Raw genomic sequence first — 102,128 nt, forward strand, 5'->3', positions numbered from 1 at the left:
ACATAAAGAAGACTGGCCGTGTAAACCATGTATGCGGTTTATTGTGTAAACCATGAATGGATTGCACAAGAGTTCTACTGGAAGTCTTGTGCTGGCCTCGAATCACTCCCCCCTGGAGGGGGAGTCGCAGAAGCCGAGCCGCAGGCGAAGGCTGATGCGGTGGGGGGCACGGCTCGGCTCCGGATCGTGCGACTGGGCGGCCGGGTGCTGGATCGCAGGGAAACTGAGCGGCACCGAATGGGAGTGCATGCGGGCGGGACGCCCGCGCTCCCGGGTAGGGTCTCCTCCCATCCCACTTGCTCCTCAAGGGGGGTGTAATTCTTCAGGCCCGCACAAGGCTCCTTGTCCGATACCCAGGGAAGAAGAAGTCCCCTACTCGCCGATGAACTGCAGCAGGACTTTCCGCTGACGGGGGCGGTTGTCGAAGTCAACCAGCACGACCTGCTGCCAGGTACCGGTTTTCAACTCCCTGTCGGCAAAAGGAACCTGCAGCGATGGACCCAGCAGGGCCGCCCGGGTGTGGGAAAAGCCGTTGCCGTCGCCCCAGCGGGCGTTGTGAGCATAGTGGGCGGACTGAGGCAACAGGCGTTCGAGCGCGTCCTGGAGATCCTGCACACAACCCGGTTCATATTCCAGGGTGGTCAGGCCCGCCGTGGAACCGGCAACAAACAGCGTAATCACGCCGTCCGAGAGCGATTGGCCGGCCAGGGCAGATTCGATTTCAGGGGTAATGTCCACCACATCGCAGAAGCCTCGCGTGGACAAGTGGATGGTTCGGCTTTCGACCGGCACGGCTTCTCCTCCTTAACCCGCATTTCTCACCAGGGGGCATGATCATGGCGCAGGAATTTCCCCTTCAGCGCGTGCTCGCGACCGAAGAGCGTAGCGGTCACTACGGTCGAGGGAGCATGTTCGCGCTGAAGGGAAAAGCACAAGTCAGAGCATGCCCAGCGCCGTCTGTTTCCTGCAAGCCCTTTACTACGTGGCCCGTTTCCCTGTCCCCATGAGAGCAGGTCAGTCCTCCAGGGGATAGTATTGGCCCTGGCAGACGATCCGAGCGGGTCCGGTGAGCGACACTTGGTTGTCCTCCTGCCAGTGAACCTGCAGGATTCCTCCCGGGGTGTGGACCTGAACGTCCCGATCGGACACCCCATTCAGGCAAGCGGCAACTACCGCGGCGCAGCCGCCCGTGCCCGAGGCCAGGGTCTTCCCTGTTCCGCGCTCCCAGAAGCGCACGGCCAGGTTGCATCGGTCGAGAATCTGCACGAACTCCACGTTGGTGCGCCGTGGAAAGCAGGGGTGGACTTCAATCAGCCGCCCCAATCCTTCCCAATCGGTTTTCTCCAGATCCGCCACCAGCAGTGAGCAGTGCGGGTTGCCCATCGATGTGACCGTGACCGGGTGGATGCGGTCCTCCACCATCAGCGGATACCGTACCAGCGAGGCGCCGGGCGGATCCGGTCGAAAGTCGATGGCCGCCGGCTCCAGAATGGGCTCTCCCATCAGCAGATTGAAGCAGTATCCGGGTGTTTTGGAGTCGGTCAGCCTCAACCGCTTGGCGCCGGCGCCCGTTTGGATAACCAGCGTCCCGCCGGGTGCCTGCCCCTGCCGGATCAGCAGCGCCGCCAGGCAGCGCAGGCCGTTGCCGGAGATCTCCGCCTCACTCCCGTCCGCATTGAAGACCTGCATGGAGAAGCGCGGCTGTCCGGAGACCTCCGTCTCCCGAAACAAGATCAAGCCGTCCGCTCCCAGATCGAGGGAACGCCGGCAGACCTGCAGGGCAACCCGGGAGACATCCTTCCCTGCCAGTTGCCCGGCATCGACGATCACGAAATCGTTGCCCAGGGCCTCTGCCTTGGCGAATCGCATGGATGTTGTGACCTATAGGGAGTTTCCGGCTTCGAAGTGGGTGAGTTCCTTGAATTGACGGAAGCGACGCCGTATGTCGGACGTTTTCAAAGTCCTTAGCCGGTTCAGGCTGAAGTCTTCCACGTTGAAGGAGGCCATCACCGAGCCGTATATGACCGCCTGGCGAAGGGATTCGTCATTGAGCGTACCGGACCGCGCCAGATAACCCACCAAACCTCCGGCAAAACTGTCCCCGGCCCCGGTGGGGTCAAAGACTTCCTCCAAGGGGAAAGCCGGAGCGCCGAAGATGGATCCGCCGTGGTACATGGCCACTCCATATTCACCCTTCTTGACGACCAGCGTCTTGGGGCCCCACTCGGCAATGCGCCGGGCCGCCCTGGTCAGGTTGTGCTCCCCGGTGAGCATCCGGACTTCGGCATCGTTGATGATCAGGATATCCACCCGCTGTAGCGTCTCCCGGAGTTCATCGGGCTTGGACTCGATCCAGTAATTCATGGTGTCACAGGCCACGAAACGGGGTTTTTCCACCTGGGAGAGCACACCTGCCTGCAGCACCGGATCGATGTTGCCCAGAAAGACGCAATCCGACTTCCGGTAAGGGTCGGGAATGCGCGGACTGAAGCTTTCGAATACGTTGAGGCGGGTATCCAGGGTCCTGGCCTCATTGAGGGCGTAGCCGTACTCGCCCTTCCAGCGAAAGGTCTCTCCCGGCGATTTTTGCAGCCCCCGGATGTCTATGGAGAAATCCCTGAACAACTGAAGGTGGTCTTCCGGGAAGTCATCTCCAACCACGGCAACCAGTCGGACCGGAGCAAAAAAGCTGGCCGACAGGGAGAAATAGGAGGCGGAGCCTCCCAGAACCTCGTCGGCCTTGCCAAACGGGGTTTGAACGGAGTCGAAAGCCACCGAGCCCACAACAAGGATTGACATTGGGGGTAGGTTCTCCTTGAACCGGGAGGTTCAGACAGTTGTCAGTTATCAGTGGTTAGTGGTCAGCCCTGAAAGCAGGCAAGTGCCTGATGACCGGGTTTCACTCATTGAACGATTGCGCCGAGGTCAACAACAAGCTTAACCCTTGGATCCAATAACTATCCACTGACCACTATTCACTTTTCACTTAGCCGCGCCCCCGTCCCATGCGACGGAGCGACTCACAAGAGGCGAAACAGAGGGAGGTCAGTCAAGGTACTTGCCGATTATCGGGTGCAGTTTTTTCCGGGTGGCGGCGGGAATGCGGCTCCGATCCGTCAGCAGCGCCGACTTGAGCGCAGAACGGCACTTGCAGTCCGGCGTTTCCCCCAGTTGGGCCACTGCTTCACGGATCAACTTTTGGGCGTTTTCGCTGTTTTGATTCAGAACGGCGATCACCTGATCCACCGTCACCGCGTCATGTTCCGGATGCCAGCAGTCGTAGTCGGTCACCAGGGCCAGGGTGGCGTAGCAGATCTCAGCTTCCCGGGCCAGCTTGGCTTCCTGCAGATTGGTCATCCCGATCACGTCCATGCCCCAGCTTCGGTAGAGATTGGACTCGGCCAGGGTCGAAAAGGCCGGCCCCTCCATGCAGAGATAGGTACCCCCCCGCCTTGCGTTCACCCCGACGGCCGCCGCCGCCGACTCCAGCAGCCGGCTCAGGTCCGGGCATACCGGATGGGCAAAGCTGATGTGTCCCACCAGTCCCTCTCCAAAAAAGGTCGAAACGCGCCCCCGGGTCCGATCGACGAATTGATCGGGAATGACAATGTCCAGCGGGCGATGCTCCTCCTTGAGAGATCCCACGGCGCTGGCAGAGATCAGGATCTCTACTCCCAGGACCTTCATGGCGTAGATATTGGCCCGGAAGTTGAGCTCCGAAGGCAGGATGCGATGCCCCCGCCCGTGCCTGGCCAGAAAGGCGACCCGTTTCCCACTCAACCTTCCGACCGCCAGACGGTCGGAGGGAGGACCGAAAGGCGTCTCGACCGCCACCTCCTCCACCTCCTCCAGTCCTTCCATGCCGTAGAGACCGCTGCCTCCAATGATGCCGATGGAAATGCGTTCCAAAATCCCTCCTTCTCCGAGGACGGGCCGCCCCGCCTCCTCACTCCTCCACCAGCTCGATCAAGACCCCGTGAGTGGAACGCGGATGGAGAAAGGCAATCCGCCGGCCTTCGTAACCGGTTCCGTCCGCATCGGACAGGATCTGGATCCCGGCCTTGCGGAACGCCGACAGCTTCTGGTCCAGATCCCGGACCTTGAAGCAGATGTGGTGCACTCCCTCGCCCCTATTGGCCAGGAAGCGGCAGATGGGCGAGGTAGGATCGGTCGCCTCCAGGAGTTCGATCCGACTCTCTCCGACCGGCAGCATGGCCACCCGCACCTTCTGCTCTTCAACGTCGATGGCACCTTCCATTTCAAGGCCCATGGCCACCCGATAGCTTCGCAGAGCCTTGTCGATGGAATGGACGGCGATGCCAATGTGGTCCAGCTTCATGGGCTTGGCGGCCTCACCGCACCCGGGCCGGGAAGGGGCCCGGCAAGGGCCTGGATTCTATCCCAAATGGACCCGGGCTAATAGCACTTTCAGGGGCATCGCCTGCAGCGACCACAATGCCTCCGTTGCCCGAAAGACCACTCTCCGCCCCGGTGGGGACAGGTTCCGCGGGCACCCCGGAATTGCTAATCCCGCCGCTTGGCGGCCTTCTCACGGACTGGATGAGAAATGGGGTGCGCCTCGGGGGCTTTCGCGGGAACTGTGTTAGGATGCAGGGTTTTTAGCGGGTTCCATCCCGACCCAGAGGCCCCATGTTGGAATCGCTGATCGATCGCATCAAGGACCGGCTGATCGCATATGTCAAGGATCGTTACGGATATTCCCTTCTTCAGGTAGTCGCGGAGCAACCGCCCAGGGTGGAGCTGGGGGACCTGGCCTTTCCCTTTTGCTTTGAACTGGCCAAGCACCTGCGGAGGGCACCCCGCCAGATCGCCGCCGAGATCGTGCAGGATCTTCCGGATCTTCCGGGTGTCGCCAAAGTGGAGGTGGCGGGCGCCGGCTACCTCAATTGCTTCCTGAAACGGGATGACATTTTCAGGAGATTGCTGCAGCCAACCCAGGAACAACCGTCTCTTGTCGGCTCGGGCAAGGTCATTGTGGAACACACCAATATCAACCCCAACAAGTCCGCTCACATCGGACACCTGCGCAACGCCGTTTTGGGCGACACCTTTGCCCGCCTGCTGCGCTCGGTTGGAGAGAGGGTCGAAGTCCAGAACTATATCGACGACACCGGCGTCCAGGTCGCCGACGTGGTGGTGGGCTTCAAGTACCTGGAAGAGAAGACCCTGAAGGAAATCAAGGCTCTTCCAGGAAAATTCGACTACTACTGCTGGGATCTATACGCCAGGGTCTCTTCCTTCTATGAGGCTGCTCCGGAGAACCGCGATCTGCGGGGTCGGACGCTTCGGGAGATCGAGGAGGGCGAGGGGGACACCGCCGACATCGCCCGCTACGTATCGCGAACCATTGTCCGTTGCCACCTGGCGACCATGAGTCGCATCGGTGTCGCCTACGATCTGCTCCCCAAGGAGAGCGACATCCTCCACCTCAATTTCTGGAGCCATGCCTTCCAGCTCCTGAAGCAGGCCGGGGCGATCCACTACGAAACCGAGGGAAGGCATGAGGGCTGCTGGGTCATGAGAGCCGGCGTCTCCGGCCCGCGCGACCAGGTCGGTTCCTCGAGTTCCTCCGGCGGTTCGGGGCACGAGGAAGACAAGATCATTGTCCGCTCCAATGGCACCGTCACCTATGTGGGCAAGGACATCGCCTATCAGCTATGGAAGCTGGGACTGCTCGGCATGGATTTCTTCTATCGTCCCTTCCATACCTATTCCGACGGCCATGGGGTCATGATGACCGACTCCTTCGACAACCAGGATTCGAGCAACCCGGATTTCGGCCGGGGCGAACGGGTCTACAACGTCATCGACTCGCGCCAATCCTACCTGCAGAACATTGTGGTCGCCGGCCTGCGAGCTCTGGGATTCCACCACCAAGCCGATCGCTCCACCCACTTCTCCTATGAAATGGTGGGCCTTTCACCGGCCTGCTGCCAGGATCTGGGAATTCGACTGTCGGAAGAAGACCGGCGTCGCCCCTACCTGGAGGTCTCGGGCCGCAAGGGCCTGGGGGTGAAGGCCGATGACCTGATCGACAGGCTTCTGGAAAAGTCGGCAGCCGAAGTGCAGGCTCGCCATCCCCAGCTCGCCGCCGGTGAGGCCCAGGCCATTGCCCACTCCATCGCGGTCGGCGCCCTCCGCTATTTCCTGTTGAAATACACCCGTAACTCGATCATCGCCTTTGATTTCCGGGAGGCATTGAGCTTCGAAGGAGAGACCGGCCCCTACCTCCAGTACACCGTGGTACGCATCAATAGCATCTTTCGCAAGGTCGAAGCCCTCGATTCCCGATTCAGCCACCAGTCGCTTCCGGAATTCATGGATCAGCCGGAAGCCGCTGCCTTCCTCCGCCAGTCGATCAGCAATGACTTCTGGTCCCTCATATACCTGGCCGCCCAGCTCGAAACCCAGGTCCGCGTCGCCATTCAGACCTGCGAGCCGGCCGGCGTGGCCAAATACCTCTTCAATCTGGCCCAGGCCCTCAACCACTTCTACCACCGCCATCGGATCAAGGATGAACCCGATCCCTTGAGAAAAGGGTTCTACCTGGCCCTGATCACCATCCTGCGAGACCGATTGCAGGAGGGCATGGATCTGCTGGGAATTTCCGTTCCGGACAGGATGTAAGCGACCTGGGAGAATTGCGCAGGGTGAGAAGGAAAAAGAGTGATCCACGAAGAGGCGCGAAGGACGACGAAGGGCCACTAAGAAAGACACCAAGGGAACAGGGCTGTCCTCCAGCGGGAATCGGTGAGACCAGGGCGTAACCCGCTGTCGAGCCGGTGGGGATACTTTCTCCCGCCTCTTGAGTTACAGGAGTTCTTCACATCGATGGGCAGGACTCTCGGGATTGCCTCTTCCAGTCCAGCGTCCTGTGATCCTGGGCAATATTTGAAAGACTTATTAACATCGATGCACAGGATGCACAGGATTTTTCAGGAAACGGCTAGCCTGTAATCCTGAGTATCTGCAAATTCGCCCGCGAACATTTCCGGAGCCAGCTTCTCGCGCAGCAACCTCTCGTTCTGTTCATCCTGTGCATCGATGTCAATATCAAAAAGATATCGTTCCCCGGTGGGGATCCGTCCCCACCGCATCAGAGATTCCCTGGCCTCAAACCATCCTCTGCATCGAGGTTAACTGATACTGCCAACCAGCGTTCGGCCTGCCCAGCTTAATGTCAAGCCACACGGATCAGCTTCCCGTGCTTTGGTAGCCACGCACCCCCCGGCTCCACAGGAGGAGCGCCAGCACCAGGAACGTGGCCGCCACTGCCGGAACCAGGGCGAAGAAGGACGAAAACTCGTGGCGCTGCAGAAAGTAGGTGGTCGGATAAAAGGAAGCGAAGGCGAAGGGAATGATCCAGCTCAGCAGGAACTGGATGAAGACATTGTAGATGGTCACCGGATAGCGCCCGAATGCGATCATGTTGAAGACCGGCGGAGAGACGCCCACCCTGTCCTCGAACCAGAAGCTCAGGGTGCTGAGCATCACGAAAACCGAGAGATAGATGGTCACTCCGCAGATCGTCATCAGCAGAAACAGGACCAGGTCCAGCGGGGTCAAGGGCAGGTCCAGCTTGTGCCAGACATAGACGACCACCACCAGACCGGTGGCGAACTCCTGAAAGGATTCGATTCGAAAGGCTTCGAAGATCACCTGGAAGAGGGAATGCAGCGGGCGCAGCATGATCTGATCGAACCGGCCCTCCATGATGTAGCGCTCGCCGAACTCGTAGAGGTTCATGCTGAGCACGTTAAAGAGCCCCAGGCAGACCAGGTTGAATCCGTAGATGAAGAGCAACTCCTCGAAAGCCCACCCCTGAAGGGAACTCACCCGATGGAAGAGGATGTAGAGAAAGCCGAAGCTGGCCACCGTGCCGGCCAGGCTGGTGAACACCGAGATCAGGAAGTCTCCCGGGTAGGCCAGCCGGACCTTGATGTACTGGGCGAAGTAGTAGCCCAGAATGGAGAGGTGTCTCATTCGCCTGTCTCCGGTTAAGGTTTCCCGCCAGTCCAAGTCAAAACCGCTGCTGCAGCGCGGCGAATCGGGAACGCGGCTTCAGCCACCCTGCACGGTCAGTTTCGTAGCTGCTTTCCGCCAGAACCAGTGGCCCAGGCCCACCAGCACCAGCGTCCATCCCAGGCCCAGCAAGAAACTGGTAACCAGTTGCTCGCCCTGGAACTTGCCCATGTAGATCATGAGTGGCGTGAAGCTGATCAATTGAAAGGGCAGCCATCGGGAGATCTCGGCCAGGGTCTCCGGAAAAAAGCTGATGGGAATCAGCAGACCGGAAAGAATCTCCACCAGAAAATACTTGGCCCGAATCAGTCCCAGGATGGAGTGCAGGTAGACGGCGCAGGTGCCGACCAGGAAATTGAGAGCCGCGAAGACCATGAAGGAGAACACCAGAGCAGCCAGAAAAGCCAGGGCCGAGTGCAGTGAAGCCGGGGCCCGCAGGGGGAAGACCATCAGGATGGCCAGGGCGGTGGGAACGGTGAACATGAAGAGCCGAAAGAACGACTCGCCGGCTGCCTGGGCGATGTTCATCCACTGGTAGTTCACCGGCCGCGTCATCTTGGCGGCAATGTGCCCCAACAGGATGTCGTTGGCTATCTCCCGATCGATATTGTTGAAGTAGAAGGTACGAATAATGAATCCAACCGATACATAGGTAATCATTTCCTCAAAGGTAAACTCCCCCAGGGACTCCTTCCCCCGGTAGAGCGCTTTCCAGATGAAATAGTAGACGGACACATTGACCATGTAGGTCACGATGCCCGTGTAGTAGCGCAGTCGATAAGCCAGGATCTTGAGGAAGGCAATTCTGGCGAAGGCAATGTAGGGGGTGACCGTCAATTAAGTGTCCTGTCTCAGAAATAGGATTACCATCTCCGATGGAGGTTCCACCGGAAAACGGTCGGTAGGAAAAGCTCGTTGCGTTTCAGCCAACGGGCACCGCTGTGCTCTCCCCATTGGGAACCTCCATCGGCCCTCCGGGTTCGGGCGGAACGGCGCCGTCTTCGTCGTCGCTCCTCCTCACAATGAATGGCATTGCATCGTCGTCGCTCCTGGAATCCGGCGCCGTTGCGCTCCGAAAGATGGCAACCCTATTTCTGAGACAGAACACTAGGTTACGACCTCGCCTCGGCTGTAGATCTCACGCACGATTTCCTCGATGGTGGTGTCGTCCAGCATAACGTCCCGAACTGCCAGGGAGTTCACGATGGCCTTGATCAGCTCGGCGGAGGCGACCTGCTTCTTGTCGAACACGGCCTGGCAGCGAAGGGCATCCAGTTGCTGGAATTCCACCGAAGAATTGAACCCGAGTCGACCGAAATCGACCTGTCCCGGCTCTCGCAACTCGAAAACAATCTGGGACTTGCACTCGAATCGTTCCCGCAGGCCCTCCAGGCTGCCGTCGAAAAGCAGGTGACCGCGATCGATGATCAGGACCCGCCGGCAAAGCTCTTCGATATCGGAGAGATCGTGGGTGGTCAAAACCACCGTGACCTGCAATTCGGCATTGATTCTCTTCAGAAACTGCCGGATGTTCTCCTTGGCGACCACGTCCAGCCCGATGGTGGGTTCGTCCAGGAATACGATCCTGGGGCGATGCAGGAAGGCGGCAGCCAGATCGCAGCGCATGCGTTCTCCCAGGCTGAGCTTGCGAACCGGCGTGTACAGCAGCGGTTTCAGGTTGAGGACCGCGTCGAAAATCTCCAATTGCTCCTCGAAAGTGCGGTCGCTGACGTCGTATATGCGCTTGAGCAGCTGGAAGGACTCCACCACCGCGATGTCCCACCAGAGCTGGGTCCTCTGTCCGAAGACCACTCCGATTCCCCGGGTGTACTGGTGCCGGTCACGATAGGGCACGTATCCGTTGGCCCGAATGGAACCCGAGGAGGGCACCAGAATTCCGGTCAACATTTTGATGGTGGTGGACTTCCCCGCCCCGTTGGCCCCGATGTACCCCACCATTTCACCGGCATCCACGGTGAAGGAAACGTCGTCGACCGCCTTCACTTCGCGGGAGTTCCTGCGGAAGAGGTTTTGAATGCCCCCCCAGACGCCCTCCTTGCGGTCGTAGGTCTTGAACCGCTTGGAAACTCTGCTGACTTCAATGACCGCCATATCGAATCACCTTGTTCGGAAACGAGCTTCGACTCCGTAGTCCTGCCTCCCGCGTGGACGCCAGGTTACCCTGGCGCAACCGGTCGGTTCGGAGAAACCGGGAAACTCCGATGGAATCGGCGAATTTCCGTCCCCGCCATGCGGCCCGATATCCGGGATGCCCGAGTGGGCGTTGTCAGTGGAAGATTCAGGAACTGGGCCTGAAGTAGAGAACCATGGCGGCGCCTACGGCTACCATGACAAACCCCAGATACAGCAACGGATTGGGTGCCGTCTTGGGAGGATGAAGCAGCACCGAGCCCAGGACGTTCACCAGCGGAGCGCCTCCAAACACCAGAGGCATGACATACAGGGGCTTGCCACCGGACTTGAACGCCCAGATGATACAGATGGCTCCCGCCGCTCCCAGGCAACCGGCAAGGATGGCCGTCAGGGTCCCACCGGTGGTGAAACCCTGAAATTCCCCCTTGGACCACATGGCCACCGACGGCACCAGTACGGCAATCAGAAAGTAGGCGAAGCCCACACAGAGGAGTGCCCGAAGCGGACTGGCCAATTGGGCCTGACCGCGGTGCAAGGTGACGCCGTACATGCCCCAGGCCAAAACCGCTCCGCATACAAAGGTAAGCCAGTTCATTATTATCGTCTTCCTTTCCTGTCGTTCAACGACTGCTCCGGTGGGCGGTGCTCGCCGAAGCAGTAGAGAAACTCCAGAGTCCGAATATAGAGCCGGCCCTCGGAGATGGCCGGGGTTGCGCTGCATTCGCTCCCGAGGTCATTTACCGACAACACCTGCCAGTCGGCGCCCGCCCGGATGACGCTCACCTTCCCTTCATGGCTGACGGCGAAGATCTTACCATCCCCCGCCACCGGGGAAGCGTAGTAAGTTCCCAGAGCCTCGCGGATGCGATCCTGCTTGAGCACGCTTCCGTCGGAGGGATCCAGGGCGGTCAGTATTCCCCCTTCCTTCATCAGGTAGAGGATGTCCTCGTAAAGGAGCGGAGAAGGCACGTTGGGCAGTGTCCGTTGATACCTCCAGAGGAGATTGCTTGCAGTCATATCTCCTTCGCCCCCCAGGCGGATGCCCAGGGCCCCGTTGCGGGCCGATCGCTTGGCCCGATAAATCCGCCAATCCCGGTCTTCCAGAAAGCCGGTGCGATCCAGGTCCAAACGGTCGAAATTCCACCTCAAGCGCAGGCCCTCGATTTCCTGTTGGGAAAGGCGGCGGTCTCCGTCGGCATCCCGCTCGGACAGGAAATCCGAAAAGCTCTCCACCTCCTGGCGCTGGCTGTCGTCCGCTCCCCCGGCCCATCCATTCAGGTAGAGCATCTCCCGATCGATCACGGGGGTCGACTTCATCTGCCAGGTCAAGCCGCGTACCCACCAGATCTCCTTACCGCTGTCCACCGAGTAGGCCGTCAACTGGTGGGAACCCGCGACCAGGGCCTGCAGCGTTCCTCCTTTGGGCCGGTAGAGCACCGGTGTGGAAAACCCCCGGGTAAAGCCGGGGCGTTCCACACGCCAGAGGACTTTACCCGTCATTTGATCCACCGCCACAAAAAAGGATCCGCTTTCCTGGTCGCAGATCATCAGGACCCTGCCGTCGGCCAGAATGGGGGAAGCAGCCTGACCCATGGGGTTGATGAAGGGCCCCAGGGGTAAGCGCCACCGCTCCCGGCCTTCGGAATCGAAAGAAATCAGGCCGAAATCGCCGAAGAAGGCATACACGTTGCTGCCGTCAGTCACCGGAGTGGGCGAGGCGGGGCCATTGGCTCGATGCACTACCTCGGACCGAGGACGCGGGACTTCCTGTTTCCACCGCAGATCGCCGCTGGACCGGTCCAGGCAGATCACCCAAAGCCGATCTCCCTCCACGGCCGACAGAAAGATGCGGTCCCGGGTCAGGACGGGTGAAGACTGGCCGGGACCGATCGCAGTACGCCACACCAGGTTTCGGTGGGGTCCGAACCGCACCGGCAAGGAAGACGTCTCCACAACTCCAGTGCTGTTCGATCCTCGAAACTGGGACCATTCCGCGGCTGGGACAGGCGAGACAGAGAGACCCAGGCACAGAAGCAGCAACGCCCCCACACTACGTTTGCAGGCTCTCCCCGGACGCCCACCGAACCGCCTTCCCGCAAAAACCGAACGGCCGTTGCACCCAAAGCCGGCCAGTCTCTGCGGACCGGGGACAAACCTAACCCCCAAGATGCCTTTCATCCTGTTTCTCACCCTGACCTCCTTCAGACTCGCACCCATCGATTAGACTTGAACTCGGGTCGTGGCAGGGTCCCCCTGGCCACAATGGACACCGGAATGCGCAAGGAGAATGCCGACCGCAGTTCGGTCTCCAGCCGTCTTTCCAGCTTTGGTCCGTCGACGGAGTCACAAGAGACCTCCGCTTGCACCTTCAATTCGCACAGGGTTCCCCGCGTGTCGACTTCCACCCTGTATTCCGCAACCTGGCGGCACCGGCGGATCACTGCCTCCAAAGCGCCGGGGTAAAGGTTGACGCCCCGAACCACAACCATATCATCGCTGCGGCCCAGGATCCCACCCTCCAGGGCGAGTTCCCAACTCCCGCAAGCGCAGGGCTGCGAGCGGGACGGCCGGACCAGGTCGCCGGTGCGATAGCGCAGCAGTGGAGAACCGGTCCGGCCCAGCGTCGTCAGGACCAATTCTCCGATCTCTCCCGGCGCCACCGGCCGATGATCTCCCGGATTGATGACCTCGGCAAGGTAGGCCGACTCCATGACGTACAGCCGTAGCGGCTCCAGGGGACAGCCGTAGCTGACGGGTCCGGTTTCGGTCATCCCGTGGTGGTCCACCACCCGCGCCTTGGGCCACAGTCGCTCGATTGCAGCCACGGTACCGCCGATGCTTCCCCCGGGCTCTCCGGCTACCAAAATGGTCCGGACGCTTCCCCGGCTTAAATCAAGGCCCTTGCCGGCCGCCACTTCGCCCAGCCGCAGGGCATAGGTCGGCGTGCAGCAGAGGACGGTCACTTCATTTTCCAGAATGGCTTCCAGCCGGGCCAGGCTACTCATTCCACCGCCGGGAATGCAAAGACAGCCCCGTTTCGAGGCTGAGTCGAAGGCGGTCCAAAACCCCAGAAAGGGCCCGAAGGAAAAGGCAAAAAAGACGCGGTCCCGAGACGAAACACCGGCCGCCGCAAAGACGCGGTCCCAGTTGTCAAGCATCCATTGCCAGCTCTCCGGCGTATCCAGCCAGTTCATCGCCTTGCCGGTGGTGCCGCTGGTCCGGCTGAACCGGGTGTAGCGGTCCAGTCCGTAGGTCAAATTGGAGCCGTAGGGAGGATGACGGCGCTGATCCTCCACCAATTCCGCCTTCTGGGTGAAGGGCATGGTGGACCGGAAGGCGTCCAGACTCGTAATCTCTGAAGATAGTCCCACCTCGTTCAGCCTGGGGGCATAAAAGCGATTGCCCGCCAGCAGTTCCTGCAACAGGACCCGCAACCGGGCAAGCTGGGCAGTCTCTATCGTGCTGCGGTCCTGCACCGAAGAGCCTTCGACGCCGGACTCCAGTTTGGTTCGACCAGGTTGCAATGTCGTAGTCCCAGTGCCGACGGGGTCTCCGAACACGACCGGCGAAAGCCGCCCGGTTGCATGGAGCGGCGGCGCAGCTAGGTGAAAAGTGAATAGTGGAGAGTGGAGAGCTATTTGGTCGACATGCAAAACATCACTTCAGTCTCGGCACAGTCCGTCAAACAAGCGCAGTCAGTTCATCAGGCGCTTGTCCGTCCCCGAAAACCTCGGCCAACCACCCTTCACCCTTCAAACTTCATCCTTCACACTTCAAACTTCACAACCCCGGCGCCACCCCGATCTTTTCGCTGATGGACCTGGGAATGGTAATCGAAGTCATGGGACCCTGGGGTTCGGGCCTGGAGACACAGGCCACCACCAGCTTGCCCCGGGCGACTGGCGGGGATGCCGGGTCGTTCAACCGACGAAAAGTAAAGGAATAGACCAGGGAGCGTTCCCTCTTTTCCGCCACCTGCAGGTGTATCTCGACCAGGTCTTCGAAACGGAGAGGGTGACGAAAATCGCAGCTTGCGTGAACACGCGGCCAGCCGACTACCGGACGTCTCCGGGTGTCGTGTATCGAAAATCCCAGGGACCGGAAGAAGGCCTGCTCCGCCGCCTCCATAAAGCGAAAGAAGTTGGAAAAGTGCATGATACCCGCCATGTCGGTGTCGGAAAATTCCACCCGGCGGGTCAACTTGAATTCGAAGGCTCCGCTCTTCATCGCGCCTCGATCAGTGCCTTGCCATGAGACAGGGGCTCGGGCGGTGCGGCAAACTCGGCAACGCCGTCGAACAGCGGCTGCAGATCACGAAAGAGGTTGCCGATCAAACAATCGGTCAGATCCCCACGCAGTTGAGGAAATCGCTCGATGAAGGCCCGAAAGCTGAATTCCTGGTCGTAGAAGGCATAGACCAGCTTCCGCATCGCCTCCAGTCCGCGCGTGATCTCTTTCCCGTAGCCATCGAACATAGCGGCGGAACAGTCACCCGAGGCCAGAGCGCGATCGGCGGCTTCGGCCGCCAGTTCCCCGCCCCTCAAGGCCAGAAAGACCCCGGAGGAAAAGACCGGATCCAGGAAAGCGAAGGCGTCGCCGACCAGCACCAGACCGTTGGCCGCGCAATACCTGGATCGATAGGAGTATTCCCCGGTCACCCAATAGCGCCCTTCCTGCCGTCCGGGGCCCAGGTGATCCCGGATCCAGGGGTTGGTGCCGATCTCACCCTGAAAAATGGCCTGCGGATCGCGGGTATTCCGGTAGAGGTATTCCTTTTCGGCGACGATGCCCACGCTCACCCGGTCCTCGGGTAGAGGGATGTACCAGAACCATCCTTTTTGGGGAAGATAGGCCACCGTGGTGGCTCCTTCGTCCAACCCCGGGTCTCGCCGAGCCGCCCGGTAGTAGGTCCAGATCGCAATCTTGTTCAAACTGGGGTCGCGCACCTTCCAGCGGTTGCGCGTCATGCTGAAGACGTCGCGACCGCTGGCATCCAGGGTCAGGGGCGCCCGGAACTCGTGCTTCCGGCCCTGGCTGTCAATGGCCCGCACCCCGGCTACCGCCCCCTGCCCTTCCACCGTCTCGATGGCCCGGGTTCCCTCCCGAATCTCCACTCCCTTTTGGCGAGCGTTGTCGAGCAGCATCTGGTCGAACTCGCTGCGCAAGACCTGCCAGGTGGTGGCCGCTTCGTGATTGAAATGCTCGAAGAAATAGAAGGGGGTCGAGACGGTGCCCTGGGTGCTGACAAACTGGACGCTGTACTTCCTGGGGAAATGGGAACTCTTGATCTTGTCGATGACCCCCAGCCGCTCCAGGGTGAAATAGCAGTAGGGCATCAGGGACTCGCCGATGCGATAACGGGGAAAGCGCTCCTTCTCCAGAAGCAGGACTCGCCACCCCTTCTGGGCCAGAAAGGCCCCGGCGGTGGCTCCGGCCGGCCCCCCGCCCACAACGATGGCGTCGAACGGATCGTGCCGCTGGAAAGTGTCGTCTCCGGAATTCATCGACAAACTGTTTCCCATGGATCAGCTATAGCGGCTGCCACGATGCCGGCTCAAGAAGAAGTCCGGAAGAAAGCGGTCCACCTGCAGCAACCCCTCCCGACTGAGCCTGAGGCTGTTGTCACCCACTTCCAGGTAGTTCCGCTGCTGCAGACTCTGCAGAGGCAAGGCGAATCGCTGCCGGATATCGGTATCGAACTTTTCCCTGAAGTAGCTGGGGCGGACCGTTCCCAACTTGAACTGAAGGATCAGTTCGCGGATGAGACGCTCTTCGTGGCTGGGAGTGAGAGCCCGGTAGATGGGAAGCCGTCCTTCCTCCAGGCTCCCCCGGTAACCCGGCAGGTCATGCTCGTTCTGGTAGTGGGTGCCGTTGACATGGGAAAAGGAGGCCACTCCCAACCCCACCAGGTCGGCGCCGGTCCAGAGCAGATCACGGTAGAGGAAGCGCGTGCGATCCGGATCCTTCACCGCCGTGTAGGCGCTGCTGACGGAGTAACCACCCTGCTCCAGCAGCGAGAAGGCTTCGTCCACCCAGGCTCGCTTGGTTCCCCAGTCGGCCACCGGGGCCACGCTCTTGCCGGCGGCCTTCATCTCCTGAAACACGGTGGTGTTGTAGGGAATCTCCATCTGGTAAATGGTCACGCTGTCGGGCTCCATTTCCAGGGTACGCCGTACGCAGTCGCGCCAGTTTTGGCCGGTTTCGCCCACCATCCCGGCAATCAGGTCGATGTTGATTTGCGGGAAGCCCACCGACCGGGCGATCCGGTAGGCCCGGTCGATTTCCTTCGAACCGTGTGCGCGGCCGTTGGCCTCCAGGATGGCATCGTTGAAATTCTCGATCCCCAGGCTGAGCCGGGTCACACCGATATCCCGGATCACCCGCAGCTTGTGTTCCGTCAACGTCCCCGGCTCGCACTCGAAGGTAACTTCTTCAGCCGCATCCCAGGAAAGCTGTGCCTTCAACTCTTCGGCAAGCCGCACCAGTTGTTTCGAGGAAATGTAGGAGGGCGTGCCCCCGCCGAAATAGATGAAGAGCGGCCTGCGACCGCCGACGAAGGGCTTGCCGGCATAGAGTTTCAGCTCCTCAGCCAGTGCGCCCAGATAGCGCTCGACAGCCGGAGCGTCCTGCTGGGTATACACCTTGAAATAACAGAAATGGCAGCGTTTGCGACAAAAGGGAATGTGCAGGTAAACGCCCAGGGGGTTGTCGCTCAGGGGCGGCCTCTGAAGGGCGGCTGAGGCCTCTCCCACCCGATCGGGCTTCCAGAAGGAGTAGGGAGGGTAGTTGGAAACGAAGTAGTTTCCCGCGGTCGTCCGGTCGCCGCCCCGCTGGGGTCCGGAGCTATCGGAGCTCATGAATATCCTCAACCTGTACAGGTATTTATGGCAGTCTTGTAGCCCTTCCGGATCAACATTTTAGCATGGCTCCCCGCGATTGCAATTCACTCGGCTGCACTTGGCGCGGATGCGCGGGCAGCGAGGGAAACGGCCGTATCCGGGAAAGTATGGGAAAAAGCCGGAATGATGGAGGAAGTCTCGGTGGGACCCGGCGCTTTCGACAGCGCCGGAGGTTCTTCCTGGCGGAGTCACTCCTCCAGAGCTTCATCGGGCTCTTTGGAGGCAACGGGTTCGGGACCTGCCCACAACCGGTTGGCCATGACCACTCCTGCCAGGGCAACCGCCGCTCCCAGGTTCAGACCGGGGCCCAGGTTGTAACCCTGAACCTGAATTTCCGGAGACAGCAGGCAGGCGGCAGCGGCGAACAGGATCAGGCGGTGATCCAGCCGCAGGGGCCGCTTGAGATAGCCGGCGATGGCGGCCGCCAGCGCAAAGATTCCCAGAATGGCCGTGCCCACCTCCAGGCCCAGTTCCCACAGATTTCCAAGCCGGGTCAGATCCAGGGAGGCGTTGGAGGTGATCCGATCGCTGAGGCGGGTGCTGGTATCCCGCGGCACCAGCAGCAACAGCTCGGGACGGTAGACGAACATGAAGGGCAAGGTGAAGCCCACTAGGGCGAAACGGAAGGAAGCCAGGGCCGTCTTCATGATCCTGGCCTTGGCGATGGAGGCGCTGGCATAGGCGGCCAGCGCCACCGGCGGAGTCACCATCGACATCATCCCGAAATAGAAGATGAACAGATGGGCCGCCAGGGGCTGCACGCCCATCTGTTCCAGCAGCGAGCCCATCAGGGTGGCCATCAGCAGGTAGCAGACCACCGAAGGCACCCCCATGCCCAGGATGATGGAACAGATCATGATTCCCACCAGGGCCAGCAGTAGGCTCGATTCCACCACGCCCTTGATGACATTGCTGAAGTCGGTGGCGACTCCCGTCGATTGGACCACACCGATGATGATCCCCACGCAGGCGCTGGCGGCGATCAGGGCCACCCCGTTCCTGGCCGCCTTGACCAGCGCTTCCAGGATGGACGGCCTCAACCGGGGGTGCAGCAGGGCAAACAGCAGCAGTCCGAACATGCCCACCAGGCAGGAGTTGATGAGCGACTCGGCATAGAGACGCAGCTTGGGCACGGCCGGGGGCTGGGCAAGAACCGCCTGATGCAGGACCACCACCAGGGCGAAGGCCGAAAGAGCCCAACGGCGTGGGGCTGCGCTCAAACCGGTCCCGGGGCCGGCCATGCTCAGCAGCAGAATCACCACCAGGGACCCGCTCACCGCCTTGAAGGGGGTGAAGCCCATCAGCAAAAAGAGGATCAGCGTCCCCAGGGCCGAAAAGAAGACCAGTCCCTGAAACCGCGAGACCGGGCCCGCCGGCCCTCGGTCGGCCGCAACCGCCCCGGCCCGCCGGGCGTAGAAATGCACGATCAGGAAAATGGACAGATAGTAGAGGATGGCGGGAATCAGGGCCGCCTTGGCTACCTGCAGGAAGGTCACCTGGGGCTGAACCAGCTCCAGCATCATGTAGGCACCGGCTCCCATGACGGGAGGCACCAGGGCTCCCCCTGAGGCCGCCGCGGCCGTGATGCCTCCGGCCACGTGCCTTTCGAACCCGGCGTGACGCATCATGGGGATGGTAAAGGTGCCGGTGGTCACCGCGTTGGCGACGGCGCTGCCCGAGAGGGACCCCATCAGCCCGCTCCCCAGCACGGCCACCTTGGCCGGCCCACCGGGCGTGCCGCCGAACACTTTTTGGGCGAAATCGATAATGAACCGGGTTGCGCCGGACATCTCCAGAAAGGCCCCGAAGATGACGAACAGGAAGACATACTTGAACATGACGCCGGCTGCCGGGCCGAACACGCCCAGAGACTGCGAAAAAGTCGTGCTCACCAGGTAGGCCGCATCCTGGCCGGCATGCGGCAGCAGCCAGCCCGGCAGATCGGGCAGGAGGCTCTGGTGGGCCAGATGCCCGTAATAGCTGTGCGCCAGGAAGAGGAGCGCCAGCGCCGGCACCACCCAGCCAATGGAGCGGCGCGTGGCTTCCAACACCAGCAACAAGCCGACCGCGCCCAACACAAAGTCGGCAGGTCCTTCGATACCGGCGCGGTTTCCCAGCGATTTCCCGTAAGGCCAGAGGTTGGGGAACCACCCGTGAAAGAGCGGTTCGGTCATCAGCACCACGTAACCGCAAGCCGCGATGCTGGCGACGGCCAGGGCCAGATCGCCCAGGCGCGCGACCCGGCAGTCCCGCCAGCGTTCACGGGCCGGGGTGCTGAGAAAGCAAAGCACCAGGCCCAGCATGACAAACAGGGCCAACTGGGACTGCGGACGCAGCCGGGGAAAGTTGACCTCGGTCAGCGTGTAGAGGCACAGGACCGCACTCAGGAGGGGAATCAACCGCTTGCTAACGGGCTCGAACATGAGCCAACCTTTCTTGCCTGACACTCCCTTGTTTCGGCGCGTATGAGCCGCCTCATCGTATGGGACGGCAGCGCAACCAGGTGAAAAGTGATTAGTGGCCAGTGGTTAGTGGATAGTTACTTAATCGACACGTTCAGCAACTGAAACAAATCTGTTTCACTCTCGTATGTTCCGCCCGCCAGGGCGGAGGCACGGCTAACCACTAGCCACTGATCACTAATCACTATTCCGCTCGGGTTGCGCCGGGACGCGGTTGGCGGGGTTGGGCCGGAAGCCGATCTCCGGGTGACTCTCATAGAACTCTACGGCTCCGGGATGAAACGGGATCCCGGTATAGAGGACGGCGCCCTGAATCAGTCGTTTCTGTCCGCCGGGAAGCGGCACCGACCTGAGTTTTAGAAATCCCAGGGCCGGATGCCTGCGGGCCAACTCCTCCCGCTGCTCCCACAAGACTTCCAAGAGTTTTCGAATCAACTGCTTGTCGGTGCTTTTATGAGTCACCACTTGCATCGAGCCCACGTTCAGCCAACCGAAACGGGCTCCGACGAGGGCCTTGCGGAGCGCGTCAAGTTCCATCGATTCCGCTCCCGGCACCCTCAGTCCCTGGTCCAGGATGAAGGACAGGGCTTCCTCTCGGCTCATTTGAGCGATGCGGTCCTCCAGCTCATAGCGCAGTATCTTCGGATACCTCGACTTGACCAGGGCGTGGGGAATGGGCTTGAAGAAGGCATAGTCCCGGATCAACTGTCCCCGGACCCTGGGATCGAAGGGAATCACGTAGACCTCGAACGATCCGGAAGCCTGGATGATCGACTGGGCAGGCAGGGCCCCGCCCAGAAAAGCCGCATCGACAGCCCCGTCGCTGAGCATTTCGACGGCCACTCCCTGGGGCGCGTAGATGGCGCTGAACGAGCCTGCCGCCACCCCGTGGGCTTCCAGGATCGGCATCACGAACATCTCGAATCCTGCCCCGGCCGGCCCGATCACCACCCGCCTTCCCTTCAGATCGCCGATGGCGCGGATGCCCGAATCCCGCTTGGTGACAAACATGGCCACCAGGGGGGCCAGCGTGCAGACCGCCCGCACGTCGTAGCCGCCTTCCGATTTCCAGTTGGACCCGCCCTGGCTGGCGAAAAAGCTGATGGCCGAGTTGCTCATCCCCAACTCGAACTGACCGCTGGCCAGACGCCGGATATTCTCCTGGCTGCCCTTGCTCCCCTTGATCTGCACCTTCCAGTTGTGAGGGCCTCGATGGAGGTTGAGCACCTCGGCAATGGCCCCGCCCACTACCGGAAAGGTGCCCCCCACTGGAGCCGTCCCCAGACTGAGGAAACGGTGCCTTTCACCCTGTTGGCAAGCTACGGCCCCCAGGCCCATAGCCACCAGCAAACCAATCCAAAGCCAGCGTGTGGCGCTTTGTCCCATGAAGAGTTTCTCGACTGGATTTGCTTCCCCGCCTGCACCAATGAAACCGGTACTGCCGCGACGATTGTGAATAGCCCGTTGAAGTTCCTGAACATTGTATTCCTTCTTCACTCCACAACCAGCCAATACACCACGAACACAAGCACAATAGCTACTACGACCACGATTGAAAGTACCCATCCAATTCGGGAAGCGGTTCGGTTTCGGGAAGCCATTTCCAAAAGGGCTTCGTCCGCGACTTCTTCCATCAGGTCATCAGTATCAAGAGGCATGATTCGCCTCCATGGTCGTTCAAGGGCAATTCCGGTGGACCGGTACCAGGTCAGGTCTCAAGTGCCGATCACGGAATTCTTTCCACTCCCCGGTTTTCTGCATGACAGTATCATAACTGTGCGGAATCGAGCTCTTCCGGCCATATCCTGGCGTTTCAGAATTGCTCCTCGCGGTAGTTCCAGTAATTCAACAACGTCCCCGGTTTTCCGCTCGTGCCCTGGTTTTGATATGTTGAGGGTCGAGAAACGATGATCTGACAGGCATGATGTAGTGACTGGGGGCCGTTCAGGCAATCGAGAGGATGAATTACCGGAGGATCCTGTAATGAGCTTGCTGCGAGCCATTAGCTTCTCGGCGGTGCTTCTGTTGCTGAGCGCCGATCTCCAGGGATCGGATCAGGAAAAGTCTCTGGAAGTCCGGTGGGGAGAGCTGAACGACTTGATCGGCGTCAAATTGGTCACACTTCAACTCGCCGAAGGCGCACGGGTTGAGGGACGAATCCGAAGCGTGAATGCTGCTTCGCTTGACTTTAACGTCAAAAACAGCAGCAGTCTAACCGATTACCCCAAAGGCGAGGCTCAGATCCCCAGAGACGCCGTCTCTCGAATTGAGGTTCGAGGGCTCAAGGAGAACAAGGGTATACGGGTTGCCGCAACCGTGGGAACGTTTGTCGGAACCATGATGGGAAGCATGGTTGCAATTGCCGGAACCGAAGCCGGGGAACCCGGTGACAAGTATTATGGCAGCTACGCGGCGAGTATCGCCATCTCCACGGGAGTTGCCATATTGGTGAACCGGGCTCTTCGTCCCAAGGACGTCACCTTCATCAAAATCCTGCCCGATTCACCCGGTGCGAGGATGCCGAAACCCACCGACAAGGAGGAAAGTACATACACGACGGCTTCGGAAGAAGTGTCAATCCCTCCACTGTTTGAGGAATCAAGTTCAGAACGATTCCGCCGCCAAGCCCGGAGAGCTGTGATGCGGCAAGACCTCCCGCTTGATTTGCGGAGACTGCACGTTCAGGGCGCACAGACAAGTTTTGGGCAACCAGGGAACGCTGTTGAATAGTTGGAAGAAATTGGAACAGCGGTTCTTTAATCCTTTAGCAATGAAGGTGTTGGGATGATTTACCTGGCGGGGATCTATGTCCGATCTCCTTCAAACCTCATGTGACATTCGGTGTGAGCAAAGTTTTTCCAGTAACTCAAAAACGTCACAATTGCCCCCAATTCTCCTTCACTGTCTCAAAGCCCGAGTTCCGAATGGGATCCGAGGCGAACAAGTCTCAGCTTGTCTGTGCCGTGCTTCTGGTAGATCAGTACCAGGTCAGGTTTCAGGTGGCAATCACGGAAATCTGTCCACTCGCCGCTCAGTGCATGGTCGTGGTGTCGAGATTCCAGCGGCTGATCATTTGCCAACGCGACCAGGACGGGAAACAAAACAGCGTCCAGCGACGTCCGGTGTCGGCCCTTCAACTCACGCCTGTAATCGCGTTTGAATTGACTGGTGCGCTCAATCCTTCCCATTCAGATCGTCCATGAGCGCACCCACGCTGTCGAATTGAGACATGCCACCCTTGCGGGCCTCCTTCATTGCCTCGATGGTGACAGTGTTTGGAGTCAGCGGTGCAAATGGCAGTGCCTTTTCCCGCGCAATCCTGGTCAGCAACAACCGTACGGCATCGGACACGGTCAGGCCCATTGCAGCCAGCACCGCAGCTGCCTCTTCCTTGATGGCTCCGTCAATGCGCGCTTGAACGAGTTGATTCGCTGGCATAGTCGATTCCCCTTGGTTTCCTGCATGACAATATCATACACCCTGTCTCCTGAGAGTCTCCAGTAAGAACTGGCGCGGCTCCTTCACGGAGCCGCCTTGCGGTATTCTGAGACGGTAACTATCCTTGCAGCTAGCAAGGGAGAATCTGTGAGCAGCCTTTCCAACATCGTTATTTTTCTTTCTCTTACCGCGGCAGCGTCGGAATCGCCTTCGGTTGGGCTGCACCCGGCCGTCTCCCGGGGAGACGCATCATCGGTGCGTGTTGAACTCGACAAGGGAGTCGATCCCAACCGCAAGAACCCGGACAAACTCACCCCCCTGCATCTCGCTGCCCGCCAAGGCCACCTTGAAATCTCCAGACTGCTGTTGGAGAAAGGGGCGGATCCTAACCGGATGCAGGACACAACCGCCCGCACGCCGCTGCACCTCGCCGTGCAGCACCAACATGAACAGGTAACCAGGCTGCTTCTGGAGCGGGGAGCCAATCCGAATCTGGTGGCCCGCTATGGAAAACGTGAAACCCTGGTGCCGTTGCAGTTGGCCGCCCGGAGCGCAGATGGTGAAATCGCCCGATTGCTCTTGAGGTACGGCGCCCGCCTGGGTGGTCGATGCTCCGGCTGCGGACCTCAACTACTCCATTTGGCGGCAGGTACCGGGCATGTAGGCCTGGCCCGATTGCTGCTTGCCCAGGGGGTCGATCCAAGCACCCCTTTAGACGGGCTGCGGCCGGCCCAGATCGCCGCTCGGCGCGGGCATCTGGAATTGGCCCGGTTGTTGGGAGGAAGCGAGGCGGAACTCGAGGCGCCCAGTGCGGACGGCGGCGCCGACGGCCAGAGAGCCTCGACGCAAGCCCGCGCCAACGTTTTTGGATCTCAGCGCTCACAAGAGCTGTTGGAGGGCGCCAAGCAATGGGCCTTGAGCTTCACCGCGAACCTCCCCGATTTCTTCTGCACCCAGATCACAACACGGTCCGACAACCAGGGTCGGGAAAACACGGCGCTGAAGAAACGCCATGACATCGTCACCAAGGTTCAGTTCGTCGACGGGGCCGAATCCTATATGACGCTCACCGTGGATGGGAAGCCGTCCCAAAGGCACGTTCGAGAAATCAGCGGCATGGGAGAGTTCGGCAGCGCGTTGCAGGCCCTCTTCCAGCCGGATTCGCCCGCAAGCTTCTTCCACGAGGGCGACAGCCTGCTCGAGGGGCAGCCGGCGGTTGTCTTTGCCGTCACCCATCCGTCCGGCTACCAGTTGTATACGGGCGTCCTGCACGACGGCACCCTGCAAAACTTCGTCAGGGTCGGCTACGAGGGACACATCCATATTGCAAAGGATTCGTCGGCGGTGCTGCGGATCGTGGGCGAACGGATCTTTGGCGTCCCGGCCGATTTTCCGGTCCGGCAGGCACGCTTTCAGATCGACTACGGCCCCGTGGACATCGAAGGCAGGACCTACTGGCTACCTCTCAGCTCCAGGGACGTCCTGGTTGGAAGACGCAGCTGGATCAACCAGAACGAAAACAAGTGGATGAACTATCGCCGGTTCGCTACCAAAACCACCCTGGATTTCGGCAAGTGAGGCGGCGCCCCCGGACGCCGAGCTTTTCCTCCGCCATGGACTCGGCCCTGCCCCGTTGCCAGCCGGATGCTACAATGAGCGGCTTGCGCATGCGGGCGAGACGCCCGCGCTCCCGGGTGATCCCCTCCCAGCAGGAATGGACGATTTGAGCTCAGATCGAAATTGAAAAAGAAGATTCCATTCATCCTGGCACTTGTCGTCCTGGTCTTCTATGGCCTCCATCAGGATTTCTGGTTCTGGCGCCTGGCCGATCCGTTGATCCTGGGATTTATCCCCATCGGCCTGTTTTACCATGCGCTCTATTCGGTAGCTGTAGCCGGCCTCATGTGGCTCCTGGTCCGGTACTGTTGGCCCGTGCACTTGGAGGAGGTCTCCGAATGCACCGAGCCCCCGCCCTCCACCCGTTCCGAGAAACCGACCCCATCATGATCCCCACCCTGGTTGTGCTGGTCTATCTGGCCCTGGTTCTTTACATCGGAATTTTCGCCTTTCGCCGTGCAGCCTCCAGGCACGCGGCTGAAGACTATTTTCTGGCCGGCCGTTCCCTGGGCCCCTTCGTCTTTCTCTTCTCGCTGTTCGGGACCAACATGACCGCCTTCACCATCCTGGGGGCCTCGGGACACGCCTTCAACAACGGGATCGTCACTTATGGGCTGATGGGCTCCTCCTCGGCCCTCATCATTCCCCTGACCCTCCTGCTGATCGGCACCCGCACCTGGGCGCTGGGCAAGAAACACGGCTTCATGACCCCTGTCCAGATGTTTCGGGACCGTTGGGAGTGCAGCCACATCGGAACGGCCATCTTCGCCCTGCAAGCGCTCTTCCTGGTTCCCTACATCATCATCGCCGTCAAGGGAGGCGGGACCATCCTGCAAGCCATCAGCGGCGGCTGGGTTCCTTACTGGATGGGCGGCAGCCTGGTGGCCCTGGTGGTGATGAGCTACGTCTTCTTTGGCGGCATGCGCGGCACCGCCTGGGTGAACACCTTTCAGACCACGCTGTTCCTGAGTTTCGGCGTGGCTGCGCTTCTGGTGATCGGCGCCGGAATGGGGGGCTTCAGCGCGGCCATGGAAAGAATCGCCCAATCCCCCGCCCTGGCTCCCCTGCTCACCCGGGAAAATGTCTCACCGCTCTACTACCTCAGCTACACCTTCATCCCGCTGTCCGCCATCTGCTTCCCCCACATCGGCATCTTCTGCCTTACCGCCCGCCGCATGTCCCAGTTCCGCAAGACGGTGATCCTCTATCCGATCTGCATCATGGCCATCTGGCTTCCCTGCGTCTTTCTGGGGGTGGCGGCCAACGGAGCCGAAGACTTTCCCCGAATCCAGGACAAGCAGGCCGCCCGTCAAACGCTGGCGACATCAGGAACCGAGCTGACTCCCGAACGGGAAAGCGACCTTCGCCGCCGGATGGCGGCCGATGACGTCATCCCCCTGCTGCTGGACCGCTACGCGCCCCTGTGGCTGGCCGGCATCCTGGGAGCGGGCATCATGGCGGCCGTGATGGCCAGCGACTCCCAGATCCTGGCACTCTCGACCATGTTCACCGAGGATATCTTCGCCTTCTATGGGGGCAAACAGCGGTTCGGGGACCGGGCCCAGGTTCAAACCGGCCGTCTGTTCGTGGCGCTGATCACTTCGGCAGCCTTCGTCATCGCCCTGAAGACTCCGGCCACCATATTCCTGGTGGCCGTACAGTACTCCTTTACCGGCTACGCCGCTCTCCTTCCCCTGTTGGTGGCGGCTCTGTTCTGGAAGCGCAGCACTCGCTGGGGAGCCCTGGCCACCACCCTGTGGGCGGGCGCCTCCGTCGGCGCCATTGCCCTGCTGCAGGCGATGATTCCGCCTCCCTCCGGACCGCCGACCGCGATCCTCTCCTGGGGACAGCTCGACCTGATCGTGAGGACGGCCGGCGGGACCACCATTCTGGGCTTCCTGCCCGTCGTCCCCATCGTCCTGGTCTCGGCGCTGCTGATGATCGTGGTCTCCTGGATGACGGCTCGACCCGGCGCCGCTACAATCGAGCGATACTTCCCGTCCAAAGCCGACAGTTGACAGTCTCAATGCCTGCGCTGCGTCGCCGGTCGCGCATACTGCTGTCGCCGCGTTCGCGGCTTAACTCCCATACGCGACGTCTTCCGATGGCTTTCCCCGGGCTCTTGCCCGGGGCATCATTTTAAATAGAAAAGCGCGTTTCCCCTTGCAGCTTTGTGGGTTAGGTGAGAGCTGCGAGGCTGCGGTTGACGTAGATTACCCGGCACGACGCCACCTACGAGCCATCCTTATAGAGCTGCGTAGCTGCGGCCCAGGGTCGCCTGCGGGGTGAGCAGGAGGAGCCCGGGAGGCGTCGAGCTTGGCAGCGACGGCGGAGTCCTCTGGGCAACGGAGGTGTCAACCCGGGGTCGTATCGGTTCTGCGTCAACCCAGCCGCGAATGCGGCGAACAGGAAGCACCCGTCCCGGTAAGCACTACCTCTCCAGAACGTCGTTCGTCTGATTTCAAACCAGGTTGCGCACACGGAAAGGGGATCTTGTCGGCCTATTCCGTTTAGCGGTGGGGCCAAAGCCTACCAGGCCGTCAGCGCCTCTTCGAAGATACGGGTCAGGTCCTCTGCGGAGGCGGGTCGGGGGGAGAGCTTGGTGACGCGGTGTTGGGGGAGAGTGCCTTCCACCAGGCTGGGGATGTCCCGGGAGGTGTAGCCGAGGCCGCTCAAGCCGTTGGGCAGCTTCAGCCGCTGCATGAAAGCGACAATGCGATCGGACAGGATCTTGCCGGCGTCATCCAAAGCCTTGCCGTTGGTGTCGGCGCCCAGAATGGCGGCGGCATTCAGGTGCCTTTCGGGGCAGGCCGGCGCGGTGAAACGAAATACGGCCGGAGCGTTGAGAATCACCGAGATCCCATGAGGCACCATGGGGTGGTCCACCGAATACCCGGGGGCGCGATAGTCCCGGACCAGCCCCGATACCGGATAGGACATGCCGTGGGGCAGGTGGACGCCGGCATTGCCGAATCCCACGCCCGCGTAGGAAGCGGCCAGCAGCATCTGGGCCCGCGCTTCGCCGTCGCCGGGGTCTTCCGCCGCCCGCGGCAGGTATTCGGACACGATCCTCAGGGCTTCCAGCGACCAGACGTCGCTGATGGGATTGGATCCCTGGTAGGCCGGCCTCAAGACCGGGCGGTCGGGATAGGGCCGCTGGGCATATGGAATGGCGGTGTAGGATTCCAGGGCGTGGCTGAGCACGTCCAGACCGGTCGAGGCCCCCACTTCGGAGGGCATGCTGCGGGTGTTTTCCGGGTCCAGCAGGCCCAGGGTCGGCTTGAGCCTGCGGTGGGCGATGCCGGTCTTGGCCCGCATGCCGCTCAAGTCGAAGATGGCCACCCCGGTGGTCTCGCTGCCGGTGCCGGCGGTGGTGGGAATGGCCACCAGGGGCTTGAGGCTCCCCGGCACCGGAAGCCCCTTGCCGATGGGTGCGTTCACGTAGTCGAGGAAGTCCGCCGGGAAGGTGGAGTAGAGATTGGCCGCCTTGGCCGTGTCAATGGTCGATCCTCCGCCGATGGCAACGAAACCGTCGTAGCGATCGCCCCGGGCCGCGGCGATGGCCTCCTGGATGGATCGATCGGTGGGTTCCACCCGGACCCGGTCGAACACTGAAAAGGCGATGCCCTCGTCCTCCATCGCCTGCAGCGCCACCGTAACCGGCGGCAGATCCCTCAGACCCGGGTCGATGACCACCAGCACCCGGCCAAGCTTCATGTCCCTCAGATCCATCCCCACTTCCCGGGTCACCCCGGGACCGAAGCGGATGTTGGAGGTGGCCATCTGAAAACCGATCTCACGGCCCATGTCTGTCTCCACCATTGAAGGACTGAAGCCGGACTGCACTACCGCTGAATCACGCCGCCCCTTTTCCTTAACCAAAACAGAAAAGCTGGCCATCCAGAGATCCGATGACGATCCTTCCACCGGCCACCGCCGGTGAAGCCGACAGGGGTGCCCCGGCGTTGAACTCCCAGACCTTCTTGCCGTCTTTGAGGTTCAGGACGTAGAAGCGTCCATCATTGGATCCCACGTAAATCCGATCCCCGACCGCGACCGGGGAGGAATCGACTCGCGCCCTGGTGGCAAAGGTCCAGAGGGACTCGCCGTTGGCCGCCTCGAGGCAGTGCACCTTTCGATCGCGGCCTCCCAGAACCACCCGCCCCCCGACCACGGCCGCCGAGGAATAGAAGGGGAACTGGGATTCCTTGGACTCATACCGCCACAGCACCTTGCGCTCCCTCCTGCTGACACTCACCACCTGGTTGCTGAAAGTTCCAAAGTAGGCGGCATCGCCGGCCAGGGCCGGGGAGGCGCCGGTGTAGGCGATGGAGGGCACCTGGTACAGTTCCCGGCCATCCTTCACCCGGATGGCGCGAAAGATTTCGTCACAGCCGGAGATATAGGCCACGCCGTCAGCCACGCTGGGGGTGGAATGGACATACCCTTCGGTCATCACCTTCCACAGGAGCAGTCCCGTGTCGGCCTCCAGCGCGTAGAGGTGGCTGTCGTAAGAACCGACCAGGACCCGGTTCCCGACCAGCACCGGGGAAGACTTGATCTCTCCCTCGGTGGCGAAGGTCCAGGCGGCCTTGCCGGTTCGGACGTCGACCGCGTGCAGCACCCCGTCCAGGTCTCCGATGTATACCATCCCCTGCCCCACGCAGGGAGAGGACTCCCCGATGCCGAATTCGGCGGCCCGATAGCGCCACAGCTCTTCGCCGCTGCCCAGGCTCACTGCCAGCAGGTCGCCCGACTGAGAGCCCACGTAGACCACACCGTCCACGATGGCTGCCGAGGACTCGATCGGTTCGCCCACCTCCAGCGTCCAGAGCAGCTTGAGCGAATCGGGAAGGTTCGCTTGGGAGATTCCCGTCAAGGCAGGATTTCCACGAAACTGGCTCCAGATGCCGCCCGCCTGTGACGATGCGCTTCCGGTTCCCTGAACTCCGTGGAGAGACAGACCGAGCAAGCAAATCAGGGCCAGTACCGGCAGACCCGCCAGGACAACCGCCCCTGAGCACAGACCCTTCCCCGAATCGAATTGCCGGCGCTGTTCTAAAGTGCCCATTGGTAGACCTCCAAGGCTCCTTTCCGGTCCAGAGGCCGGGGATTGAATCGTCCGGTCCACTGCAGGCTGGCTGCTTCCGCCAGTCGACCCAGATCCTCCCTGGTCACTCCCACGGCTCTGAGTCCGGAAGGCATCCCGCCACGCGCGGCCATCTCTTCCAGGCGCGTCGCCAGCGCCACCGGGTCGTCGCGGTCGAACCCGTTTACCCCGGCCAAGTGCATCAACTCCCGGTACCTGGCCCCCACCACCGACGCGTTCCAGCGCACCACCTGGGGAAGCAGCATGGCGATGGCAACCCCGTGAGTGACCCCGTGATGGCTCGTCAGAGGGTTGGCGCAGGCGTGGCTGGCCCCCAGCATGGAGTGCTCGATGGCCAGCCCGGCAAAATAGGCCCCCAGCAGCATGGCTCCCCTGGCGTCGAGATCCCCCGGGGCTCTCAGCACTCTCTCGTAGTTCCCCTCGAGCAATCTCCAGGCTTCCCTGGAAAAGCACTCGGAGACGGCGTTGCGCTTGGTGGTGACGAAGCTCTCCACCGCGTGGGAAACGGCATCGAATCCTGCCGTGGCCGTTACCTGAGCCGGTTGGGAAAGCGTCAGCGCCGGGTCCAGCAGGACCGCTCGAAAGGCGGCCTTGGGATCCCCGCAAGCCATCTTCTCATGGGAATTCGGGTCGGAAATGAGCGCGTAGCTCTGAGCCTCGCTGCCGGTGCCGGCGGTGGTGGGAATGCCGATCATGGGCAGCATGTCCCTGGTGGCCTTGCCGTATCCCCGGTAGTCCTGCATGCGGCCGCCGTTGGTCAGCAGAAAGTTGATGCCCTTGGCGCAATCCAGGGAACTGCCTCCCCCCAGTCCGATGATGGAGTCCGGCCTCTGTTCGGCTGCGAACCGTCGCCCCTGCTCGACCATGTCGGCATCGGGGTTGACGTCGAAGTCGTGGAAGGGCAACGCCTCAACGCCCGCCGCCCCGAGAGCGTCCAGGGCTTCGTCCACGTGGCCCGAGGCTTGCAGGCCATGGTCGGCCACCAGCAGCGACCGCTTGAACCCCAGTTCGACCGAGACCTCACCCAGGCGTCCTATCGCGTTCAGACCGAAGAGGACCCGGGCTGCCGAATGAAATTCAAAAGGAGATAAATCCATGAAGCAAGGACGTTGGGGATTCCCTTCGGGGAAGGAGTCGGTGGACCGAATCTCGGCCGGCGCCATCGTTTAATTATGCGGGGCGCAGCCCGGCAAGTAAAGCCTTCGGCGTCTCCAGGGACATCCAGGGCCGGCCCCCGACCTCAATGCAAGAGCAACCGTCGTGGTTGCCCGACTATTCCCGTTCGCTCGGACAGCGCGGGCTCGAGGGCACCCACCAGGGGTGCCCCTACGCCTCAATACCCGGCCGCCTGGCCGTCCTTTCGCGACTCGGAAGCCCCTCGGTAGACCCGAGCTGCCGGGTCGACCCCGATGGCTTGATACCCCCCGAAGGGGCCCGCGTTCCGGGTGACCCGGTGACCCCGTCGCAGCAGCCCCTCCACCGATTCTTCGGAATAGCCCCTCTCCAGCTCCACCACGCCGCCATCGTCCATGCAGTCGCCGGTCGGCGAGGAAGATCCGTCGTGGTTGATGCGCGGGGCGTCCCCGGCCTCCTGCAGGTTCATGCCGAAGTCGATCAGGTTCAGGAGCACCTGAACCTGGCCCAGGGCCTGGAAGTCACCTCCCATCACGCCAAAGCTGAGGAAAGGTTCGCCGTTCCGGGTGACAAACCCGGGAATAATGGTGTGGAAGGGCCGTTTGTGGGGCGCGTAGCAGTTGAAGTGGCCCTCCTCCAGGCTGAACAGTTCGCCCCGGTTCTGCAGCATGAAGCCCAGTCCCTCGGGAGTCATTCCCGACCCCATGCCCTTGAAGTTGCTCTGAATGAAGGAGACCATGTTCCCGGCCGAGTCGGCCGTCGTCAGGTAAACGGTGTCTCCGGCAGCGAGGGCCGGGTTGCCCGCGTCGAAGCTCTTTCCCGCCTGCAGGGAGTCCAGCAGCTTGCAGCGCCGGCCTGCATAGGCCTTCGAAATCAACTGGCGGACCGGAATCCGGTTGAAGGCGGGATCGGCATAAAATCGGGCGCGATCTTCGAAAACCAGCTTCTTGGCCTCCACGAAATGGTGGATGTGATCGGTGGAGCCGAAGCCCATGGAGGCGATGTCGTAGGCCTCCAGCAGATTCAGCATCTGCAATACGGCAATGCCCTGTCCATTGGGAGGGAGCTGCCAGACACGGTACCCCCGGTAATCGGTGGCCACCGGCTCCACCCATTCCGAACGATGGTCCGCCAGATCCCCGGCGCTCAGAAATCCCCCCAGTCTCTTGAAATAGGCTTCGATCCTCCGGGGGATTTCTCCCTGGTAGAAGGCTTCCCTGCCCGACCGGGCAATCGCTTCCAGCGTCACCGCCAGGTGGGGACTGGCGAACACCTCGCCCGCCCGGGGGGCCCGACCCTCCAGCGTAAAGGTCTCCAGGAAGCCGGGCCACTTCCCGTGGATCGCCACGCTTGCGTCCCAGTCCCTGGAAATAACCTCCGAGACCGGAAATCCCCGGCGAGCATATTCAATGGTCGGGGCCAGCAACTGATCCATGGGCAGCCTCCCGTAGCGCTCGTGGAGTGTGTACCACCCGTCCACGCATCCCGGCACGGACACCGAGAGCGGTCCCCGGGAAGGCAGCCGGCTCAGGCCTCGCCGTTTCAATTCCGCCAACTCCAGGGAATAGGGGGAGCGGCCACTGCCGTTGAGACCGGACAAGCTCCTGGCGCCGGCATCCCAGACCAGGGCAAAAAGGTCGCCCCCGATCCCGCACGAGACCGGCTCCACCAGGCCCAGCATCGCATTGGCCGCAATGGCGGCGTCCAGGGCGGTCCCCCCTTTCCTGAGAGTATCCACAGCCACCTGGGTGGCCAGGGGCTGGCTGGTGGCGGCCATGCCGTCACGGGCCAGAACCTCGGAGCGGGTAGCCCATCTCCTGCCCGCCACCGCCACCTGCTGGCCTTCAAAAAGAGAAACGCCCATCCCGGATCCGGCATCCATAGTCACCTCGGCTCCTGGCTCGTTTGGGCCAGCACCTCTTCCAGAAAACCCTGCATCCGGTCGTGGTGCGACCCCTTCCAGTAGACGCGTTCGCACTCCGGGCACCACCGGAATTCCCGATAATGCTCCCGGGTTCGCGGCAGCAACCTGGAAGCCACCTCGTCGCTGGGGATTGACTCGATCGCCCCGTTGCAGCGCAGGCACCGTCCGAAGGGCTCCAGCCTGTCCCAAAGGCCGAATCGCCGCACCACTTCGATCAGCTGAAGCCGCGGACTCGTTGCCCGGATCCAATACCCGTAGGTAACCTGGCTCCGCTTCAGCAAACCCCGATCGCGAGTCAGCAGGATGCGGCGCTCGGCGTTGGACAGACGGGCCAGGCTCGCGTCCTCGAAGTCTCTCCGGTAGAGGCTGTCGAATCCCAACAGGCGCAGGAAGGAAGCCAGCTTCCCCAGGTGGACGTCCAGGACGAAACGGAGCTCCGGCAGCGGTCGAGGACGGACCCGAAGAATCGGTCCGACATCGATGGATTCGAACCGGGGGTAGAAGCTGATCCGGTCTCCGTCCCGGACGCGGTAGCTGAAGTCCACCGAATCTCCGTTGGCCAGAATCAGATCCAACTCGGTGTGGGGCACTCCCAGAGACTCCACCATATCCTTGACCGATACCTGGCCGCTGAAGGAATGGTCAAAGCCCCCCGGACCGTCGCCATTGCTTGCGGCCGGTAGGCAATCCTGCAACTCGGCATAGAATCGCAGATGAGCGGTGGCCATTACCAGATATAGTCCTTGGCCAGCGGCCTCTTGTCGAACCCGTCCAGAACGTGAACGACCCGGATCTTTTTGACGCTGACCGGAGAGAGCTGTCCGATGGGCAGATAGACGATCTTGCGCCCCATCCTGGAGGCAACGGTGCGAAAGATGGATCGGGGCGGACGGGCCGCCACGTAGACCACGAATCTCTCCAGCGTGTAGTCCAGACCCGCCAGCAGCAGGGTCTCCGCCTTGCTTTCCGCCATCCCGTAGTCCGGGTCCTGCCAGACGTCCAGCATGCGGCGCGGAGGGTAGGAGAGCAGGAAGCCGCCATACTCGGCCCGGGAAATCCCCGGTCCCACGATCCGCTCGTAGGGGTTGGTGGAATAGAAGGCCATGTCCGATTCCTGCGCATGCTCCCCCAGCCAGGTTGTGCACCAGTGGTAGCGGTTCTCCAGGTCCTCGTCAAAGACGACCACCACGGCCCCCACCTCACCCGAGACCCGCTGGTACTCCCGGACGTACAATTGCCCCTGGTGCCAGTTCCGCAGTGTCTCGCGGACGTCGATGCCGTCCAGCAGGGAGGTCTTGAAGACTTCCACCCTGGACCTTTCCGCCGAAAGAACGCTTTTCCCCTTTTTCTTGAGGAATGCCCCGTAGTCTTCCAGGACCAGGTCCTCGGGAGGGTAGGAACAGATGCCGCTGCCGTCGAATTGGCGGGCCCATTCGCCCGGCGCCGATTCCTTTCTGCGGCCCCTCAGACCATAGGGGCGCACCCGGGTCTTGCGTCGGGGCAACCGGCGCCTGAGCTGGATTCGCCTCATGTTGGCGTAAAGCTCTTCTCCTGAAATCCTGACGGTCATGAGATCCGACTGGGTCCTTTGGTGAGGAGTGCCGCCGGCCAGTTCCCAAAGATCCCAGGCGTAGTTGTCGTCCACCACCGAACGGGCCGAAACCGTCAGGTCAAAGAGTCCGGCCACCAGTTGCCGGTCCAGGAAAGCCAGGTTTCGAGCGTAGCGCCCCAGCAAGCGTCGTTGCCAGTGAGAGACCTTTTCGCCGGTGGCTGCGCCGTATCGACTTTCCGATTCAGCCAGAAGCCGGAAAACCATGCGCTGGCGGTCGATGCTCCGGACGCCTGCCACAGGCGCATTATCCTCGGAAGCACCGGTGCGCCGGGCCGGCCTGGCCCTCCACCTCACCCTCCTGGCCGTTCGTTCCACGATGGACTCCAGGGACTGCAGCGGATCCTCCACCGGGGAGGTAATCACCCTGAAGGGTTGGTTGCCGTGCCCGGGCAGCGGGTCGGATGTGACTGACTCAACCCTCCCGGCCTGCGAGGGCCGGCGGCAGCGCTCGTAGACTGCCTGGAAAAAGGGAGGCTCCAGCAGCACTTCGGCCAGGCACTCGGGGTGGAGGTTGAGCACCTGAATTCCGGTCCGTCTCTGGTGTGCCAGGGGCTCGGCCTGGGGCTTTTCGAGGGCCTTGAGCACCAGGGGAAATAGATTCAGGGAAAGCACTACCCAGACGGCTTGCCGTCCGGGGAGCGATTGCAGTCTCCAGGCCATGCCTTGAGCCTGCCGGCGAAGCTGGTGTCCGGCCGGCCGGGGGTAGGCGAGCCAGCTCTCCACAAACCTTGAATAACCGATTCGCCGAACCGCGTAGGAGTCGGGATAATTCTCCGGGGGATGGGCCGGCCGGTCCAGGTCGGGATCCACGAAGTGGGCAGCGGCATTCACCTCCCGGCCGCTGCGAAGCGCCTCCATGAAGGGGTCGGTAATTTCTACAGGGACGTAGACGGCATCCTGTCCGGATTTGTCCGGGTAGAGGATCACCGAAAACTCCGGTAGCCGGCTCACGGCCCGGAGGGTCGCCGCCTTCAGCGTTTGGGGCAGCTCGACGGCGATCCGTCGGGGGCGATGGGCCAGGATGGCCCGCCGAACTTCAGCGGCGAACTCCATTCGCCCGGGCACCACCGGCAGAAAGCGAAAGCGCCCTCGCCTCCAGCCGTCCGCCTTTTCAGTGCCGCCCATAACGGAGGGCCTCCTGGCCGAGGGTCTGCAGGATGGCAGTCTCCAGCGCGCGGGCGCGGCCCCGTCCCGGAGACATTTCGGCCAGCTTCATGGCGAATCTGGCGATGTTGATTCCATCCCGGACGGTGTAACGCTCGTCGGCCTCATGGGCTGCCTGCAGAAAATCGGTGACGTAGTCCAGGACCTCCTGCTCGGCAAAAGGCAGATTTTCGCGAAGGATGTGCAGCTCTTCCTCCCGCTCCGGGAACTCGAGCAGGATTTGAGGCTGCAGCCGGGAATGAATGTATTCCGGCAGCTCAAAGGTGGAAGCGTCGTCGTTCATGGTGGCGACCAGGCGAAAATTGGGATGGGCCTTGATCTTGATCCCGGCCACGATGGATTCCACGTATCGCCGGTTGTCGAGCAGCGGGGCCAGGCTGGCCCAACTCTTTTCGCTCATGCGATTGCCCTCGTCCAGGATCACCACTCCGCCCCTCACCATGGCGGTCACCAACGGCGAGGCCACGTAGCGAAGCTTTCCCTGCGACTCGATCACCGGGGTGACCAGCAAGTCTTCGGGACGGGTGTCCAGCGTCGCCTGCAGGATATAGACTTCCCTTCCCAGCCGCTTGCCCACGGCGTAGGCCAGGGTCGTCTTCCCCACGCCCGGCTTGCCCAGCAGCCGGGGGTTCATCGGCAGATCCTGGTTGTTGACAACCATCCAGGCGGCCATGAGCTGGCGAATGAGCTCCTCCTGGCCAACCCACTGAATGGGCAATTCATCCGGATGAGCCAGGTGAATGCGGACGCCGTCGATGTCGACGCTCTGAAGAGTTTGAGGCGATTGCGCGGTCATAGGCAATTAAAGAACGATCCACGAAGGGATGAGATTCGGCGACGGAGCAAAACTTGCTATAATTCGGTTCAGGATTATATCAGGCCGCCTTACAACGGTGGAGGTCGGGTTCCAAGCCATCTTCCCGGTCCGCCGATGCAACCAGGAGCCATTGCATGACCAGGGCCGCCAAAAACGGCCTGCAGGCATCCGACAAGTTTGCGCCCCCTTCTCTTCGCTCAACCCTTTTCCTGCCGGAAACACTTGATTCCCAGCATCGACCGGCTCTCCCGGCCAACGCGATGATCGCACTTCGCCTGACATTCATCCTCTTCATCCTGCTCTGGACGCTTACTCAGGAACTGAAGGCCCAGAGCCTGACGGAGGTTGCCAGCAAGGAACGCGGTCGTCGGGCCCAACTGCCCCATGCGGCTGTCATCCATACCAACGAAACCCTGCAGGCTCACGCCAGCCGGCTTGCAGTTTCCTCCTCCACCAGGGCAGCGCCCGCTGTGTCCCCGCGCCGACCTTCCCGGCCCGCAGACCTATCCGGTACGACCCGGGAGGAGCGCGGCTGGAGCCGGCGCTTTCTCCAAGCCAAAGCCAGGCTGGCAACCGCCGAACAGCGTCACCAGGCGCTGCGGGCCAAGCTGGAGGGCCTGAACCTCAAGCTCCAGGGCGATCCGTTTCGCCAGACCACGGTAACCGACCCCGCTCGCGTCTATGGTCCACTGATCGCCCAGGCGGAGCAGCGGATTGAACAACGCCGGCAGGTCCTCTCCAGGGCCCGGCGAGAACTTGCCGACCTTCGCGAGCGCCTGCGCAAGAGCGGAAAGCCCCTGTCCTGGGAGCACTCTCGGGCCGCCCTGGACCACCGGATCGGCGAGGGAACCGCCGATGGGACGGAGGGCCCCGTGCTCAGGGATCGAGCCTACTGGCAACGGCAACTGAGCCTCGTCGACCAGCGCTTCCGCTCACGAATTGCCCCGCTGGAACTCGAGCGGTTTCAGCTGGTGCATCGGCGCATTCCGCAGAAAGGGGAGGCTCTGGAGGTTGACAGCACCCCGGGGCTGGGCCTGCCCCCGGGAGTCGCGGACATCAACCGTAGAATCCGGCAACTGAGAAGCCGGAAAACCGAGGAGAAACGAGCCTTGGTGGGACACGCCCTGCGGTCAGGGGCCTTGCCGGGGTGGTTTCGCTGATCGCTGCCCCCCGGCCGCTTGTATAGGAAACCGATAGACATGTTCCGCTCCAGGAAGAAGAAATCCGCGAGAAAGAAGACCCGGGTAAAGGCCAGGTGGTGGTACTGGCCCTGGTTTCATTCGACCTGGTCCAAGGTGTTGCTGACCCTGGGGATTTTCGCTTTCGTCGCGGTCAGCTTTGTCCTCATCGACACCTACCAGCAGTTCTCCCGGCAAATTGACCGCAAGATTTCCGGGGAGATTTTTCTCAATACGGCCAAGGTCTATACCGCTCCACTGGAGATCTATCCCGGCCAACCCATAGGCCTGGCCCAGATCGAGGGCTACCTGGAGGCTGCAGGGTACAGCCCGAACCAACCCGAGGAGGGTGCCCAGGGGCACTTCGCTGCAAGCGGAGACGGACTGCAAATCTATCCGGGAGAACATGCCTACGGAGGGAGCGCCGGGGCGGTCCGGATCGAGTTCGACCAAGACGGCATCGAAAATATTGTCTCCCTGTCCGACCGGAGCCTGCTCGAATTCTACGATCTGGAACCCCGGCTGATCACCCACCTGTTCGACAAGAGTCGTGAAAAGCGCCGCCTGATCGAGTACTGGGAAATCCCTCAGGTGCTCAGGGACGCCGTGCTGGCGATCGAGGACCGCCGGTTCTTCTCACATTACGGTTTCGATCCCATCGCCCTGGTCAGCGTGGCTCTGGGGGGATTTGAACGGGGAGCCAGCACCATCACCCAGCAACTGGTGCGATCTTCCAGCTTCTGGTTGACACGGGAGAGACGGGTGATCCGCAAGGCCAAAGAGATTTACATGTCCACCATCCTGGAGACACGGCTGTCCAAGGAGGAAATCTTCACCCTCTACTCCAACGACATCTACCTGGGACAGAGCGGTTCTTTCAGTATCAACGGATTCGGTGAAGCCGCCACCGCCTACTTCAACAAGGACATCAAGGACCTCGACCTGCCGGAAGCCGCCCTGCTGGCGGGACTGATTCAGTCTCCGAACCGCTACAGCCCCACCAGGCGTCCGGAAAGAGCCATGCGTCGCCGAAACGTGGTGTTGATGGCAATGCTGGAAACCGGCAGCATCACGCCGGAACAGTATCAGGCAGCCATCAAGGCGCCCTTGGAGGTCGCTCCCCACAGCGTGGATCAGAACGACGCCCCCTACTTTGTGGACATGCTCAAGGACCGCTTGCTGCAGACCTACTCCGACGATGAACTGCTCACCAAGCGCTTCAAGGTCTACACCACCCTGGACGCCGACCTGCAATCCATTGCCTACAAGGTCGTGCGGGACGGCGCCGAGCTGGCGGATCAGACCCGGGCCCATCGGCAACGGCGTGGTCCCAGGGCCAGATGGGATCCGGCCTCCCACCCAAAGTATGAAATCCCTCCCGATGAGCGGGTGCAGGTCTGCCTGATTGCCCTGGATGCCGTCACCGGAGAGATTCGAGCCCTGGTGGGCGGCCGGGATTACGGGACCAGCCAGTTGAATCGGGTGACCTACGCCAAGCGACAACCCGGCTCCATCTTCAAGCCCTTCGTCTTCGCTGCCGCCATCAACTCGGCCATCAAACACACCGAACCCCTGGTCACGCCCTCGACCATGGTGGAAGACATCAAGACGGTCTTCAATTTCAACGAGGAACCCTACGAGCCCAACAATTACGGGGAAAAATTCTTCGGGCCGGTGACCCTGCGACGGGCGCTCACCAAGTCACTCAACGTGGCCACCATAAAATTCGCCGAAATGATCGGTTGGCAGAAGGTGGTCGATCTGGCGATATCCGCCGGCATGAACGACCGCATTCTGGCCACTCCGGCAGCCGCCCTGGGTTCCTACGAGGTCACTCCCCTGGAGATGGCGGAGGCCTTCACCATCTTCGCCAATCAGGGTATTCGGGTGGAGCCTCGGATCATTCGCGACGTGGTCAATGGTGACGGCGAAACCATCTTCAGCTCGGAGATCTCGTCCGAAGAGGTTATCGACCCGAGCGTGGCCTACCTGATGACCAACCTGATGGAAGGGGTGATCAATCGGGGCACCGGCATTCGGGCTCGGCTGATGGGTTTTCGGAAGCCGGCGGCGGGCAAGACCGGGACCTCCCATGACGGCTGGTTCGCCGGCTACACCAGCGGGCTGCTCTGCATTGTCTGGGTAGGGTTTGACGACAATCGGGAACTGATGCTGGAGGGGTCCACTTCGGCCCTGCCCATCTGGACGGACTTCATGAAGCAGGCCACCGAACTTGAACCCTGGCTGGCCGAGGATGAATTCCAGCCCCCGGAGGAAGGCATGGTTCGGGTCCACATCGACGAAGAGACCGGCCTACTGGCCACGCCCGATTGTCAGAGCGTCATTTACGAGCACTACATTGCCGGCAGCGAGCCGACCCAGCGCTGCAGCCATTCCGCTCACGAGTGGCTTTACGACCAGCGCCAACTGAGCAACGAGGCCGGAGCCACCCAGGACGAAGAGGAACAGCCTGCACAGCCCCCCTCCAAGAAGACCAACCGCTTCAAGCGAATTTTCTCAAAGATTTTCTAAAAGCGCCGGGCCAACCGGTCCACCACCAGCCGGCCGATGTTCAAGCAGGCAGTGGCTGCTGGTGAAGGAGCGTTGCACACGTTCAGAACCCGCTGGGTTTCCCGGATATCGAAGTCATACACCAGGCTTCCCTGGGGGCTGAGTGCCTGCGCCCGGATTCCCGCCGGCGCCGGGTTCAGGTCGCCGGTGGCGATCTCCGGCACCAGCCGCTGCAGGGCTTTCACGAAGGCTTTCTTGCTGATGGAGCGCCACATCTCCTCCACACCCACCCGCCAGTATTTCCGCGCCATCCTCAGAAACCCCGGATAGGTCACCGATTCGAACAAATCCCGCAGGTTCACGTCAGTAATTCGGTAGCCCTCCCGAGCGAAGGCCAGCACGGCGTTGGGTCCGCACTCCACTCCTCCGGAAATCATTCGGGTGAAGTGGACTCCCAGGAAGGGGAAACTGGGATCGGGCACGGGATAGATCAGGCCCCGGCACAGATGGTGCGCTTCCGGCTTGAGCTCATAGTATTCTCCGCGAAAGGGCACGATCCTGGCTTCGGGACGAGTCCCGCTGAGCCTGGCCACCCGGTCGGACTGCAACCCGGTGCAATTCACCACGTAGCCGGCCTCGAAGGTCTCGCCCTGAGACGTCCGCACCCGCACCTTGGATGCATTGGAGTCGATGGCGCTCACCCGGCTATTGGTGACGACCGCCCCTCCGCTTTCCAGCAGGCATCGAACCAGCGCCTCGCACACCTGGGTGTAGTCGATAATGCCGGCATCGGGGACGTGAATGGCCCGGATGCCTCGAACGGCCGGCTCCAAGTCGTTGAGCCGCTCCGGTCCCACCAGGGTGCAGCGCACTCCGTTGGCCTGCCCATTGCGATAAATGGCCTCCAGACGGGGAAGTTCCTCCTCCTTGACGGCCACGATGACCTTCCCGCAAAGAGCATAGGGAACGCCCTGCCGGTCGCAGAATTCCTGCAGAATGCGCTTGCCGTCCAGGCAGTTGCGGGCCTTGAGGGAGCCCGGCTGGTAGTAGACGCCCGAGTGTAGCACCCCGGAATTGCGTCCGGTCTGGTGCCGGGCCACCGCCGCTTCCTTCTCCAGGACCAGAACCCGCTTCCCGGGGAATCGCCGGGTAAGATCGTAGGCGGTGGCCAAGCCCACAATGCCGCCTCCTACAATGATGACCTCCGCCTGTTTCATCGGCTTATCTTCGTGCTAATTCGTGTCATTTCGTGACTCGTCTTCACTGACAATCGGCTGTTTCTCCCCTGAGCGGTTCGCAAATTCGTCAGCGAAAGCCTTGCCGTCAATGGCCACAAAAGGCACAAATTTTTTGTGCCTTTTGTGGTGAACCCGTATTTCTTGCCAAGTCGCACGCGCTATTGAAGGAGACTCTCTACCGACCCCTTTCGCAAAACACGGCTCCGTAAAATCTGCCCGGTCGTGGGGGACGGGCGCCCGACTGATCTCTGCCAATTCGGGATTCGGCGGCGCTTCAATCGAAACGATCCCTCGCTCAGCGCCCCTCCCTCAACTCCTCGGCGACCGCTTTCACGAACACCTCGAGCATTTCGTCGGCCTGCTCCACCGTCATGGTCAACGGTGGGGCCAGCCCGATCCAGTGAGGGTCGCAGCGCAGGATCAATCCGTGCTTGATCAATCGCTTCTCGACCTGCTTGCCGAAGCGCCGGTCGTCGGCAAAGGGCTTGCCGGTGTCCATGTTCTCCACAAATTCCACGCAACTGAGCGCGCCCCTGCCGCGGACCTCACCCAGAATCCCCAGCGCCCCGATTTCCTCCCGGAGCCTCTTGCGGATGTGGCGGCCCACCGATGCTCCCTTGGGAATCAAGTCCTCCTTCTCGATCACGTCGATAACCGCCAGGCCCGCGGCCGTGGCAATGGGGTTGCCCCCGAAGGTGTGCCCGTGGGCGAAGCTGATGTTCTGGCTCTCCTCGCCCCAGAAGGCGGAATAGTGCAACTCGTCCCTGACGATCATGGCAGCCAGGGGTGCGTACCCGCTGGCGAGTCCCTTGCCGACGCACAGAATATCGGGGGCGACCCCGAAGGTTTGCGCGGCAAACCAGTTTCCGGTCCGGCCCATGCCCGTGATGATTTCGTCATAGATCAGCAGCACGCCGTATCGGGAACAGACCTCGCGCACTCCCTGAAAGTATTCCGGTGGAGGAACGACAATGCCTCCGGTATTGCTGATGGGCTCCAGGATGAATGCCGCCACCGATTCGGGACCTTCGTGACGGATCGTATACTCCAGCATGGCGGCGCCGGGATGGGTGCCGCTGGCTCCGGCCAGATCGAACGGTCCGGGAAAACAGGCCGGCGGCGGAATATGCACGAAGCCGGTGAGAAAGGGTCCGAACACCGCCTTGCGCGGTCCCCCCAGCCCGGAGGCCGACATGGCCCCCATGGTCCCCCCGTGGTAACCCAGATAGTTGGCAATCACCTTGTACTTGGCCGGACTACCGCTCTGGCGGTGGTATTGGCGGGCAAACTTGAGTGCCGACTCGGTGGCCTCCGATCCCCCGCTGACCAGCTTGACGGTGTCGAGACCTGCCGGGGTGATTTCGGTCAGTTTCTTGGCGAAGCGAACGGTGGTGTCCGATACGGCATGCAGCGGCGCCACGAAGCTGACCCTTTCCTGCTGCTTGCGGATGGCCTCGATGACGTGCTCGTTTCCGTGACCGATGTTGACCACGTAGATCCCGGACACACCGTCGATATAGCGCTTGCCGTCCACATCCGTCAGGTACACCCCCCGGGCTTCCCGGATGATCAACGGATTGGCGGAAAAGACCTTCATCTGCTGCAGATCCAGCAGCAGGTGTCGGACGTCATTACCGGCAATAAGGGTAGGAGACATGGTTACCCCGCATTGGTCACCGGGGCACTCCCGGTGCGATCAAGGTGGTTAAGGAGAGAGGGAATTCCTCATGCGCCGCCGAACGGGCTCCGGCGCAGTGCCTCCTGGATGATGGCTTCAGGCACTTCGTATTTGCTGACGGCTATGTTTCCCTGGTAGCCCACATCCTGGATGCCGATGGGGCTGGTGTAGAAGGCGTCGACGATCATTTTGCGCAACCATTCGAAGAACCGGACTCCAGGTGCAAGATCCGAGACGGGATGGATACGGTAGTCGCTGAACCCCTGGTAGTCCTCGGAGGCCCCGTATCGGGTGGCCCGGGCTCCCTCCACCTTCTCCGGATCTCCCTCCTCGACCAGGCGATCCAGCAGGGAGGTCTGCTGCTCCGCGGTGGATTCCAGGAAGGAGGCGCCGTGTTGCTGGCGCATCTGCGCGTCCAGCCAGAGCAGCCCTCCGGTGTAGATGTCCGCCAACTCCGGATTCTGGCTGCAGAGCAGGTCGATGAACTCGGGAGCGCCGGCCTCGAGGGCGCTTCCCGAATGCTCGTCGGCCGGAATGATCAGTTCGGCCAGTTGCTGAATGGTCCGATATTCGTGGGGTTTGAACAACTTGGGCTTGTAGGCCCCGGTCTTTTCCCTTTCTTCCCGAGCCGTTCCATGGACGTGCTCCCCCCAGGCAAACTCGAAGGGAGCGGCCCCGCTGGCCGTCAGGGCCAAGGCGATCCTCTCCAGCATCTGGCGCCGGGTCAGAGGGCACCGGATCTCCGGTTTCAGGGGGTCGCTAGACATTTCCCTTCCTCATCTCCTCGGCCAGGTAGTCGGAGGCTCTCCAGGCCAGGGCGTTGATGGTGAGGGTGGGATTCTTGTCGGGGTTGCTCACGAAGGTACCGCCGTCGCAGACCAGCAGATTCCTGACCTCGTGAGACTGACAGAATCCGTTCAGCACGGAGTTCCGGGGATTGGACCCCATCCGAACCGTTCCCACCTCGTGGATGATGGTCCCGGGAACCGAGATCCCGTGGCGATCGAAATGGCTGGTCAGCCCGATCACCTTGCCACCCATGCTTTCGATCAGGGCTGCAAAGGTCTTCTCCATGTGCCGGGCCTGCTTCCATTCATAGTCGGACCACTTGAAGTGAAAGCGCAACACCGGGATGCCCCACCGATCGACCACCTCGGGGTCGATCTCGCAGTAGCTCAGGTTGTTGGGAATCATCTCGCCCCGACCCGCGAACCGGACGAAAGCCCCGTACTCTTTCCGAACTTGCTGCTTCAGCTTCCTGCCGTAGCCGTGCCGTCGGGCCGCGCCGTGAAACGTCCCCACCTTCGGCATGTTGTAGCCGCCGCCGATTTCGATGTGGTATCCGCGCGGGAACCCCAATCGAGCCTGATCCTCCCAATGCCACCAGGGCATGTAGAGGTGGGCCCCACTCATCCCGTCGGTGTTGTATCGGGGAAGGTTCTCCAGGCTGGGGACATAGCCGGCCATGCCCAGCCCCACCGTGTCCATGAGAAAGCGGCCTACCGTGCCCGAGCCGTTGGCCAGGCCGTCGGGAAAGAGGCTGGACCGGGAATTCAGGAGCAGGCGGGCGGACTCGCAGGCACTGGCCGCGACCACCACCACCCGGCAGGCGATCCGCTTTTCGGTGCGGCTCTCCTTGTCGATGTAGACCACCCCGTTGGCCCTGCCGCGGGCGTCGGTCAGAATCTCCCGCGCCATGGCCGAGTGGATGATCTTGAGCTTGCCAGTCTCCAGGGCGGGAAAGATCTGCACCTGGCTGGACGAGTAGTTGGAGGCGGTCAGGCACCCGCGCCCGCACTGTCCGCAGTAGTGGCAGGCGGGCCGCCCGTTTAGGGGCCGCGTAATCACGGCCTTTCGCATGGCGATGCAGGGTATCCCCAGCTTGTGACTGGCCTTCTGGATGACCAGTTCATGGGCCTTGGGCGGCGGAGGCGGTTGAAAAACGCCGTCGGGGGCGCTGCGGATCCCTTCCCTGGTGCCGGTCACTCCGATGAAGGCCTCGGCCCTGTCGTAATAAGGAGCAAGGTCTTCGTAGGAGATGGGCCAGTTGGTCCCCAGACCGTCGCGGTCGTGAGGGTTGAAGTCGTAGTCGGAAAAGCGCAGCGAGATTCGGCCGTAGTGGTTGGTCCGCCCTCCCACGACGCGGGACCGGAACCAGAGGAAGTCGCTGCCCTTGGCGACGGTGTAGGGCTCCCCTTCCAGTGTCCATCCACCCTTGACCGCGCTGGCGTTGAAGTGACCGAAGGCCTCTCCGCGGCCGAAGTAGACGCCCCCGCCCTCCTCGGCGCCGCGATGGTCCACGTCATGGGGCCAGAGGTGCTCCTTGAAGTCGGCCAGCGGGTTCAGCATGGGGCCGGCTTCCAGCAAGGTGACCCGAATACCCATTCGGGTCAGGACGTGGGCGACGGTTCCACCGCCCGCGCCCGATCCGATCACCACCACTTCGTGTTGTTCGGGGGTCTGCCTGATGTGAGCCATGGCGGTATTCAAGCACAACCGGGTGGGAAATCAAGCCTGAGCTCCCGGCGTTGCCAGTCAGCGTCCGCAGGATGAGCCGGGACAAGGCCATGGGAAGTCGATTCCTGACAGAGTTCCCGGTTCAGGCCGGCGGTCGGCACTAATGACAACAAAGCTGCTGCAAGCCCTAGGAACGGCTCAGGCCAACACGTCGAAACCCTGCCAGGTGATCTTGGCGCCAACCGCCTCGATCTTGGGCCAGGCCTCCTCGTGCTCCTTGGAAACCGCCCAGGTCGCCCGTTGGGCTTCCGTTTCGAACGAGATGTCGATCTCGTACATGGTCGAAGACTCGTAGTGGCGCAGCAGGCGGGTCGAGAGAAAGCCCTTCTGCACCTTGATGGCAGGGACATAGGCGTCCCGGTAGAGCTTCTCCAGCTTCTTGCCCATCCCCGACTTGGTTTCAATATAGATGTGGAGCTGAACCGACTTCTTGGCGTGCTTTCCGGCAGCCGCAAGGGGTCGGCCCAGGACTGCGCCCACAATTCCCAGTCCGGCGGCTTTGAGCCAGTTGCGGCGGTGGTCCAGGGAACGGACAACTCGGCAGGTCGAAGTTTTCATCGGTCTTTGTCCTCCTTTTTTGCGGAACGGGTTGCCAACGGCAACGGTATGGCCCCGACAACCCTGCCGAAGCACGGCGCCCGGCCTGTCCTTAAGCAGCAGCGCCAACGGGGAAGACGGGGTTGCCGGCGACCCCTTCGGCGTCCTGCCCAACATCCTTTCTTTATCACGAAACCGGGAACGGCGACAGGACTGTTTTTGCCGGGGCGCCCCAGCCTGACGCCCGCTTGACCCGCCAAGCCGGCCAGCCATAGAATTCCTGCTTTCAAAGGAGCGGCAATGCTGGTTCAAAGCGCCATCGGTCTGGTTGTCTTCCTGGGACTTGCCTGGGCCATGAGCGAGCATCGACGTAAAGTGTCGCTGCGCCTGGTGGGCTTTGGGCTGGCCTTGCAACTGGCCCTTGGAATCCTGCTTCTGAAGGTCCCCGGCTCGGGAGAGATCTTTCTGGGGTTCAACCGGGTGATCCTGGCCCTGGAAGAATCGGTCCAGGCGGGAACGGCTTTTGTTTTCGGCTATCTGGGAGGCGGTCCCCCACCCTTCGAGGAGAAGAATCCCTCCTACAATTACGTCTTTGCCTTTCGGGCGCTTCCCCTGTTGTTCCTGATGAGCGCCCTTTCTTCCCTGCTCTTCTACTGGAAGGTGCTGCCCCTGGTGGTGAAGGGGTTCTCGCGGGTGCTGGAAAAGACGCTGCGTCTGGGAGGCGCCGAGGGTCTGGGTGTCTCCGCCAACATCTTTCTGGGAATGGTGGAGGCTCCGCTCTTCATCCGTCCCTACCTGGCCAAAATGACCCGCAGCGAGTTGTTCACGGTCATGACCTGTGGAATGGCAACCATCGCCGGCACCGTCATGGTGCTCTACGCCAGCATCCTGTCCGACATTATTCCCAATGTCATCGGGCACATCCTGACGGCTTCCCTTCTCAACGCCGTGGCCGCCGTGATCATCTCCAAGATCATGATCCCCGAGACCGGTCCGGGAACCTCGGGGGAGTTGGTTGAACCCGAACCGTTCAGCAGTTCCATGGACGCCATCACCAAAGGCACGCTCCGGGGGGTTCAACTCCTGATCAACATCGTGGCCATGCTATTGGTCATGGTGGCTCTCATTCATCTGGTGAACCTGATTCTGGGAGTTCTCCCCATCGGTGGGTCCGGTCCCGTGACGCTGCAGGGCATCCTGGGAATCGTCAGCGCACCCATCGTATGGCTCATGGGGATTCCCTGGAGCCAGTCCTGGACCGCCGGTGAACTGATGGGCACCAAGATGGTGATCAATGAGCTGGTGGCCTACATCAACCTGAGCCAACTCTCTCCCGACGCCCTGTCCTCGCGAAGCCTGGTGATCATGACCTATGCCATGTGCGGATTCGCCAACCCGGGCAGTCTGGGAATCATGATCGGCGGGCTGGGCACCATGGCTCCCGAGCGGCGGGCCGACGTGGTCAGCCTGGGGCTGCGTTCCATCGTCGCCGGGACCCTGTCCACCTGCATGACCGGCGCGTTGGTGGGCCTGCTTTATTGACTTTCCCCGTTTGGATCGAAACGCACTCTAGTTTATACTGGTGTCCTGTCCCAGAAATAGGCTTACCATCTCCGATGGAGGTTCCACAGAGCAACGGTAGGCCTGAGACACCCTTTGCGTATCAGCGAAATAGGAGCCATTCTGCTTCCCCTCGGGAACCTCCATCGGCCCTCCGGGTTCGGGCGGAACGGCACCGTCTTCGTCGTCGCTCCTCCTCGCAATGAATGAGCATTTCCTCGTCGTCGCTCCTAGAATCCGGCGCCGTTGCACTCCGAAAGATGGCAACCCTATTTCTGGGACAGAACACTAGCCACCAATCCACAACCGCGCGGCAGGTCTTGCGGGTTGGACCGGTAACTGCTTCACATCACACCTTTTAACTCACATTTCTTCAGGCGCGCCCCACAACCCCGGAGGTAAGCAAATGGATACGGCCAAACTAGAGTCCGTCGCTCGTGCCCTGGTTCAGAAGGGCAAGGGAATTCTGGCTGCAGACGAGAGCTCGGGAACCATCAAGAAGCGATTCGACAGCATTCATGTGAAATCGACCGAGCCGAACCGCCTTTTTTACCGCCGCATGTTGTTCACCACCCCCGGAATGGAGGATTTTATCAGCGGGGTGATCCTGTTTGACGAAACCCTCCGCCAGATCGGGCCCGACGGCGTTCCCCTGAGCGAAGTCCTGGCGGGGAAGGGAGTGCATCCGGGCATCAAGGTGGATAAGGGAGCCAAGGCCCTTGCGGGTTTTCCCGGGGAGAAGATTACCGAGGGGCTGGACGGCCTGCGCGATCGTCTGGCCGAGTACCGCGACCTGGGAGCGCGGTTCGCCAAGTGGCGCTCGGTGATCACGATCGGCGAGGGGATTCCGAGCCGCACCTGTATCGACGGCAATGCCCGAGGCCTGGCCCGCTACGCCGCCCTCTGCCAGGAAGCCGGACTGGTGCCGATCGTCGAACCCGAGGTGCTGATGGACGGAGGTCACACCATCGAGCGCTGCGAGGAGGTCACCGCCGACACCCTCACCACGGTCTTCTTCGAGCTTCATCGCCATGGAGTTCACCTGGAGGGCATCCTGCTCAAGCCCAATATGGTCATTTCGGGCAAGCAGTGCCCCGTGCAGGCCGGCCCCGGCGAGGTTGCCGAAGCTACCCTTCGCTGCTTCCGGCGGAGTGTGCCGGCGGCGGTGCCGGGCGTCGTCTTCCTGTCGGGCGGGCAGACCCCGCTCCAGGCCACCGAGAACCTGCAGGCCATGAACGCCTTGGAGCCCTCGCCCTGGCAGCTCAGCTTCTCCTATGGGAGGGCCTTGCAGGAGACCACTCTGAAGGCCTGGAACGGCCGCGCGGAGAATGCCGACCAGGCTCAGGCGACCTTCTTTCATCGCTCCAAGTGCACCGGCGCGGCCCGCGACGGCCAGTACGATCCCGTGATGGAAGATGAAGTCATCTCGCTTTCCAGGGCTTAAGCCGATTGAGCGCAGGGCTCATCATCTCCCGGGGCATCCCCGATTGCTCGGCAGGTTGGCCCAAGGCCGGTTTCCGTCTGCCATTACTGCTGAAAAAGAAAGGACTTAACGCCGCCCATGAATGGTTTCAGCCTCGAGTCCCACGGCATTCAGGTCAATAGAATTTACCGTAACTTTTCCCCGGCCCAGCTCTACGAGGAAGCCATTCGCCACGAGTCGGACAGCAAGGTCTCCTCCAACGGCGCACTCATGGCCTATTCGGGAACCAAGACCGGCCGCTCACCCAAGGACAAGCGAGTGGTCCGCAACGCGGCTTCCGAGTCGGAGGTCTGGTGGGGCAGCGTCAATGTGCCGCTGGGTGAGACTCCCTTCATCATCAACCGCGAGCGGGCCCTCGACTACCTGAATACCCGCAAACGTATCTATTGCACCGATGGATTCGCCGGCTGGCACCCCAAGTACCGGATCAAGGTGCGGGTGATCGCCTCCCGTCCCTACCACTCTCTTTTCATGTGGAACATGCTGATTCGGCCCAATGACCGGGAACTGGCGGACTTCGGCACACCGGATGTAACCATCTTCAACGCCGGCGCCTTCCCGGCCAACCGGCACACTTCCGGCATGACCTCCAAGACCAGCGTCGACCTGAGCCTGGAGGACCGCGAAGTGGTGATTCTGGGCACCGAATACGCCGGAGAGATGAAGAAGGCCGTGTTCAGCTACATGAACTACGCCATGCCCAAGCAAGGGGTCCTGTCGATGCACTGCTCGGCCACTGCCGAACAGGCGGGTGAAGGCTCCTCGATCCTGTTCGGCCTTTCCGGTACCGGCAAGACCACCCTGTCGGCCGACCCCAAGCGGCAACTGGTGGGCGACGACGAGCATTGCTGGACCGATGACGGCATTTTCAACATCGAAGGAGGCTGCTACGCCAAAGCCATTCACCTCACTCGCGAGGCGGAACCCCAGATTTTCGATGCGCTTCGATTCGGCGCCGTGCTGGAAAACGTCGCCTATGACCAGGCGACCCGCCACGTCGACTTTGACGACGACACCATTACCGAGAATACTCGAGGGGCCTACCCCATCGATTTCATCCCCAACGCCAAGGTGCCCTGCCTGGCCGGCCACCCCACGGACGTGATCTTTCTGACTTGCGACGCCTTCGGGGTGCTGCCCCCGCTGAGCCGCCTCACCCCCGACCAGGCCGAGTACCACTTCATCAGCGGCTACACCGCCAAGGTGGCCGGCACCGAAGTCGGGGTTACCGAGCCCCAGGCCACTTTTTCGCCCTGCTTCGGGGGACCCTTCCTGGTATGGCACCCGGGAAAGTACGCTCGCATGCTCAGTCAGCGCATCCGCCGCCACGGCGCCCAGGTCTGGCTGGTGAATACCGGCTGGTCGGGCGGGGCTTACGGGACCGGCTCGCGCATCAAGCTGAAATACACCCGGGCCATGCTGGATGCGATCTACGCCGGAGCCCTGCGGGACGCCAGGACCGTCAAGGATCCTACCTTCGGCCTGGAGGTGATTGCCGAATGTCCGGGGGCGCCGAGCGAGCTGATGCTGCCCCGCGGTTCCTGGGCGGACAAGGCCGCCTACGATCAGACCGCCGTCAAGTTGGCGGGTTTGTTCAGGGAAAACTTCAAGGCCTACCAGAGCGGTGTCACCGACGAGGTGCGGGCGGCCGGGCCGCGGTAGGCAACTCTTCCGCCAAGTCAAACCACGACATCATCTTTGATCGGACTGAAGCGCGGATTCGTGACGTGTTTCTACACGTTTCTGGTGGTTCTGCCTATTTCAATATCGCGTGCCACCCGGCAAAAAATGCTGTCTAAGCACAAAAGTCACAAATTGTGTTTTTGTGGTTTTTGTGGCCATTTCCGGGAAACGTCCCGCTGCCGAATTTTGCAACAGGCTCCGAATATTGTCCCGTACCCTTGCGGTCTTCTTGGCGTTCCGGAGTCCAGCAACTTCAAGGTCGTAACACTGTGGCCGAAATAGCGACGCGATCACTCTTCAAGAAGTTGGCAGACATGGCCACTGCCGGTCTGGACATTCAGCCTTTGCAGTACGTGGAAATCCGGGGCGACACCTCCATGCAGGAGTGTATCGATGCGGTGTCTCTTGCCGTGGAAAGGGTCGGAGCCGTGCCGTGCCTCAACCTGACTTCAATCGCCCTCGAGGCTGAACGCATCCGGACCCTGTCAAGTGGCTGGCTGCGGCGACCGTCTCCGTTTCTGTTCGATCTGGCAAGAACCGTGGATGCCGTCATTGTCATTGAACGAGACTGGAGTTCGTTGGCAGCGCTGTGTCCTGCCGAGAAGCTCGAGGCGTGGAACCAGGCCGTAGGTCTCCTGGTGGCGCAACAGGAATCCAGGCAAATCCCCTATTGTCTGATCGCAAATCCGGAGGCACAACGGCAGGATCAGCTTCTTGTCTCAACCAATGAGACCTACGAAGCCATAAAGGCCGCCGTCAGCGCGGACATCGATGAAATACGTGCACTTCTGGGAATTGCCAAGAAGATCATCGACAACGGACGAGTCCTCGAGATAAGGACTCGCAACCACGGTTGCATGAGGTGTGAACTTGGGAGGCCCCTATATTGGAGCGACGGGCGCCTGAACAGGAGCCTTGTGTTGAATCTTCCCTATGGCTCGCTATCGTTTACCGTTCCGGAAGACAGCGTCGAGGGCACGATTTGCTTCGACCGCTGGCGGGATGTACGTGATCTCGTGGTTGCTTTCGAAGGCGGCCGCATATCCGATCTCTCGGCAGCCAATAGTCCCGAAGCCTTTGCCGATTTTGTGGGCAGGCACTCGGGCGACCGCGACCGGATCAGTCACATCGGCATCGGCGTCAATCCGGGCATCAAGCACCCGACCGGATTGACAACCATAGACGAGTGCATGTCCGGCATGGTGTTCGTTGCCTTCGGCGAGAATAGATTCATGGGTGGACAGAACGAATCGACCCTCAACATCGACCTGGTCTGTTCGGGAGCAACCGTGCTTTGCGATTCCAGGTGCCTGGTGCGGGAAGGACGGCTGGCATTTGGGTGAATCCAGGATGAGTGGACTTCACCAAGCGCCGAGTGATCTGCTGACAGGTAGGAAATGTCCCGACGTTCAGGCCCTGAAACCGCTTTACACGAAGGGCAGGAAATCGCCGCTGGAATCGAACTTCAGGTCCGTAGGGGGAGTCACCACGCTCAAGTCGCTGCGCGATTCCACTTCGGGAAGATAGGCCTCCGAAGCCAGAATCTCCCGCAAGTCGAGCGTGTCGTGAATGCGAACGACCCTGGCCTGCTCGGGCTCCACCAGGCCCACGGTCCCCAGCGCCAGGCTCAAAGCCCTGCGGTCGTTGTCGAAGGTGATCGGGATCGATGCTCCCGAAGGCGCATTCCCCGTCATGCAGTTGATGTAGGTGGCTTCACGGTTCATGCGGTCGACGGCCCTCCGGTGGCAGTATTCGGCCATTCCGAGTCCCGATGCGTTCCCGTGGGTTTCCTCGGTCAGGTCCCGGACGTAGATGCGGGTGATCCTGGGCCGCTCGCTGTCCGTAGCACGGTGGTCGTTGTACTTGCGGCCGATCACATTGGTGTCCATGCCGGCCCCGCTGATGTCCTTGCCGATCCGGTCGACCACCAGCAGATCGATGTTTTCAAAAGGCAATCTCGGCATCCATCGCTTGGCCAGCACCAGCAATTCCTTTTCGCGTTCCAGGAAATCCCCGGGAGCCACCGCCTCGATCAGAGCCGTCTCATCGTACTGGTTCTCCACGATCCCCAGTCCCAGAAGCACCCCGCACTTTTCAATGACGGTTCGGGCGATGGACCGGACCATCTGATCCCAACTGTAGTGAATGATGGCCTGGTGATAGAGGGCCGCCCCCTTGTGCTTGCCGAACCCGATGAGCATCATCTTGTGAAGCCCACTCTCGATTTCGCCGTTGAAGCCGGTGTGGGGCTTGACCCGCGCGACCACGGCCACATGGTCGGCCTCAAAGGCAAACTTGTCGAAAAGCACCGGAACCCCTTCCTCGGTGCGGCCCACCTCCACGGTTTCCATGGAGGCCCGTATGGGCGCCCCGGTGAATTCTTCCGTGACCCCGTAGCTTTCGATGATGCCCCGCTGGTTCTCCGCAATGCCCCCGCCGTGGCTTCCCATGGCAGGGACCAGGAAGGGTTTCCCTCCCAGCGCCTTGAGCTCCTCCACCAGCGACTTGACGATCAGGGCGATGTTGGCAATACCGCGGCTGCCCACCGAAATGGCGATGGTCTGACCGGCCTTGACCTGAGAGGACAGGTTGAGCCGGGCCACCTCGTCTCGAACCGTCCCGGGAATGTCATCCACCGTGGGCGCTTCAAAATGCTGAGCCACTCTCATCAGTCGCGGGTACGCCATGGTTTGCCTCCTCTATTGGGGACGCTGCAACAGTAGTCCAAGTTCTACCACGAGACGACCTGTTTGGGAAGTGGCCCGAAAAGGAAGACTCGTAACCCTTCATGCAACTCCATTCCGAATGTGCGTTTGGCTGTCCATTCGGAGTAGTTCCCCTTGACTGCCGAGCACATTACCCTTATTATGGTTCAGCCTTATTACGTTCCAATGTTTTCCATTCGGAGTCCGATATGAATATTACCTTGAGCGTTGACGAGGAAATCGTGAAGAAGGTCCGCAAGATCGCCATCGACAAGGATACTACCTTGACGGCGATGGTGAGGGACTATCTAACTCGAGTGGCCAGCAGCGATGCCGCGGCACGAAAGGCGGACGCGGCCAAACTGATGGAAACGTTCGAGAAAGTGAGCCGTGATATGGGTCCCCGAACATGGACGCGAGAGGAGTTGTATGACAGGCCTCGCCGATACCATGCCAAATAGGGACTTCTTCGACAGCAACATCTTGATCTATGCGGCTGACCGGAGTGAGCCGGAGAAGCAATTCCAGGCTCGAAGACTGCTAAATTCCGCCATCGAGAATGAAACGGGCACTCTATCCGTTCAGGTGCTGGGTGAGTTTTTCAGCGTGGTGACCAAACGCATTCCCAACCCGCTCTCGGTTGAAGAAGCAGAGGCAATCATCGAGCGGACCGCTGTTCTACCGGTAGTGGAACTGGATTGGTCTCTGGTGCGCCGGGCGATCGATACTCACAAGGAATACGGCATCAGCTATTGGGATTCGCTGATAGTTGCCGCCGCGGAGAAGGCTGGCTGCACACGGATTATTTCTGAAGACTTGAATTCAGGGCAGTCCTACCACGGCATTACCGTGGTTGACCCATTTTGATCGAGACCTGGGACTTGGGCATGGGATGGTGTTGTTCCTCCCAGGCATGAACAAGAGTTCCGAGCGTATCGAGCAGAGAATACAGCGGATGATGCTCGTCGGTGCCCACTTCATCAATGAGGCTATTGAGTCGGTCCACCGCCAGGTCATAGTCCTTCTCATTTTGGATTGTGAGTAAAGCACTCACTTGGGTCCAAGATCGTTCAAGCTCTGGGGTAATGACACTCATGTCATCCATCCTCCGCGGTCATAGGCTTGGAACCGGCAGACTGTCTTCTTCAAGAGAGACGATGTAACCTTCAATGGCCTCTTTGATATTGGCAATGGCTTCCTGCCTGGTTTTTACCTGACTGATGCAACCGGGTAGACTGGGACATTCGGCAACCCAATAGCCATCTTCGCCCAGGTAAACTACCACCTGTCTCATCATTTCACCGCCATTCAGCCTCACAACCGGTTTAGCCCGGCCTGGTCACCGTACAATAATAGGGAAGGAGAGATTCTTGTGACTACCTGAATCCTCCGGAACTCCATCTCCTTCGGTTCCTTCGAGGACAATCACCAGTCCCCCAATCCATCCTCAACGGCCACAACCCGTTCTATGAGTTCCCGGCTGCAGCGTTCGTGGTAGGCGTCGTAGGGCAGGATGGGCTCGCGCACGTTGTGGGTGGAAAAAAAACCTCGCCGCACGCAGTAGCGCTTCAGGAAATGGATGGAAATGTCGATGTGCTGGTGGACGAAAGCCAGGTAGGGAACAATGCGGTCGAACAGCGCCATGGCTTCGGCTCTCCGTCCCTCCCGGTGCAGCCGGTAGATGTGGACGAAGGGCTTGTTGATGGCGGTGGTATTGAAGCCGTGGATGCCTCGATCCAGGGCTTCGATCATTTCCGGCAGGGACCAGCCACTGGAAACGTTGAGCCTGCCTTCGGTAGCTTCCAACACCCGGGTGGATTTGAGTCCCGCCGGTATGGTTTCGATCTTGATGCAACGAAAGGCCGGAATCTTCTCGAACAGCTCCAGGATGACTTCGAGGCTGACGCCGTAGCCGCCCCAGGAGAGGTCCTGAATCATCAACATCTCCATTCCCGCTTCCGAGAGTCGGGTGAAGAAGCTGACAATGCCTTCCCGGTCGCCTTCCAGGCGATCGGGCACCCGGCAAAGGATCCCGTCCGCACCGGCCTTGACCCCATGCCTGGCCAATTCGAAGGCCTCTTCCAGGATTTCGGAGCTGGCTCCGGCGACCACCTGAATGCGTCCATCGGCGATGGCCACCACGCGCTCGACCAACTGGCGGCGCTCGAGGTCCGAGAGCTTGTCGACCTCACTGGCTACAGCCGGAACGATGCAGCCCACGATGCCGTCGGCAATGGACTGCTCCAGCAACCGCTCCAGCGAGGGGAAATCGAGCTTGAGGTGGTCGTCGAACGGCGTGTTGATGATGGGAACAATGCCGTGCAGCGAGTAACAGGACTTTTGATTGATGATTTGTGATTTTTGATTGTCGATTGGCAAAGACAAGTCCCTGGAGTATTTTGCAATATTCGCAACGGGGCAGGTCACATTTCCGGCAAACCTGAGGTTTTGCCTTTTTCAATATCGGGTGCGACCTGGTGAAGACTGCTGTCCAACCACAAAAAGCACAAAAGTCACAAATTGTGTTTTTGTGCCTTTTGTGGCCATTCCCGGCAAACGTCCCCCTGGTGAATTTGCAAAAGGCTCAATAGATTGTGAATACCCAAGGCTCCGGACCTGGAGTGCGTGTCCTTCCCTTTACCCCAGTTCCGAAAGCAGAAATCCCTCGATCCCCAGTCCGCCTCGCGGCGGCGATCTATGATATCCTACTCGGCCAATTTGAAAGCCTTGCCCCCTCCCCGTCCATTGGATATCTGGAAACTCACTTCCTAGGAGACGCTTCGTGAAACTTGTCAGGCCCCGCTTGTTCACAAGCTGCCTGGCTTGCCTGGCAGCCCTTGCCGGTCTTGCCGTTTTTTCCTCAGCCTTGCTGGAGGCCAATGACTCCCTCTGGATCAGGCACAGCGGCTTTGAATCCCTGAAAACCGGACAGCCCGGCAACAGCGGCGCCAACCTCTATGTCTCCTCCAAGGGGAGGATCCAGACCATCAACCGCTGGGACCTGAACCGGGACGGCGAGCTGGACCTGGTGTTCACCCAGGATCACAACTCGGTCTACACGCCCGACACCTTGATCTACTGGGGCGGCAAGGAGGGCTACGCTTCTCTGCTGCCCGACATGTGGCAAATCCGGGCGCCCTTTTCCCTGCTCAAGACACTGACGACCGCGATCAAGCGGGTAACCCGTTTGCCGACCTCGGGGGGAGGCCGCAGCAAGATCGCCGATCTCAACCTGGACGGACACCTGGACATCGTTATCTGCAACTTCCAGCACAACTACCGCACCGACCAGCCCGCCTACATCTATTGGGGCGGAGACGACGGATTTCGACCGGAGAATCGCACCGACTTGCCCGCCCTGCTGGCCGGTGGCCTGGCAGTGGAGGACCTCAACGGAGACGGGCTGCCCGATGTCGCCCTGGCCAACCACGGAAGCGAGAGGGGAGAGACCAGCGGGTTTCGGCAGCACCTGGAATCCTACATCTACTGGGGCAACCTGAACGGTTTCAACACCGCGCGCCGCACTTCCCTTCCCACCATCAGCGCCACCGACGCGGCCTCGGCCGACTTCAACGGTGACGGACACGCCGACCTGGCCTTCCTGAACCACAACAGCCAGGAACAGAGTCTCTATCTCTATTGGGGAGACGGCAAGGGAGGGTTCGGCAAACACCGCCGTCAAGTGCTGAGCAGCGCCGATCTGCAAGTGGGCGAGAGACCTCGCGGCCGGGAAGGCTCCCACATGGGAATGAAGACACTGCTGGCGTCCCGCATCAATCCTGACCCAATCTCCGACCTGGTGGTGGCCGGCTCCGAAAAAGCCATCGTCTTTTACGGCTCGACAAGCGGTCTGTCTCCCGAAACAACCGTGACTCTGCCGGCCAACGACTGCCTGGGTATGCAGGCCGCCGATTTGAACCGGGACGGGCGGATCGACCTGGTTCTGGCCAACTCCGGGGGGCGGGCCGATCCCCTTGTCGACTCGACCATCTACTGGGCGACTCCGGACGGGTTCGACCCGAAACGGCGCACCGATCTGCCCACCCAGGGGGCCGCCACCGTTCAAGCCGCCGATCTCAACGGAGACGGTGTGCTGGATCTCCTGTTCGGCAACTCTCGAGGCTCCGACAGCACCGATGTGCCCAGCTACATCTATTGGGGACGGCCCGACGGCTTTGCGGCCCACCGGCGGACGGAGCTCACCGGCTTCGGCACCATCAGCAGCGGCGTGGCCGACTTCAACCGGGACGACCACCCCGATATTCTGCTGGTCTCCCACCACAGCGGCACCGGCGTGCTGCCCACGGCCATCTTCTGGGGTCGCCCCGACCACTACTACTCCAGCGCCGCCAGCACTCTGATCGAGCCGGGCGCCAACATGGAGTACAGCATCGCCGACCTGGACGACGACGACTATCCCGACCTGGTTGTCAATCGGGACCAGACCAGCGTGGTTCTGTGGGGCTCGTCCGAAGGTTTCACCGAAGAAACCAAGCTGCCCGTCACCAGGCCCATCGCCACCAGCGTGGCCGATCTGAATCGGGATGGCTTCCTCGACATCCTGGTGGCCATGACGGCCAATCCGGGAGAAACGGCAAGAGGGGCCATCGTCTGGGGGACTGCCGGCCGCTTCCAGGACCCCGAAGTCAGTCGCTGGGACCTGGATGGGCCGGCCATCGAGAGCACGGCCATCGCCGACCTGAACAAGGACGGCTTCCTCGACCTCATCTATCCCGAGGCAGGTACGGAAATTTCCGAAATCTTCTGGGGGAGCGCCGAGGGATACCGTCCCGACAACGTGCTGGCCATCAAGGCCAACGGCACGCCCCATGCGGTGCCGGCCGACCTGGACAATGACGGCTGGCTGGACCTGGTCTTCGCCAGCGGGTTCTCCCAAAAGAAAAATACGGTCCACGTCGACACCCTGATCTACTGGGGCGGGCCCCAGGGCTTCTCCGAGGATTCCCGCAGCGGAGTGGAAGGGTTTACCACGCTGGACGCCACCGTGGCCGACTTCAATCGGGACGGCCACCTGGACATCGCCACCACCAACTATCGCTCCGATACGACCCGGGAACTGCCGGCATTCATTTACTGGGGGGGCGCCGGACGGGACTTCAGCGAGAAGCGCCGGACGCTGCTGGAAGCCCATTCCTCGTCGGCCATCGACGCGCTGGACCTCAACCGGGACGGCTGGGTGGACCTGGTGGTCTCCAACCACCAGAAACACTTCGACCACGCCGCCGGCACCAACATCTATTGGGGCGGGCCCGAGGGGTTCTCCAGCCAGCGGCGGCACCATATTCCCACGGTCGGCGTGCACCTGGACGCCATGGTGGACGCGGGAAGCGTTTACGATCGGCGCTACCAGTGGGACTACACCTCGGCACCGGTCCAGGCTCCCGAGGGAGCCGCCTTTGCCGCCCTCCACTGGAAGGCGGAAACCCGCTGGGGGACCGGGGTCAAGTTTCAGATCCGTTCGGCCGGCACTGAAGTGGGGCTTGGAAACGCCGCCTGGAAGGGGCCTTCGGGAAAAGATTCCTTCTACGAGCAGTCCGGTGCCGCGCTCTCCGGGCTGGCCAGGGACCACGGTTGGCTGCAGTACCGGGCGTTCCTGACTTCTCCGGACGGCGGCAACTCGGCCATCCTGACCGAGATCGCCATCCAGTGCGAGCGCTGATTCCGGCGGTATTGGAATGGCTCGTGCAGCGCACTGCGGGTGGTATCCGGTTCCGGCTGGCCGTAACTGTTACAGGAGCTTCTTGCAAAATTCGCAGCAGGGCTGGTCAACTTGCCAGCAGACCTGAGGTTCTGCCTTTTTCAATATCGGGTGCGGCCTGGTAAAAAAGGCTTTCTAACCACAAAAAGCACAAGAGTCACAAATTGTGTTTTTGTGCCTTTTGTGGCCATTCCCGGTAAACGTCACGCTGCCAGATTTTGCAAAAGGCTCACAAGCTATTCCGATCCAACTTGGGAAAGGGAAACGAGGACCAGAGATGAAACGCAGACACTTCCTGCAGACCATGGGGAGCCTGGCGCCCGGCACGCTGGCCGTGCCTCTGGCGGCGGCTTCCCCCCCCGAACAAAACGGCAAGCATGAGCCGGCATCCGACCGGGAACCCAAGGTCTTCCTTTTCGACGACGGGCGTCACGCCGGAGGTCTCTACCAGATGGAACCTCCCTTTACCCCGGAGCCTCATGCCTACACCGTGGACCAGATGGCATCCAGCGGGGTGGACACCCTGGTCTACTTTGCCGGAGTCGAGGGCGGCACCATGCTCTATGACAGCAAGGTGGCCGAAATGTGGGGCACGGTGGTCAAGAAATGGACCCACTACGTCTGGTACAGGGCGGGCAGGATCCTGCGCCAGATGGTCGACGACGGCCTCGACCCCATGAAGATCCTCTGCGACCGCTGTCACGAGACCGGCATCCTGATGCTGGCCAGCGCCTGGGTGAGCCTGCACGGGGGCACGCGGGCGGAGCAGGAGGGCCTGGGTCGCTGGTCGGCCTTTGCCCTGGACAATCCCCAGTTTCACGTGGGTCCCGACCCCGACCCGAGAGCCGAGGGCATGCCGACCAGCCGCTTCAGCTTCATGCACGCCGAGGTCCGGCAGGAACGGTTTCGTGTCTTCGAGGAATTGCTCTCCCGCTATGAGACCGACGGCATCGAGCTCAACCTGACTTCCAATCCCCCCTTCTGCCGCTTCGACCAGGCCGACCAGTTGGCCCCCATCATGACCCAATGGATCCGGGACCTGCGACGGGTGGCCGACAAGGCTCAAGAGACCCAGGGGCGCCGCAAGCGCATTTACGCCCGGGTGCCGGCCCACCCCGACGCCTGGAAGACCATCGGATACGAAGTTCCCGGATGGGTCTCGGAAGAGCTGGTGGACGGCCTGTTCTGCGTCAGCAGCCATGGCGAGGACGAGACCATGGACCAGGACCTGGACCTCAAGCCCGTGGTCGAGTTGACCCGGGGCACCGGCTGCCGCGTGCTCTACGCCTTCCACAACACCCTGGGGAGGCAGTTGGCGCGCTACTCCACCCCCACCATGATCTGGGCGGCCGCCGCCAACACCTATGCCCAGGGCGCTGACGGCTTCGGTATCGGCGACCACCACTGGACTCCCAACGGATGGCCCTGGACGGCCCAGGAATACGACACGCTGCGTCTGCTGGGGCATCCCGAGCTCTTGGCCACGGCCGACAAGCACTACCACGTTCGCTCGACCTCCCGAAGTACCGCCTCGAGGGCCTGGTGGCCGGGTCGTTCCACCCCCCTTCCCAAGGAACTGCTCCAGGGAGAGGAGACCCAGGTGTCTTTCAAGGTTGCCGACGACCTGGCCCGTTGGCACGGTCTGGGTCGAGTCAAGTCGGTGAAGTTGCGGGTGCGGCTCTCCAACTACCAGCCCCACTACGACCAGGTGCGCATCGAGCTGAACGGCAAGGAGTTGCCCGACTCCATCCTGCAGAAGGTGGACATGACCTACCGGCTCATCCGCGGGGGCGCCGTTGGACCTTACGGCTACGCCTTCGACTACTATCTGGGGCCGGACCAGTTCCCCAAAAAGGGCAAGAACCGGGTGAAAGTGACGCTGCTGAAAAGAGATCCGGGAATCTCCCTGAAGCTGTCTCTCTACGATGTGGACTGCTTCATCGAGTACCGCTTGCACCGCCACTTCGAGCGCAAGCCCATTGAGTACTGATTGCAACACCCCTGTTTCGCCTTGATTTTGGCGCCCCGTCGCATGGGAAGGCGGCGCGGCCAATTGAAAATAGTGGAGAGTGCAGAGTGGAGAGTGGAGAGTTATTCGATCGACACGTAAAGCAAGGAAAGTTTCTCGAGAGGCCCCAGACGAGATCCCTCCTGTCCGGGCTGATCCTTTGCGCCTGTCTGTGGCCGGGCCAGGCCCTCCCGGGATCGGATTCCCGGTTTCCCGCCTCCGATCCTCCCCGCAACGACATTCTCCTGGAAAACCGCGTCCCCGTTCCCATGCGGGACGGGACCATTCTCTATGCCGACGTCTATCGCCCTCTGGCCGAGGGCCGCTACCCGGTGCTGGTGGCCCGCACGCCCTACAGTGCCGAGGCCCGACCGGAGCCGAAATTTTTCTCCCGGCGGGGCTACGTCTTCGTGATTCAGGACGTGCGGGGACGGTACGAATCGGAAGGGCGTTGGGACCCGTTTCGCCACGAGGCCCGGGACGGCTACGACACCATCGAGTGGGCTGCCGGCCAGCCCTGGTCCAACGGCAAGGTGGGAATGCTGGGCAAGTCCTACCTGGGACTGGTGCAGTGGCAGGCCGCCAAGGAGGCCCCTCCGCACCTGGTCACCATCTTCCCCGACGTGGCCTCAACCAGCCCCTATCACGATTTCGTGACCCTCAACGGCGGCTGGCGGCTGTCCTTCAACTTTGGCTGGGGCGCGGTCCGACAGGAGTCTCGCATCGGACAGAACCCCCGCCTGCACTGGAGCGATAGCGGCTCCGACAACCTCGCCTACGACCGGGTGATCTGGCACCTGCCCCTGCTGGACATGCAGCGGCTGTTGGGCCGGCAGGCCCAATTCTACGACCAGTGGATAGAGCATCCAGACTACGACGACTACTGGAAGGCACTCAACGCAACCGAACAGTTCGAGAAGATCACCATTCCGGTGCACAACTTCGGCGGGTGGTTCGATATCTTCACCCAGGGCACCGTCGACGGCTACGTGGGCATGAGGGAAAGGGGCGGATCGGAGGTTGCCCGCCAACAGAGTCAGATGATCGTGGGACCCTGGGGGCACGGCCCCTCGCGAACCACGGGAGACCTTGACTTCGGCCCTGAAGCCCCGGTGGACGTCATGGCCGTGCAGCTCCGCTGGTTCGACTACTGGCTGCAAGGAAGAAACGGGCTGGACCAGGAGACACCGGTCAAGATCTTTGTCATGGGCCGGAATCGATGGCGATTTGAAAAGGAGTATCCGCTGCCCGGGACCCGCTACCGAAAGCTTTACCTCAACAGCGACGGCGGGGCCAACAGTTCCAGGGGCGACGGGCGACTGGGCTGGAACACTCCTCCCGCCGATTCTCCTGCCGACCGCTACCTCTACGACCCCGACAATCCCGTGCCAAGTCTGGGAGGCAACAACTGCTGTGGAACTCCGACGCCGGCGGGTCCCGTGGATCAGCGCCCCATCGAGCAACGCCGCGATGTGCTGGTCTACACCTCCGGTATTCTGGAGAAAGAAGTGGAAGTGACCGGGCCCGTCAAGCTGGTGCTGTATGCTGCTTCCGACGCTCCCGACACCGACTTCGTGGCCAAGCTGGTGGATGTCTACCCCGACGGCAGAGCCATCAATGTCGCCGAGGGAATCTTGAGAGCCCGCTACCGTAACGGTGCCGACCGCCCCGAGCTCCTACAGGAGAACCGGGTCTATGCCCTGACCATCGATATGGTCGACACCAGCAACTCCTTCCTGCCCGGACATCGCATCCGCCTGGACGTGACCAGCAGCCACTTCCCCCAATTCGACCGCAACCCCAATACGGGAGAGGCGTTTGGCACCGGTGCAAGCACGAGACCGGCTCGGCAGACCATCCATCACTCTGCCGAGCACCCTTCACACCTGCTTCTTCCAATTATCCCGGCGGAATGAAGCTCTTGGGTTTGTTTCAGGGCCCCAATCCGGCCTGGATCAGGAAGTCCTCCAGCAGTCGATTGAAGCGATCGGGCTCGTCGACAAACAGGGCGTGACCGGCCCCCTCGAAGACCTCCACCCTGGCTGAAGGAACGTCGGTCGAGACCCCTTCCGCCTGTTTCCTCTGCGGCTCGGTCACCACGAAGAGGAGAGGCCGGTCGATTTCGGGCAGTATCTTGCGCCAATCCCCCACTGCGGCAAAACTGGCGCCCAAGGTGACCGCCGCATTGGTCGGAGTCCGCAGGGAGGCGGCCATGATTCTCTGAAGGTAGTCCTCCGGCTGCGGCCGCTTGTACATGCCTCGGACGAAGCGATCGGTCACTCTCTTGCGATCGGCTTGCAGTTCCAGTCTTCCCTTCCCCTGACGGCGGGAATCGATCCAGGCATTGGGCGGATATCCCAGGACTTCATCGACCAGGACCACCGCGCTGAGCCATTCGGTCCCGAACTGCTCCACGGCGGTCAAGACCTGCAAGGCGCCCATCGACCATCCGACCAGGACGATAGGGGGCAGCTCGAGGTGCCGGGTCAACTCCCGGATGTCCCGAGCCAGCCGGTTCGGGTAGTGTCCATCCGTCACCCGCTCCGAATCGCCGTGTGAGCGGGGATCGAAGGCGACGACGCGATAGTGCCGGGAAAAGTGGGCGATCTGGTGTTCCCAGATCCAGGCAGGCATGGTCCAACCCGGGACAAAAACTATGCTGTGCCCCTGACCGGCCTGGAGATAATGCAGCCGAACCCCGTCACTCGATGTTAAAAAGCCGCTTTGGGCCGGCGACGGATTCCCTGCCTCCGGTCGGACCGTCAACAGCATGATGGTCAACCAGCCCAACAGCATTGGCCGCACTGCACACACCAGCCTGTTCCCTCCCCGGTCAGCTTTGTACTAATTCTCCCTCCGGTAGACATAGACCTCCAGTTCATCCAGAATCACTTCCCCCTTGGTCTGGGAACTGTTTGCGGCGAGGCGGACCTGGAGGCGGTTGTCTCCATGGGCGAGCAGCGGTTGCGGCGACCCTGAATCCAGATCGACGATGTACAGATAGTGAGCGGGCAGCACTTTGCCCTCCCAGCGGTTCTGCCCGTCCTGGTCAAAGTGTCGGGTGATCTGCGGGTTCGGTACGGGATTCCCGTTGAGCGCGATCTGCAGGGACTCGTCCGCGGCCAGCCCCACGGCCTTGAATTGCAGGGTGGCCCGCAGACGCTTGTCGCTCAGGTCCTCGGCCAGCCGAAACCCCTGGGAGCCGGACGGGTCGGGAGTGCCCCGGTCCAGCCTGATGCGGTCATCCTTGGGGCCGGTTTCCGTAGGCGCGCCTTCTTCCCACAGTGGATAGTACCTGTAGTGCCGGTCGTGCCGCCCAATGTCCTCCGGGTCTTTCAAATGGTGCAGGTAACCCAGGGCGGCAGGCCACATGTAAGCCGGCCAGGGCGTATTGCGGCCGATGCGCCGTCCCCAATGGTACTGATAATTATAGGCTTCCACCCCGGAGGCTCCGTAGGCGTAAAAGTTCCGGGCGGCTGCGCGGTAGTGGGACAGGTTGTTGATTCCTACGTCGTCTCCCCGATAGGTGATGGGGTGGATGGCCGGATAGATCCGGCAGTCGGTCCCTTCGGCCAGCTTGACGAAGTCCTCCACCCGGGTGTTGAGGTCGGTGTAGAAGAAATCGGAGGGCACCACGAAATCGACCAGCCCCTGCTTGATCCAGGCGGCCAGGTCGAAACCGAGGTACTCGCACTCCTCCAGCGTCTGGGCCACGCGCACGCCCAGGACCAGGGGATCCCGGCCTCTCCGCTCCGCGGCCGCCTCCAGCAGATTGCGAATCTTCCGCATGAAGTCGGTCAGCAAGTGGGCGTTGCTGCTTCCTTCGCCCGGTGGGAACATGTGGCACCAGCGCATGTAGTCCAGTTCCAGTCCGTCGAGGTCAACGGCCGCTACCAGCTCTTCAATGTAGTCGAGCATCTTTTGCCGCACCGGTTCGGGAGCGAAGTCGATGGCCGGCCCCCTGGGCAGCTTGAGATGCCACTGAGGGTTCTCTTCAATGAACCGTCCCACCGGACCGCCGTGGCGGTCATTCATGCGGATGCAACCGAGAAATTCCATGCCGCTCCGATGGGAAAGCTCCGCCATCAATTGCCGGAAATCGACCCCCGCCTCCCGTAGCGAGCGATAACCGCCGTCCTTGTCGGAATGCCTCCAATGTTCCTCCAGAACATCGGAGGGTCCGTAAAGGGAGTGAAAGCGGTGGCTGACCACCATGGCCAGCGTATCCACTCCCGACCGGGCCAGCTCATCCACGCCCCGGGCCACCACCCTCTGCACGGCTTCCGCGTCCATCTCGCTCAACGGAGCCCCCGAACTCCAGAATTCGGCAAAGGCGTTACCGGTATCGCTGTTGTAGAGAATGCGACCTTCCCGTGCGGGCCCCCTCGCGGGCTCCTCGGTGCCCGCACAACCTCCGAAGAGAATGAGGAGCACTGCTGCCATTCGCCATGCGTACTTCATGGGAAATTTCCTTTCACCCAGAGCCGGGTTCCATCCTTCAATGAGCCTTCCGCAAAATTGGTCGTGCAACGCGCTATTCACGTCCTTCAATTGCAAAGATTCTGTTCGTTGCCGGCAGACTTAGAATCCGCGAATAGTGGTGGACCCGGGTCAATTCCCGGTCGTCCTGGAGGATCGGGGTCTCGTCCTCGATAACGAAATCGGCAAAGTGAGGAGCGTTGAACGCAACGAAGGCCAACGAGAGTGCGTCAGGCAAACGCTCATGGCGCCGGCTCAGGTCGGGAAAGGCAATGGGCCCCGTATCCACCTGATAGGTCGGTTCTTCATCTCGAATGTTCATGGTCTTGACGGGAAACTCAATGATGGCCGTCAAGCCGGTATCCGCCCCGTTGATTTCGGTTTGGGCGACCAGGGGAAGCGCTTCGGCGGTAGCTCGGTGGATTTCGTCTGTCGTCGACACCAGTCGGTTGGCTCGAGGCGTTTTCACTTGATAGATCTGTCCCCCCCAAAGGTCCTCCGCCTTTCTCCATTCCCGGTAGCGAGGATTCAGATAGGCCTTGCGTCGAAAGAGAATGCCGTCCTCAGGACCGAAGATGGGAATGAAGTCGTAGTTGTCCTCCATGAAGAGGTCTTTCCGGGCGAAAGTGTTCTCGCTCTTGCAGGAAGCGCACTGATAGTAGTCATGGGTCGTGCCGGTGCGTTCATCGAGGATGCGCGTGCGGGACTCTACCAGGAAGCGAACCCGGTTTGAGGAGACCGTGCCCGAGATGAAGGATTGACCATAGTCGATCACCGGCCACTGCCCGCCCGAGGATTTCCCGGCAGACCCGCATCCCCCCATCCAGGCGCCGGCGGCTCCCAACAGAGACGAACCGGCGCCGGCCTGAATAAAGGCGCGGCGACTCAGGAAGGGCTCCGATTCCCGTCGAGGCGCCCTTCGGAGTGGGTATTTCTTCACGACGTTCTCTCCTTTCCGAGATCTGCGGGAGAGATCAGCGGCCCGAAGGGCAACCTGTTAATCGTTCAGTGGGGGAACGCTCCGGATCGACCCTTTGCCCCGAAGAATAGAGGCTGCGGTTTCAGGTTTCCTGCCACCCGGAGATGGAATGGAGCGCCAGTCCGCCTGCGGTCGAAGCCGCTCAGATCAACTCCGCGATCGGCTTTCCGGTTTCGTCGTTGATGGAGTTGGCGATCTTGAGGGGACGGCCAATGGGGTGCATATACTCCCGGGTCCAATCGATGCCCAGGGCCTTGTAGATGGTGGCCAGCAGATCTCCAATGGTCACCATGCGGTCCGCTACGTAGGCTCCCCGCTCGTCGCTGGCGCCGATGATCTGCCCTCCACGGATGCCTCCTCCCCCCAGGACCATCGACCAGCAGTGGCACCAGTGATCCCTGCCTCCTCCGGGGTTGAGATCGTAGGTCCGGCCGAACTCGCCCATGGCAATCACCAGGGTCGATTCCAGCAGGCCCCTTTCCTCCAAATCCGTCAACAACGTGGAGAGGGTCTGATCCAGCACGGGCACCAGGACGTCCTTGTGCTGCTTGTCATTGGTGCCGTGGGTGTCCCAATTGCGCCCGGTCTCGACCCGCTTCCGGTCGTAAGCCGTCACAAAACGGCTGCCTGCTTCCACCAGCCGCCGGGCAATGAGCACACTTTGGCCGAACATGTGCCGGCCATAGGCGTCCTTGAGCTTTTCAGGCTCCCGGGAAAGATCGAAGGCTTGCCGCACCGACTGCGACAAGACCATTTTCAGGGCCTGCTGTCGAAACTTGTCCAGATTGGCGTACTCGGTGCTCTCAACCGCTTGACGGTAACGCCCGTCGACCAGCTTGAGAAACGCATTGCGAGCCTCGATCCTTTCAAGCGTGAGGGACTCGGGCAAGCTCAATTCGGGAATGTTGTAGTCCTGCCGGTTCGGGTTCGGGATCTGCAACGGATCGTACTGGGCTCCCAAGAAGTGGGACCTGAAATAGTCGCGAGCGCTGGCGCTGATCTCCGGAACCATGACGTTGGGAGGAACGTTGTGGCGCTGTCCCAGCTCCTTTGTAATGACGGAGCTGAATGCAGGAAACTTCATGGCCGGGCTGGGTCTGTGTCCCGTCATGGCGTAATGGTGGGCCACCCCGTGGTTATTTTCCTCGGTGTGCATCGAGCGGATGACCGCCAGCTTGTCCATTTTCCTGGACATCCTCGGCAGCAGCTCCGAGATCTGAATTCCCGGCACGTTGGTGGAAATGGGTTTGAAGGAGCTGTTGGGTTTGGGATCCCAGGTGTCGATGTGACTCGGTCCGCCGTCCAGCCAGAGCAGAATACAGGCCTCGGCCCTTTTGCTGGTGGGCCTACCCTTCACCGCACCCAATGCCGCTTCGAGTTCCAGGATTCGACCGAGGGTGATCCCCAGGAAACCCAGGGATCCCGCCCTCAAGACCGCTCGACGGCTGATCGGGCTGGTTGGACTCAATCCCTCCAATTGGTTCATGAGTGGCTCCTCATCCGGGCTAGTGTCCTGTAACAGAAATAAGATTACCATCTCCGATGGAGGTTCCACCGGGAAACGGTCGGTAGGAGAGACGCGTCGCGTTTCAGCCAGATGGCACCGTTGCGCTCACCCTCCCCGGAACCTCCATCGGCCCTGCGGGTTCGGGCGGAACGGCACCGTCTTCGTCGTCGCTCCTCCTCGCAATGAACAGCATTGGCTCGTCGTCGCTCCTAGAATCCGGCACCGTTGCGCTCCGAAAGATGGCAACCCTATTTCTGTTACAGAACACTAGTGGTTGCTGGCGAACTCGCGTGAACAAATCACAGCCCAAAGCAGATCTTCCAAGGCCTCTCGCCTGGAAGTCTGCTTCTGGATCAGACTCTCCAAACCGGCCTGTTCCTCTTCGTTCGGGAACCGTGAAAGGGCAGCCAGGTAGAGTTCTTCAATGATCTCTCGGTTGGAAGCTTTCCGTTGGAGCAACCGATCGATCCGCCCTCCCTTTTTACCCAACTTTTCGTTATAGGTGGGGCTCACCGTCATATGGAGGGCCTGCATGAGGTTTACCTTGCCGTCTCTGGCCACGACCACATCCCGCTTGGGGCGTTCGAAGACCTCCAGAAACCGATTGGCGTAGCTGGCGGGATATTTCAGATTGATGGCTCGGGTCCCGGGCGGCGCCGTTCCGCTCAACATCCCCTCGGCCATATACAGCTCCGGAACGCCGGTTACAGTCGAAATCGCGTCCAGAAGAACCTCCGCTTCCAGTGGTCGAGGGTAGGCCCGCGAGTAGTTCAGACGGTCCCCCCCGTTGTTGGCATTGGGTCGACTGCCAAGTTGGTAGGTCCTGGAAGAAACAATCCGCCGCATCAGATGCTTCAGGTCATAGCCGTGCTCCTGAAAGTCCACAGCCAACCGATTCAACAAGCTCGGATGGGTCGGCGGGTTGCCCAGGCGAAAGTCGTCGACCGGATCCACAATCCCTCTTCCGAAGAAATGACCCCACATCCGGTTAACCATGGCTTGGGCAAAGTAGGGATGGGTCGTCATCCAGGTGGCCAACTCCCGTCGGAGGTCGCGACGGTCCCGGCCGGGTAGCACTCGACCATCGAGGAAGGTCGGCGGCACCAACTGTTTGGTGCGCGGGTGGCGGTTCTCTCGGAAGGACAGCGCGCTCTTACCCTCCCCGAAATTCACCTCGTGCCCGTCGGGATCGTCGAAGACCACGTTGTCGAATGCCCAATCGGTATTGGTCACGCGGCGATAGAAAGCCGCCAGTCCCCAGAACTGATCCTGCGTCCAACGGTCATAGGGATGGTTATGGCACTGGGCGCAATCCATCCTTCGGCCCATGAAGACCCGAAACTGCTCGGCCACGATCCGTTCCAAGGCCGGGGGCTTGTTGTTGTCGATCAGGTAGATTCGCGAGGGGCCATCGTAGCCTTGAGCCGCAATGCTTTCCCGCGCCATTTGATCGTAGGACTTGTTTGCGGCCAGGCTCTTTCTGACCCACTCCCAATAGACATGAACCCACCGATAGTGTCCCCTGACCCGGAAGAGGTCGGCAAAGCGGAAGGTCCAGTAGTCCACATACTCCGGGGATTCCAGCAGCGCCTCGATCAGCTTCTCCCGCTTGTCCTCCTCCCGGCTGCCCAAAAATTCCCGTACCCGTTCGGGCGGTGGCAACGTCCCGGTCAAGTCCAGACACACTCTCCGGATGAATTCCCCATCCTCCGACAACTCCGACGGAATCAGGTGAAATCGCCGCAGCTTCCCAAAAACCTCCTCATCGATGAAGTTCTGCCGCGGAACCTCCGGATACTCCTGTATCGCCTCCCCGATCACCCCAAACCGCACTTCGGCGGCTCGACCCGCCGTCCGGATCATGATCGCCGCTTCTCCATTGCCTACGGCTTCAACCAGCCCATCTTCACCGACCCGCACGACTTCCTCGTTGAGCGATTCATACCTCACTTGCCCGGTGATGTCTTCCTGACGACCATCCGAAAAATAGGCCGTTACCGCCAACTGGTGCTTTCCTTTCTCCTCAATCACCGCTTCGCCCGGAAACACCTCCACTCGCTCTACCTTGAGTCCTGCCTCCCCATTCCCTTCAAAACCGGCTCCCCGGCTCACCCAGTTCAATACCGCCTCATAGTCCGCCGTCTCCACTCCCAGCCGCTCCCCTCCTCCGTGAGCCACCTTGAAGCTCGGTTTCCGCAACAGCAGGCTCTCTTCAGGCCGGTCAAGGTCAACGCGCGAATGGCGCGGACCCAGCGGCTCAGCCGTCAGGACCTGGTATCCCCCTCCGCGCACAATCCACTGGTAGTCTTCCGCCGGATCGGTAGCATCCAACGACAACCGGAATCCTCCTCTCCCCTTCACCCCTCCGTGGCAGCTGCTGCCGTTGCAGCCGCGCTTGGTCAATATCCCTCCGATGTCCCAACTGAAGCTGAACGGGCGTCTCCGCCCGGTGCCCACCGTCAAAATCCCTGCCTGCGCCGCCCTGCCTCCCAATTCGGCTCTCAACTCCGTCCGTCCCGAACTCACCGAAACCACCTGTCCCAATGCCCCCAGCCGCGCGATAGACGGGTCCGCAATCGTTAACCGGCTGGCGGAAGTCACCTCTCGCTGCAGGCCATCCGAGAATTCTCCCAGCACCAGAAATCGCCGTGTCGCACCCGTCCCCTGCAGCTCCACCGCCTCCGGCTCCAGCCGAATGGATACCAACTCCGGCTCACCCGAATTCCAGCGCACACCCTCGGAGCCCGCCTCCCGATGGCCGAGGCTCAGTATCAGCACGGTCACTACCGCTCCCTTGACCCAATGCCGGCCCGTCATTTTCAGCCCTGTGCTCAAGAGTATTTCCCGGTTCGGTGAAATGGAATGCGTCTCAGTTCCTTGCGGCCATCGTGGCCTGCTCGGTCTCCGGACGACTGATCATCAACAGGATTTCCTGCACCGCCAGCGCCTTGCCGATCTTCCCATCGACAATGGGCCGAGCCGTCAACCGGATCTGTTGGGGCATCGGCGTTGCGGGGGCGTCCCGACCGGCCATCAGGACCATGGTGGCCAAGTGACGAGGCGGGAAAAATCGCTCCTTGTGCATTGCCCCGCGTCCGTTTCCCGTCTCCAACAGGCGAGGGTTGACCCTGGTCGTCGCCGCGGCAAGAGCTTGCACCCCGGTGGGAAGATTCTCCAGTGTCAGGGCGATTTCCCCGTCAAAGCCCTCCTCCGGCTCGGTCACCACGGTGAGCTTCCGGGTTTCTCCACTCCGCAAGTTGATGTGATCGACCACTTCCCCTCTCCCGATTTTGACGGCAACCTCTCCCAGGTGGGGCACCTGCGGGCGAACCAGCACGCGATATCGGAAGTGCGGGGCAGCTCTTCGGGTGGTCAGATCGCGAACCTGCAAGAAATATTCCCCCGCTTGCTCGAAGGTGTAAACGGTCTTGGCTTTTATGGACTTGATCCAGTCGTCTCCCACGCCTGCCACTTCCCGGTAGATGTTGCTCACCAGTTCCGTTCCTTTACCGTCGACGACAATCAGGTGCGGATTGAAGAAGGGCGGCACGGTGTCGGGCGTCTCGATTTCGAATGCCAATGCCTCTCCCGATCCCGCTTCAAATCGAAAGATATCCACGTCACCCGGATGTTGTATGGCCCCCTCCACCGTCATCGGAATGGACAGTTGCGCTGCCCGCGAGGCCCAATCGTTCGGTTCTTCTTCCCGGGTCGGAATCGGCAACCGAAGCGTGTTGGATCGATCGATGCCTTCCGACGTTGGTGACCGATTGGAATTTTTGGGGCGAGCAGAGTCTTTGGCACCATCGGCGGTCTTGCCCTGCTGGTCCGGTTCCGAGACCCGGATCGCCCGCGACCACAAACGGCTGAGGTGATCGCGATCGATCCTTCTGGAAAAATCCCGTTCCTGCCAGACAAGGGGACTTGAACCGTGGGCGGGATCGCCCGGAAAACGGCGGTGGCTGGCTCCCGAATCCCGTGCCGGCGTGGGAATGACCCGAAGCTGGTAAGAATAGTCGGGGCCTCCTTGACCCTCCAATGTCCCTACCTCCGCCAAATAGCGCCCCTTCTTGTCGAATCGGCGAATCAATCTCGGCAGGAAATGAGAGGTCACCCACTGGTGAGTTCCCGGACCGGGGCCCGTTTCGTCCCTGACTTCCAACCGTACGATCCGCTGAGGATCGAACCAGCTTCCCGCGGGCTCGTAGAGGATCAGCTGCGGGTCGCCGGCCACGGTTGCGGCGGCAAAGGTGGAGGTGATCAATTCAAAACGCAGGTGCTCTCCTTCGGCGACATCAAAAGCATAGTAGTCCAGTTCGCTGGGGTGACCGAGCCTGCCGTTCACAACTACCGGAAATCGGATGTGCTGGGCGCTCGACGGGGAACTGATGGAATGCTCGCTTTCGTGGATCTGCGGCTCGGGATTGACCAGCAACGACAGTGGGTTCGAGAGTCCCTGGCGGGAGACCAGTCGAAAAGTATGAGCACCCACGGCCGCCTTGTCGTCCACATGGAGTTTCAGGACGACGTGGTGGAACTCCTTGGTGTCTTTGGCCGTTGTACCGGCCTGCTGAACGACGTCGACCTCTTCAACCGTCTTCTCTATCTTCCGGACTTCCGCCTCGAGCGCGTCGCAGTCAAACCAGACACCATAGACGCTGCCCAGATTCTCTCCTCGAATGCGCACCTCGAAACTCGTTCCCGGCTGTCCACCCAGAGGGAACAGGGATTTGACTTGCGGATCTGCTTTCTCCTTCGCAGATACCGAGTTTCCTGAAGCGGCCAGGAATAGGGAAACGACCAGGAACGCACGGAGAGGTAGCCTCATGGACCTTTTTCCTGTCAACGGGCCGGGCGGATGCTTGCCAAGTGTAAGCCTTTGGGTGTGCACCGGATAGCCCCAATATACAGAGACCAGGCCAACCTGACAACTCGAAAGGAAGCTCGTGTTCCGTCTCAGTAACAGGGTTGTCACCTTTCGGAGCCCAACGGCGCCGGATTTCAGGAGCGACGACGATGCAATGCCCCTTCATTGTGAGGAGGAGCGACGACGAAGACGGTGGCGTTCCCCCCGAACCCCTTGGGCCGATGGAGGTTCCGGTCAGGGAAAGCAGAACGATGCCTGTTAGCTGAAACGCAATGAGCCTCTCCTGCCGACTGTTTCCCGGTGGAACCTCCATCGGAGATGGCAACACTATTTCTGAGACAGAACACGAGTGACCCCGGACCACAAAAGCCTTGACAAGTAACTCAGAAAGATCACACTTGAGGCCCGATCATGAAGCCATACCTTTACATTCTGATCGTCCTGTCGGTTGGAGGGATCATCGGCTTTTTTGTGGGCCGGGAATTGGTTGTCGCCCCGCCCCGGGTCGAAACCCCGGTGGAGACCACCCAGGCCGACTCGGAAGCGATTCTCCAGATCCTGGAAAGGCAGGTCGAGGCATATCGGCTCCGGGATGCGCTCCTGCTGATGCGGGATTGCGAGGAGTCTTTCGTGGAAATCGATGGAAACAGCGGCAGGAGCTACAGTCTGGCTCAGGCGCTCGTTCTTTACCACGAGCTGTTCCAACCTGAGCAGGGCATTCGCCTCCGACTCGGACAGCCCGAGGTGACCATCACCCACAACTCTGCGGTGGTTCGATCACGCTATGTCAAGACATCGGACAGATACGCCGATCAGGGCATTGAGAGCGTGACGGGAGACGGGCAGTGGCTGCTGACCAAAGTTGGAAACATTTGGCAGATCACTGTTTTCTTCAGAACCGAAACCATACAGCCATAGGGTTCCAGGTATTGCCGCCATCTACCCTGGATGGAGCGGCCTTGAATCAGGCCCGCAAGGATCTTTGGGAGGGCTCACCTTGCTGAATTTCGAGACCTATTACCTCATCTCCATTCCCGGATTTGTGGTGGGCATCATGACCGGGCGTTTTTTTGCCGGGCGCCACTGGCAGAAGATGCGCGGCCGCATGGGCAGCGCCGCCAGGCTCATCGGCGGGCTGGCCTTTCTGGGCTACCTGGTCTCCATTCCCCTGATCCTGGCGATCATGTTGATCTACCTGATCAATTTGCCGGACGCTCAGCCGGCAAAGATAGCTGTCACCTTGTTGGCCGCTCTTTGGATGGTGGCCAATTTCGTCCTGGAAATCGCCAACATGGGCAACCGCCGGTTTCCCAATTCACCTCCCGCCACCGACGCCTCCTCCTCAACCGATTGAGCCTCCCTGCCAAACGGATCGGTTACGGTCACAGAGCGCAAGGCCGCCGCTGCCACTTTCGGTGCCCAAAACCCTGCAATTTTCAATGCCCATCGACAGACGCGGCGCTGCGTATGTGGCGGCAGCGGGTGATGGTGGCGTGAGGCGGCGTCTATTTGGAGAGGCGATGCGTTTCTGAACGGGTGCTTGCTATTCGCCGCATTCGCGGCCAGGTTGGCGCGAACTCATACGACCCCGGGTTGACACTTCCGCCCCAAGGAGAACGCCGATTGCGCTGCCAAACGCGACCTCTCCAGGCTTCGCCGGGCTTACCCTGCAGGCGACCCTGAGCCGCAGCTACGCAGCTCCTCCATATCCCACAACACTGCAAGGGGAAACGTGCTTATTTACTGGGATATCCCCCGGGCGCCGGCCCCGGGGGCGCGGGCCGAGCGGCGAGACCCCGGCAGTTAGCCAGGGGCTGGAGCCGGCTCCCCCCACCCATCAGACTTCGCTTGGCTGGCTGAAGCCGCATCTGGGAGGCGCGGCGCCGCCCCCCCACCGCATCAGCCTTCGCCATTCGGCTCGGCTTCTGCGACTCCCCCTCCAGGGGGGAGTGATTGAGGCCAGCACAAGGCTTCCAGTAGAACTCTATCACTCCCCCCTGGAGGGGGAGTCGGTGAGACAAGGGCTCCGCCCGCAGTCGAACCGGTGGGGGGGACGGAACTAGCAAGATCGCCACATAGGAGATTAAGCCCGCAGTCGCGCCGGAGCGGGCCTCAGTCTCCGAGCTTCGCAAGAGGCCCCTGTTTCCCTCTGAATGATCCGCACGGCAGGTTGGGAACCGGACTTGCCTGGCAGCGCAGGTCAAAACCCGGTCGGCGGGTCGCCATTCAAGTCTTCGAACAGCGATGTACTCAGATAACGCTCGCCGGTGCTGGGAAGAACGGTCACGATCAGTTTCCCTTCGTTTTCCGGCCGTTTGCTCACCTCTACCGCGGCGTGAGCGGCGGCTCCGGAGGAGATCCCGACCAGCAACCCCTCCTCCCTGATCAAGCGACGGGCCATGTGAATGGCCTGCTCGTTGGTGACCCGGATCACCTCGTCGATCACCCCCGTGTTGAGAATATCCGGAATAAAGCCGGCGCCGATTCCCTGGATCTCGTGCCACCCGGGACTCCCGCCGGAGATTACCGCGGAATCCTCCGGTTCCACGGCGATGGCTTGAAAGCCCGGCTTCCTGGACTTGAGGATCTCCCCCACTCCGGTAATGGTGCCGCCCGTGCCGACGCCTCCCACAAAGATGTCGATCTGTCCCTCGGTATCATTCCAAATCTCTTCGGCAGTCGTCTCGCGGTGAATCTTGGGATTGGCCCGATTGCGGAACTGCTGGGGTATCCACGAATTGGGAGTCTCGGCCGCCAACCTCTCGGCTGCCCTGATGGCGCCCTTCATGCCCTCAAACCCTGGAGTCAGGACCAGTTCCGCACCGAAGGCCTTGAGGAGCGTGCGCCGTTCCACGCTCATGGTATCGGGCATGGAAAGAATGAGCCGATACCCCTTGACCGCGCAGACGAAGGCCAAGGCAATTCCGGTGTTGCCGCTGGTCGGCTCGATGATCACCGTGTCCTTGTCGATGGCGCCCATCCTCTCGGCTTCATGGATCATGCTGATCCCGATACGATCCTTGACGCTCCCGGCAGGATTGTGAGATTCCAGCTTGGCCACCACCGTGGCCACCGCCCCGGCTGTCACACGATTCAGCCGCACCAGGGGGGTATTGCCCATCAATTCAAGGACATTGTTTGCGATCCTCGCCATGGCGGTCTCCTAGATGTAGTACATGATCTGCGGGTCCAACTTCTTCCGCCTTTCGCACACTTCTTCAACCGTGGTCGTGCGCAGGACTTCAGAGGCATGCTCGAATATCTCCGACCACAGGTCTCTGAGAATCTTCCGGGTCGGATCCTGGCTCGCCCCCTCTCTCATGAAGACATCGTTGCTGTCGATCGATCCCTCCAGTGCCCTGACCACCTGCAGCAGATTGATGTGGCTGGCAGAACGGGCCAACTGGTAGCCGCCCTGACGCCCCCGGCTGCTCTCAACCAGCCCGGCCTTCTTCAGGAACAGCAGAAGCTGGTCCAGATACTGTTTGGGAATATTCTGTCGTTCGGCGATCTGGGCGCTCTGTACCGGAGCCTCAAGCGAGTGCGTGGCCAGATCTATGATCGCCAACAAGCCATATTCGCCTTTTGTGGACAGTTTCATGATCGATCGCCCGTGGAGACTAAAACATGACTAAAATAATCCAGATACTGTATTTTCTTGATTCTGACACCTTCCGTCAACAATAATATCAGACTAACATCAAGAAATCACTTGATTTTCGTGAGATCCCCCGATATATTGACTATTTTTATTAACTTAGTCATCTTTTTGTGAGACCCATGGTTGCCTCTCCTTCGAACGCTGGTGATGTCGTGCGGTGGCAGGAGCAGCTTCGCTCCTCTTCTCCCAGCGAAATCCTGCAATGGGCCCATCGCCGATTCGGTTCCAGGGTGGTATTCGCCACGGCCTTGGGTCTGGAAGATCAGGTGATCACCCATTTTCTGGCCCGGGACGCCCTTCCCGTTCGCATCGTGACTCTGGACACCGGCAGACTCTTTCCCGAAACCCTTCAGCTTGTCGAACGGACCGAAGAGCGCTATCGACTGAGAATCGAGACCTTTTTCCCCCGAACCGAGGAAGTGGAGTCGATGGTCCGGGACCATGGGATCAACCTCTTTTACCAGAGCGTCGAGTTGAGACAGCTCTGTTGCCGCATCAGAAAAATCCATCCCCTGGCGCGAGCGCTCAAGGGCATGGACGCCTGGATCTGCGGTCTCAGGCGCCAGCAGTCCGTGACCCGACGTGAGGTGTATCCCGTCGAATGGGACGACAGCAATGGGCTGGTCAAGATCAATCCTCTCTGGAATTGGGAGGAGTCCCGCCTTTGGGAGACCGTCAAGGCCAACCAGGTGCCCTACAATCCGTTGCACGAACAGGGCTTTCTAAGCATCGGCTGCGCCTGCTGCACGCGAGCCGTGGCGCCGGGAGAAGACCTGCGGGCCGGACGATGGTGGTGGGAGCGGCCCGAGCACAAGGAATGCGGACTGCACCGCCGTCCGAGTCCCGCCAGCAACCAGTGATTATTGCGCTGGCGATGCCCTGCGTCCGCCATCCGAATCGGGAAAGCTGAACCGAAACCATGGATAGCTACTTTCTATCCCACCTGGACGTCCTGGAAGCCGAGGCCATCTACGTCATGCGTGAAGTGGCCTCGGAGTTTGAGCGGCCGGTGCTGCTCTTTTCAGGCGGAAAGGACTCCATCTGCCTGTTGAGGCTGGCTGAAAAGGCTTTTCGTCCGGCTCACTTCCCCTTTCCCTTGCTGCACATCGATACCGGCCACAATTTCCCGGAGGTGATCGAGTTTCGTGACCGGCGGGTGAAGGAGCTTGGGGAGCGGCTGATCGTCCGCACCGTGGACGACGCCATCGACGCCGGCATTGTGACTGAGCCCGGCGGCACCGACAAGAGCCGGAACTGGCTGCAGATCCCCACCCTGCTGCACGCTCTGAAGGAGTTCAAGTTCGACGCTGCCTTCGGGGGAGCACGCCGTGACGAAGAAAAATCCAGGGCCAAGGAAAGGTTCTTTTCGTTTCGAGACGAATTTGGACAGTGGGACCCGCGCAACCAGCGACCGGAGCTCTGGAATGTTTACAACACCAGGATACACCCGGGCCAGCACATCCGCGTATTCCCCCTGTCCAACTGGACCGAACTGGATGTCTGGCAATACATCGCCAGGGAGAAGCTGGAGATTCCGAGCATCTACTTCAGCCACCGACGGGAGGTCTTCCGGAGGGACGGTCTATGGATGAGCGCCTCCGAACTGCTTCCGCTCAAGCGTGGCGAGGTGACCGAGACCCGGTCGATTCGGTTCAGGACGGTTGGGGATATCCTCTGTACGGCCGCCATTGAATCGTCCTGCGCCACGGTTGAGCAGATCATCGGAGAAATCTCTTCCCTCAAGGTAACCGAACGTGGTGCCCGGGCCGATGATCAAATCTCCGAAACTTCCATGGAAGACCGCAAGAGAGAGGGGTATTTCTAGGTGAATGCCCAAACGACCGATTCCCAGGCGACGGTTCAGTTGCTGCGGTTCACCACCTGCGGCAGCGTCGACGATGGAAAGAGCACCTTGATCGGCCGGCTGCTCCACGATTCCAAATTGATTCTGGAAGATCAATTGGCCGCTCTGAAGCGAGCCAGCCAGATGCGGGGCGAATCGGAGGTCAACCTGGCCAACCTCACCGACGGCCTGCGGGCCGAGCGGGAGCAAGGCATCACCATCGACGTCGCCTACCGTTACTTCGCCACGCCACGCCGGCGGTTCATCGTTGCCGACACGCCGGGTCACATTCAGTACACCCGCAACATGGTCACCGGCGCCTCCACCAGCAGCCTGGCGCTGATCCTGGTGGACGCTCGCAAGGGAATCATCGAGCAGACCCGGAGGCACGCCACCATCGCATCCCTGTTGGGAATTCCCCACCTGGTGCTGTGCGTCAACAAAATGGACCTGGTCGATTTTTCCGAGGAGGTTTTCGAAGTCATTCGACAGGAATTCACCCGATTCTCGACCCGCCTCAAAATCAGGGATGTCACCTTTATACCCATGAGCGCACTGCTGGGAGACAACGTGGTCGCTCGCTCCTCCAAAATGCCCTGGTATCTGGGCGAGACGCTTCTCTCCTTTCTGGAAAGCGTTCACATCGCCAGCGACTGGAATATGCAGGATCCGCGCTTCCCCGTCCAATGGGTCATCCGCCCCCAATTCGGCCGCTCCACCGATTTCAGGGCCTTTGCCGGACAGGTAGCCAGCGGGGCCTTCAGGGTTGGCGACCGGGTCACTGTCCTTCCGTCCGGAAGACAATCCCGGGTCCAGGACATTCAACTCATGAGCCGATCGCTGGAGGTTGCCCACGCCCCCATGTCGGCCTGCATCCTGCTTGAAGACACCATCGACGTCAGTCGAGGGGACCTTATCGTGGCCTCCGACAATCTTCCCCACGTCGGCAAGGACCTGGAAGCCATGTGTTGCTGGATGGACGAGACTCCCCTGCAGCTCGGCAAGAAGTACCTGCTGAAACACACCACCCACAGCACCAAGGCCATGGTTCACCACTTGCACTATCGGCTGGACATCAACCGCCTGGAAGAGGACTCGGCTCACGTGCTGAAACTCAACGAGATCGGACGAATCGCCCTGAAGACGGCCACTCCCCTGCTATACGACCGCTATCACCGCAACCGGAGCCTGGGTGGTTTCGTGCTCATCGACGAATCCACCCACGCCACCGTGGGAGCGGGCATGCTGGAGGAGCCTGCCAGACCCGCCCCTCTACCGGAACGTGTCGACTACTCCATCTAAGACGAGTGTCTCCCCACAATAATTGAACAATCTCCAGGCTGTGAGGTTATATTAGGGGCTTCAATTTCATCCCTGGCGGTCAAGAGAGGAAACCATTCATGAAACTGGCCGGCAAGACAGCACTCATCACCGGGGGCGGCACCGGGATCGGAAGAGCCATTTCTCTGCTGTTTGCCCGGGAGGGCGCAGCCGTTGCCATCAACTATTCCAAGTCCGAAGCGGAGGCTTCCGAAACGGCTTCCGCGGTTCAAGAATCGGGAGGGCGCAGCCTGCTGGTTCGCACCGACGTCTCATCCGATGCCCAGGTCAGGCAGATGATGGAGCGGGTCCACGGAGAATTGGGCGCCATCGATATTCTGATCAACAACGCCGGCTTCACTCGATTTATCGACTTTGCGGACCTGGAGCAGCTGACCGAGGACATCTGGGACAGCCTCTTCGCCGTAAACCTGAAGGGCACCTATTTCTGCTGTCGTGCCGTGGCTCCCCTCATGCAGGCACAAGGCGGCGGACGCATCGTCAACATCGCCTCGGTGGCCGGAATCACCGGACAGGGCAGCTGTATTGCCTATTGCGCGTCCAAGGCCGGAGTCATCAGTCTGACCAAGTCATTGGCTCGAGCCCTGGGCCCCGACATCCTGGTGAATGCCGTGGCTCCGGCTCTCACCGAGACCCGCTGGCTCGACGGAGTCGCGAGAGCTCCGGAGATGCGGGAGAACTTCAGGAAGGCCTCGGCTCTCAATCGTATGGGAACGGCTGAGGATGTCGCTGAGGTGACTCTTTCCATGGCGACCGACTGGAGCTTTGTCACAGGGCAAATCGTGGTCGTGGACGGCGGCAGAATGCTCTGAAGCCGCGCCTCCCGAGGCAGGATCCTGCGCGGGATCAGGCCCGTGGGCCCTGTAACTCGGGTGCGTCGCCGAGTCCCCTGGTCTAATTGCTTCGCCAAGTCCGATGCGCGAACTGGCAAACGTCAACGGTAACATCTGTGCCCTCGAGGATGCCGTGATCCCGGCGGAGGACCGGGGCTGTCTGTTTGGAGATGGGGTTTACGAGGTCGTGCGCGCCTATCAGGGTCGGCTTTGGGGGGTGCACCGACACTGGAGACGATTTCAGCGCAGCTTGAGGGAAATTGACCTCCAGCCTGCCAACCTTGAGGAGATTCGGGGTTGGATCGAGGAAACCTACCACGCCAGCCAAATCCCCAACGCTACCGTCTACTTCCACTTGACCCGTGGATCCAGCCCCAGAAACCATTCCTGGAGCGAGTCCTTGAGCCCTTCTTTTTTCATGAGCGTGCGCCCGTTTGCCGACAGGGGGATCGTGGCAGGCGTCAAGGTTCAGTCGGTTCCGGACCTGCGCTGGCGCCGGTGCGACATAAAGTCTCTCAACCTGCTGCCCAATGTGCTGGCCAAGCAGCAGGCCCGAAAGCTGGGTGCCTATGAAGCGCTGCTGGTGGACACCAAGGGAAATGTCACCGAAGGAAGCTCCTCGGCCGCCCTGGCAGTTCTCGATCGAACCATCGTCGCTCCCCCTCAGACTTCTGCCATATTGCCAAGCATCACTCGCGAATATGTAGAGGAGATTGCGTCCGAGCTGAAGCTCTTCTTTCGGGAGCGGTCCCTTTCTCTGGCCGAGTTCCGGGCGGCCGGCGAAGCCTTTCTGGCCGGCACTTCAGACGAGATCACCGGGATTACCCACCTGGACGGTCAAGCTGTCGGGACAGGCGAGGTCGGGCCATGGACCCGAGAAATTCAGAGGGTCTACCGGCAGCGCATTGAACGGGGGAAAGACTGACAACAGGAGTTCGAATGGACCTCTCCTGCTCGAACGGGACGCTAGCCCGCATTTCTCACCAGGTCGCTGGATTCATACTGAAATTCCGTTTATTTTTGGAAACTTATTGGTCCGAATGTGAGGCCTTGCGGTTACACACGGCGCTGGGCGTGCCCTGGTGAGAAATGCGGACTAGTTGAGGGTGCTTACCTGCGATGGGTTGGAGGATGGGACGACCGGGTCGCGCGCGGCCAGAAAGCTCTGGTAGTTTTCTGCCGAAACCACGATGGTCTTGGTTTTCCCTGGCTCACCGAGCTGGGCGAAAACCTGATCGTTCACCCAGAGTTGAGTTCCCAGGGGATTTCCAAGCTTCACGTTCAGGGGCCGCTGGAGAGAAAAGCTCCTGGTCTCGTCAGAGCGCAAGATGCCGCTGAACAACGTGCTTTCCCCAACGCTGACCCTTATCCAGGCCTGCTCTCGGCCCTTGATGCGTAGCCTCGGCTCCGTCACCGACACGGGCTTGGCTTCCGATGGCGTTTCAGGGGACAGTTTGGGAGCCAGTTCTCCCAAGACACTCAAGCCGGCCTGATCACCCGATCCACTCACACCGGCAGGCTGCCCGTTGTTCCCGGAAGCCTGTGCGGGCGCCGAGGCTTGATCCTGCGAATGCTGCGCTGCACCGGCGTTCTTGGGGACGCTCAACGAATCCTGGTCTGTCCGGGCGCCTACTTCGACGAAGTAAAAGATCGTGAGGGCCCCAAGTAGTGCCACCAGGGAGGGAAAGATGGCGCCGGATTTTGCGCCTGCAGCCCGGGTCTTCAACTTCGCGCCCAAGGATGGCCGGGGTTTCTGAGCGGCTCGGGACCTGTAGCCCGCGGATTTGAGCCGGTCTTCCACCAAAAGGTATTCCCGCACCGGTTTGTCCTCATCGATACCCAGGTAGCGGGCATAGCTCCGAACAAAGGACCGTCGAAAAACACCGGCGGGCAATCGATCGAAGCGGTCGTCTTCGATGTAACCGAGCAAACTGGCCCGGATCTTGGTTTCCCTGGCTATTTCTTCCAGGGTAACCCCTCTAAGTTCCCGCTCACGTTTCAGATCGGCGCCCAAGGACACGATGGGTCTCCCCCAGAGAAAAGGGCCATTCATACTACGCCCCTGCCCGACACCTGTCAAGAATTTGAGGAAGGATTTGAAATCGCAACGGATCCAGGTTTAAAATCGCTCGGTCTTGTAGAATTAAGCCTTTGAACCCGTCACCTGCGGCTCTCTGAGACCCAGTCTCTTCGACCGCGTGGAGCCATTGACAGGAGCCCCGGGCAAACCAATGAACGTTTTGTCGAGACTGCTGCTGACCTCATCCCTTCTCTGTGGGCTGTGCCTCACGGCCTCTGCAGACGAAATACCCAAGGTCAGGACGCTCCGGATAGACGTCCGCATGGTGGAGGTCTATACGGCTGTCTTCGACCAGAGAGGCCGATACGTTCCGGGACTGGCGCCGGCTGACTTCGAAATCGAAGAGGACGGTCAAATCCAGTCAATCCAGGCCTTTGAGTCCCAAACCTCGGCTCTGACGATCGCGTTGCTGGTGGACACCACCGGAAGCATGCTGAAGCCGCTGCCGCACGTCAAGAATGCGGTGGCCGATCTGTTGACGGAGATCAAGCCCCAGGATCGTTTCGGCCTTTTCGCTTTCAACAATCGGCTCCAGGTCCTGGTGCCGTTTACCAAGGACAGGCGCGCGGCACTTCGAGCCCTGTTCCGCATGCGGGCCTCCGGGAGCACCGCTCTCTTCGATTCTCTGGCCCAACTGGCCCCGCATCTGGCCCGAGTGACCGGCAAGAAGGCCATCCTGCTCTTCACCGACGGAGAGGATACCAGCAGCGTCCTCTCGATGGAGGACTCGGTCAGGACCATCAAGCGAGTCGGGATTCCCATCTATACCGTTTTTCAGGGACGGGCGCTGCAAAGCCAGCTCCTGATCGATCGTCTGACGGAGATTTCGAATGCGACAGGAGGCGTCGCAGTCAGGATCAGACGCCCCGAAGAAATCGGCCGGGTCTTCACCGAGATCGTTCAGGATCTTCAGCACCTCTATCTGCTCGGTTACTACCCTCCGGCCGAGTTCGGCGGCAGCAACGGTGGGTGGCGCAAGATCTCGGTGCGTGTTCCTCGGCACAAGGACTTCCGGGTAAGAGCCAAGGAAGGATACCTGCCCTAAAAGTGGAGTGGAAACTGCATCCGCTCGGTTACTATCCTCTCGCCATGCGGCTTCCGCGATTGCCGTCGGTTGACCCGACACCCCTTAAATGATAGTTTCACCCTCACCAATCTGACACAGGAGCTGAGGTTGTGCCGGGCGAAGCGCTAGGAATGATTGAAACCAAGGGGTTTGTTGGCGCCGTCGAGGCGGCGGACGCCATGGTGAAGGCAGCCAACGTCACTCTGGTGGGAAAAGAGTACATTGGAGCCGGCTTCGTGACGGTATGCGTGCGAGGGGACGTCGGGGCCGTCAAGGCCGCCACCGATGCGGGCGCATCCGCGGCGCGGCGAGTCGGCGAACTGGTAGCTGTCCACGTCATTCCCAGCCCCCACGCCGAAGCTGAAAAAAACATCCCCGGCGAAACTCGCTAAGCCGTTCACTCGGCGTGACAGGCGCATGATGGCGGCCCTGTAGCCTCGAGCGCCGACGTCGCCCCGGCGGATACTCCCCCGACCAACCTCCCTGATTTTCTCCGGACCTCCCACAGGCCATGGATAGAGATCTCGAGTCCATTCAGCAGGCCCGGTCACTGCTTGACAAGGCATTTCAGGCCCAGGAACGCCTCTCTCGATTCTCCCAGGACCAGGTCGATTCGGTGGTCCGACAAATGGCCGAGGCTGCACTGGGAGCCGCGGAGAAGCTTGCCCGCATGGCCGTGGAGGAAACCGGCTTCGGCAACGTCGCCGACAAGATCCTCAAGAACAAGTTCGGCTCCGAGTTTGTCCACGAAGCCATCAAAGACCTCAGGACGGTCGGCATCATCAGGGAGGACAGGAAAAAGGGGATCCTCGAGATCGCCTCGCCGGTGGGGGTGATTGCCGCCATAATTCCCTCCACCAATCCGACTTCCACCACCATCAACAAGGCCCTGATCGCGCTGAAGGGCCGCAACACCATCGTTTTCAGCCCCCACCCCTCGGCGGCGGGTTGCATCCAGGAGACCAGCAGACTCCTGTCGGAGGCCGCTGTCGCTGCCGGAGCACCCGAGGGATCGATTGGGTGTCTGTCCCAATCCACCATCGAAGGAACCCGAGAGCTGATGAGCCATCGCAACACCGCCCTGATCCTGGCTACCGGAGGGCATGGTCTTGTCAAAGCCGCCTACAGTGTGGGAAAGCCCGCCTTCGGGGTGGGTCCGGGCAACGTTCCCGCCTACGTGGAATCCTCGGCTGACATCCCTCAGGCCATTCAGGACATTTTTACCGGCAAGTGCTTTGACAACGGCACGCTTTGTTCCTCGGAGCAGGCCATCATCACCGATGCCGCCATCAAGGATCGTGTGATCGAAGAGATCAAGCACAACGGGGGGCATTTCCTGAACGAACAGGAAATCCAGGCGCTGGGCCAGGTGGTCGTCACTCCCAGGCGAACGGTGAACCCCAAGATCGTCGGCAAGCCGGCAGCAACGATTGCAGCACTGGCCGGGGTTCGGATCCCGGAAGGTACCCGGGTCCTGGTCGCCCCGCTCTCCGGCGTCGGTCGGGACTATCCCCTGTCCATGGAAAAGCTCTCTCCGATTCTGGCGTTTTACGTGGAGAAAGACTGGGAGGCGGCCTGCGATCGATGCATCGAGCTGCTCAACTACGGAGGGTTGGGGCACACCCTGGCGATCCACTCCAAGAACGACGAGATCATTCGGCAGTTCGGCCTGCAGAAGCCCGTCTTTCGAATCGTCGTCAATACCCAGGCTGCCCTGGGAGCCGTGGGCTACACCACCCGACTCTTTCCGAGCATGACACTGGGATGCGGAACCCTTGGCGGAAACATCACTTCCGACAATATTTCCCCATTTCACCTGATCAACATCAAACGGGTCGCCTACAGCCGAACTCAGGACCTCGGGGAGGACTCGTCCCAGGCCGCAACCGCTCCGCGACAGCAAGCAATCCCCGCCAATCGAGGAGAGGTCTCGGCCCTGGTGGATCGCCTGATGGCGGACCGCCGGCTCCAATTCCAACGACCGCCCCAACCGGCACCACCGCCAGCCCGGCCGACGCCCCCCGAGACACCCCCGGATCCACCGGAGCCGGTCAGCTTCGTTTGTGAGGAGGATATTCGGCAGGCGGTGAAGGAAGACCGCAAGATTCACGTGGATGGAAAGTCGATCATCACCCCGGCCGCACGCGATCTTGGAAACCAGAAAGCCGTCCTGGTCTACCTTGCCTGACTCTTCAGGCCCTTACCTTCAATCCCAGCAACCTGGCCAACTTGTAGAGCTTTGACTGCCGGATCGCCTGCAGCTTGGCGTCCTGCTGCAGAGCCCACTGGGTGCGATCCTCGAATTCAGCCTGAAGTTTCGCTATTGCCTTGTCTTTCTCTTCCACTTGTTGGGACAGCTCCTCCGCCCAACGGCTGCGATCCCCGAATTCGGACTGAAGTTTCACTATTGCCTTGTCTCTCTCTTCCACTTGTTGGGACAACTCCTGCGCCCAACGGGTGCGATCCCCGAATTCGGACTGAAGTCTCACTATTGCCTTGTCTCTCTCTTCCACTTGTTGGGACAACTCCTCCGCCCAACGGGTGCGATCTTCAAATTGGCGGGACAGAGCCTCCGCCCAACGGGTGCGATCTTCCACTTGTTGGGACAGAGCCTCTGCCCAACGGCTGCGCTCCTCAAATTCCTCCCGCAGGCGCAACAGAGCCTGGTCCTTCGACTTGACCAGTCTGTTCAATTGCAGTGCCCATCCTGAGCGTTCCTCGTACTCTTCCTGAAGCCGCTTCAGAGCGCTGTCGAGCTTGGAGACCTCCTTTTCCAAGCGCTGGATATTCTGTTGGTGCTCTCGCAACAGGTTGCCGGTTCCCGGCAGCAGGCAGAAGTTTCCCAGCGCAGGTTGATATTCCCGACTGCGGGTGCAAATAGCCACAAAATAGTTGGAGGTTGCTTCCAGATCGCCGACATCTTCTTCAAGGCAGGTGGTTACCCTCTGGTATAGGCTCGGATTCCCAATAATCAGGCCGGCAATATGATTCTGGAAATAGACTTCCACCGAACTGAAAACGGATGTCAAGAAAGCGTAGAACTCCTGGAAGTCAAACTCGCGGGTGTGGAACGGATTGGCCTGGTTGCTCTCCTGGCTGTAGAAAACTCGATTCGGTGTCGAAATAACCGTCAATCCCTCCGGTTTGAGTACTCGGCTTATCTCGAGCAAATGAGCTTGTTGGCTTTGCAGATGCTCGACCAGCTCAAAACTGACGACTACATCCACGCTGTCATTGGCCAGGGGCAGGTCCTGTGCGTCACCGACCATCATCTCGATATTCCCCGCCGCGTATTCACTACTGGCATAGCGAACTGCTTCTTCCGACAGATCGACCGCAACGACCCTGCTTGCCTCTTCAGCCAGGATTTTCGCTCCGTAGCCCACACCGGAGCCAATGTCCAGGACTACCTTTTCCTCCACCAGGAGCTGAGCAAACCCGTAGCGGCAGAGGTGCTCGTTCAACAGGTCGGCATTGACGCTTCCGGGGACGATTCTTTCGCCTGTGAACTCCATCACCACTCCAACAGTCCCTACAGAGTTGTAGTCGACTGGTTTGTCAGGCGGGTTACAGCTTTTCAATCCTGATCCATTGAACGGCACTCCCCAAATTTCGGTAATCCGCCGATGCACCCGCCAGACTGGGATTCCAAATAGGGCGAACCTGAAAACGAATGGTGGTAGGACCCTTGTCAATGGATCCAGGTGATATGGGGAATGCGTACTCCCGGAACTGCTCTCCTACGCCGATCAACTCCCTTGTGTCCAATCTCACCTCGTTGACCCACACCGTTAGAAATTGTCGAAATTTTGGATCCGGACTCGACTTGACTGTCCGAATCACGAGTTGATAGTCATCGCCAGGATTCAGGGGAACCGGCCAAACCAAGCTCGGAGCAAGGCCGGTCCAGGAATACCCGTCCGCTTCCGCTGGAAAAAAATCATTCCTTTCTATTCCCTCGCACTCGGCACCGAATTCCACCTGATAGGCTGGGGTTCCACCCATCGGAACGAGTGATTGGAGCTTGATGCATTCCAGCATGAACCCCAGGTCACGTGTATCAGTACCATACTGCAGGGTCGATGGATTAAAAGTCTGCGATCGAATCTCAACAAGATTTCTCTCACCTTTGGCTAACTGCGATTGGGCAATCGGAAGCCTGTAGTCGTCGAATTCCGGGGACAACTGCAAAGACCCCAGATCGTGACCATTAAAGACGACTCTTACGGGAGACTCAATTGCCGCCCCCGTGTGAGGGCGAGCGAGCCGTGCGATCAGAATTGCCGGGTAAGTCGTATCGATTTCCGGCATCTCCACCGACGCATCCCCCCGGCTCCACCGGAATATATTGCCGCCGGATTCAATTTCCGGTTGATAAAATCCATTTGACGCATATCCGAAGCTGGAGTGCCGGTTGAATGCCTCGTATGGCTTCGAGTCTACTTGCGGACGATGTTTGACCTCGTAGAGTTGAAGACTATAGTGCACACTTTGCATGGTCTCAGGTAGGCGTTTATAGGTTCTTTCCACCAGTCGGGTGGTGAAATGAAAACGCTCCGTGGGTTCGAAAAGGTACTTGGAACTGTCCAAGGAGGTCCATTCGTCGCAGGAGATGAGAAAGACTTTCTTGTTTGCCGACAGATATTCTCCAACCACCCTCTCAAATGCTTCAGGATTCGGCTTGTTGTGGGCCAGAGGAAGAACGTGCTGTCCAAATATGTTTCTCAGGGGACCGAGAAAAAATTGCTGAGCTCGCCCGCGCTCGAACAGGATCACATCCGCATCCGTCGTCCGGCTGGCCAGCAACGCCATTTGCGCCCAGGTTCCGCCAAGCTCTCCCTGGCCCAAAAAAGGCCAGGCCGCTACCGTCTGGGAGACAATCATGGCGATCAATAATGCCGATCCGCAAACTCGCGGCAAGAATCGGCGCACGGTGGATTGAGCCGATGCCCATGGGTATCCGGAAGCTAGCCGAGTAAAGCGCTGGAGTACCAGGGCCGCCAGGATGAGCATTGCCGGAATCGCAACCTCGGCGTAGCGGCGGATGACCCAGTAGTTGTCGGGAAATGCGCGAGACTTGTAACCGTACACCAGCAAAAAGGCAGCCAGCAACAGCAAGAAGGGCAAGGGGCGAACCTGTCCCTTCAACACGACCTGCCGCAACGTCAGGATGATGCCAATACAGGCCAAGCCAAGGCCCAGGGGAGTCAGATACCAGCCCAGTCGAACCAGATTCAATTCATCGTAATAGGGAATGGCTCCCTGGTGGGGTGGTGCCAGCGGCAGCAGATTGCCCTCCGTGCCCATCATGGGGCGGAGAAAATAACCATAAACGGAGGCAACAATCACCAAGGCCGAGAGGCTCACAAATACAATCTTGCGTCGCGTCACACGATCTTGTGGCGTCTTTTGTTTCGAAAAACGGTGCTCCTGCCAGGCTCTCATCAACCGCATCAGCCGCTTCGAAGACGCCACCAAGGCCGTCGCCACCAATGCCAGCGCCAACAGCCAACGCCATTGGCGGTCAAGAAAGGAGAGCGCACCCTGGTGTTGCAGAATGGACAGCACGTAGGGATAGGCAAAAAGGGCGATGTGGGTCAGGGCATATCCCACACCGACGGTCAAACCCGCCGCGACAGGCCAAACCGCTATGCCGACCCTTCCGGCCAGTCCCGACCGGACCAGGATCAGGAACACCGACACCGCCAGGATTGCCAGCACGGAGTCGATTCGCACCATCAGGCTCAATCCGAACACCAATCCCGACAGGAAGCCCAAACCACGTTGGCGGCGGGACACGGACAGGGTCAGCATCCAGACTCCGGCCAGCAACAGGACCTGGGCCAGGGTCTCGCTGAAGGGACTTCGCACCAACCATATCTGGCCCAGGTTCAGGCAAAGCAGACTCGAAGCCACCAACCCGACGGTCTTGGACCGAAAAATCTCAATGGACAAAGAAACCACCAGCAGGAGGCTCAGCAAACCCAGCAGGACATTGAAACCGAACAGCCCGTCGAACCTCCAGAGTTTGAATGCCAGGGACAGCCAAAGCGGAAACAGGTGCAGATACTGCGGCAACATTTCCCCGCTCTCCGCATCCAGCAGTGAAAAACCGGGCACGGCTTCCAGGTAAAGCGCATTTTCAAGAAGGGCCGGCAGGAACAGCCTCTGCCGGTCCTCATCGAAATTTCGGAAGTCGGGATCGCTGAAGCGCAGGCTCTGCTCCTGGGCCAAACGTACTGCAATGTTGGCATGCTCCCCGGGATCTCGTTGGCTGGCGACATATTCGGCGGTCCTTCCGAAGGTGAACAGACCCAGCAACAGGATTCCCGCCAGCCACAAGTCGCTCCACCGGGCTCGCAGCCGTCTCCAGGCCGGAAGACGCCATTGCAGGGTCCCCGATTTCAACAGCCAGGCAAGGCAAACCAGGCTGTAGACCGCCAGCAGCACAAACAGGTAGCGAATTCGAGCCACGCCCAGTTGCGCGCTCAGCATGAGGAAACAGGAGGTCACGATCAATCCGCAGACAGTGCTGAGCAACGCGGGACTGATCACACTCTTGAACAGGTCGACGCGGGTGCTGGAGGATGCGCCCGATAAGGAAGGTCCCTGGAGCCCCCCAGTTGCAAGCCTGTAGGTCACCCAACCGCTGCCCCCGAACAGACAGACGAATTGAAGCAGAATCGAGTAGTCTTTCCAATCGGGCACGAAGTCCATGAGGTTCCTGATACCGCTCTAGACTGTCCGGTATCGGTCAGCCGAAAAGGGGTTTACGGTGCCAGTTCAGCGCGGTCGCAACGATGTCTTCCAGGGTGGTGTATTTCGGGGTCCAGCCCAGAACATTGAAGGCCCGGGAGGCATCGGCCACCAAGGTCGAAGCGTCTCCGGTCCGCCGCGAGCCCTCTTTGACGGGCACCGCCCTGCCCGAAAGCCGTTCAACGGCCGCAACGATTTGCTTCACCGAGTGTCCCTGACCCGTCCCCAAGTTTAGCGCCGCACTGCGGCCACCCTCCAATAAATGGCGCAGGGCCAAGACATGGGCCGCAGCCAGGTCCGAAACGTGGACAAAGTCCCGAACCGCCGTACCGTCAGGCGTTTCGTAGTCCGTCCCGAAAATCTCAAGGTGGCTTCTCTCGCCAAGAGCCGATTCAATGGCCAGGGGAATCACGTGAGTTTCGGGTCGATGGCATTCGCCGATCTCGCCGTCCGGGTCGGCCCCGGCAGCATTAAAGTACCTCAGACAGACGTAGCCAATCCCATAGGCCATGCTGAAATCCCGCAGCATGTGCTCCACCACCAGCTTGCTTACCCCATAGGGCGTGATCGGAACCTTGGCCTCGGTTTCCGGGATAGGAAGTGCCCCGGGCACTCCATAAATGGCGCAACTGCTGGAAAAGATGATGGATCGTATCCCCTGATCCAGCATTCCCTTCAGAAGATTCAGGCTTCCCACCAGGTTGTTGTGGTAGTACCTGGCCGGATGCATCACCGACTCGCCGACGTCACACAGGTCTGCCAGGTGCATGACCCCGCCGGGTCGATGGTGCTCGATTACCGCTTTCAGTCGAGCCCCGTCCGTCAGATCGACCCTTTCGAGAGGTCCCCACTTCACGGCCGATTCATTTCCACGGGAGAGGCAGTCCACCACTACCGGATGGAATCCTTCTGCCGCCAGCGACTTGCAGACATGACTGCCGACATAGCCGGCTCCGCCCGTAACCAGAATGGTTCGCCCCAGGACCACGCTTTCCTTCCCACTCGGACCGGATCACCGGCCCCGCTTCGTAGCTGCCGCTCCCGATGGCCCGAGTCCGAATAATTCAATCAGAAAACGCCGGATGCCGCAATTGAGGGGCTAAGCCCGCATTTCTCACCAGGTCGCTGGTAGCATGACGAAAGGTAGTTTTTCTTTCGGCCCCTTGATTGGCTCCATGGTAAGGGCTTGCAGGTAGCAGACGGCGCTGGGCATGCCCTGGCTTGTCCTTTCCCTTCAGCGCGCACAGGCTCCCTCGACCGTAGTGGCCGCTACGCTCTTCGGTCGCGAGCACACGCTGAAGGGAAAAGTCCTGCGCCACGATCATGCCCCCTGGTGAGAAATGCGGGCTCGTGCCCGTACGCGTTGCCTTGATTCCGGCGACGTTCTAAAATGCGCCCCGCGCCATGACACCGACCACCACACTCTCGGTCATCGTCCCCATTTACAATGAACAATCTCTGGTTCACGCCAGCCTCTCCCGTTTGCGTGTCCTGGGAAACAGCCCGCTGTTGACTTCGATCCGGGTGATCGTGGTGGACGACGGTTCCCGCGATAAAACCCCGACTGTTCTCCAGCAGTTCCGGCGATCCCTGGAAAGGGAGGCTTGGGGAGCAAAATTTGTCTGGCAGTTTGTCCGCCATCCAAGAAATTACGGCAAGGGCAAAGCCCTGAGAACAGGGTTGACCCTTGCGGACACCGACCTCACCGTCTGCCAGGATGCCGACCTCGAATACCATCCTCAAGAGCTTCTTGGCATGATTCCGCTATTCCTGGAGGGTGATGTGGATGCCGTCTTCGGTTCGAGATTCCACCGGGCAGCGCCGCAGCCAAGGAGCCTTTCTCCTCATCGGATGGTCAACGGGTTCCTCACGGCGCTCTGCAACCTGGTCAGCCGTTTGAACCTCTCCGACATGGAAACCTGTTACAAGATGGTTCGCACCGACCTGCTCAAGAGCATCCGGCTGGAGAGCAACGATTTCCGCATCGAACCCGAGCTCACCATCAAGTTGGCCAAACGAGGAGCCCGCCTGCTGGAAGTCCCCATTGCGTATTCGGGCAGGAGCTACCAGGAGGGGAAAAAAATCAATTGGAAGGATGGCCTCAAGGCCCTGCTGGCTATTATCAGGTTCGCTGCTTCGAGCCGAATCGACCGAAATACAAGCCCTTAGCCCGCATTTCTCACCAGGGGGCATGATCATGGCGTAGGAATTTTCCCTTCAGCGCGTGCTCGCGACCCAAGAGCGTAGCGGTTTCTACGGTCAAGGGAGCCTGTGCGCGCTGAAGGGAAAAGGACAAGCCAGGGCATGCCCAGCGCCGTCTGTGATGCGCAAGCCCTTGACATTGAGCCAATCAAGGTGCTGAAGATAATCTACTTCTTGTAATGCCTCCAGCGGCCTGGTGAGAAATGCGGGCTTAACCCGTGAACCGCCTACAGAGCCTACTCCACCTTGGTAAAAACGATGGCTCCGCGGGGAAGCTTTGCAAAGTTCTCTATCTGCTCTCCGGACTGCAGCACGCCGCCCGGTAGTAGATACAGGGTCTGATGGCTCAAGAAGACATCGTCCAGGTCTTCTCCCAAGGGGTCACTGGTGCGTGGCGCGGGAACCCGGCGGTAGGCGATCAGGACTCTCGTTTCCGGAGGCACATCCGCGAATCTATCGATCCGATGACCAGCCATGATCTTGCCACTGGGATAAAGGTAGTAGGTGAATGAGGAATTGTGGAGGACGTTGGCAATGTTCCAGGGAGACATTTCCTCGCTGACAACCGGAAGCAGCACTTCCGCCCGATCCAGGCTGACCACCTTGTCTTCTTCCACTCCCAAATCGACCACGGTACCGGAGGGAATGTCGGACCAGTCCTGGATTTCATGACCGCGCAACGAGCGACCGTCCGGGAAGCGATAGAGCGTGGTAGCGGCCTTGTACTGACGGCCGGCAATCTTCCACGCCGTCCGGCGGGCGGTGATGGTGTTTTTCCTTGAGGGATCCGCCGCTGGCGATATCAAGCTACCGTTGTCCTGCCGTTTTTTGCTGTTTCGGGCCGTTGTCGCCAAGCCATCGTTTCCCATCCTTTTCTTGGGATTCCGGGCCGCTGCCGCCAGGCCTCCGTTGGCCTCCCGTTTGTCATCGTTGCGGGCCGGCGCTTTCGGCCGGGATTTCCGAGCCAGTTGGACGCCATCAGGATTGGCCCCGATTCTTCCGGCGACCACGTCCGGGTCTCGACGGTACGCATCGGTCAAGCCGGCCCGCCTGCGGTCAAAGTTGTCGATACCCGGATCTTTTTTCCTGCCCCTAAGCCTCTTCTTGTGGAACCGGTTCGGTCTGGAATAAGCGATTCGGTAGTGTTCCAGGACATCCCGATCCTTCACCCGAAACCGCTTTTGCAGGATTCGCAGCAATTCCTTCAGAGACCGGTACTGCCGATCCGCAAAAGGCACATTGTGGTACCCCTCCAGCTCGATGCCCAGCGAATGGTCGCTGAGCCGGTCCAGCCCGTTCCACATGCTGACGCCGGCGTGGTTCGCCCGGTACTTGGGATCGAGGATCCTGTAGACCGTACCGTTCTTGGCGACGAGGTAGTGGGCGTGTCCACCCCGGCTGATATATCGCCGGCGCCGGACCTTGCCGCGGGAAAGGGTTCTCAAGGAACTGGGCAGACTGCCTTCGGTGGAGTGAATGATGATGAAGCGGGTGCTCTTGCGCGAGCGCTTGGCAAAGCGGGGATTCAGCTTCTTCTGATAGTCGATGATCTTGAGCGCCGCCAGGTCGGTGGGGGAAAACGCAAGCAGCGCCGTCGTCAGCGCAACAATGAACACTCGACTCATGGAAGCAGGATCTCGAGTTCGACCTCTACCAGGAGTGGGGCGAATCCGTCCCCCCCCCTACAACTTGTGGTTATGTTCTACCCAATCTATCTGGAAGGCAAGCGAATTCGAGGTGACCCGGAAGCGACCGTCCGGCTTCAGCCACCGGGTGAGCGGAAATAGGGTGTAGCGGCAGGTGGTGGCTCTTCCCCTCCGGCGATAGCCATTCTCTTCGCTATTCGAATGCAACGCGACCGGTGCTTCGCAGCTGAAGGGGGTGCGGCTTGCCCTGCGGAGGAACCGGGGCAAGCCGCTCTTCGACGAGAATCAGATGTCGAAGTACAAGGCAAACTCGTGGGGATGCGGTCGCAACCGCATGGGGTCGACCTCCCGGGATCGCTTGTAGTCGATCCAGGTTTCGATCACATCCTTGGTGAAGACGTCTCCCTTGAGAAGGAAGTCATGGTCGTCTTCCAGCGCATTGAGCACGTCCTCGAGGTTGCCGGGAGTCGACTTCACATTGGCGGCATCGGCCGGAGCCAGATCGTAGAGATCCTTGTCGATGGGATCGGGGGGAGTGATCTTGTTCTGCACTCCGTCCAGGCCTGCCATCAACAGGGCCGCGAACGCCAGGTACCCGTTGCAGGAGGGATCCGGGAATCGGGTCTCCACCCGCTTGGCTTTCTCACTTCGGGAATAGGCGGGGATTCTGACCGCGGCGCTACGGTTGCGCTGGGAATAAATGAGGTTGATGGGAGCCTCATATCCCGGAACCAGGCGACGGTAGGAATTGGTGGTAGGCGCGCAGAAACCCAGCAGGGCGGGCGTGTGCTTGAGAATTCCGCCGATGTAGTAAATGGCCGTCTTGCTCAGGTCCGCGTAACCGCCGGGCTCGTAGAAGACATTCTTCCCGGCCTTCCAGATACTCGTGTGGATGTGCATTCCCGACCCGTTGTCCTGAAAGATCGGCTTGGGCATCAGGGTGACGGTCTTTCCATGCCGGCGTCCGACGTTCTTGATGATGTACTTGTACTTCAGGAACTTGTCGGCCATGCTGGTCAGAGTGTCGAAGCGCATGTCGATCTCGCACTGCCCTGCGGTTCCCACCTCATGGTGGTGAACCTCCACCTGGACCCCGATTTCTTCCAGCAACAGAACCATTTCGCTACGGATGTCCTGGAGACTGTCCATGGGAGGAACGGGGAAGTAACCCTCCTTGTAGCGGGGCTTGTAGCCCAGGTTGGGATTCTCTTCTTTTCCGGAATTCCAGAATCCTTCCTTGGAATCCACGTAGTAGTAGCCGTAGTTATAGGACTGATCGAAGCGAATATCGTCCAGAACGAAAAACTCCGGCTCGGGACCGAAGTAGGCGGTGTCGCCGATCCCGGTCGATTTCAGGTAATTTTCAGCTTTTTGTGCGATGTGGCGCGGGTCCCTGGTATAGGACTGGAGCGTCACCGGATCCTTGACATTGCAGATGATATTGAGGGTCGGGACCGCGGTGAAGGGATCCTTGAAGGCGGTGGAGGCGTCCGGGATGAGGATCATGTCGCTCTCCTGGATCTCCTGGAAGCCGCGGATGCTCGAACCGTCAAATCCCACGCCCTCTTCGAACATCTCCTCTTCCACCTCATTGGCAGAGATTGAAAAGTGCTGCCACAAGCCGGGCAAGTCCACAAAGCGCAGGTCAACCATCTTGATGCCTTCGTCGCTGACGAACTGCAAGAGCTCTCTAGGGTTCATGTTTACTCCTTGGCGTAAAAGGATGGAACTTCGTTAGTTGAGTTTTCGGCTGGGGGAGTGCGGTGGTGTTGCGGCAGAAGACTACGCGACGTTGCGTAGGCCCCAATGAACCTGCATGCAGCCTTGCATGAGCCCGAACGGAGTGGAATCTTAAGCAGAATGAGCCTGGTTGTCAAGAGACAAAACGTTCCCGTAATCAGACTGAGAAGGTCGCCTTGACATGTGCGGACTTGGTCCGAATCTTGTCGGCCAAAGACCTCTTGTATCCGGCCAGGCGGTCGGCCAGCGCCGCATCGGAAGTGGCCAGGATCTGTGCGGCGAAGATAGCGGCATTGACTGCGCCGGACTTGCCCACGCCCATGGTGCCGACCGGCACGCCTCCCGGCATCTGTACCGTGGCCAGCAGGGAATCGAAACCGGACAGCGGGCTGCTGTCAACCGGGACACCGATCACCGGAAGAACGGTTTCGGCGGCAGTGACTCCCGCCAGGTGGGCTGCCCCTCCCGCACCGGCGATAATGCACTTCAGACCCCTGTCCGCCGCGGTTCGGGCGTACTCCGAGGCCCGGGCCGGAGAACGATGAGCGGAGCAGATATCGATCTCGAACGGAATGTCGAATGCCTTGAGCTGCTTGGCAGCTTCTCCCATGATGTTCAGGTCGGAGTCACTACCCATGATAATACCGACGACCGGTTTCATAATTTCACCCTCCAAGGTTGATCCAGAATGAATTTCTCAAAAACAAACGATTCGGGCCTGGCTAAAAGCTACCGGGGGCACTCCTCTAGTTCAGCCCCTGGCGCCCGATATCGGTCCGAAAATGCATCGGCTCGAACCGCACCCTTTCGAGGGCACGGTACACCCGGGCAACAGCCGCTTGGAGATCCACGTCCTTGGCCGTAATTCCCAGAACCCGTCCACCAGCGGTCACCGGCTGCCCGTCCTGCAACCGCGTGCCGGCGTGGAACACCTTGACCTGCCCCACCGCCTCGGCATCCCCAACCCCTTGAATCGGCATTCCGGTTGGATATTTCCCGGGGTAACCGCCGGAGGCCATCACCACGCAGACACTACAGTCGGAATCCCAGCGCAACCGCACCGAATCCAGGGTCTCTCCGTGAATGGCCCGCAGCACCTCCACCAGATCGTTCTCCAGGCGAAACAGCACCGGTTGGGCCTCGGGATCACCCAAGCGGACATTGTATTCCAAAACCTTGATGCCGTCTGGCGTCAGCATAAGGCCGACATAGAGTACGCCCCGGAAGGGACTTCCCTCGACCGCCATTCCCCGGATGGTCGGGCCGACAATGGCTTGAAGGACCTCCCTCTGCTCCTCTGAAGACAGAATTTCATCGGTCGAGTAGGCTCCCATGCCACCGGTGTTCGGACCTCGATCCTGGTCGAAAACCCTCTTGTGATCCTGGGAAGGCACCATGGGCAGGAAATGCTCCCCATCGGAGAAAACCAGAAAGGAGGCCTCCCGGCCCGTCAGGCACTCCTCCAGTACGACTCTGTCGCCGGCCTCACCGAAGACGCGCCGGCGCATCATCTGCTCCACCGCCGATTCCGCCTGCTGCCGGTCCTGGGCAATGACGACTCCCTTCCCTGCCGCCAGCCCGTCAGCCTTGACGACCAGCGGAAAGCCGAGATCGCCCCGGCCGATAGACCCCATGGCTTCCTCAAGGGAATTGCAGACCATGCAGGCCGCCGTCGGAACCTGGTGTCGCTTCATGAAATCCTTGGCAAAAATCTTGCTTCCCTCAAGGCGGGCGGCGGCGGCGGTGGGTCCGACGATAGAGAGCCCGCGGGCCTGGAAACGATCCACGATGCCCAGCACCAGGGGCAGTTCCGGTCCGACAACAGTAAGGTCGATGGAACGATCGAGGGCGAATTGCATCAACCCCGGAAGGTCGTCCGCCGCCAGGGGCACGTTCTCGGCGATGGAAGCCGTCCCACCGTTTCCAGGGGCACAGAAGACTTTGTCGACAAGGGATGAACGACCGATCTTCCAGGCGAGCGCGTGCTCGCGCCCACCCGATCCAATGACGAGAACTTTCATTGCTTTGCTGCTTTGCCGTCACCGAGTGGAGCCGACCCGATCGATTCCCGGTCAGGACGGTCGTTGTGACGGATGCAGGGGCAAAACCTCGTTGAGTGCGCCCGAGCGGTAACCCTCAAGGTCGAGAGTGATGAACTTGAAGCCCAAGGCCTTGAATTCCTTGGTCAACAGGGCAGCCATCTCCATATCCAGCGCCCTGGGCAATTCCTCCGGGGAAATCTCCAGTCGGACCAGGGCTTCGTGATACCGCACCCGAAAAACCCTGAATCCGAAGTGCCGCAGGATCTCCTCGCCGCGCTCCACCATCGACAGCTTTTCCGGGGTAATGGAAGTGCCGTAGGGAAATCGGGAGGAGAGACAAGGCAAGGCGGGTTTGTTCCAGGTAGGCAGGCCGGCCCGCCTGGACAGCTCCCGGATCTCGACCTTGTTCATTTCGGCCTCCGAGAGCGGACTGCAAACCACATATTCCCGGGCAGCGCGCCGCCCCGGCCGAAAATCGCTTCGGTCGTCCCGATTGGTACCGTCGGCCACCGCCCGGAAGCCTCTCTGGCGGGCCAGCGCCTGCAGCTTGGAAAACAGCTCGCTCTTGCAGAAATAACAGCGATCCGGCGAGTTCTCCCGGTATCGGGAATCCTTCACTTCGTCCGTCAGAATCTCCAGGTGGCGGAGACGAAAGCGAGTGGCGAATTCGGCCGTTTCTTTCCTTTGAAAAGCGGGATAGGAAGGGCTGATGGCTGTGACGCAGAGCGCCTTGTCGCCCAGAACCCGGTTGGCCATGAAGGCCAGGTAGGCACTGTCCACCCCTCCGCTAAAGCCCACCACCACCGACTCCAGTCCCCTCAGAATCTCGCCGAGACGCCGCTCCTTGGCGGTCACCTCGGGGCTGGTCAAGACCACGGCTGTTCCCGGATTGGGCTCGGTCACCGGCTACCTTCGCGGAAGGGATGGTACTCTGCGATGCGGCTACAGAAGTCGTAAAACGGATTCTAGCACGTCGATTGACCGTCTGTACTCGGCAATCTCGACGTGTTCCTGGGGCGTATGGTCGAGGCTGGAATCTCCGGGTCCATAGGCCACCATGGGACACTTCCAGAACGGCGCCACCACGTTCATGTCGGCGGTCCCCGTCTTGAGCTTGAACTTCGGCCGACCCTCCAGATCGCGGATCGATCTGAGGAACGACCTGACCAGAGGGTTCGACTTGTCCCGCCTCACCGCAGCCTCGCGTCCCGAAAATGAGACTTGGGCCGGCTTGGCCGTCCGCGACAGGTAATCTTCCAGGGATTGCAGGGCGAATCCCAAGGGGATGCGGAATCCCAGTCGCAGATCGACGGTTTCATGGATACCGTCGCTGCTGGAGTTGAAGGAGCGCAGAGATGCCTGCAGACGGCCGAAAAGCGACTGCCCCGCGTTGAACCGGTCACACCAGCGTCCAACCTCGGACCAGTAGTCAACCGCCTGCTCACAGGCCGATCGCTCCTGGCCGGCCGTATGACTGAGCGGAACCTGCAACCGATAGTCCACCAGCAGTCGGCCCTTGTATCCCAGGGTCACCGCGTTCCAGCCGCTCGGTTCACCGATGACGCAATAATCGGGTGGATCGAGGTCCGAAAGGGCTTGCCGCGCTCCCCGAGAGGTTGCCGCCTCTTCCTCGACGGCGCCGACAATCACGATTCTCTTCCCCTGCCCGTTGAGCTCCTGCATCAGGCGCCGGGTTGAGGCAATGAAGCAGGCCATGGGGCCCTTGGCGTCCACCGAGCCCCTTCCGTAGAGCCGGCCGCCTTCGATCCTGACGGGAAGGTCTCCCGCCACCGTGTCGATATGTCCCAGCAACACGATGGTCCTTGGCCCCTGCCCGGCGATTCCAATGGCGTTGCTCACCCCATCCAGGTAGGAGCGAAAGCCCATGGACGCCATGGTGTCGACCAAAAAGCGCGCCAGGCGGGCTTCCTGACCGGAGGGGCTGGGAATGCTCAACATCTGCCGCAACAACTGCAGTTCGGAATCGGCCATTTCCAGCCTCGAAGAAACCTGAAACAAAGAACCTTTTGCTAAATTAGGCAGCGGGACGTTTACCGGGAATGGCCACAATAGGCACAAAAACACAAATTGTGCCTTTTGTGGTTAGACAGCCTTTTTAACCAGGTCGCACCCGATATAGAAAAAGGCGGAACCTCTGGTTTTCCGGCAAGATGACCTGCCCCGCCGGGAATTTTGCAAAGAGCGCGAAAAAAGAGTTATCCACGAAGACACAAGAAGGACGACGAAGGGACACTAAGCGAGACGGATCTGCCTCAACGGCGCGCACTGCCACTAGTTAGATTATTAACATCGATGCACAGGATATACAGGATCAGGATATACAGGATTTGGTCTTCAGAGTCTGGTGTCCTGAATTCCGGGCATCCGCAATCCCGGACCGGATCATCGCCTGAGCCGGCTTCTCGTGCAGGATGTTCTCATCCTGTTAATCCTGTGCGTCCTGTACATCGATGTTCGATAGTCTTGTTCCAGACAGGCCGCGGGCACGCCCATGGACATGCAGCCGTTACGGCCTACCAGCGACTACTGCAGAACCTCAGCGGTCAACTCGACGACTCGATCCAGGTCCGACTCTTCGATGACCAGGGGAGGCAGGAAGCGAATGACCGTCGGGCCGGCCGCCAGCGCCAGCACTCCTCGTTCCATGAGCTTGAGGATGTAGGGACCGCTCTTTTCCTTGAGCTCGACTCCGACCATCAAACCCAGGCCTCTCACGTCCCGAATTCGAGAGGAACCGATGGACCTCAGTTGCTGCATGAACTGCGTTCCCAGCTTTTGTGCCCGCTGGGGCAGCTCGAAATTCTCCAAATACCCAATGGCCGCGTTGGCGGCAGCGCACGCCAGTGGATTCCCTCCAAAGGTGGAGCTGTGGGCCAGCTTGAAGAGCCGGGAGGCCACCTCCTGACTCAATCCGGTGGCCCCGATAGGAAGCCCTCCACCCATGGACTTGGCCATGCAAAACAGATCGGGGAACAGATCGAAGTGCTCCGAGGCGAACATGCGGCCGGTTCGGCCGAATCCCGTCTGCACTTCGTCCACAATAAACATGGCACCGACTTCGGTACAGCGGTCCTGCACATCCAGCAGGAAATCCAGGGTGCCGGGCCGGACGCCCCCTTCTCCCTGGACGACCTCCACCAGGAACGCCGCCGTACGTTGGCTGATGGCGTCGCAGGCCCGTTGCCGATGGTTGAAGGGAACGTGGGTGAATCCCGGAACCAGGGGCTCGAAGGGAAGTCGATAGTCCTTGCTCCAGGTGGCGCTCAGAGCCCCGAAGGTCTTGCCGTGAAACCCGCGCATGGCAGCCACGATCTCGTGGCGTCCAGTCGCCAACCGCGCAAACTTCAAGGCCACCTCTACCGCCTCCGAGCCGGAGTTGCACAAGAAAAACCGCTGGATGCTGCTCGGAGTGAGCCGTTCCAGATTTTCCAGGAGCCGGGCCCTCTCCTGGTGAAAAAAGAGCTCGCTGCACACCAGCAGTTTCTCGGCCTGGTCCCGAATGGCCTGGTTCACATGGGGATTGGCGTGGCCCAGATTGGCCGCCCCCTGGCCTCCCACGCAATCGATGAACTCCCTGCCCTCCGCATCCCACAGGTGGGCTCCCTGTCCCCGAACCAATTCCAGGTTGCGCTTGTAGTAGGTGCCCGCCCCCAGTTGTTCTTCCAGATTCTTGATGGAATCGGTGCCGGAATAGGTCACGATGTTTCACCTCCCACAGAACAAAGGGTCCAATTATAGCGGACTGGCCCCGAAGAGGAGACGGGAGCGAGCTGACAGCAAACCGTTAAGAAATGCGGACTAGGGCGCATTTCTCACCAGCGGGCATGATCATGGCGCAGGAATTTTCCCTTCAGCGCGTGCTCGCGACCGAAGA

82 protein-coding genes are annotated in these 102,128 nt (G+C 60.6%); 27 read left to right on the plus strand and 55 right to left on the minus strand.

All coding sequences use genetic code 11. The features are described from left to right. Positions 1-102: 102 nt before the first annotated feature. The 6 genes from OXI69_17500 to mce all read right to left on the minus strand — a co-directional run bounded on the left by OXI69_17500 (position 103) and on the right by mce (position 4,339). Positions 103-291, minus strand: coding sequence for a hypothetical protein (locus OXI69_17500; GenBank protein MDE2667939.1), 189 nt, complete (start codon positions 289-291; stop codon positions 103-105). A gap of 81 nt (positions 292-372) precedes the next feature. Continuing rightward, the gene (locus tag OXI69_17505; protein ID MDE2667940.1) at positions 373-792 is read right to left on the minus strand and encodes a secondary thiamine-phosphate synthase enzyme YjbQ; all 420 of its coding nucleotides are present in this window, start codon (positions 790-792) and stop codon (positions 373-375) included. Positions 793-1,014: 222 nt separating this feature from the next. Then, on the minus strand, positions 1,015-1,869 hold the full coding sequence (dapF, locus tag OXI69_17510; GenBank protein ID MDE2667941.1) for a diaminopimelate epimerase: 855 nt from the start codon (positions 1,867-1,869) through the stop codon (positions 1,015-1,017). 12 nt (positions 1,870-1,881) lie between these two features. Continuing rightward, positions 1,882-2,799, minus strand: a complete 918-nt coding sequence (locus OXI69_17515; protein ID MDE2667942.1) for a PfkB family carbohydrate kinase — start codon at positions 2,797-2,799, stop codon at positions 1,882-1,884. Positions 2,800-3,045: 246 nt separating this feature from the next. Then, a complete protein-coding gene (locus OXI69_17520; GenBank protein MDE2667943.1) occupies positions 3,046-3,909 on the minus strand; it encodes an S-methyl-5'-thioadenosine phosphorylase in 864 nt (287 codons plus the stop codon). A 37-nt stretch (positions 3,910-3,946) separates the two neighbouring features. Next, a complete protein-coding gene (gene mce / locus OXI69_17525) occupies positions 3,947-4,339 on the minus strand; it encodes a methylmalonyl-CoA epimerase (GenBank protein MDE2667944.1) in 393 nt (130 codons plus the stop codon). A gap of 311 nt (positions 4,340-4,650) precedes the next feature. Here mce and argS point away from each other — a divergent pair, with 311 nt between their 5' ends. After that, on the plus strand, positions 4,651-6,648 hold the full coding sequence (gene argS / locus OXI69_17530) for an arginine--tRNA ligase (GenBank protein MDE2667945.1): 1,998 nt from the start codon (positions 4,651-4,653) through the stop codon (positions 6,646-6,648). Between the two features lie 567 nt (positions 6,649-7,215). Here the strand turns inward: argS and OXI69_17535 are convergent. The 12 genes from OXI69_17535 to OXI69_17590 form a co-directional block, all read right to left on the minus strand. After that, positions 7,216-8,004 (minus strand): ABC-2 family transporter protein, encoded by a 789-nt coding sequence (locus OXI69_17535; protein MDE2667946.1) that lies wholly within the window; start codon positions 8,002-8,004, stop codon positions 7,216-7,218. A gap of 78 nt (positions 8,005-8,082) precedes the next feature. Continuing rightward, positions 8,083-8,880, minus strand: a complete 798-nt coding sequence (locus OXI69_17540) for an ABC-2 family transporter protein (protein MDE2667947.1) — start codon at positions 8,878-8,880, stop codon at positions 8,083-8,085. Between the two features lie 270 nt (positions 8,881-9,150). Then, positions 9,151-10,155, minus strand: coding sequence for an ATP-binding cassette domain-containing protein (locus OXI69_17545; GenBank protein MDE2667948.1), 1,005 nt, complete (start codon positions 10,153-10,155; stop codon positions 9,151-9,153). A gap of 187 nt (positions 10,156-10,342) precedes the next feature. Then, positions 10,343-10,792 (minus strand): hypothetical protein, encoded by a 450-nt coding sequence (locus tag OXI69_17550; GenBank protein MDE2667949.1) that lies wholly within the window; start codon positions 10,790-10,792, stop codon positions 10,343-10,345. 2 nt (positions 10,793-10,794) lie between these two features. After that, positions 10,795-12,129 carry a PQQ-binding-like beta-propeller repeat protein gene (locus OXI69_17555; GenBank protein MDE2667950.1) on the minus strand — a complete coding sequence of 445 codons (1,335 nt, stop codon included), beginning with the start codon at positions 12,127-12,129 and terminating at the stop codon, positions 10,795-10,797. A 269-nt stretch (positions 12,130-12,398) separates the two neighbouring features. Next, the gene (locus OXI69_17560; GenBank protein ID MDE2667951.1) at positions 12,399-13,721 is read right to left on the minus strand and encodes an AMP-binding protein; all 1,323 of its coding nucleotides are present in this window, start codon (positions 13,719-13,721) and stop codon (positions 12,399-12,401) included. Between the two features lie 256 nt (positions 13,722-13,977). Beyond that, entirely contained in the window at positions 13,978-14,424 is a 447-nt protein-coding gene (locus OXI69_17565; protein ID MDE2667952.1) for a thioesterase family protein, read from the minus strand. After that, on the minus strand, positions 14,421-15,701 hold the full coding sequence (locus tag OXI69_17570; protein ID MDE2667953.1) for an NAD(P)/FAD-dependent oxidoreductase: 1,281 nt from the start codon (positions 15,699-15,701) through the stop codon (positions 14,421-14,423). The genes OXI69_17565 and OXI69_17570 overlap by 4 nt, the downstream gene beginning before the upstream one ends. Positions 15,702-15,722: 21 nt before the next feature. Further along, on the minus strand, positions 15,723-17,054 hold the full coding sequence (locus tag OXI69_17575) for a coproporphyrinogen-III oxidase family protein (GenBank protein ID MDE2667954.1): 1,332 nt from the start codon (positions 17,052-17,054) through the stop codon (positions 15,723-15,725). Between the two features lie 230 nt (positions 17,055-17,284). Beyond that, a complete protein-coding gene (locus tag OXI69_17580; protein MDE2667955.1) occupies positions 17,285-19,519 on the minus strand; it encodes a TRAP transporter fused permease subunit in 2,235 nt (744 codons plus the stop codon). Between the two features lie 216 nt (positions 19,520-19,735). Beyond that, the gene (locus OXI69_17585) at positions 19,736-20,944 is read right to left on the minus strand and encodes a TAXI family TRAP transporter solute-binding subunit (GenBank protein MDE2667956.1); all 1,209 of its coding nucleotides are present in this window, start codon (positions 20,942-20,944) and stop codon (positions 19,736-19,738) included. 107 nt (positions 20,945-21,051) lie between these two features. Further along, positions 21,052-21,216 carry a hypothetical protein gene (locus OXI69_17590; protein MDE2667957.1) on the minus strand — a complete coding sequence of 55 codons (165 nt, stop codon included), beginning with the start codon at positions 21,214-21,216 and terminating at the stop codon, positions 21,052-21,054. Between the two features lie 325 nt (positions 21,217-21,541). Here OXI69_17590 and OXI69_17595 point away from each other — a divergent pair, with 325 nt between their 5' ends. After that, entirely contained in the window at positions 21,542-22,288 is a 747-nt protein-coding gene (locus tag OXI69_17595; protein MDE2667958.1) for a hypothetical protein, read from the plus strand. Positions 22,289-22,464: 176 nt separating this feature from the next. Here the strand turns inward: OXI69_17595 and OXI69_17600 are convergent, their stop codons facing one another. Continuing rightward, positions 22,465-22,746: a type II toxin-antitoxin system YafQ family toxin gene (locus OXI69_17600; protein ID MDE2667959.1), complete on the minus strand. Its 282-nt coding sequence runs from the start codon at positions 22,744-22,746 to the stop codon at positions 22,465-22,467. Continuing rightward, complete coding sequence (locus OXI69_17605) at positions 22,733-22,996, minus strand: type II toxin-antitoxin system RelB/DinJ family antitoxin (protein ID MDE2667960.1); 264 nt, start codon at positions 22,994-22,996, stop codon at positions 22,733-22,735. Before OXI69_17605 ends, OXI69_17600 begins: the two co-directional genes overlap by 14 nt. 147 nt (positions 22,997-23,143) lie before the next feature. On the opposite strand from OXI69_17605, the gene OXI69_17610 reads away from it, so the two are divergent. The 3 genes from OXI69_17610 (at position 23,144) to OXI69_17620 (ending at position 26,631) form a co-directional block, all read left to right on the plus strand. Beyond that, positions 23,144-24,574 (plus strand): ankyrin repeat domain-containing protein, encoded by a 1,431-nt coding sequence (locus OXI69_17610; protein MDE2667961.1) that lies wholly within the window; start codon positions 23,144-23,146, stop codon positions 24,572-24,574. 162 nt (positions 24,575-24,736) lie between these two features. Next, positions 24,737-25,003 carry a hypothetical protein gene (locus OXI69_17615; GenBank protein ID MDE2667962.1) on the plus strand — a complete coding sequence of 89 codons (267 nt, stop codon included), beginning with the start codon at positions 24,737-24,739 and terminating at the stop codon, positions 25,001-25,003. Beyond that, positions 24,952-26,631, plus strand: coding sequence for a sodium:solute symporter family protein (locus OXI69_17620; GenBank protein MDE2667963.1), 1,680 nt, complete (start codon positions 24,952-24,954; stop codon positions 26,629-26,631). The genes OXI69_17615 and OXI69_17620 overlap by 52 nt, the downstream gene beginning before the upstream one ends. Positions 26,632-27,142: 511 nt before the next feature. Here the strand turns inward: OXI69_17620 and OXI69_17625 are convergent. The 7 genes from OXI69_17625 to OXI69_17655 all read right to left on the minus strand — a co-directional run bounded on the left by OXI69_17625 (position 27,143) and on the right by OXI69_17655 (position 36,353). After that, positions 27,143-28,420 (minus strand): iron-containing alcohol dehydrogenase, encoded by a 1,278-nt coding sequence (locus OXI69_17625; GenBank protein ID MDE2667964.1) that lies wholly within the window; start codon positions 28,418-28,420, stop codon positions 27,143-27,145. 67 nt (positions 28,421-28,487) lie between these two features. Next, entirely contained in the window at positions 28,488-29,684 is a 1,197-nt protein-coding gene (locus OXI69_17630; protein ID MDE2667965.1) for a PQQ-binding-like beta-propeller repeat protein, read from the minus strand. Next, positions 29,672-30,886, minus strand: a complete 1,215-nt coding sequence (locus tag OXI69_17635; protein ID MDE2667966.1) for an iron-containing alcohol dehydrogenase — start codon at positions 30,884-30,886, stop codon at positions 29,672-29,674. Before OXI69_17635 ends, OXI69_17630 begins: the two co-directional genes overlap by 13 nt. A gap of 170 nt (positions 30,887-31,056) precedes the next feature. Beyond that, positions 31,057-32,739 carry a gamma-glutamyltransferase gene (gene ggt, locus OXI69_17640; protein MDE2667967.1) on the minus strand — a complete coding sequence of 561 codons (1,683 nt, stop codon included), beginning with the start codon at positions 32,737-32,739 and terminating at the stop codon, positions 31,057-31,059. A 2-nt stretch (positions 32,740-32,741) separates the two neighbouring features. Continuing rightward, positions 32,742-33,509, minus strand: a complete 768-nt coding sequence (locus tag OXI69_17645; GenBank protein ID MDE2667968.1) for a twitching motility protein PilT — start codon at positions 33,507-33,509, stop codon at positions 32,742-32,744. After that, positions 33,509-35,518, minus strand: a complete 2,010-nt coding sequence (locus tag OXI69_17650; protein ID MDE2667969.1) for a hypothetical protein — start codon at positions 35,516-35,518, stop codon at positions 33,509-33,511. Before OXI69_17650 ends, OXI69_17645 begins: the two co-directional genes overlap by 1 nt. Further along, entirely contained in the window at positions 35,505-36,353 is an 849-nt protein-coding gene (locus tag OXI69_17655; protein MDE2667970.1) for a MoxR family ATPase, read from the minus strand. The genes OXI69_17650 and OXI69_17655 overlap by 14 nt, the downstream gene beginning before the upstream one ends. 155 nt (positions 36,354-36,508) lie before the next feature. On the opposite strand from OXI69_17655, the gene OXI69_17660 reads away from it, so the two are divergent. Both OXI69_17660 and OXI69_17665 read left to right on the plus strand, forming a co-directional pair. Then, positions 36,509-37,534 (plus strand): hypothetical protein, encoded by a 1,026-nt coding sequence (locus OXI69_17660; GenBank protein ID MDE2667971.1) that lies wholly within the window; start codon positions 36,509-36,511, stop codon positions 37,532-37,534. Between the two features lie 39 nt (positions 37,535-37,573). Further along, positions 37,574-40,084 carry a PBP1A family penicillin-binding protein gene (locus OXI69_17665; GenBank protein MDE2667972.1) on the plus strand — a complete coding sequence of 837 codons (2,511 nt, stop codon included), beginning with the start codon at positions 37,574-37,576 and terminating at the stop codon, positions 40,082-40,084. Here the strand turns inward: OXI69_17665 and lhgO are convergent. From lhgO to OXI69_17690, 5 genes are all read right to left on the minus strand, one after another. Then, a complete protein-coding gene (gene lhgO, locus OXI69_17670) occupies positions 40,081-41,280 on the minus strand; it encodes an L-2-hydroxyglutarate oxidase (protein ID MDE2667973.1) in 1,200 nt (399 codons plus the stop codon). The two genes, OXI69_17665 and lhgO, sit on opposite strands and share 4 nt — an antisense overlap. A gap of 316 nt (positions 41,281-41,596) precedes the next feature. Further along, entirely contained in the window at positions 41,597-42,958 is a 1,362-nt protein-coding gene (locus OXI69_17675) for an aspartate aminotransferase family protein (protein MDE2667974.1), read from the minus strand. A 68-nt stretch (positions 42,959-43,026) separates the two neighbouring features. Continuing rightward, on the minus strand, positions 43,027-43,746 hold the full coding sequence (locus OXI69_17680; GenBank protein MDE2667975.1) for a gluconate 2-dehydrogenase subunit 3 family protein: 720 nt from the start codon (positions 43,744-43,746) through the stop codon (positions 43,027-43,029). Next, positions 43,739-45,457: a GMC family oxidoreductase gene (locus OXI69_17685; GenBank protein ID MDE2667976.1), complete on the minus strand. Its 1,719-nt coding sequence runs from the start codon at positions 45,455-45,457 to the stop codon at positions 43,739-43,741. Before OXI69_17685 ends, OXI69_17680 begins: the two co-directional genes overlap by 8 nt. Before the next feature lie 177 nt (positions 45,458-45,634). After that, on the minus strand, positions 45,635-46,054 hold the full coding sequence (locus tag OXI69_17690; GenBank protein ID MDE2667977.1) for a hypothetical protein: 420 nt from the start codon (positions 46,052-46,054) through the stop codon (positions 45,635-45,637). Positions 46,055-46,333: 279 nt separating this feature from the next. Here OXI69_17690 and OXI69_17695 point away from each other — a divergent pair, with 279 nt between their 5' ends. The 4 genes from OXI69_17695 to OXI69_17710 all read left to right on the plus strand — a co-directional run bounded on the left by OXI69_17695 (position 46,334) and on the right by OXI69_17710 (position 52,102). Continuing rightward, on the plus strand, positions 46,334-47,575 hold the full coding sequence (locus OXI69_17695; protein ID MDE2667978.1) for a nucleoside:proton symporter: 1,242 nt from the start codon (positions 46,334-46,336) through the stop codon (positions 47,573-47,575). Positions 47,576-47,999: 424 nt separating this feature from the next. Further along, positions 48,000-49,037: a fructose-bisphosphate aldolase class I gene (locus OXI69_17700; protein MDE2667979.1), complete on the plus strand. Its 1,038-nt coding sequence runs from the start codon at positions 48,000-48,002 to the stop codon at positions 49,035-49,037. A gap of 117 nt (positions 49,038-49,154) precedes the next feature. Beyond that, complete coding sequence (gene pckA / locus OXI69_17705; GenBank protein MDE2667980.1) at positions 49,155-50,738, plus strand: phosphoenolpyruvate carboxykinase (ATP); 1,584 nt, start codon at positions 49,155-49,157, stop codon at positions 50,736-50,738. A 290-nt stretch (positions 50,739-51,028) separates the two neighbouring features. After that, a complete protein-coding gene (locus tag OXI69_17710; GenBank protein ID MDE2667981.1) occupies positions 51,029-52,102 on the plus strand; it encodes an aminopeptidase in 1,074 nt (357 codons plus the stop codon). 84 nt (positions 52,103-52,186) lie between these two features. Here OXI69_17710 and OXI69_17715 read toward each other — a convergent pair whose 3' ends face one another. After that, positions 52,187-53,446, minus strand: coding sequence for a lactate racemase domain-containing protein (locus OXI69_17715; GenBank protein MDE2667982.1), 1,260 nt, complete (start codon positions 53,444-53,446; stop codon positions 52,187-52,189). A 227-nt stretch (positions 53,447-53,673) separates the two neighbouring features. On the opposite strand from OXI69_17715, the gene OXI69_17720 reads away from it, so the two are divergent. Together OXI69_17720 and OXI69_17725 are read left to right on the plus strand one after the other, a co-directional pair. Beyond that, entirely contained in the window at positions 53,674-53,925 is a 252-nt protein-coding gene (locus OXI69_17720) for a DUF6364 family protein (GenBank protein MDE2667983.1), read from the plus strand. Continuing rightward, a complete protein-coding gene (locus OXI69_17725) occupies positions 53,894-54,331 on the plus strand; it encodes a PIN domain-containing protein (protein ID MDE2667984.1) in 438 nt (145 codons plus the stop codon). Before OXI69_17720 ends, OXI69_17725 begins: the two co-directional genes overlap by 32 nt. On the opposite strand, the gene OXI69_17730 is transcribed toward OXI69_17725, so the two are convergent. The 3 genes from OXI69_17730 to OXI69_17740 all read right to left on the minus strand — a co-directional run bounded on the left by OXI69_17730 (position 54,309) and on the right by OXI69_17740 (position 55,843). Further along, a complete protein-coding gene (locus OXI69_17730; GenBank protein MDE2667985.1) occupies positions 54,309-54,560 on the minus strand; it encodes a hypothetical protein in 252 nt (83 codons plus the stop codon). The two genes, OXI69_17725 and OXI69_17730, sit on opposite strands and share 23 nt — an antisense overlap. An 18-nt stretch (positions 54,561-54,578) precedes the next feature. Beyond that, positions 54,579-54,758: a type II toxin-antitoxin system HicB family antitoxin gene (locus OXI69_17735; protein MDE2667986.1), complete on the minus strand. Its 180-nt coding sequence runs from the start codon at positions 54,756-54,758 to the stop codon at positions 54,579-54,581. A gap of 131 nt (positions 54,759-54,889) precedes the next feature. Then, positions 54,890-55,843: a dihydrodipicolinate synthase family protein gene (locus tag OXI69_17740; GenBank protein ID MDE2667987.1), complete on the minus strand. Its 954-nt coding sequence runs from the start codon at positions 55,841-55,843 to the stop codon at positions 54,890-54,892. Positions 55,844-56,246: 403 nt separating this feature from the next. Between OXI69_17740 and OXI69_17745 the strand changes: the two genes are divergently transcribed. The 3 genes from OXI69_17745 to OXI69_17755 all read left to right on the plus strand — a co-directional run bounded on the left by OXI69_17745 (position 56,247) and on the right by OXI69_17755 (position 63,107). Then, positions 56,247-59,144 (plus strand): VCBS repeat-containing protein, encoded by a 2,898-nt coding sequence (locus OXI69_17745; protein MDE2667988.1) that lies wholly within the window; start codon positions 56,247-56,249, stop codon positions 59,142-59,144. A 316-nt stretch (positions 59,145-59,460) separates the two neighbouring features. Further along, positions 59,461-61,173, plus strand: a complete 1,713-nt coding sequence (locus OXI69_17750) for a hypothetical protein (protein ID MDE2667989.1) — start codon at positions 59,461-59,463, stop codon at positions 61,171-61,173. Positions 61,174-61,259: 86 nt separating this feature from the next. Further along, positions 61,260-63,107: a CocE/NonD family hydrolase gene (locus OXI69_17755; GenBank protein ID MDE2667990.1), complete on the plus strand. Its 1,848-nt coding sequence runs from the start codon at positions 61,260-61,262 to the stop codon at positions 63,105-63,107. 16 nt (positions 63,108-63,123) lie between these two features. Here the strand turns inward: OXI69_17755 and OXI69_17760 are convergent, their stop codons facing one another. From OXI69_17760 to OXI69_17785, 6 genes are all read right to left on the minus strand, one after another. Continuing rightward, positions 63,124-63,963, minus strand: coding sequence for an alpha/beta hydrolase (locus OXI69_17760; GenBank protein ID MDE2667991.1), 840 nt, complete (start codon positions 63,961-63,963; stop codon positions 63,124-63,126). 72 nt (positions 63,964-64,035) lie between these two features. After that, positions 64,036-65,652 carry a hypothetical protein gene (locus OXI69_17765; protein MDE2667992.1) on the minus strand — a complete coding sequence of 539 codons (1,617 nt, stop codon included), beginning with the start codon at positions 65,650-65,652 and terminating at the stop codon, positions 64,036-64,038. A gap of 73 nt (positions 65,653-65,725) precedes the next feature. Continuing rightward, positions 65,726-66,610 (minus strand): hypothetical protein, encoded by an 885-nt coding sequence (locus OXI69_17770; GenBank protein MDE2667993.1) that lies wholly within the window; start codon positions 66,608-66,610, stop codon positions 65,726-65,728. A 181-nt stretch (positions 66,611-66,791) separates the two neighbouring features. After that, positions 66,792-68,135, minus strand: a complete 1,344-nt coding sequence (locus OXI69_17775) for a DUF1501 domain-containing protein (GenBank protein MDE2667994.1) — start codon at positions 68,133-68,135, stop codon at positions 66,792-66,794. 288 nt (positions 68,136-68,423) lie between these two features. After that, positions 68,424-70,991, minus strand: coding sequence for a DUF1553 domain-containing protein (locus OXI69_17780; protein MDE2667995.1), 2,568 nt, complete (start codon positions 70,989-70,991; stop codon positions 68,424-68,426). 34 nt (positions 70,992-71,025) lie between these two features. Continuing rightward, the gene (locus OXI69_17785) at positions 71,026-72,984 is read right to left on the minus strand and encodes a hypothetical protein (GenBank protein ID MDE2667996.1); all 1,959 of its coding nucleotides are present in this window, start codon (positions 72,982-72,984) and stop codon (positions 71,026-71,028) included. 450 nt (positions 72,985-73,434) lie between these two features. Here OXI69_17785 and OXI69_17790 point away from each other — a divergent pair, with 450 nt between their 5' ends. Beyond that, positions 73,435-73,941, plus strand: coding sequence for a hypothetical protein (locus OXI69_17790; GenBank protein MDE2667997.1), 507 nt, complete (start codon positions 73,435-73,437; stop codon positions 73,939-73,941). 79 nt (positions 73,942-74,020) lie between these two features. After that, positions 74,021-74,377: a hypothetical protein gene (locus OXI69_17795; protein MDE2667998.1), complete on the plus strand. Its 357-nt coding sequence runs from the start codon at positions 74,021-74,023 to the stop codon at positions 74,375-74,377. Between the two features lie 846 nt (positions 74,378-75,223). On the opposite strand, the gene cysK is transcribed toward OXI69_17795, so the two are convergent. Together cysK and OXI69_17805 are read right to left on the minus strand one after the other, a co-directional pair. Continuing rightward, on the minus strand, positions 75,224-76,177 hold the full coding sequence (gene cysK / locus OXI69_17800; GenBank protein MDE2667999.1) for a cysteine synthase A: 954 nt from the start codon (positions 76,175-76,177) through the stop codon (positions 75,224-75,226). Positions 76,178-76,186: 9 nt separating this feature from the next. After that, positions 76,187-76,624 (minus strand): Rrf2 family transcriptional regulator, encoded by a 438-nt coding sequence (locus OXI69_17805; GenBank protein MDE2668000.1) that lies wholly within the window; start codon positions 76,622-76,624, stop codon positions 76,187-76,189. A 179-nt stretch (positions 76,625-76,803) separates the two neighbouring features. Between OXI69_17805 and OXI69_17810 the strand changes: the two genes are divergently transcribed. The 5 genes from OXI69_17810 (at position 76,804) to OXI69_17830 (ending at position 81,626) form a co-directional block, all read left to right on the plus strand. After that, complete coding sequence (locus OXI69_17810; GenBank protein ID MDE2668001.1) at positions 76,804-77,544, plus strand: phosphoadenylyl-sulfate reductase; 741 nt, start codon at positions 76,804-76,806, stop codon at positions 77,542-77,544. A 59-nt stretch (positions 77,545-77,603) separates the two neighbouring features. After that, on the plus strand, positions 77,604-78,509 hold the full coding sequence (gene cysD / locus OXI69_17815; GenBank protein MDE2668002.1) for a sulfate adenylyltransferase subunit CysD: 906 nt from the start codon (positions 77,604-77,606) through the stop codon (positions 78,507-78,509). Next, a complete protein-coding gene (locus OXI69_17820; GenBank protein MDE2668003.1) occupies positions 78,510-79,829 on the plus strand; it encodes a GTP-binding protein in 1,320 nt (439 codons plus the stop codon). It abuts the gene before it with no gap. A 98-nt stretch (positions 79,830-79,927) separates the two neighbouring features. Then, on the plus strand, positions 79,928-80,680 hold the full coding sequence (locus OXI69_17825) for a glucose 1-dehydrogenase (GenBank protein MDE2668004.1): 753 nt from the start codon (positions 79,928-79,930) through the stop codon (positions 80,678-80,680). 103 nt (positions 80,681-80,783) lie between these two features. Continuing rightward, positions 80,784-81,626: an aminotransferase class IV gene (locus tag OXI69_17830; protein MDE2668005.1), complete on the plus strand. Its 843-nt coding sequence runs from the start codon at positions 80,784-80,786 to the stop codon at positions 81,624-81,626. Between the two features lie 171 nt (positions 81,627-81,797). Here OXI69_17830 and OXI69_17835 read toward each other — a convergent pair whose 3' ends face one another. Beyond that, entirely contained in the window at positions 81,798-82,721 is a 924-nt protein-coding gene (locus OXI69_17835) for a DUF4115 domain-containing protein (protein ID MDE2668006.1), read from the minus strand. A 211-nt stretch (positions 82,722-82,932) separates the two neighbouring features. Between OXI69_17835 and OXI69_17840 the strand changes: the two genes are divergently transcribed. The 3 genes from OXI69_17840 (at position 82,933) to OXI69_17850 (ending at position 86,035) form a co-directional block, all read left to right on the plus strand. Beyond that, positions 82,933-83,826: a VWA domain-containing protein gene (locus OXI69_17840; protein MDE2668007.1), complete on the plus strand. Its 894-nt coding sequence runs from the start codon at positions 82,933-82,935 to the stop codon at positions 83,824-83,826. Between the two features lie 131 nt (positions 83,827-83,957). Further along, on the plus strand, positions 83,958-84,239 hold the full coding sequence (locus OXI69_17845; protein ID MDE2668008.1) for a BMC domain-containing protein: 282 nt from the start codon (positions 83,958-83,960) through the stop codon (positions 84,237-84,239). A gap of 119 nt (positions 84,240-84,358) precedes the next feature. Beyond that, positions 84,359-86,035 (plus strand): acetaldehyde dehydrogenase (acetylating), encoded by a 1,677-nt coding sequence (locus tag OXI69_17850; protein MDE2668009.1) that lies wholly within the window; start codon positions 84,359-84,361, stop codon positions 86,033-86,035. 4 nt (positions 86,036-86,039) lie between these two features. On the opposite strand, the gene OXI69_17855 is transcribed toward OXI69_17850, so the two are convergent. Genes OXI69_17855 through galE form a run of 3 tightly spaced genes read right to left on the minus strand, consistent with a single transcriptional unit; the run spans position 86,040 to position 91,585 of the window. Next, the gene (locus tag OXI69_17855; protein MDE2668010.1) at positions 86,040-87,362 is read right to left on the minus strand and encodes a methyltransferase domain-containing protein; all 1,323 of its coding nucleotides are present in this window, start codon (positions 87,360-87,362) and stop codon (positions 86,040-86,042) included. A gap of 52 nt (positions 87,363-87,414) precedes the next feature. Further along, entirely contained in the window at positions 87,415-90,564 is a 3,150-nt protein-coding gene (locus OXI69_17860; protein ID MDE2668011.1) for a hypothetical protein, read from the minus strand. Positions 90,565-90,601: 37 nt separating this feature from the next. Further along, positions 90,602-91,585 (minus strand): UDP-glucose 4-epimerase GalE, encoded by a 984-nt coding sequence (gene galE / locus OXI69_17865; GenBank protein MDE2668012.1) that lies wholly within the window; start codon positions 91,583-91,585, stop codon positions 90,602-90,604. Positions 91,586-92,007: 422 nt separating this feature from the next. Between galE and OXI69_17870 the strand changes: the two genes are divergently transcribed. Then, entirely contained in the window at positions 92,008-92,772 is a 765-nt protein-coding gene (locus OXI69_17870) for a glycosyltransferase family 2 protein (GenBank protein ID MDE2668013.1), read from the plus strand. Positions 92,773-93,041: 269 nt separating this feature from the next. On the opposite strand, the gene OXI69_17875 is transcribed toward OXI69_17870, so the two are convergent. The 7 genes from OXI69_17875 to OXI69_17905 all read right to left on the minus strand — a co-directional run bounded on the left by OXI69_17875 (position 93,042) and on the right by OXI69_17905 (position 101,953). Then, on the minus strand, positions 93,042-94,430 hold the full coding sequence (locus OXI69_17875; GenBank protein MDE2668014.1) for an N-acetylmuramoyl-L-alanine amidase: 1,389 nt from the start codon (positions 94,428-94,430) through the stop codon (positions 93,042-93,044). Positions 94,431-94,736: 306 nt separating this feature from the next. Next, on the minus strand, positions 94,737-96,152 hold the full coding sequence (gene glnA / locus OXI69_17880; GenBank protein MDE2668015.1) for a type I glutamate--ammonia ligase: 1,416 nt from the start codon (positions 96,150-96,152) through the stop codon (positions 94,737-94,739). 196 nt (positions 96,153-96,348) lie between these two features. Beyond that, positions 96,349-96,852 carry a 5-(carboxyamino)imidazole ribonucleotide mutase gene (purE, locus tag OXI69_17885; protein MDE2668016.1) on the minus strand — a complete coding sequence of 168 codons (504 nt, stop codon included), beginning with the start codon at positions 96,850-96,852 and terminating at the stop codon, positions 96,349-96,351. Positions 96,853-96,937: 85 nt separating this feature from the next. Continuing rightward, positions 96,938-98,212, minus strand: a complete 1,275-nt coding sequence (purD, locus tag OXI69_17890) for a phosphoribosylamine--glycine ligase (GenBank protein ID MDE2668017.1) — start codon at positions 98,210-98,212, stop codon at positions 96,938-96,940. Positions 98,213-98,263: 51 nt separating this feature from the next. Continuing rightward, on the minus strand, positions 98,264-99,136 hold the full coding sequence (gene larE, locus OXI69_17895) for an ATP-dependent sacrificial sulfur transferase LarE (GenBank protein MDE2668018.1): 873 nt from the start codon (positions 99,134-99,136) through the stop codon (positions 98,264-98,266). A gap of 39 nt (positions 99,137-99,175) precedes the next feature. Further along, the gene (locus OXI69_17900; GenBank protein MDE2668019.1) at positions 99,176-100,225 is read right to left on the minus strand and encodes a [LysW]-lysine hydrolase; all 1,050 of its coding nucleotides are present in this window, start codon (positions 100,223-100,225) and stop codon (positions 99,176-99,178) included. 552 nt (positions 100,226-100,777) lie between these two features. After that, a complete protein-coding gene (locus OXI69_17905; GenBank protein MDE2668020.1) occupies positions 100,778-101,953 on the minus strand; it encodes an aspartate aminotransferase family protein in 1,176 nt (391 codons plus the stop codon). Between the last annotated feature and the right edge of the window lie 175 nt (positions 101,954-102,128).

The sequence above is a fragment of the Acidobacteriota bacterium genome, assembly GCA_028875575.1.
Classification (GTDB): domain Bacteria; phylum Acidobacteriota; class Terriglobia; order Versatilivoradales; family Versatilivoraceae; genus Versatilivorator.

Bases quoted from the DNA above. Each gene is read 5' to 3' on its own strand.
- OXI69_17500 (MDE2667939.1), bottom strand. From the start codon at position 291: ATGGGAGGAGACCCTACCCGGGAGCGCGGGCGTCCCGCCCGCATGCAC.
- dapF (MDE2667941.1), bottom strand. From the start codon at position 1,869: ATGCGATTCGCCAAGGCAGAGGCCCTGGGCAACGATTTCGTGATCGTC.
- OXI69_17515 (MDE2667942.1), bottom strand. From the start codon at position 2,799: ATGTCAATCCTTGTTGTGGGCTCGGTGGCTTTCGACTCCGTTCAAACC.
- mce (MDE2667944.1), bottom strand. From the start codon at position 4,339: ATGAAGCTGGACCACATTGGCATCGCCGTCCATTCCATCGACAAGGCT.
- argS (MDE2667945.1), top strand. From the start codon at position 4,651: ATGTTGGAATCGCTGATCGATCGCATCAAGGACCGGCTGATCGCATAT.
- OXI69_17535 (MDE2667946.1), bottom strand. From the start codon at position 8,004: ATGAGACACCTCTCCATTCTGGGCTACTACTTCGCCCAGTACATCAAG.
- OXI69_17545 (MDE2667948.1), bottom strand. From the start codon at position 10,155: ATGGCGGTCATTGAAGTCAGCAGAGTTTCCAAGCGGTTCAAGACCTAC.
- OXI69_17550 (MDE2667949.1), bottom strand. From the start codon at position 10,792: ATGAACTGGCTTACCTTTGTATGCGGAGCGGTTTTGGCCTGGGGCATG.
- OXI69_17565 (MDE2667952.1), bottom strand. From the start codon at position 14,424: ATGAAGAGCGGAGCCTTCGAATTCAAGTTGACCCGCCGGGTGGAATTT.
- OXI69_17570 (MDE2667953.1), bottom strand. From the start codon at position 15,701: ATGAATTCCGGAGACGACACTTTCCAGCGGCACGATCCGTTCGACGCC.
- OXI69_17575 (MDE2667954.1), bottom strand. From the start codon at position 17,054: ATGAGCTCCGATAGCTCCGGACCCCAGCGGGGCGGCGACCGGACGACC.
- OXI69_17580 (MDE2667955.1), bottom strand. From the start codon at position 19,519: ATGTTCGAGCCCGTTAGCAAGCGGTTGATTCCCCTCCTGAGTGCGGTC.
- OXI69_17585 (MDE2667956.1), bottom strand. From the start codon at position 20,944: ATGGGACAAAGCGCCACACGCTGGCTTTGGATTGGTTTGCTGGTGGCT.
- OXI69_17590 (MDE2667957.1), bottom strand. From the start codon at position 21,216: ATGCCTCTTGATACTGATGACCTGATGGAAGAAGTCGCGGACGAAGCC.
- OXI69_17595 (MDE2667958.1), top strand. From the start codon at position 21,542: ATGAGCTTGCTGCGAGCCATTAGCTTCTCGGCGGTGCTTCTGTTGCTG.
- OXI69_17600 (MDE2667959.1), bottom strand. From the start codon at position 22,746: ATGGGAAGGATTGAGCGCACCAGTCAATTCAAACGCGATTACAGGCGT.
- OXI69_17605 (MDE2667960.1), bottom strand. From the start codon at position 22,996: ATGCCAGCGAATCAACTCGTTCAAGCGCGCATTGACGGAGCCATCAAG.
- OXI69_17620 (MDE2667963.1), top strand. From the start codon at position 24,952: ATGCACCGAGCCCCCGCCCTCCACCCGTTCCGAGAAACCGACCCCATC.
- OXI69_17625 (MDE2667964.1), bottom strand. From the start codon at position 28,420: ATGGGCCGTGAGATCGGTTTTCAGATGGCCACCTCCAACATCCGCTTC.
- OXI69_17630 (MDE2667965.1), bottom strand. From the start codon at position 29,684: ATGGGCACTTTAGAACAGCGCCGGCAATTCGATTCGGGGAAGGGTCTG.
- OXI69_17635 (MDE2667966.1), bottom strand. From the start codon at position 30,886: ATGGCGCCGGCCGAGATTCGGTCCACCGACTCCTTCCCCGAAGGGAAT.
- ggt (MDE2667967.1), bottom strand. From the start codon at position 32,739: ATGGATGCCGGATCCGGGATGGGCGTTTCTCTTTTTGAAGGCCAGCAG.
- OXI69_17645 (MDE2667968.1), bottom strand. From the start codon at position 33,509: ATGGCCACCGCTCATCTGCGATTCTATGCCGAGTTGCAGGATTGCCTA.
- OXI69_17650 (MDE2667969.1), bottom strand. From the start codon at position 35,518: ATGGGCGGCACTGAAAAGGCGGACGGCTGGAGGCGAGGGCGCTTTCGC.
- OXI69_17655 (MDE2667970.1), bottom strand. From the start codon at position 36,353: ATGACCGCGCAATCGCCTCAAACTCTTCAGAGCGTCGACATCGACGGC.
- OXI69_17660 (MDE2667971.1), top strand. From the start codon at position 36,509: ATGACCAGGGCCGCCAAAAACGGCCTGCAGGCATCCGACAAGTTTGCG.
- OXI69_17665 (MDE2667972.1), top strand. From the start codon at position 37,574: ATGTTCCGCTCCAGGAAGAAGAAATCCGCGAGAAAGAAGACCCGGGTA.
- lhgO (MDE2667973.1), bottom strand. From the start codon at position 41,280: ATGAAACAGGCGGAGGTCATCATTGTAGGAGGCGGCATTGTGGGCTTG.
- OXI69_17675 (MDE2667974.1), bottom strand. From the start codon at position 42,958: ATGTCTCCTACCCTTATTGCCGGTAATGACGTCCGACACCTGCTGCTG.
- OXI69_17680 (MDE2667975.1), bottom strand. From the start codon at position 43,746: ATGTCTAGCGACCCCCTGAAACCGGAGATCCGGTGCCCTCTGACCCGG.
- OXI69_17685 (MDE2667976.1), bottom strand. From the start codon at position 45,457: ATGGCTCACATCAGGCAGACCCCCGAACAACACGAAGTGGTGGTGATC.
- OXI69_17690 (MDE2667977.1), bottom strand. From the start codon at position 46,054: ATGAAAACTTCGACCTGCCGAGTTGTCCGTTCCCTGGACCACCGCCGC.
- OXI69_17695 (MDE2667978.1), top strand. From the start codon at position 46,334: ATGCTGGTTCAAAGCGCCATCGGTCTGGTTGTCTTCCTGGGACTTGCC.
- OXI69_17700 (MDE2667979.1), top strand. From the start codon at position 48,000: ATGGATACGGCCAAACTAGAGTCCGTCGCTCGTGCCCTGGTTCAGAAG.
- pckA (MDE2667980.1), top strand. From the start codon at position 49,155: ATGAATGGTTTCAGCCTCGAGTCCCACGGCATTCAGGTCAATAGAATT.
- OXI69_17715 (MDE2667982.1), bottom strand. From the start codon at position 53,446: ATGGCGTACCCGCGACTGATGAGAGTGGCTCAGCATTTTGAAGCGCCC.
- OXI69_17720 (MDE2667983.1), top strand. From the start codon at position 53,674: ATGAATATTACCTTGAGCGTTGACGAGGAAATCGTGAAGAAGGTCCGC.
- OXI69_17725 (MDE2667984.1), top strand. From the start codon at position 53,894: ATGACAGGCCTCGCCGATACCATGCCAAATAGGGACTTCTTCGACAGC.
- OXI69_17730 (MDE2667985.1), bottom strand. From the start codon at position 54,560: ATGAGTGTCATTACCCCAGAGCTTGAACGATCTTGGACCCAAGTGAGT.
- OXI69_17735 (MDE2667986.1), bottom strand. From the start codon at position 54,758: ATGAGACAGGTGGTAGTTTACCTGGGCGAAGATGGCTATTGGGTTGCC.
- OXI69_17750 (MDE2667989.1), top strand. From the start codon at position 59,461: ATGAAACGCAGACACTTCCTGCAGACCATGGGGAGCCTGGCGCCCGGC.
- OXI69_17760 (MDE2667991.1), bottom strand. From the start codon at position 63,963: ATGCTGTTGACGGTCCGACCGGAGGCAGGGAATCCGTCGCCGGCCCAA.
- OXI69_17765 (MDE2667992.1), bottom strand. From the start codon at position 65,652: ATGAAGTACGCATGGCGAATGGCAGCAGTGCTCCTCATTCTCTTCGGA.
- OXI69_17775 (MDE2667994.1), bottom strand. From the start codon at position 68,135: ATGAACCAATTGGAGGGATTGAGTCCAACCAGCCCGATCAGCCGTCGA.
- OXI69_17785 (MDE2667996.1), bottom strand. From the start codon at position 72,984: ATGAGGCTACCTCTCCGTGCGTTCCTGGTCGTTTCCCTATTCCTGGCC.
- OXI69_17790 (MDE2667997.1), top strand. From the start codon at position 73,435: ATGAAGCCATACCTTTACATTCTGATCGTCCTGTCGGTTGGAGGGATC.
- cysK (MDE2667999.1), bottom strand. From the start codon at position 76,177: ATGGCGAGGATCGCAAACAATGTCCTTGAATTGATGGGCAATACCCCC.
- OXI69_17805 (MDE2668000.1), bottom strand. From the start codon at position 76,624: ATGAAACTGTCCACAAAAGGCGAATATGGCTTGTTGGCGATCATAGAT.
- OXI69_17810 (MDE2668001.1), top strand. From the start codon at position 76,804: ATGGTTGCCTCTCCTTCGAACGCTGGTGATGTCGTGCGGTGGCAGGAG.
- cysD (MDE2668002.1), top strand. From the start codon at position 77,604: ATGGATAGCTACTTTCTATCCCACCTGGACGTCCTGGAAGCCGAGGCC.
- OXI69_17825 (MDE2668004.1), top strand. From the start codon at position 79,928: ATGAAACTGGCCGGCAAGACAGCACTCATCACCGGGGGCGGCACCGGG.
- OXI69_17830 (MDE2668005.1), top strand. From the start codon at position 80,784: ATGCGCGAACTGGCAAACGTCAACGGTAACATCTGTGCCCTCGAGGAT.
- OXI69_17840 (MDE2668007.1), top strand. From the start codon at position 82,933: ATGAACGTTTTGTCGAGACTGCTGCTGACCTCATCCCTTCTCTGTGGG.
- OXI69_17850 (MDE2668009.1), top strand. From the start codon at position 84,359: ATGGATAGAGATCTCGAGTCCATTCAGCAGGCCCGGTCACTGCTTGAC.
- OXI69_17855 (MDE2668010.1), bottom strand. From the start codon at position 87,362: ATGGAGTTCACAGGCGAAAGAATCGTCCCCGGAAGCGTCAATGCCGAC.
- OXI69_17860 (MDE2668011.1), bottom strand. From the start codon at position 90,564: ATGGACTTCGTGCCCGATTGGAAAGACTACTCGATTCTGCTTCAATTC.
- OXI69_17870 (MDE2668013.1), top strand. From the start codon at position 92,008: ATGACACCGACCACCACACTCTCGGTCATCGTCCCCATTTACAATGAA.
- OXI69_17875 (MDE2668014.1), bottom strand. From the start codon at position 94,430: ATGAGTCGAGTGTTCATTGTTGCGCTGACGACGGCGCTGCTTGCGTTT.
- glnA (MDE2668015.1), bottom strand. From the start codon at position 96,152: ATGAACCCTAGAGAGCTCTTGCAGTTCGTCAGCGACGAAGGCATCAAG.
- purE (MDE2668016.1), bottom strand. From the start codon at position 96,852: ATGAAACCGGTCGTCGGTATTATCATGGGTAGTGACTCCGACCTGAAC.
- purD (MDE2668017.1), bottom strand. From the start codon at position 98,212: ATGAAAGTTCTCGTCATTGGATCGGGTGGGCGCGAGCACGCGCTCGCC.
- OXI69_17900 (MDE2668019.1), bottom strand. From the start codon at position 100,225: ATGGCCGATTCCGAACTGCAGTTGTTGCGGCAGATGTTGAGCATTCCC.